This window comes from Blastomonas sp. CCH9-A1, assembly GCF_001557175.1.
In the GTDB taxonomy this organism is placed as follows: domain Bacteria; phylum Pseudomonadota; class Alphaproteobacteria; order Sphingomonadales; family Sphingomonadaceae; genus Blastomonas; species Blastomonas delafieldii_A.
Genome location: NZ_LSHM01000023.1, coordinates 1 through 114905, shown reverse-complemented (window position 1 = coordinate 114905; position 114905 = coordinate 1). Strand labels below are relative to the sequence as shown.

General features: G+C 64.9%; 107 protein-coding genes and 2 tRNA genes (1 of these 109 running past the window's edge). 71 read left to right on the top strand and 38 right to left on the bottom strand.

Annotation, left to right across the window (positions count from 1 at the left end; all coding sequences use genetic code 11):
* The 6 genes in view from AX725_RS06780 to AX725_RS06755 are tightly spaced (at most 39 nt apart) and all read left to right on the top strand, a layout consistent with a single transcriptional unit that may run on beyond the window.
* Positions 1–1000, top strand: partial view of a cryptochrome/photolyase family protein gene (locus AX725_RS06780; RefSeq protein ID WP_060977834.1) — the 3' portion only. 395 nt of this gene lie to the left of the window's left edge; only the last 1000 of its 1395 coding nucleotides appear in the window; its start codon lies off the left edge, out of view; it ends in the stop codon at positions 998–1000.
* A 14-nt stretch (positions 1001–1014) separates the two neighbouring features.
* Positions 1015–2205, top strand: coding sequence for a serine hydrolase domain-containing protein (locus tag AX725_RS06775; protein WP_099046484.1), 1191 nt, complete (start codon positions 1015–1017; stop codon positions 2203–2205).
* A 10-nt stretch (positions 2206–2215) separates the two neighbouring features.
* Positions 2216–2737 carry a prolyl-tRNA synthetase associated domain-containing protein gene (locus AX725_RS06770; RefSeq protein ID WP_060977833.1) on the top strand — a complete coding sequence of 174 codons (522 nt, stop codon included), beginning with the start codon at positions 2216–2218 and terminating at the stop codon, positions 2735–2737.
* Between the two features lie 39 nt (positions 2738–2776).
* Positions 2777–3787 (top strand): GTP 3',8-cyclase MoaA, encoded by a 1011-nt coding sequence (moaA, locus tag AX725_RS06765; protein WP_060977832.1) that lies wholly within the window; start codon positions 2777–2779, stop codon positions 3785–3787.
* Positions 3788–3794: 7 nt separating this feature from the next.
* Positions 3795–4043 (top strand): MoaD/ThiS family protein, encoded by a 249-nt coding sequence (locus AX725_RS06760; RefSeq protein WP_060977831.1) that lies wholly within the window; start codon positions 3795–3797, stop codon positions 4041–4043.
* Between the two features lies 1 nt (position 4044).
* On the top strand, positions 4045–4521 hold the full coding sequence (locus AX725_RS06755) for a molybdenum cofactor biosynthesis protein MoaE (RefSeq protein WP_060977830.1): 477 nt from the start codon (positions 4045–4047) through the stop codon (positions 4519–4521).
* Positions 4522–4549: 28 nt separating this feature from the next.
* On the opposite strand, the gene AX725_RS06750 is transcribed toward AX725_RS06755, so the two are convergent.
* Both AX725_RS06750 and AX725_RS06745 read right to left on the bottom strand, forming a co-directional pair.
* On the bottom strand, positions 4550–5332 hold the full coding sequence (locus AX725_RS06750) for a SapC family protein (protein WP_060977829.1): 783 nt from the start codon (positions 5330–5332) through the stop codon (positions 4550–4552).
* Between the two features lie 101 nt (positions 5333–5433).
* Positions 5434–6870, bottom strand: a complete 1437-nt coding sequence (locus AX725_RS06745) for an FAD-binding oxidoreductase (RefSeq protein WP_060977828.1) — start codon at positions 6868–6870, stop codon at positions 5434–5436.
* A gap of 228 nt (positions 6871–7098) precedes the next feature.
* On the opposite strand from AX725_RS06745, the gene AX725_RS06740 reads away from it, so the two are divergent.
* Positions 7099–7602, top strand: coding sequence for a hypothetical protein (locus AX725_RS06740; RefSeq protein ID WP_156440435.1), 504 nt, complete (start codon positions 7099–7101; stop codon positions 7600–7602).
* A gap of 133 nt (positions 7603–7735) precedes the next feature.
* Positions 7736–9109, top strand: a complete 1374-nt coding sequence (locus tag AX725_RS06735) for a DEAD/DEAH box helicase (protein WP_060979833.1) — start codon at positions 7736–7738, stop codon at positions 9107–9109.
* A gap of 18 nt (positions 9110–9127) precedes the next feature.
* Here the strand turns inward: AX725_RS06735 and AX725_RS06730 are convergent, their stop codons facing one another.
* Complete coding sequence (locus AX725_RS06730) at positions 9128–10000, bottom strand: methyltransferase domain-containing protein (RefSeq protein WP_060979832.1); 873 nt, start codon at positions 9998–10000, stop codon at positions 9128–9130.
* Between the two features lie 41 nt (positions 10001–10041).
* On the opposite strand from AX725_RS06730, the gene AX725_RS06725 reads away from it, so the two are divergent.
* The 5 genes from AX725_RS06725 to AX725_RS06705 all read left to right on the top strand — a co-directional run bounded on the left by AX725_RS06725 (position 10042) and on the right by AX725_RS06705 (position 12616).
* The gene (locus AX725_RS06725; protein ID WP_060979831.1) at positions 10042–10788 is read left to right on the top strand and encodes a ComF family protein; all 747 of its coding nucleotides are present in this window, start codon (positions 10042–10044) and stop codon (positions 10786–10788) included.
* Between the two features lie 68 nt (positions 10789–10856).
* Positions 10857–11114: a glutaredoxin 3 gene (grxC, locus tag AX725_RS06720; protein ID WP_060979830.1), complete on the top strand. Its 258-nt coding sequence runs from the start codon at positions 10857–10859 to the stop codon at positions 11112–11114.
* 16 nt (positions 11115–11130) lie between these two features.
* Positions 11131–11958, top strand: a complete 828-nt coding sequence (locus AX725_RS06715; protein WP_060979829.1) for a carbon-nitrogen hydrolase family protein — start codon at positions 11131–11133, stop codon at positions 11956–11958.
* Complete coding sequence (locus AX725_RS06710; RefSeq protein WP_060979828.1) at positions 11955–12464, top strand: DUF1178 family protein; 510 nt, start codon at positions 11955–11957, stop codon at positions 12462–12464. Before AX725_RS06715 ends, AX725_RS06710 begins: the two co-directional genes overlap by 4 nt.
* A 75-nt stretch (positions 12465–12539) precedes the next feature.
* Positions 12540–12616: transfer RNA gene (locus AX725_RS06705), tRNA-Arg, on the top strand.
* Between the two features lie 17 nt (positions 12617–12633).
* Here the strand turns inward: AX725_RS06705 and AX725_RS06700 are convergent.
* A complete protein-coding gene (locus AX725_RS06700; protein WP_066119075.1) occupies positions 12634–14112 on the bottom strand; it encodes a S41 family peptidase in 1479 nt (492 codons plus the stop codon).
* Positions 14113–14451: 339 nt separating this feature from the next.
* On the opposite strand from AX725_RS06700, the gene AX725_RS06695 reads away from it, so the two are divergent.
* The 10 genes from AX725_RS06695 to AX725_RS06650 all read left to right on the top strand — a co-directional run bounded on the left by AX725_RS06695 (position 14452) and on the right by AX725_RS06650 (position 21779).
* Positions 14452–15996 carry a globin-coupled sensor protein gene (locus AX725_RS06695; RefSeq protein WP_060979826.1) on the top strand — a complete coding sequence of 515 codons (1545 nt, stop codon included), beginning with the start codon at positions 14452–14454 and terminating at the stop codon, positions 15994–15996.
* A 153-nt stretch (positions 15997–16149) separates the two neighbouring features.
* Positions 16150–16710: a CheB methylesterase domain-containing protein gene (locus tag AX725_RS06690; RefSeq protein WP_060979825.1), complete on the top strand. Its 561-nt coding sequence runs from the start codon at positions 16150–16152 to the stop codon at positions 16708–16710.
* Between the two features lie 20 nt (positions 16711–16730).
* Positions 16731–17252 (top strand): chemotaxis protein CheD, encoded by a 522-nt coding sequence (locus tag AX725_RS06685; protein WP_197418003.1) that lies wholly within the window; start codon positions 16731–16733, stop codon positions 17250–17252.
* 16 nt (positions 17253–17268) lie between these two features.
* Positions 17269–17634 (top strand): response regulator, encoded by a 366-nt coding sequence (locus tag AX725_RS06680; protein WP_060979823.1) that lies wholly within the window; start codon positions 17269–17271, stop codon positions 17632–17634.
* Between the two features lie 11 nt (positions 17635–17645).
* On the top strand, positions 17646–18095 hold the full coding sequence (locus AX725_RS06675; RefSeq protein WP_060979822.1) for a chemotaxis protein CheW: 450 nt from the start codon (positions 17646–17648) through the stop codon (positions 18093–18095).
* Between the two features lie 191 nt (positions 18096–18286).
* Positions 18287–18475 (top strand): hypothetical protein, encoded by a 189-nt coding sequence (locus AX725_RS21245; RefSeq protein ID WP_066114454.1) that lies wholly within the window; start codon positions 18287–18289, stop codon positions 18473–18475.
* A 35-nt stretch (positions 18476–18510) separates the two neighbouring features.
* A complete protein-coding gene (locus AX725_RS21240; protein ID WP_157759182.1) occupies positions 18511–18897 on the top strand; it encodes a response regulator in 387 nt (128 codons plus the stop codon).
* Positions 18891–19070, top strand: coding sequence for a hypothetical protein (locus tag AX725_RS06660; RefSeq protein WP_066114456.1), 180 nt, complete (start codon positions 18891–18893; stop codon positions 19068–19070). The genes AX725_RS21240 and AX725_RS06660 overlap by 7 nt, the downstream gene beginning before the upstream one ends.
* 63 nt (positions 19071–19133) lie before the next feature.
* The gene (locus AX725_RS06655; protein WP_066114458.1) at positions 19134–21122 is read left to right on the top strand and encodes a sensor histidine kinase; all 1989 of its coding nucleotides are present in this window, start codon (positions 19134–19136) and stop codon (positions 21120–21122) included.
* A gap of 3 nt (positions 21123–21125) precedes the next feature.
* A complete protein-coding gene (locus AX725_RS06650; protein ID WP_066114464.1) occupies positions 21126–21779 on the top strand; it encodes a response regulator transcription factor in 654 nt (217 codons plus the stop codon).
* 21 nt (positions 21780–21800) lie between these two features.
* Here the strand turns inward: AX725_RS06650 and AX725_RS06645 are convergent, their stop codons facing one another.
* The 6 genes from AX725_RS06645 to AX725_RS06620 all read right to left on the bottom strand — a co-directional run bounded on the left by AX725_RS06645 (position 21801) and on the right by AX725_RS06620 (position 31244).
* Positions 21801–23588, bottom strand: coding sequence for a putative bifunctional diguanylate cyclase/phosphodiesterase (locus AX725_RS06645; protein ID WP_066117621.1), 1788 nt, complete (start codon positions 23586–23588; stop codon positions 21801–21803).
* Positions 23589–23731: 143 nt separating this feature from the next.
* Positions 23732–25474 (bottom strand): N-acyl-D-amino-acid deacylase family protein, encoded by a 1743-nt coding sequence (locus AX725_RS06640; protein WP_066114466.1) that lies wholly within the window; start codon positions 25472–25474, stop codon positions 23732–23734.
* A 124-nt stretch (positions 25475–25598) separates the two neighbouring features.
* On the bottom strand, positions 25599–26435 hold the full coding sequence (rsmA, locus tag AX725_RS06635; RefSeq protein ID WP_060979815.1) for a 16S rRNA (adenine(1518)-N(6)/adenine(1519)-N(6))-dimethyltransferase RsmA: 837 nt from the start codon (positions 26433–26435) through the stop codon (positions 25599–25601).
* Complete coding sequence (gene pdxA / locus AX725_RS06630) at positions 26435–27430, bottom strand: 4-hydroxythreonine-4-phosphate dehydrogenase PdxA (RefSeq protein ID WP_060979814.1); 996 nt, start codon at positions 27428–27430, stop codon at positions 26435–26437. The genes rsmA and pdxA overlap by 1 nt, the downstream gene beginning before the upstream one ends.
* Before the next feature lie 22 nt (positions 27431–27452).
* Positions 27453–28835: a peptidylprolyl isomerase gene (locus AX725_RS06625; protein WP_060979813.1), complete on the bottom strand. Its 1383-nt coding sequence runs from the start codon at positions 28833–28835 to the stop codon at positions 27453–27455.
* Positions 28836–28919: 84 nt separating this feature from the next.
* On the bottom strand, positions 28920–31244 hold the full coding sequence (locus AX725_RS06620; RefSeq protein ID WP_231726388.1) for an LPS-assembly protein LptD: 2325 nt from the start codon (positions 31242–31244) through the stop codon (positions 28920–28922).
* Positions 31245–31534: 290 nt separating this feature from the next.
* On the opposite strand from AX725_RS06620, the gene AX725_RS06615 reads away from it, so the two are divergent.
* The 5 genes from AX725_RS06615 to AX725_RS06595 all read left to right on the top strand — a co-directional run bounded on the left by AX725_RS06615 (position 31535) and on the right by AX725_RS06595 (position 35654).
* Positions 31535–33001, top strand: a complete 1467-nt coding sequence (locus AX725_RS06615) for a leucyl aminopeptidase (RefSeq protein ID WP_060979812.1) — start codon at positions 31535–31537, stop codon at positions 32999–33001.
* A 231-nt stretch (positions 33002–33232) separates the two neighbouring features.
* Positions 33233–33700: a DNA polymerase III subunit chi gene (locus tag AX725_RS06610; protein ID WP_060979551.1), complete on the top strand. Its 468-nt coding sequence runs from the start codon at positions 33233–33235 to the stop codon at positions 33698–33700.
* An 11-nt stretch (positions 33701–33711) separates the two neighbouring features.
* Positions 33712–34200, top strand: coding sequence for a hypothetical protein (locus tag AX725_RS06605; protein ID WP_066110949.1), 489 nt, complete (start codon positions 33712–33714; stop codon positions 34198–34200).
* Between the two features lie 123 nt (positions 34201–34323).
* Positions 34324–34746, top strand: a complete 423-nt coding sequence (gene ndk / locus AX725_RS06600) for a nucleoside-diphosphate kinase (RefSeq protein WP_023837915.1) — start codon at positions 34324–34326, stop codon at positions 34744–34746.
* A 5-nt stretch (positions 34747–34751) separates the two neighbouring features.
* The gene (locus AX725_RS06595) at positions 34752–35654 is read left to right on the top strand and encodes an ATP-grasp fold amidoligase family protein (protein WP_081096988.1); all 903 of its coding nucleotides are present in this window, start codon (positions 34752–34754) and stop codon (positions 35652–35654) included.
* Here the strand turns inward: AX725_RS06595 and purN are convergent.
* Positions 35629–36594: a phosphoribosylglycinamide formyltransferase gene (gene purN, locus AX725_RS06590; protein ID WP_060979553.1), complete on the bottom strand. Its 966-nt coding sequence runs from the start codon at positions 36592–36594 to the stop codon at positions 35629–35631. The two genes, AX725_RS06595 and purN, sit on opposite strands and share 26 nt — an antisense overlap.
* Positions 36584–37699, bottom strand: a complete 1116-nt coding sequence (gene purM / locus AX725_RS06585) for a phosphoribosylformylglycinamidine cyclo-ligase (RefSeq protein ID WP_060979554.1) — start codon at positions 37697–37699, stop codon at positions 36584–36586. The genes purN and purM overlap by 11 nt, the downstream gene beginning before the upstream one ends.
* 131 nt (positions 37700–37830) lie before the next feature.
* Between purM and AX725_RS06580 the strand changes: the two genes are divergently transcribed.
* The 6 genes from AX725_RS06580 to AX725_RS06555 all read left to right on the top strand — a co-directional run bounded on the left by AX725_RS06580 (position 37831) and on the right by AX725_RS06555 (position 44489).
* Positions 37831–39087: a hypothetical protein gene (locus AX725_RS06580; RefSeq protein ID WP_060979555.1), complete on the top strand. Its 1257-nt coding sequence runs from the start codon at positions 37831–37833 to the stop codon at positions 39085–39087.
* 1 nt (position 39088) lies between these two features.
* A complete protein-coding gene (locus tag AX725_RS06575) occupies positions 39089–39709 on the top strand; it encodes a P-loop NTPase family protein (RefSeq protein WP_060979556.1) in 621 nt (206 codons plus the stop codon).
* Positions 39690–41855, top strand: coding sequence for an RNA degradosome polyphosphate kinase (locus AX725_RS06570; protein WP_060979557.1), 2166 nt, complete (start codon positions 39690–39692; stop codon positions 41853–41855). The genes AX725_RS06575 and AX725_RS06570 overlap by 20 nt, the downstream gene beginning before the upstream one ends.
* A 13-nt stretch (positions 41856–41868) precedes the next feature.
* Positions 41869–43356 (top strand): Ppx/GppA family phosphatase, encoded by a 1488-nt coding sequence (locus tag AX725_RS06565; protein WP_060979558.1) that lies wholly within the window; start codon positions 41869–41871, stop codon positions 43354–43356.
* A gap of 69 nt (positions 43357–43425) precedes the next feature.
* Positions 43426–44145 carry a serine O-acetyltransferase EpsC gene (gene epsC, locus AX725_RS06560; RefSeq protein ID WP_060979559.1) on the top strand — a complete coding sequence of 240 codons (720 nt, stop codon included), beginning with the start codon at positions 43426–43428 and terminating at the stop codon, positions 44143–44145.
* On the top strand, positions 44142–44489 hold the full coding sequence (locus AX725_RS06555; protein WP_208598045.1) for a DUF2794 domain-containing protein: 348 nt from the start codon (positions 44142–44144) through the stop codon (positions 44487–44489). The genes epsC and AX725_RS06555 overlap by 4 nt, the downstream gene beginning before the upstream one ends.
* 6 nt (positions 44490–44495) lie before the next feature.
* Here AX725_RS06555 and AX725_RS06550 read toward each other — a convergent pair whose 3' ends face one another.
* Positions 44496–45821 carry an MFS transporter gene (locus AX725_RS06550; RefSeq protein WP_060979560.1) on the bottom strand — a complete coding sequence of 442 codons (1326 nt, stop codon included), beginning with the start codon at positions 45819–45821 and terminating at the stop codon, positions 44496–44498.
* 164 nt (positions 45822–45985) lie between these two features.
* Here AX725_RS06550 and pgsA point away from each other — a divergent pair, with 164 nt between their 5' ends.
* Positions 45986–46537 (top strand): CDP-diacylglycerol--glycerol-3-phosphate 3-phosphatidyltransferase, encoded by a 552-nt coding sequence (pgsA, locus tag AX725_RS06545; protein ID WP_060979561.1) that lies wholly within the window; start codon positions 45986–45988, stop codon positions 46535–46537.
* 408 nt (positions 46538–46945) lie between these two features.
* Here pgsA and AX725_RS20880 read toward each other — a convergent pair whose 3' ends face one another.
* The 4 genes from AX725_RS20880 to rnd are packed head-to-tail and all read right to left on the bottom strand — an operon-like array spanning position 46946 to position 49786.
* Positions 46946–47338 (bottom strand): hypothetical protein, encoded by a 393-nt coding sequence (locus AX725_RS20880; protein WP_155645802.1) that lies wholly within the window; start codon positions 47336–47338, stop codon positions 46946–46948.
* Positions 47320–47634, bottom strand: coding sequence for a hypothetical protein (locus AX725_RS06540; RefSeq protein ID WP_066117624.1), 315 nt, complete (start codon positions 47632–47634; stop codon positions 47320–47322). The genes AX725_RS20880 and AX725_RS06540 overlap by 19 nt, the downstream gene beginning before the upstream one ends.
* A 17-nt stretch (positions 47635–47651) precedes the next feature.
* Entirely contained in the window at positions 47652–48572 is a 921-nt protein-coding gene (locus AX725_RS06535; protein ID WP_066114469.1) for a hydrogen peroxide-inducible genes activator, read from the bottom strand.
* Positions 48569–49786: a ribonuclease D gene (gene rnd, locus AX725_RS06530; RefSeq protein WP_060979564.1), complete on the bottom strand. Its 1218-nt coding sequence runs from the start codon at positions 49784–49786 to the stop codon at positions 48569–48571. Before rnd ends, AX725_RS06535 begins: the two co-directional genes overlap by 4 nt.
* A gap of 158 nt (positions 49787–49944) precedes the next feature.
* On the opposite strand from rnd, the gene AX725_RS06525 reads away from it, so the two are divergent.
* From AX725_RS06525 to AX725_RS06495, 7 genes are all read left to right on the top strand, one after another.
* Positions 49945–50268 (top strand): hypothetical protein, encoded by a 324-nt coding sequence (locus tag AX725_RS06525; RefSeq protein WP_155646052.1) that lies wholly within the window; start codon positions 49945–49947, stop codon positions 50266–50268.
* Complete coding sequence (locus AX725_RS06520) at positions 50268–51779, top strand: FAD-binding protein (RefSeq protein WP_060979585.1); 1512 nt, start codon at positions 50268–50270, stop codon at positions 51777–51779. Before AX725_RS06525 ends, AX725_RS06520 begins: the two co-directional genes overlap by 1 nt.
* Before the next feature lie 131 nt (positions 51780–51910).
* Positions 51911–53692 carry an aspartate--tRNA ligase gene (aspS, locus tag AX725_RS06515; protein WP_060979589.1) on the top strand — a complete coding sequence of 594 codons (1782 nt, stop codon included), beginning with the start codon at positions 51911–51913 and terminating at the stop codon, positions 53690–53692.
* Positions 53693–53818: 126 nt separating this feature from the next.
* Positions 53819–53998 (top strand): hypothetical protein, encoded by a 180-nt coding sequence (locus AX725_RS06510; RefSeq protein ID WP_060979584.1) that lies wholly within the window; start codon positions 53819–53821, stop codon positions 53996–53998.
* Positions 53999–54024: 26 nt separating this feature from the next.
* Positions 54025–54396: a type II toxin-antitoxin system VapC family toxin gene (locus AX725_RS06505; protein WP_196490540.1), complete on the top strand. Its 372-nt coding sequence runs from the start codon at positions 54025–54027 to the stop codon at positions 54394–54396.
* Between the two features lie 114 nt (positions 54397–54510).
* On the top strand, positions 54511–55476 hold the full coding sequence (locus AX725_RS06500) for a tetratricopeptide repeat protein (RefSeq protein ID WP_155645880.1): 966 nt from the start codon (positions 54511–54513) through the stop codon (positions 55474–55476).
* Positions 55473–56252 carry a polyphosphate kinase 2 family protein gene (locus AX725_RS06495; protein ID WP_060979581.1) on the top strand — a complete coding sequence of 260 codons (780 nt, stop codon included), beginning with the start codon at positions 55473–55475 and terminating at the stop codon, positions 56250–56252. The genes AX725_RS06500 and AX725_RS06495 overlap by 4 nt, the downstream gene beginning before the upstream one ends.
* Here AX725_RS06495 and AX725_RS06490 read toward each other — a convergent pair.
* The 4 genes from AX725_RS06490 to AX725_RS06475 all read right to left on the bottom strand — a co-directional run bounded on the left by AX725_RS06490 (position 56249) and on the right by AX725_RS06475 (position 60535).
* A complete protein-coding gene (locus tag AX725_RS06490; protein WP_060979580.1) occupies positions 56249–57331 on the bottom strand; it encodes a PA0069 family radical SAM protein in 1083 nt (360 codons plus the stop codon). The two genes, AX725_RS06495 and AX725_RS06490, sit on opposite strands and share 4 nt — an antisense overlap.
* A 146-nt stretch (positions 57332–57477) precedes the next feature.
* A complete protein-coding gene (gene moaB / locus AX725_RS06485; RefSeq protein WP_060979579.1) occupies positions 57478–58005 on the bottom strand; it encodes a molybdenum cofactor biosynthesis protein B in 528 nt (175 codons plus the stop codon).
* Between the two features lie 3 nt (positions 58006–58008).
* Positions 58009–59763, bottom strand: coding sequence for a lytic transglycosylase domain-containing protein (locus AX725_RS06480; RefSeq protein WP_060979578.1), 1755 nt, complete (start codon positions 59761–59763; stop codon positions 58009–58011).
* Between the two features lie 4 nt (positions 59764–59767).
* Positions 59768–60535 carry a uracil-DNA glycosylase family protein gene (locus AX725_RS06475; RefSeq protein WP_066114472.1) on the bottom strand — a complete coding sequence of 256 codons (768 nt, stop codon included), beginning with the start codon at positions 60533–60535 and terminating at the stop codon, positions 59768–59770.
* A gap of 114 nt (positions 60536–60649) precedes the next feature.
* On the opposite strand from AX725_RS06475, the gene AX725_RS06470 reads away from it, so the two are divergent.
* Genes AX725_RS06470 through AX725_RS06440 form a run of 7 tightly spaced genes read left to right on the top strand, consistent with a single transcriptional unit; the run spans position 60650 to position 68678 of the window.
* A complete protein-coding gene (locus AX725_RS06470) occupies positions 60650–62302 on the top strand; it encodes an electron transfer flavoprotein-ubiquinone oxidoreductase (protein WP_060979588.1) in 1653 nt (550 codons plus the stop codon).
* A gap of 57 nt (positions 62303–62359) precedes the next feature.
* Positions 62360–63205: a 4-(cytidine 5'-diphospho)-2-C-methyl-D-erythritol kinase gene (locus AX725_RS06465; RefSeq protein ID WP_060979576.1), complete on the top strand. Its 846-nt coding sequence runs from the start codon at positions 62360–62362 to the stop codon at positions 63203–63205.
* Positions 63202–63936, top strand: coding sequence for an N-formylglutamate amidohydrolase (locus tag AX725_RS06460; RefSeq protein ID WP_081096915.1), 735 nt, complete (start codon positions 63202–63204; stop codon positions 63934–63936). The genes AX725_RS06465 and AX725_RS06460 overlap by 4 nt, the downstream gene beginning before the upstream one ends.
* A gap of 44 nt (positions 63937–63980) precedes the next feature.
* Positions 63981–65702 (top strand): dihydroxy-acid dehydratase, encoded by a 1722-nt coding sequence (ilvD, locus tag AX725_RS06455; protein ID WP_060979575.1) that lies wholly within the window; start codon positions 63981–63983, stop codon positions 65700–65702.
* Positions 65683–66066 carry a hypothetical protein gene (locus tag AX725_RS06450; RefSeq protein WP_067512434.1) on the top strand — a complete coding sequence of 128 codons (384 nt, stop codon included), beginning with the start codon at positions 65683–65685 and terminating at the stop codon, positions 66064–66066. The genes ilvD and AX725_RS06450 overlap by 20 nt, the downstream gene beginning before the upstream one ends.
* Positions 66059–67483 carry an NAD(P)H-hydrate dehydratase gene (locus AX725_RS06445; protein WP_208598047.1) on the top strand — a complete coding sequence of 475 codons (1425 nt, stop codon included), beginning with the start codon at positions 66059–66061 and terminating at the stop codon, positions 67481–67483. The genes AX725_RS06450 and AX725_RS06445 overlap by 8 nt, the downstream gene beginning before the upstream one ends.
* The gene (locus AX725_RS06440; RefSeq protein ID WP_060979573.1) at positions 67473–68678 is read left to right on the top strand and encodes a class I SAM-dependent RNA methyltransferase; all 1206 of its coding nucleotides are present in this window, start codon (positions 67473–67475) and stop codon (positions 68676–68678) included. Before AX725_RS06445 ends, AX725_RS06440 begins: the two co-directional genes overlap by 11 nt.
* On the opposite strand, the gene AX725_RS06435 is transcribed toward AX725_RS06440, so the two are convergent.
* The 6 genes from AX725_RS06435 to AX725_RS06410 form a co-directional block, all read right to left on the bottom strand.
* Positions 68669–69649: a carbon-nitrogen hydrolase family protein gene (locus tag AX725_RS06435; protein WP_060979572.1), complete on the bottom strand. Its 981-nt coding sequence runs from the start codon at positions 69647–69649 to the stop codon at positions 68669–68671. The genes AX725_RS06440 and AX725_RS06435 overlap by 10 nt on opposite strands.
* Positions 69642–70085, bottom strand: coding sequence for an MAPEG family protein (locus AX725_RS06430; protein WP_060979571.1), 444 nt, complete (start codon positions 70083–70085; stop codon positions 69642–69644). The genes AX725_RS06435 and AX725_RS06430 overlap by 8 nt, the downstream gene beginning before the upstream one ends.
* Before the next feature lie 13 nt (positions 70086–70098).
* Positions 70099–70527, bottom strand: a complete 429-nt coding sequence (locus AX725_RS06425) for an MAPEG family protein (RefSeq protein ID WP_060979570.1) — start codon at positions 70525–70527, stop codon at positions 70099–70101.
* Positions 70528–70607: 80 nt separating this feature from the next.
* The gene (locus tag AX725_RS06420) at positions 70608–71801 is read right to left on the bottom strand and encodes a type III PLP-dependent enzyme (protein ID WP_060979569.1); all 1194 of its coding nucleotides are present in this window, start codon (positions 71799–71801) and stop codon (positions 70608–70610) included.
* Between the two features lie 132 nt (positions 71802–71933).
* Positions 71934–73106, bottom strand: coding sequence for a carboxynorspermidine decarboxylase (locus tag AX725_RS06415; RefSeq protein ID WP_060979568.1), 1173 nt, complete (start codon positions 73104–73106; stop codon positions 71934–71936).
* A 137-nt stretch (positions 73107–73243) separates the two neighbouring features.
* On the bottom strand, positions 73244–74449 hold the full coding sequence (locus AX725_RS06410; protein WP_060979163.1) for a saccharopine dehydrogenase family protein: 1206 nt from the start codon (positions 74447–74449) through the stop codon (positions 73244–73246).
* A gap of 57 nt (positions 74450–74506) precedes the next feature.
* Between AX725_RS06410 and AX725_RS06405 the strand changes: the two genes are divergently transcribed.
* The 6 genes from AX725_RS06405 to AX725_RS06380 all read left to right on the top strand — a co-directional run bounded on the left by AX725_RS06405 (position 74507) and on the right by AX725_RS06380 (position 79669).
* The gene (locus tag AX725_RS06405) at positions 74507–75490 is read left to right on the top strand and encodes a threonine ammonia-lyase (RefSeq protein WP_060979162.1); all 984 of its coding nucleotides are present in this window, start codon (positions 74507–74509) and stop codon (positions 75488–75490) included.
* Positions 75491–75497: 7 nt separating this feature from the next.
* On the top strand, positions 75498–76064 hold the full coding sequence (locus AX725_RS06400) for a sigma-70 family RNA polymerase sigma factor (protein WP_060979161.1): 567 nt from the start codon (positions 75498–75500) through the stop codon (positions 76062–76064).
* The gene (locus tag AX725_RS06395) at positions 76054–76782 is read left to right on the top strand and encodes an anti-sigma factor (RefSeq protein WP_067512436.1); all 729 of its coding nucleotides are present in this window, start codon (positions 76054–76056) and stop codon (positions 76780–76782) included. Before AX725_RS06400 ends, AX725_RS06395 begins: the two co-directional genes overlap by 11 nt.
* Positions 76783–77011: 229 nt before the next feature.
* A complete protein-coding gene (locus tag AX725_RS06390) occupies positions 77012–77608 on the top strand; it encodes a fasciclin domain-containing protein (RefSeq protein ID WP_230962414.1) in 597 nt (198 codons plus the stop codon).
* A gap of 188 nt (positions 77609–77796) precedes the next feature.
* A complete protein-coding gene (locus tag AX725_RS06385; RefSeq protein ID WP_060979167.1) occupies positions 77797–79014 on the top strand; it encodes a BtaA family protein in 1218 nt (405 codons plus the stop codon).
* Complete coding sequence (locus AX725_RS06380) at positions 79001–79669, top strand: class I SAM-dependent methyltransferase (protein ID WP_060979159.1); 669 nt, start codon at positions 79001–79003, stop codon at positions 79667–79669. Before AX725_RS06385 ends, AX725_RS06380 begins: the two co-directional genes overlap by 14 nt.
* An 81-nt stretch (positions 79670–79750) precedes the next feature.
* Here the strand turns inward: AX725_RS06380 and AX725_RS06375 are convergent, their stop codons facing one another.
* The 5 genes from AX725_RS06375 to murI form a co-directional block, all read right to left on the bottom strand.
* The gene (locus tag AX725_RS06375) at positions 79751–81316 is read right to left on the bottom strand and encodes a cisplatin damage response ATP-dependent DNA ligase (protein WP_060979158.1); all 1566 of its coding nucleotides are present in this window, start codon (positions 81314–81316) and stop codon (positions 79751–79753) included.
* Positions 81316–82320 carry a ligase-associated DNA damage response exonuclease gene (locus tag AX725_RS06370; protein WP_060979157.1) on the bottom strand — a complete coding sequence of 335 codons (1005 nt, stop codon included), beginning with the start codon at positions 82318–82320 and terminating at the stop codon, positions 81316–81318. Before AX725_RS06370 ends, AX725_RS06375 begins: the two co-directional genes overlap by 1 nt.
* A 31-nt stretch (positions 82321–82351) precedes the next feature.
* Positions 82352–83605 carry a YceI family protein gene (locus tag AX725_RS06365; RefSeq protein WP_060979156.1) on the bottom strand — a complete coding sequence of 418 codons (1254 nt, stop codon included), beginning with the start codon at positions 83603–83605 and terminating at the stop codon, positions 82352–82354.
* Positions 83606–83609: 4 nt separating this feature from the next.
* Complete coding sequence (gene hemA / locus AX725_RS06360; RefSeq protein ID WP_060979155.1) at positions 83610–84824, bottom strand: 5-aminolevulinate synthase; 1215 nt, start codon at positions 84822–84824, stop codon at positions 83610–83612.
* 229 nt (positions 84825–85053) lie between these two features.
* Positions 85054–85875 (bottom strand): glutamate racemase, encoded by an 822-nt coding sequence (gene murI, locus AX725_RS06355; RefSeq protein ID WP_060979154.1) that lies wholly within the window; start codon positions 85873–85875, stop codon positions 85054–85056.
* 112 nt (positions 85876–85987) lie between these two features.
* Between murI and plsY the strand changes: the two genes are divergently transcribed.
* The 12 genes from plsY (at position 85988) to AX725_RS06295 (ending at position 105757) form a co-directional block, all read left to right on the top strand.
* On the top strand, positions 85988–86602 hold the full coding sequence (gene plsY, locus AX725_RS06350; protein WP_081096984.1) for a glycerol-3-phosphate 1-O-acyltransferase PlsY: 615 nt from the start codon (positions 85988–85990) through the stop codon (positions 86600–86602).
* Positions 86603–86627: 25 nt separating this feature from the next.
* On the top strand, positions 86628–87737 hold the full coding sequence (dprA, locus tag AX725_RS06345) for a DNA-processing protein DprA (RefSeq protein WP_060979153.1): 1110 nt from the start codon (positions 86628–86630) through the stop codon (positions 87735–87737).
* A 93-nt stretch (positions 87738–87830) separates the two neighbouring features.
* Complete coding sequence (gene topA / locus AX725_RS06340; protein ID WP_066114475.1) at positions 87831–90437, top strand: type I DNA topoisomerase; 2607 nt, start codon at positions 87831–87833, stop codon at positions 90435–90437.
* Positions 90438–90563: 126 nt separating this feature from the next.
* On the top strand, positions 90564–93773 hold the full coding sequence (locus tag AX725_RS06335) for an amidohydrolase family protein (protein ID WP_066114479.1): 3210 nt from the start codon (positions 90564–90566) through the stop codon (positions 93771–93773).
* A 243-nt stretch (positions 93774–94016) separates the two neighbouring features.
* Positions 94017–96365, top strand: a complete 2349-nt coding sequence (locus tag AX725_RS06330; RefSeq protein WP_060979150.1) for a sensor histidine kinase — start codon at positions 94017–94019, stop codon at positions 96363–96365.
* On the top strand, positions 96365–96823 hold the full coding sequence (tsaE, locus tag AX725_RS06325) for a tRNA (adenosine(37)-N6)-threonylcarbamoyltransferase complex ATPase subunit type 1 TsaE (RefSeq protein WP_060979149.1): 459 nt from the start codon (positions 96365–96367) through the stop codon (positions 96821–96823). Before AX725_RS06330 ends, tsaE begins: the two co-directional genes overlap by 1 nt.
* The gene (locus AX725_RS06320) at positions 96820–97806 is read left to right on the top strand and encodes an aminoglycoside phosphotransferase family protein (RefSeq protein ID WP_066114481.1); all 987 of its coding nucleotides are present in this window, start codon (positions 96820–96822) and stop codon (positions 97804–97806) included. Before tsaE ends, AX725_RS06320 begins: the two co-directional genes overlap by 4 nt.
* 29 nt (positions 97807–97835) lie before the next feature.
* Positions 97836–98531 (top strand): nucleotidyltransferase family protein, encoded by a 696-nt coding sequence (locus AX725_RS06315; RefSeq protein ID WP_099046533.1) that lies wholly within the window; start codon positions 97836–97838, stop codon positions 98529–98531.
* Complete coding sequence (locus AX725_RS06310) at positions 98524–101499, top strand: PD-(D/E)XK nuclease family protein (RefSeq protein WP_060979146.1); 2976 nt, start codon at positions 98524–98526, stop codon at positions 101497–101499. The genes AX725_RS06315 and AX725_RS06310 overlap by 8 nt, the downstream gene beginning before the upstream one ends.
* A complete protein-coding gene (gene addA / locus AX725_RS06305) occupies positions 101496–104954 on the top strand; it encodes a double-strand break repair helicase AddA (protein ID WP_060979145.1) in 3459 nt (1152 codons plus the stop codon). The genes AX725_RS06310 and addA overlap by 4 nt, the downstream gene beginning before the upstream one ends.
* A gap of 94 nt (positions 104955–105048) precedes the next feature.
* Positions 105049–105375: a thioredoxin gene (gene trxA / locus AX725_RS06300; RefSeq protein ID WP_023839553.1), complete on the top strand. Its 327-nt coding sequence runs from the start codon at positions 105049–105051 to the stop codon at positions 105373–105375.
* A 97-nt stretch (positions 105376–105472) separates the two neighbouring features.
* Positions 105473–105757, top strand: coding sequence for a virulence factor (locus AX725_RS06295; RefSeq protein WP_060979144.1), 285 nt, complete (start codon positions 105473–105475; stop codon positions 105755–105757).
* On the opposite strand, the gene AX725_RS06290 is transcribed toward AX725_RS06295, so the two are convergent.
* The 6 genes from AX725_RS06290 to AX725_RS06265 form a co-directional block, all read right to left on the bottom strand.
* Positions 105758–106552, bottom strand: coding sequence for an inositol monophosphatase family protein (locus AX725_RS06290; RefSeq protein WP_060979143.1), 795 nt, complete (start codon positions 106550–106552; stop codon positions 105758–105760).
* Positions 106549–107157, bottom strand: a complete 609-nt coding sequence (locus tag AX725_RS06285) for a glutathione S-transferase family protein (RefSeq protein WP_060979142.1) — start codon at positions 107155–107157, stop codon at positions 106549–106551. The genes AX725_RS06290 and AX725_RS06285 overlap by 4 nt, the downstream gene beginning before the upstream one ends.
* A gap of 3 nt (positions 107158–107160) precedes the next feature.
* Positions 107161–108387, bottom strand: a complete 1227-nt coding sequence (gene argJ / locus AX725_RS06280; RefSeq protein WP_060979141.1) for a bifunctional glutamate N-acetyltransferase/amino-acid acetyltransferase ArgJ — start codon at positions 108385–108387, stop codon at positions 107161–107163.
* Positions 108388–108502: 115 nt separating this feature from the next.
* A tRNA-Leu gene (locus tag AX725_RS06275) sits at positions 108503–108586 on the bottom strand.
* Positions 108587–108655: 69 nt separating this feature from the next.
* On the bottom strand, positions 108656–110104 hold the full coding sequence (locus tag AX725_RS06270) for a coniferyl aldehyde dehydrogenase (RefSeq protein WP_066114483.1): 1449 nt from the start codon (positions 110102–110104) through the stop codon (positions 108656–108658).
* Between the two features lie 91 nt (positions 110105–110195).
* On the bottom strand, positions 110196–111374 hold the full coding sequence (locus tag AX725_RS06265; RefSeq protein WP_060979165.1) for a PQQ-dependent sugar dehydrogenase: 1179 nt from the start codon (positions 111372–111374) through the stop codon (positions 110196–110198).
* Between the two features lie 127 nt (positions 111375–111501).
* Between AX725_RS06265 and rnhB the strand changes: the two genes are divergently transcribed.
* From rnhB to AX725_RS06245, 4 genes are all read left to right on the top strand, one after another.
* Entirely contained in the window at positions 111502–112095 is a 594-nt protein-coding gene (gene rnhB, locus AX725_RS06260; protein WP_060979139.1) for a ribonuclease HII, read from the top strand.
* A 222-nt stretch (positions 112096–112317) separates the two neighbouring features.
* Positions 112318–113469, top strand: coding sequence for a site-specific DNA-methyltransferase (locus tag AX725_RS06255; protein WP_099046531.1), 1152 nt, complete (start codon positions 112318–112320; stop codon positions 113467–113469).
* Complete coding sequence (gene folP, locus AX725_RS06250; RefSeq protein WP_060979138.1) at positions 113466–114578, top strand: dihydropteroate synthase; 1113 nt, start codon at positions 113466–113468, stop codon at positions 114576–114578. Before AX725_RS06255 ends, folP begins: the two co-directional genes overlap by 4 nt.
* Positions 114579–114589: 11 nt before the next feature.
* Positions 114590–114790 (top strand): hypothetical protein, encoded by a 201-nt coding sequence (locus AX725_RS06245; RefSeq protein ID WP_060979137.1) that lies wholly within the window; start codon positions 114590–114592, stop codon positions 114788–114790.
* The last annotated feature ends 115 nt before the right edge of the window (positions 114791–114905 follow it).

Genomic DNA, 114905 nt, shown 5'->3' with positions numbered 1-114905 from the left:
GCCCGGATCGGTCACGACGGGCAGCGGCCAGCCCTACAAGATCTACACGCCCTTCTGGCGCGCGCTGGCGCAGCACATGCCGCCGCCCGCGCCGGTGCCGGCTCCGAAGAGGCTCGATGCGCCGGAAAACTGGCCCGAGAGCGACACGCTTGGCGACTGGGCGCTGCTGCCGACCAAGCCTGACTGGGCCAAGGGTTTTGCGGAGGAATGGACGCCGGGCGAGGCGGGCGCAGCGGAGCGGCTCGAGCAGTTTCTGGACCGCGCCCGGCACTATGATGAGCAGCGCAACCTGCCTTCGGTCGAAGGCACCTCGCGCCTGTCGCCGCATCTGCATTTCGGCGAGATTTCGCCTGCGACTATCTGGCATGCGACGATGGAGGCAGGCGGCTCGGTCGAGACCTTCCTCAAGGAACTGGTCTGGCGCGATTATGCGCAGAACGTGATCCTGCAATATCCCGATTATGCCAAGGCCAATGCCCGCGACGGTTTCGACAAGTTCCCCTGGCGCGACCCGGCGGACAAGGACGTAGCGGCAGATATCCGTGCCTGGCAGCAGGGCCGCACCGGCTATCCGCTGGTCGATGCCGGGATGCGCCAGCTCTGGGCGACCGGCTGGATGCACAACCGCGTCCGCATGGTCACCGCCTCGTTCCTGATCAAGCATCTGCTGGTCGACTGGCGCGAGGGCGAAAAGTGGTTCTGGGACACGCTGGTCGATTCCGATTACGGCTCCAACGCCACCAACTGGCAATGGACCTCGGGCACCGGTGTCGATTCGAACATGTTCGTGCGGATCATGGCGCCACTCACCCAGTCGGAGAAGTTCGATGCGGCCGGCTATATTCGGCAATGGGTGCCTGAACTGGCCGGTCTGTCGGACAAGGCGATCCACGATCCCGAGGCGGCGGGCAAATATGTGAAGGGCTATCCCAGGAAGCTGATCGGGCATAAGGAAGCCAGGGAACGGGCGCTGGCCGCCCATGCAAAGATAAAATCGTGAGAGGAGAGAAGGTTATGCGGGTCTGGACGAGTTTTGCAGCAGCCTGTGCGCTGGCCATCGGCGCGGGTGGCGTCGCGATTGCAAAAGATGAGGCGGCACCGGCGGTCAAGTCGATCACCCAGATGAGCCCGGCTGAACTCGAAAAGGTCCGCACCGCCGGCGCGCAGATCCTTTTCTGGTCCGATGCGCAGCGCGCAGCGAACTTCCGCGCCATGGAGGCGCAGTTCCCCGGCACTACGGCGCAGCACGGCACCCCGCGTGCGTTGCCCAAGGGTGAACCGCTCGCCATTACCGATGCCGAGGTCGAAGCCTTCATGGCCGCGCAGAATGTCGCGGGCCTGATGGTGATCCAGGACGGCAAGGTGCGGCTCGAGAAATACGGGCTGGGGATGAAGCCCGAGGACCGCTGGACCAGCTTCTCGGTCGCCAAGTCGTTCACCTCGACGCTGGTCGGGGCGGCGGTGAAGGATGGTTTCATCGCCTCGATCGACGATCCGGTGACCAAATATGTGCCTGAACTCAAGGGCAGCGGCTATGACGGCGTTACGGTCAAGCAGATCCTGACCATGACCTCGGGCGTCAAGTGGAACGAGGATTATACCGACCCGAACAGCGACGTTGTGAAGATGCTCTCCGTGCCCGTGGGCCCTGGAGAGGACCCCAATACCGCTTACCTCAAGACTTTGCCGCGCGAGGCCGAGCCCGGAACCAAATGGGTTTACAAGACGGGTGAAACCAACCTCATTGGCGTGATCGTCCAGCGTGCGACGGGCAAGACGCTGACCGAATATGCGCAGGAGAAGATCGTCAAGCCGGCGGGCTTCGAGGGCGACCTGTTCTGGATGGTCGATTCCGCCGGGCAGAATGTCGGCGGCTGCTGCCTCTCGATCCGGCTGGCCGATTATGCCCGCATGGGACTGTTCGCGCTCGAAGGCGGCAAAGGCCAGGTGCCCGATGGCTGGTTTGCCGAGGCGGGCAAGGAACAGGCGCCGATCGGCCTGCCGGGCTTCGGCTATGGCTATCAGTGGTGGACCTATCCGGGCGGCGCCTGGGGCGGGCAGGGCATTTTCGGCCAAGCGATCCTGATCGTTCCGCAGAAGAACCTGGTCGTTGCGGTGGTGAGCAACTGGCCCAAGGCGAGCGGCGGCGATCTGCGCGTACCGCAACTGCAATTCTTCCAGAAGCTCGCCATGGCGGCGAATTGAGGACCGCTTGATGACCGATGACAGCCGCCTCCATGCCGAACTCCAGTCTGCGGGCATCGCCTTCGACCAGGTCGAGCATGAGGCGGTGTTCACCGTGCTCGAAAGCAGTGCGATCGAGCGCGCCATCCCCGGAGCGCACACCAAGAACCTGTTCCTCAAGGACACCAGCGGCCAGTTTTATCTGGTCACCGTGCTCGCGGAAAAGCAGGTAGATCTGGGCGCGCTCCGGCATCTGGTGGGGGCAGGGCGGTTCAGCTTCGGCTCGGGCGACGAGATGGTCGAACTGCTCGGCATCACGCCCGGATCGGTGACGCCGCTCGCCGCGTTCAACGACAAGGCGGGCAAGGTACAGCTGGTGCTCGACGAGGTGCTGGCGGCGCAGCCGCGCGTCAATGTCCATCCGCTGCGCAATACCGCGACGCTCGGGCTGTCGGGCCTCGATCTGGTGCGGCTGCTGGTGCGCTGGCGGCATGCACCGCTGATCGTTCCGGTGCCGAACAAGGCACCGGCGGCCGAGCCGTCACAAAATTGATGGTGGGCGCGGACGCATGCATGCGATAACGCTATCGGAATGACCCAGGTCGCAGCCCGCCCGCTGATCGACGGCTTTGCCCGCCGCATCAGCTATGTCCGCCTGTCGGTAACCGACCGGTGCGATCTGCGCTGCGCCTATTGCATGCCCGAACGCATGCAGTTTCTGCCCAAGGCGGAGGTGCTCAGCCTCGAGGAACTGCACCGGCTATCGCTTGCTTTCATCGAGCGCGGCGTGTGCAAGATCCGGCTGACCGGGGGCGAGCCGCTGGTGCGGCGCGACGTGATGACGCTGGTGCAACGGCTGGGACGCGAGATCGGCCACGGTCTCGACGAGCTGACGCTGACCACCAACGGCACCCAGCTTGCCGAACATGCCGCCGCTTTGGCCGATGCAGGGGTGCGGCGGATCAACGTGTCGCTCGACACGCTCGACCGCGCGCTGTTCGCGCGTCTCACGCGGCGCGATGCGTTGGACAAGGTGCTTGCCGGTATCGACGCCGCGGACCGGGCGGGGCTGAAGATAAAGATCAACGCGGTCGCGCTCAAGGGGCTCAACGAGCACGAGCTTCCTGCGCTGATCGGCTGGGCGCATGGCAAAGGCCATGACGTGACGCTGATCGAGGTGATGCCGCTGGGCGAGGTCGAGGAAGACCGGTTCGACCATTATCTGCCCTTGCCGCAGGTGCGCGACACACTCGAGCAGCGGTGGACGCTGACGCCCAGCGACCACAGGACCGGCGGCCCGGCGCGTTATTTCGACATTGCCGAAACCGGCGGGCGGCTCGGCCTGATCACGCCGCTGACCAACAATTTTTGTGCCGGATGCAACCGGGTGCGGGTCACCGCAACCGGTCAGATCTACATGTGCCTCGGCCAGAACGACCGCGTCGATCTGCGTGCGGCGATGCGCGGGCCGGACAGCGATGCGGCGCTCGACGCGGCGCTCACGCGCGCGATCCGTGCCAAGCCCGAGCGGCATGATTTCCATATCGATGCCCCAGGCGCCGCACCCGCGCTTGCCCGGCACATGTCGACCACCGGCGGCTGAGCGCACCATGGCGAAACTGCTGTTTTTCGGGCGGCTGGGTGATCTGGCGGGAGGGATTGAGCGGTCAATCACGCTGTCCGAGCCGCACAGCGTGGCCGCGCTGATCGGCGTGCTGGAGGCGGGCGACAGGCTGCTCGGCAGCGCGCTGCTGGAAGACCGGCTGCGCTATGCGCTGAACGGCACGATCGTCGATCGCGATGCGATGGTCGCGGATGGCGACGAGCTCGCCTTTCTGCCGCCGGTCAGCGGAGGTTGAGATGCTCAGGCGCGTCACGATCGCCGCTGCACCATTCGATCCCGAGACGGACATCGCCGCGTTCCGCAAGGCGTTGAACCATTCCGGCGCGATCGTCACCTTTACCGGGCAGGTGCGCGCCTCGAGCGGCGATGGCAGCGTGACGACGCTCAGCCTGCAGCATTATCCGGGCATGACCGAGCGCGGCATCGACGCGATGCTCGATCAGGTTGCCGAGCGGTGGCCGCTCGAGGCGGTGCTGGTAATTCACCGGGTTGGCGACATGCAACCGCACGACCCGATCGTACTCGTCGCGACGGCAAGCGCACATCGGCGCGCCGCATTCGAGGCGGCGGATTTTCTGATGGATTATCTGAAGAGCCGCGCGCTGTTCTGGAAGAGCGAGACAGGCGCAAACGGCAAGGTCTGGATCGAGCCGCGCGACGAGGACTATGCCGATGCCGCGCGCTGGGATCGGGAAGCGTCGGGCGGGCGCTGATCGTACAGCAGTCCCGCCCGAGCTTTGATCAGTTGACCGCAGCAGGAACCTGAAGGTTCGGCACCTTGCCGTCAGCCGCCTGCTGCGCAAACAGGTCGCGCATGTTCTGCAGCGAGAACAGGTGCGCATAGATCAGCGGCAGCGCGCCGTTCTGGTTCATCTTGCGCAGTTCGTCACCGCGCAGCTCGCGCAGCTTTTCCTCGTTCACCATCTGGAAGCCCTGATAGACGAAAGGCTGGGCCAGCGTCGGGTGCTCGATCTTCAGCTCGCCGTCCATCAGCAGGTCGTGCTTCTTGAGCTCTTCCATGAAAAAGGCGGTGCCCTGAACCGCGCGCTCGAAATCCTCACAGAACTGCAGGATGTTCTTGGTGGTCTGGCTCGGCTGATCGCCGTCGAAAAGGGCTTCGCCTTCCTCGAACTCGCCCAGCGCCTCGCAGGTCGGGTCGAAGCACAGCGAGAGTTCCTGCGAATCCGGACGCAGGCGTGCGAGCATGAACGGATAGCGACGGACATAGGCCGGCACATAGGCGGGCCGGCGATACTTGCCGTCGTCATCGAGGAACACGTTGACGCCCTCGTTCATGCCCATCAGCGCCAGCGGAACCGGGTCCGGACCTGCCGAGAAGATGATCGGATAATGGCGCTGCGCCTGGCTGAATTCCTCGGCCGTCAGCGGGATCGCGTGCTGGTTCTTCAGGAAATGCGCGCCTTCCAGCGTCCGCGAGCGGAACTTTGCATGGTCCTGGGAATTGAGCGGCACCAGGTCGTTGAAAAGGACCGGCAGGTTGGTGGCTTGCGGCGCACTGGCCATGAAATATTCTCCGCTGACATTGGATTTTTTCGGTAAAACCGGATGCAGCGCCTTAAGTTGCTGGCAAGCCCGGCGCAAGAGGGACTGCGGTCAGTGCGGCATCAAAGCGGCACGAGTTTGCCCGGGTTCATGATATGCCTGGGGTCGAATGCTTGCTTGATCGCGCGCAGCGCCATCAGCCGCGCAGAATCGCCCAGCCGCCCCAGTTCGTCCCGCTTCATCTGCCCGATGCCGTGCTCGGCCGAGATCGAGCCGCCCGCCGCGACAACAAGATCGTGCACGAAGCCGCTGATTTCCTTGCCCGGATGCTCCGGCCAGGTCGCCCGGTCCGAACCTTTGGGCGCGGCCACATGGAAGTGGACATTGCCATCGCCCATATGTCCGAAGGCCGCGACTTCGGTGCCCGGGAAGCGCTTTTCGACTTCAGCGCCTGCCTCGATGATGAACCTCGCCATGTCTGCGACCGGAACGCTGATATCGTGCTGCATCGCCGGGCCCTCGGCTCGCTCGGCCTCGGAAATCGAATCGCGAAGCTTCCAGAATGCCTCGGCCTGCGATTCGCTCGACGAGATCGCCGCGTCCTGCACCAGGTCGCGCTCGAAGGCTTCGGCCATCAGCGCTTCGGCCAGCTCCTGCGGCGGCGGTGCTGCGACATTGTCGCGCGCGAATTCGATCAGCACATGCCAGGGATGCGTGGATCCGAGCGGAGCGCGTGTGCCGGGAATGTGATGCAGCACATTGGCGAGGCAACGCTGGGGGACGATCTCGAAACCCTCCATCTCGCGGCCCGCGCGCGCCTCAAGCATCACCAGCAGTTCGCGCGCAGCGAGCGGCGACTTTACCCCGGCCCAAACCACGGCGCGGTCGATCAACGCGGGGACCAGCTTCAGCGTCGCGGCAGTGACGATGCCGAGCGTGCCTTCGGCACCGACGAGCAAATGCCGGATGTCGTACCCGCGATTGTCCTTCTTGAGCGTGGCGAGGCCGTTATAGATCGAGCCATCGGGAAGTACCGCCTCCAGCCCCTCGACCAGCGACCGCATCGTCCCGTGGCGTAGCACCTGCGTGCCGCCGGCATTGGTCGAAACGAGGCCACCGATGGTGGCGGAGCCCTTGCCCCCCAGCGTCAGCGGGAATCGCAGCCCCTTTGCGGCGACCGCCTCGTGCAGCGTCTGCAGCACCACGCCTGCCTCTGCGACCACCGTGCGCGCGGCAGAGTCGATGGCGCGGATCGCGTTCATCCGCCGCGTGCTGAGCAGCAGGGCGCTGCCACCGGAATCGGGCGTTGCGCCGCCGACCATACCGCTATTGCCGCCCTGGGGCACGATCGGCGTCCCGGTCTCGCTCGCCAGGCGGACAATCTCGGCGAGTTCCTGAGTATTGGCGGGAGCGACCATCGCCATCGCTGCGCCGTGATAGCGCCCGCGCCAGTCGGTCAGCCAGGGGGCCAGGTCCTGCGCATCGGTGGTGAGTCCTTTCGGGCCAAGCAGCGCGGCAAGCCGATCGGTCAGTTCGGGGCGTTCAAGGGTGTCGGTCATGGCCCGCCTGATACACCTGCTGCCTCGTGCCGACAATTGGCTGGGATGCCATGGCACCGGTGGCAAAAATGACACAGCCCGCGACAAAACGAGGGGTGAGCGAGGCTGAACGGCATCGTTAATCCACCGTTCAATCGCCCGGGCTAACCCGGGCTGCAGGGGCTAAACGGGTCTGGAGGTTCGCCGCGCGCGGCCATGGCATATGTCGAATCCTTGCTGGGGTTGCTGTTGCTGAGTTCGCTGCCATTGGCAGACGAGCGGCGCAGTCCCGTGGGCGACACGGAGCCCGTCGTTCCGGCGCAGCTGGGCGAGATGCTCGATCCGCGGCCCGATGTCGTGGCACAGGTCCGCATCGAGCAGCGGATCATCATCCGCGTTCCGCGCCAGTCGCTCTCGCGCTCTTCGCTGATGGCCGACATTGCACCGCCCCGCCGCGCGCCGAGGCCCGAGCCGCCGAAGTTCGAACGGCGCAAGGTCGGCAAGTGCCTGGCGATGCGCGATGTCTCGGGCGTGCGGGTGATCAACGACGACATGCTGGTGCTGTTCATGCGCGACCAGCGGATGATCGAGGCCGAGCTGGAGAAATCGTGCAGCGCACGCGAATTCTATCAGGGCTTTTACATGGAACGCAGCGGCGATGGCCGGCTGTGCGTCGATCGCGATTTGCTGCAGGCGCGGTCGGGCAGCAAGTGCGAGGTCAACAAGCTGCGGCAGTTGGTCCCTGAGGATTGATTTCGCCCCGTGATTCCGGCGCAGCAAGGTTGACTTTCGGGCGATGTTTGCGCATGGCGCCTGCGTGGCCGATGGCCCGGCATGAATGGCGTGACGACAACTGACGCGCCGCTGCCCTTATTTCGGATATTCTATGATATTTGCCGATCTCGGCCTTTCCGACAAGTTGATCCAGGCCGTAACCGATTCCGGCTATACCACCCCCACGCCCATTCAGGCGCAGGCCATCCCCCCGGTTCTGATGATGCGCGACCTGATCGGCATCGCGCAGACGGGGACGGGCAAGACGGCGAGCTTCGTGCTGCCGATGATCGACATCCTGGCCGAGGGCCGCAGCCGCGCCCGCATGCCGCGCTCGCTCATTCTTGAGCCGACGCGCGAACTCGCCGCGCAGGTCGCCGAGAATTTCGAGAAATACGGCAAGTATCACAAGCTCTCGATGGCGCTGCTGATCGGCGGCGTGTCGATGGGCGATCAGGTCAAGGCGCTGGAAAAGGGCGTCGATGTGCTGATCGCGACCCCGGGCCGCCTGATGGACCTGTACGATCGCGGCAACATCCTGCTCACCGGCTGCAACCTGCTGGTGATCGACGAGGCCGACCGGATGCTCGACATGGGCTTCATTCCGGACATCGAGACGATCTGCACGCGGCTGCCCGCGCAGCGTCAGACCTTGCTGTTCTCCGCGACCATGCCGCCGCCGATCAAGAAGCTGGCGGACAAGTTCCTGACCAACCCCAAGTCGATCGAGGTCGCGCGCACCGGCAGCGCCAATGCGTCGATCGAGCAGGGCAAGGTGCGCGTCTCGTCGCGGCGCAAGCGCGACACGCTGTTCAATATGCTCGATGCCGGCGTGCAGACCGCGATCATCTTCTGCAACCGCAAGACGACGGTGCGCGATCTCAACAAGGCGCTGCGCCAGGGCGGGTTCGACAGTGGCGAGATCCATGGCGACATGGAACAGAGCGCGCGCCTCGCCGAGCTGGAAAAGTTCAAGAACGGCACGATCAACATCCTGGTCGCATCGGACGTCGCCGCGCGCGGCCTCGACATCAAGGGCGTGAGCCATGTGTTCAACTATGACGCGCCCTGGCATCCGGACGATTATGTCCACCGCATCGGCCGCACGGGCCGCGCGGGCGCGACCGGCAAGGCCTTCACCTTCATCACCGAAGACGATGCCGAGGCGCTCGCCAATATCGAGAAGCTGATCGGCACGACCATTCCCGAAGTGGTGGTCGAGGGCGTCGAGGCACCCGCGCAGGATGACAATCCGCGCGACAAGCCCGCCAAGGGACGTGCGCCCCGCAAGAGCGAGGAACGCAAGCCCGCAGAACGCAAGGCGCGCGAGGAAAAACCGCGCGACGAGAAGCCGCGTGCGGGAAAGTCGCGCGACGATCGCCGCAAGCCTGCGCGGCCGCGCCGCGAGGAACGCGACGACGGACCCGATGACGGCTGGAATGGCCCGATGCCGGACTTTCTCTCGGTGGGCTTTGGCACGACCTGAGCGAATTCGCTCGAGAGTTTACGCGCCCGCGTCACCCTTGCGTGCCTTGTCGAGCAGGCCTGCGAGCGAGGCCGTCGCGCTACCGCGGCGTGCGGGCTTGGGCTGATCGGGCGAGGGCGCCCAGCCGCTGAGATACACGATCTCGAACCGCTCAGGCGTCTTGCCGTCGCCATCGGCGTCTTCGGCAAAGAGCTGCATCGCCGCGACAAGCCCAAGTTTTCCGATCGCCGGGCCTGAAGCGGCGAGCGTATTGGTCCAGCCATGCGCGCGAAGATCGGCAATCAGTGCAGGCAACGAGGAATAGCGCACCATCAGCGTATCACTGTCCGCCACCGGCATGGCAAAGCGGGCGCGCTGAAGCAGGTCGCCCGCCGCACGCACGTCGATCTGCGGATGAATGCGCGCGGCGACCCCGCGCCCGCCCGCCTCATCCGCAGAGAGCATCGCCGCCTTGAGCCGCGGGAGCGAGCCCGCGCCGATCATCGCAGCCATCATCAGCCCGTCGGGGCGCAGTGATCGGTTGATCTGGATGAGCGCGCCGGGAAGATCGTTGACGCTGTCGAGCGTGCCCAGCGCGATCACCAGATCGAAGCTCGCCGGTTCAAAGGGCAGCAGATCCTCGTCGCACTGCACGTCGCGCCCGATCGGCCCTGCCAGCGTCACGCGAATGCCCCGTGCGTCCAGGGCTGCCATCAGGCCGGGCGGGGCCATGCCCAGCACCAGCGCATCGTGAAAATCGCGCGTCACCCATGAGAGTCGCTCGACGATCTCGTCCGCCATATGCTCGGTAAGGAATGCACCGGTCTGCCGTGCCAGCCGTTCGCCGCGCGCCATCGCAAGCCGGCGGCGGTGCGGCGAGAAGAGCTGGCGGGGGGCGCTATCCTGGTTCATCGCGGCCTTGTGCCGATGCGCGCGCCGCGCGACAAGGGGGCATGTCGCTTGCCACCGCCCTGCGCCCGCTGGTCGATCTGGTGCTGCCCCCGCGCTGCCCCGGCTGCGGCGTGCTGGTCGAGGACGACCTGCAATTCTGCCCTGAGTGCTGGAATGCCCTGCGCTTCATCAGCGATCCCAGTTGCGCATCGTGCGGCAAGCCTTTCTCGGAAGGGCGCGATGCCGATCTGATCTGCGCCGAATGCCTGGCAAATCCACCGCTGCACGATGGCATCAAGGCGGCGGTGCTCTATGACGACCTGTCGCGCTCGATCGTGCTCAAGCTCAAGCATAGCGGCAAGATCGGCCTGGCGCGGCTGGTCGCGCGGCATCTGCAGCGGCATATCCCCGAAGACAAGGCCGATCTCGTGCTGATCCCGGTGCCATTGCACCGGTGGCGGCTGTGGCGTCGGGGGTTCAACCAGTCGATCCTGATCGCGCGCGAACTGGCGCGGCCGCATGGCCTGACGGTCGAGACCGATGTGCTGCGCCGCATTCGCGCCACGCCGCCGCTCAAGGGCATGACGCGCAAGCAGCGCGGACTGGCGGTGCGCGGGGTGTTCGATATCCCCAAGGACAGGCGCGAGCGCATCCGGGGCAGGCACGTGCTGCTGATCGATGATGTCTACACCACCGGCGCGACCTCGCGCGCATGCGTGCGGTTGCTCAAGCAGGCAGGCGCGGCCAGCGTGACCATCTTCTGCTGGGCGCGGGTGCTGCGCGAGGGCGACGAGGGCGCGGATATGTGACAGGCCCGTGGTCCGGCTGTTGCATTTCCGCGCAAAACGCCCAAATATCCGGGGCGGAGGACGCATTCATGGCCAAGGTCGAAATCTATACCAAATTTACCTGTCCCTATTGCTTCAGGGCGAAGTCGCTGCTGAGCAAGAAGGGCGTGGACTTCGACGAGACCGAAGTGTCGATGGGCGGCGAGCCCAAGGCCGAGATGATCCGCCGCGCCGGTGGGCGCGCCACCGTGCCGCAGATCTTCATCGACGGCCAGCATATCGGCGGATCGGACGATCTGGCCGCGCTCGACCGCGAGGGCAAGCTTGACCCGCTGCTGGGGCTGTGACCACGGACCGATTGCGATGAAGATTGCTGTGCTACAGATGACAGCAGGGATAGACCCTGCGGACAATGCGCGCACGCTGGTGCAGGCGGTGCGCGATGCGAAGGCGGGCGGCGCGGACATGCTGTTCACGCCCGAAATGTCGAACCTGATCGACCGCAACCGTGCGCGGGCGGGCGAGACGATCCGCGGCGAAGACGAGGATGTCGTGCTGGTCGCGGTCCGCGCTGCAGCAGCTGAACACCGGATCTGGGTGCATCTGGGATCGCTGGCGGTCAAGGGCGACGCCCCAGACGCCAAATGGCGCAACCGCGCGTTCGTGATTGCGCCCGATGGCAGCATCGCCGCGCGCTATGACAAGATCCACCTGTTCGATGTCGACCTCGCCTCGGGCGAGAGCTGGCGCGAATCCGCCGTTTATGAAGGCGGCGAGCAGGCGGTTGCGGTGCGGCTGCCCGAGGCGGTGCTGGGCCTTTCGATCTGCTACGATATCCGCTTTTCCGCGGTGTTTGCCGCTTTGAGCCGCGCCGGAGCCGACATCATCGCGGTCCCGGCGGCGTTCACCGTGCCGACCGGACAGGCGCACTGGCATGTGCTGCTGCGCGCGCGGGCGATCGAGAATGCGTGCTTCGTCGTCGCCGCAGCGCAGACCGGCGAGCACGAGGACGGCCGCAGCACCTATGGCCACAGCCTTGTCATCGATCCCTGGGGCGAGGTCCTCCTCGACATGGGCGAGGAGTCGGGCCTTGGCTTTGCTGAACTCGACCTGGCGCGCATCGCCGATGTGCGTGCGCGGGTGCCGGTGATCGCCAACCGCAGGCCGGTTGCCGAGGCCTTGCTGCCATGATCGTCTACGACCTCAAATGCGAGCACGATCATGTGTTCGAGGTCTGGTTCGCCTCGAGCCAGGCTTATGAGGACCAGCGCGCGCGCGGCCTCGTCGCCTGCGCGTTCTGCGGATCGACCGAGGTCGGCAAGGCGGTGATGGCGCCGAGGCTGAACGCCAAGGGCAATCAACGCGATGCCAGCCTGCCTGCGGTGATCGATGCTCCGAGCACGCCATCGCTCGTCAGCATCAGCAATGCGCCCGCTTCTGCGCCAGCCCCCGCCGAGATCGCCAAGCTGCAGGCGGTGCTGCACGCGCTGGCCCAGGCGCAGGCCAAGGCGCTCGAACAGTCGACCTGGGTGGGCAGGGACTTTGCCGACCGCGCGCGTGCGATGCATTATGGCGAGGAAGACCATGCGCCGATCCACGGCCAGGCCGATCCCGACGAGGCTGCTGCGCTGGTCGAGGAGGGCGTCGCCGTCGCGCCGCTGCCGTTCCCGGTCATCCCGCCCGACGCCAAGAACTGACGCGAATATCGTTCGAAACCGGCGCTGCCGAAACGATTGCCTTGCCGCCCCCGCTTGGCTAAACCGCAGCGCAGTGCGCCCGTAGCTCAGCAGGATAGAGCATCAGATTCCTAATCTGGGGGCCACAGGTTCGAATCCTGTCGGGCGCGCCATTTTCGCATATGCCGCATCAGTCCGCCCGCCGCGCCAGCTCCTTCGCCGCATAGGCGACCGGGTCTTCGACATCTGCCGGTATCAGGATATCGGGGGCGATGCCGTGCGGGTCGACCGGATCGCCCGGCAGCCGCAGCGAGCGGGTCGTGGCCCAGCGGAGCTCGAACCGGCCCGAGGGGGCAGGCATGCCCATCATCTCGCCATAATCGATCACGCCGGCGGAATTCTCCTGCCCCATCAGCACGACCTTGCGGCTCTGCCGCGCGTCCATGATGAAATTCTCGGCCGAGCATCCGGCGCGGTCGATGAGCACCGCGATGCGTGCCGGATTGGGCAGCACCTGGTCCAACCGGACAATCTCCACCGCCGGTTCGCGCGGCAGGAAAACCTGGCTGGCCGATTGCATCCGCTGGCTCTCGCTCGCCAGCAGGCGTGCCGCTTCGGGCGAGGCGCTTTCCAGCGTACGTGCCGTTTCGCCGCGCAGCCGGGCATTGTCGGCGCTGACGCGCAGTTCGACGCCAATCCGCCAGATCGGGCGGGTGTAGAGATAGGGCAGCACCGGATCATAGGTGAAGTCGGACCCACCGCCATTGCCGCGAACATCGATGATGAGTTGCGGTGTCCGCTCCAGCTCCGCGGCATTGTCCGCGATCAGCTTGCGGATCGCATCGAGATGGCTGGCATGAAACGAGGGGAGCCGAAGATTCAGGGTGGCGTCGTCGATCCGCTCGAGCAGGAACGCGTCGCCCGGCCATCGGCGCTCTGCTGCCTTCTGCGCTTCAGGGGTCGCCTGCACGCGCCGCCACTGGCCGAGCTCGTCCACGTCCAGGACATCGCCGTTGCTGCGAAGGCGTGCCTGCAGCGCAACCTCGGTTCGGTCGCCGGCACCATAGAGCAGGGCATAACTGCCATCGGCAGCACGCGTCAGCACCGCCTTGACCTCGCCGGGGGTCCAGGTCTCGGCCGCAGTGGACAGGATGACGGCGTCGAATATCTGCGCCGAGCGGTCACGCCGCAGCACGGCCAGACGATAGCGATCATCGATCAGCCACAGCCCCTCTACCGGATCGGCCGCTGTGCCCAAGGCGTTCAGCCTGGCGAGCGCGGTCTTTTCGTCGAGCGCGCGCCGCCGCGTTTTCCATGGCGGCGTCTCTGGCGCTGAGGCCCATTGCAACTGAAGATGACCATCATCGAACCAGGCGAGCCATTGTTTCAGACTCTGGCGAAAGTCGGCCTCGTCGCCTGATGCGACCTGCGCCCGGAGACGCGCCGTCAATGCATCGAGTTCGGCCTTGCGTTCGCCCTCGGTCTTGGTGGGCCAGCCCGAGTAGTTGCGCTCGATCGCTGCCGTCAGCCAGTCGAAATCGGCGAGATTGGCCGAGGGTGTTGCAGCCTCGAGGCGGCCGCCGGCAAGCGCCATCAGCCCCAGAAGGAGCAACAGGCGAAACAGGAAGGGGCGCAGGCGGCGGTGGAGAAGGGGGAGTGCGGTGATCATCGTCGTCCATCATCCGGATAGCGGTTTTGTATCACTGCAGCGCCGATCGCGTGTCAACCTGGGCGCGGGAGCGAGGTTCAGCCCGGAAGGGCAGCGTTTTTCGCCAACCGGCAACCGCCCGGCGACAACACGCTTCGTGTGCCGCCGCCCCTTGCCGTGCCGACACCATACCCGAGCAACAGCCAAGGCGCCTCGAAACGGTGCTGGCGGCACAGCCCGGCGATCCTGTCCGTTAACCCATATTCCCCGCCTCCGAGCGTACCGTAGTTATACCGTATTTAGGGTTTTGTTTACGACACAAGCACTTATTCGACCCCATAGTTTAATGGGGATTGGGCCATGGACACGGCATCGGCAAATCAGGACAGGCTTTCTTTCTTCGGTATCGATAGTAAGGACTATAAAAGCTTTCCGCGCATACTGAAACTCCTGCAGAAGCACGCGCCGGAAGCGCTCGCCGATTTTTACGAAAAGATCGCCGCAACGCCCGAGGTCGCCAAGTTCTTCAAGTCGAAACAGAACATGGACCATGCTCGCGACAAGCAGCTTAACCATTGGGTTCAACTTTTCTCGAACGAGATCGGCGAGAACTATTTCGGAAAGGCCGAGCAGATCGGCAGCGTGCACGCCAAGATCGGACTTGCGCCGACCTGGTATATCGGCGGCTATGCCATGGTGCTCGAACAGCTGATCCATGAGGCGGTCGCCAGTTCGCCGCTGGCACGGCTGGCGGGCAACAATATGGGCAAGGTGATCGGTACGCTGGTCAAATGCGCCCTGCTCGACATGGATATTGCCCTTTCCAGCTACTTCCGTGCGGAGGAAGCCCAGCGCCTGGCCGTCATCTCCCAAGTCGGCCAGGCGCTGGAATCGCTCGCGAAAGGCGATTTCACCGTCCGTCTCGAAGGACTGCCGCCCGCCTTTGCCAAGGTGGAGCAGGATTTCGACTTCATGCGCACCCGGATCAGCGAAACGCTGACCCAGGTCTCGCAGACCGCAGAGAGCATCAACACCGGCTCGATCGAGATCAGCCAGGCATCGGACGACCTGTCTTCACGCACCGAGCAGCAGGCGGCCTCGCTGGAGCAGACCGCCGCGGCAATGGATCAGCTGACAGGGGGCGTGCGCGAAACCGCTGATGGCGCAGCGCATGTCAACCGTTCGGTGGCCGAAGCGCATTCGGACGCGACGCGCGGCGGTGCGGTCGTCAAGGAAGCGGTCGCGGCGATGGACGATATCGAGCGGTCCGCGCAGGAAATCGCCAAGATCATCAACGTGATCGATGGCATTGCCTTCCAGACCAACCTGCTGGCCTTGAACGCAGGGGTCGAAGCTGCACGCGCGGGCGATGCAGGCAAGGGCTTTGCCGTGGTCGCCAACGAGGTGCGCGCGCTGGCGCAGCGCTCGGCCGATGCCGCCAAGCATATCAAGGAGCTGATCAGCGAGAGCTCGCGTCAGGTCAATCGCGGGGTGGAGCTGGTCGGTCAGTCGGGCGAGGCGCTCGACAGCATCGTCGGCAAGGTGGCCGAGATTGCCAGCCTCGCCGCAAACATTTCCGAGCTTGCCGCCGCACAGTCGAACAGTCTGCAGCAGGTGAACACTGCGGTCAGCGAGATGGACAAGATGACGCAGCAGAATGCCGCGATGGTCGAGGAATCGACCGCCGCTGCGCGCAGCCTGGCAACCGAGGCCGATCAGCTGACCGGGCTTGTCTCGCGCTTCTCGCTGGAGGGCGGCCCCGTCGCGCGGGGATCGACGGTGCGTGAAATGCCCCGGCATGCCATATCGCGCCGTCCCGCCAGACCCGCTGCTCGAACCATGACGCAGGGCAATCTCGCCATGGCCATCACCACCGATCCCTCCGAGGACTGGTCGGAATTCTAAGGGGCCGATGGCAGGGGCACATGCACCATGCGTCATCCCATGTCGCCAACGGCGCCCAGCCGATGTGCCGATAGCGCTATCGGCACCGGCCCTTGCAGATCGCGGAGCCTTGAAAACGGCGTGCCGAAGACCGGCTTTCGCTGGAACGGTGCCATGGTCGCAATCGCAGCCTCTACCGGCGGGGTGGAGGCGATCCAGCGGATCGTGACAGGCTTCCCAGCCGATTGTCCCCCGACGCTGATCGTCCAGCACATGCCCTGCGGCATAACCCCGCTGTTCGCCGATCGGCTGGACCGGCACAGCCTGCCGCACGTCGTCGAGGCGCTGGACGGCATGCCGATCAGGCAGGGCATGGTCTGCATTGCACCGGGCGGTGCGCAGCATCTCGTCGTGGAGCATGCCTCGCCGCTGCGCTGTCGGCTGCTCGATGCGCCCCCGGTCAACGGGCATCGACCCTCGGCTGATTGCATGTTCGAATCACTGACCCACCGGCCTGCAGGCAAGGTGGTCGCGGTCGTGCTGACCGGCATGGGCGATGATGGCGCGCAGGGGCTTTTAAAACTTCGTAACCTCGGCATGCGCACAATCGCTCAGGACGAGTCCAGCGCGCTGGTCTTCGGGATGCCCAAGGTTGCAGCCGAATGCGGAGCGGCCGAACAGATCCTACCATTGGACAGGATCGCGGAGAGGATATTGGAGCTATGCCAATGCTGAACACGGCTGGGAATGCCCCGATGACGATCCGCCGTAATGTGCTCCAGGGCGAGTTCGAGGTCTCGCGCGACCCCGATGTGGTGCTGACCACCGTGCTCGGGAGCTGCATCGCCTGCTGCCTGCACGATCCGGTGGCCAAGATCGGCGGCATGAACCATTTCCTGCTCGCCTCGCCGCCGAGCTCTCGATCGGGCCTGGGCGACGATGCGCGGCGCTATGGCCTGTATGCCATGGAACTGCTGGTCAACGAGATGATCAAGCTCGGGGCTGTCAGGGCGACCATGCGTGCGCACCTTTATGGGGGTGCCAACATGCACAGCGGGATGCGCGCGATAGGCACCGAGAACACCCGCTTTGCCGAGGAATTTCTGCGGGCGGATGGCATCGAGCTGGTGCGTTCGGACACCGGCGGAGTGCAGGCTCGGCGGCTCGATCTGCAGCCTGCAACCGGCCGGGTGCGCTGCCGGTCCGTGCAGGGCGATGTCCCGCAGGCGCCCGTAGCGCGGGTCCCGGTCACCACCGGCGATGTCGAACTGTTCTGATGGAGGAGGGGGTAGGATGACCAAGGCGATACTCACCGTGGATGACAGCCCGAGCCTGAGAATGGTGTTGCGCGAGGCGCTGACCGGAGCCGGCCACAAGGTCGTGGAAGCCGAGGACGGGCTCGCCGCGCTCGAATGGCTCGAGACCCATCAGCCGCAACTGGTCATTACCGATATCACCATGCCCCGGCTCGATGGCCTGGCGCTGATCGAGCAGCTCAGAAGCCGCGAGACCATGCGCGATCTTCCCATCCTGGTGCTCACCACCGAAAGCGCTCCCGCCAGCAAGGCGCGGGCACGGGCAGCAGGAGCCACCGGGTGGATCGCCAAGCCGTTCGATCCGGAAAAGCTCAACTCGGCCATCCGCCGTGTGATCCATTGAGGCAGAAGCCGATGCAGATACAGCTCATCACGTTCGAGATTGATGCCAAGATGCTCGCCGTCGACATTATGGCTGTTCGCGAAATCCGCGCCTGGACGCCGACCACGCCGATCCCCAATGCTCCACCGTTCGTCCGCGGCGTGGTGAACCTGCGCGGGTTGGTCCTTCCGGTGATCGACCTGTCTGAACGGCTCGGCTGGGGCAGGGTCGAGCCCAACGAGCGTAACGTGATCATCGTCGTCGAAATTGCAGGACAGATGACCGGGCTCATCGTCGGCAGCGTCAACGATATCGTCACGGTCGACGATTCGGAAATCCAGCCGCCGCCGAACATGGGCGGACCCGATACCGAAAACATGCTGGAGGGGCTCGCGAGCGTGGAAGACCGCATGGCCATGATCCTGAAGCTCGGATACATGGGCGCAGGGGCCGATATGGCCGCGGTTCTGGAGGCTGCGTAAGGCTGGATCGGGAGGGATGGCTCAACGATGATGACGTCCAAGCACCAACGCGCAGAGGTCCGCCAAGCGGAGCGCATGCTGCACGATATTTGGCCGAAAGGGGCCGCAGCATGAGCAGGGCGGCACTCTCGCACAAGCTGCGGTTGCAGATCGCGGACTAGCTCGATTGCGCCCGGCAAGAGATCGAACGATTGGGCGAACTGCTGTGCAGCGACCCTGCGCTGGTTGCCGCACATATGAACAGCCTTCAGGCGCTCGACATGATCGGCCAGCAACAGCTTGCGCTTGCTGCCGTGCTGCGCGCCGAGGATCCGCAGTCGGCGATCGCCCATACCCCGCTGGAACAGTTGCGCGAACGCTTGGAACAGGCGCTCGATTAACCATTGGTCAACCATCTTTGGTAAGGGTGAACAGCGTGTACACGCCGAATATCCTTATCGTCGAGGACGATGACGCCTTGCGGGGCGAGCTTGTCGAGCTGCTCAAGGCGCTCGGCGCGATAGCCATCGGCGTGCCCGACGGTGCACAGGCGATGCATGCCTGGAAGCTGCAGCCGTTCGATCTGGTGCTGTGCGACTACAAGCTGCGCGCCGAAAGCGGGCTCGACGTGCTCAGGGCGCTGGGCGATCTGGCCAATGCCCCTGCGGCCGACCATTGCTATCTGATGACCGCGCATGTCGATCTGACGGCGGCGGCGCAGCGCGATATCGCATCAATCACCACAGGCCTTCTGCACAAGCCGATTGATGCCAAGACGCTGCGCCGGATCGTTGCCGATGCAGCGGAGGCAGGCCGATGCTGAGCGTCAACTATCCCCAGGGCTTTCGTGTCGTGCTGCCCTATCTGTGGCCGATGGCGCTGCTGGCGCTTGCCGCCGCTACCGGGCTTTCGGCGATCCGTCTGGTCGCCGCGCCGGGGTTCGAATTCTATCTCGGCCCGCTTTTCTACCTCCTCGCCTATCGCTGGTTCGGATAGAAAGCGGGCCAGGTCACGGCAATCGCCACCATGCTTCCTTCACTTTGGTGGTGGGGGCATCCGATGTCGGTGCTGCTGGCCATCGGGCATGTCCTGGCGATAGACCGCTTTTCCGGCGAGGATCGCAGTCTTTCGACGGTCACGTTTTTCTATCAGCTCCTGGTCGGCGCGATCGCCAGCCTCATCTGGCTGACTTTTCCGCAACCGCTGTCGCCCGAGATCGTGCTGGATATCGCAGTGCGCCGCATCCTGTGCGAAACGTTGCTCGCCGCCTGCGCTGACCTGGTTCTGCTCGCGGTGCTGGTCGACACGACGCGTGGCCGTGTTCGGCGGGTCCGCAAACTGGGTCTTCAGCAATCGATCGAGGCGCTCGTTTCGATAGCGGTGGCCGGCGCAGCGATGCTGTTTCTGCTGGGCGAACTAAACCATGTGAATGAGCGACTGGAACTGCATCATCAGGATGTCGTTTCCGCCGTCCACGCCTTGCCCTATCGCAACGCGTTGCAATCCGGCAGGACCTATTGGTTGAGCATGCACGGCGTCGATACTCCCATGCCCTTCATGAAGGTTGCGTCGAGTGCGATGGGGCAGGCTGGCCCTGGCCTTGGGTGCCATGTATTCGACGATGGCCGCGGCGATGGCACCGGACGGCAGTCGCTGCGCTATTGGCTCGACATGTGCTATGCAGTCCCGCTTGGCGCAGGCGAGATGGCGCTCGTTTCACCGCGTGGGCATGTCATCGATCTGTATCGCGATGTCCTGAACGGCATCTCGCCGCTCATGGCGTATCTGGGCCTCGCCCAGATCGGGCTGCTGATGTTCGGCGCGTCGGTGCGTCGCTCCTCGCGCGTGCTCAGCCAGGCGCTGCTCGTCTTTGGCCGAAGCTATGTCACCACGCGCCCAACCGCGCCGTTTCGCGAAGCCGATCGGTTGGTTGGCGCGTTCATCGCCGCCAATAACGAGTTCGTGGCGTTCGAACGTCAGCGCGTGCACCTGATGCGAACGGTCGAGGAGCTCAGATCGGCGATCGATCTCAGGCTGCTCAGCGATATCCGGTTCGACGCCCAGCGCGGAGAATTGCGTTACGCGAAGATCGATCCCAAGTCGGGACGGCGCAGCGCCAGCCTGGCTGTGCACTCCGGCGACAGTGCGCATTTCCAGTCGCTCGCGGGGCAGGGCGAGATCATGGTCGAATTTCGCCGCGGGCGGGACCAGGATGATCAATGGTATCTGCTGATCGCACGCGATTACGATCAGGAGAGCGACAGCTGGCGTTATGGCTGTCTCATCCGCTTGCGCACCGCCAAGGCGTTTCAGACGCAGATGCGCCACAGCGCACGCCTGATGGAATTGGGCGGCATGGCCTCTGCGCTGAGCCATGAACTGCGCCAGCCGCTGTTCACCATCTCGCTGGCGGCGGAAAACGCCCAGTTGCTGATGCAGAGCGGCCAGATCGATCCTGAACGCATGGCGGCCAAGCTGGGGCGGATCGTCGAACAGGTCGAACGGGCCAACGCCATCATCCAGCGCACCTCGTCCTATGCCAGAACCGAGCGGGACGAGCGGGTCGACATGGATATCTGCCAGGCGGTCCGGAATGCCGTTCGATTCATGCGCCCTGTAATGACCGAGCGTGATATCGACCTGCAGATCGTGATTCCGGATGCGCTGCCCCTGATGTCGCTGCCGCGGATCGGGATCGAACAGATTATCGTCAACGCCCTGCAGAACGCTGCCGACTCGATCGATACGCGGCGCGAGAATGAAGAGGATGCGTCGATCATGGGCGCGGTCAGGGTGCAGGTGGAGCAGCTTGACCAGACCATCGTGCTCAAGGTGCAGGACAACGGCGCCGGGCTTGACCCCAGCATCCGCAGCAATGCCTTCAATGCGTTCTGCACCACCAAGCCCGAAGGCAAGGGGACGGGATTGGGATTGTTCGTCTGTCGGCAGATCATGGACGAGGTTGGCGGATCGATCGCGATTGCCGATAATGCGCAGGCGCCGGGGGCCACGCTGACCCTGCGCTTTCCCCTGGCCAAAGGAGGTTGAACGATGGACATGCGCGAAGCACGCCACGTTTACATTGTCGATGACGATGCCGAGGTGCGCGCAGAACTGAGTGAAGCGCTGGAATTGCGGGGATTTGTCGTCCAGGCTTTCGACAGCGGCGATGGATTTGTTGCGCAGCAGGCCGAGCTGACACCGGGCTGCGTGGTGCTCGACCTCAACATGCCGGGCCTGGGCGGCATGGACGTGCAGCAGGCCCTGGTCGATCGCGGCAGTCCGCACAAGATCGTGATGCTGACCGGGGCCGGATCTGTCTCCACGGCGGTGCGTGCGATCCACGCTGGGGCGATAGACTTGCTCGAAAAGCCTTTCCATGTCGACGATCTCGTCAGGTCGATCGGCAGCGCGGTCAACCGTCAGTTGCAGGAAGTCCAGCAGGACAGCCGACGCCGCCAGGCCGAGGAGCTGATCGGGCGGCTGTCCGATCGCGAGCGCGATGTGCTGTGCGGGATGGTGCTGGGGCTGGCGAACAAGATCATTGCCTATCGGCTCAACCTGTCGCCACGCACGGTCGAAGCCTATCGCGCGCAGCTGATGAGCAAGCTGGGCGTGCGCAGTCTGGCCGAAGCGGTGCAAATCGCAATGGAGGCGGGGCTGGAGCCGCGCGGCGCGATCCTCCGCACGCATCCGGAAGCCTGAATCACCTGCGCCGATAACAGATCAGCAGGCGATATCGCGGCGGACAAAATCGGTCGCCAGCGCCTCGGTCAGCGCCGGGGCGATCAGGAAGCCCTGGATGCTGTCGCATTCGAGCCGTCTGAGCAGCCGGGCCTGCGCAGCCTGCTCGACCCCCTCCGCGACCACTTTCAGCCCCAGCCGGTGCGCCAGATCGATGACGCTTTCCACGATCACGCGGTCCTTGCCATCGACGCAGATCGATTCGATGAAGCTGCGGTCGATCTTGACATGGTTGATCGGCAGCTGGCGCAAATGGGTGAGCGAGGCGAACCCGGTGCCGAAATCATCAAAGGCAATCTCGACCCCCAGCGCATTGAGCCGGTCGACTGCGTCGCGCACCGCTCTGGCGCCGCGATCGAGCAACATGCCTTCGGTAATCTCGATGCACAGCTGCTCGCCGCTGATCCGGCCGCTTTCGACCGCATCGGCGATCCTGTCGACAAAGGCGCGCGCGCGAAAATCGCCGAGCGTCGCGTTGATCGCGATCCACTGGAACGGAACGCCCTCCGCCTTCCACCGGTCGATCTGACCGAGCACCTCGGTGAGCACGAAATTGCCGATCTCCGCGGCGATCTGCTCGTCTTCGAACACCTCTCCGAAGGTGGCGGGCGTGTGAATGCCTCCATCCGCGCGTCGCCAGCGCAGCAGCGCCTCGAACGCCATCGGCTGACCACCGGCCAGATTGACGATCGGCTGGTAGAGGATGAACAGCTCATTGCGTTCCATGGCATGCGTGATCGCAGTGCGCAGGCCGGCGCGCTGGTCGGCCGCCTCGCGGTAGGAGGGCTTGAATCGGCGCGCGCAGCCCCGCCCGGATTGCTTGGCCGCATAGAGCGCAAGGTCGGCGCTCTTCAGCAGGCTCGCAGCGTCCTTTCCGTCGCGCGGAAACAGCGCTGCGCCGATGCTGGCATGGATGGTGCAGTCATCCATCTCTGCGACTGGCTTGCGCCGCAGTGCGGCGAGAACGCCGTCGAGCCGCTGCTGGAGGTGCGTGCCATCCTCCTCGTGCAGGATGACGGCGAATTCGTCGCCGCCAAGCCGGCCGATGGCATCGCATTCGCCCAGTTCTGCACGCAGAGCCTGACCAACCGCGATCAGCAACTGGTCTCCGGCATGGTGCCCGGCGCTGTCGTTGATGTCCTTGAAATGATCGATATCCAGGATCGCGGTGGCGAACGGTGTTCCCTTGCATGTCGCCGTGACCATGAGCTCCAGGAAGCGGCGGCGGTTGGCCAGCCGGGTCAGCGGATCGATATTGGCCAGCCGCCAGAGCCGCTGCTCTGCCTCCTTCTGCGGCGTGACGTCGAAACGGATCGCGGTATAGCCCGACCGGTCGCGATGCGGGACGATGGTGGTATCTACCCAGTAGAGCCGCCCACACTTGGCGCGGTTGCAGATCACATCGTGCCAGACATTGCCGCGCGATATGGTGCGGTAAAGGTTCTGGAAAAAGGCGCGGTCATGCGCCCCGGAGGCAAGGATGCGATGGTTCGCACCGATGAGCTCGGCCTCGGAATAGCCGCTCAGTTCGCAGAACTTGGCATTGACCGATGTGATCCTTCCCGCCCGGTCGGTGACGGCGACGATCGCGGCAGCGTCGAGCGCCTCGCGCTGGAAATTGGCGAGATCGGCAAGCTCCTGGAGCTGCCCGCTCTGCAACAGGCTGCGGCTTTGCAGGATAGCCAGTTCACGGTCGAGCCGCTGGCCTTCCGCCTCGCTAACGGGGCTGGTCCCGTTCCGAAATTCGCTCGCATCCCTTTGAACCGACATAGAATTTTCCTGCATCTTGCTCTGTCGAGTCAGCGCTTGGCCGCTTAACAAAGGGTGAAATACAGGGTTTCTACGGTACGTGTGCAGTCGGGGCGGCCACGCCTCAGAGACGCGCAGCCCCGGCCCGATTCAGGGCGCCAGGGTCATTCGGCCGCGACGCGCTGCTCGACATTTTGCGGGCCGCGGATCAACGTGCCGGGCCGCGCTGCCGTTACTTCGCCGTCGCGGAAGGTAATCTCGCCCGACTTGATCGTGGCGATATAGCCATCGGCCTTTTGCAGCAACCGCTTGCCGCCGGCGGGCAGATCGAACGCGAGCCAGGGGCGCGATAGGCGCAGCCGCTTGAAGTCGATCACGTTGACGTCGGCCAGATAGCCGGGCTTGAGGACGCCGCGATCGTTGAGGCCATAGAGCCGGGCAGTATCGTGGCACTGGCGCTTGACCGCGAGCTCCACCGGGATCGTGCCCGCCTTGCGGTCGCGCGCCCAGTAGCTCAGCAGGAAGGTGGGCGCTGCGGCATCGCAGATCGTGCCGCAATGCGCGCCGCCATCCGAGAGCGAAACCACGGTATCGTCGCGTTCGAGCAGCCCCTTGATGAATTCCAGATTGCCGTCCTGATAGTTGAGAATGGGCAGATAGATGAACCCGGTGCCCTCATTTTCCATCAGCACGTCATAGGCATATTCCGCCGGATCGCGCCCAGCCGCATCGGCAACGAGCGCGATGCTCTCCTCACGTGTCGGTTCGTAGCTGAAGCCGTCGACGAGCGGGAATTGCAGCGCCCATCCGGCGGTGACCAGCATGAACAGGGCAGCGGTATCCATCGAGGGCGGCGGCAAATTGTCCTCGGCGAGCAGCTTCGCCTTGAAGGCAGGATCCTTGAGATGCGCCAGCTGCTCTTCCCATGGCAGGCCTGCGATCGCCTGCCAGCTCGGCCGCTGGACGAACGGGTGGACCGTACCGCGCCACGCCATGACCACGCCGGTGCCGCGCAACGAGATCTGCGCGACGACATGCCCGCCGGTGCGATTGGCCTCCTCGCACGCCGCCATCTGTTCGGTCCAGTGCATCTGCTTCATCGGCGATTGCAGCATCGCGAAGGTGACAGGCAGCCCCGTCTCCTTCGACAGCGCGGTCATCCAGTCGAACTCCTTCCATTCGGGAACGAGGTCGGAGGCCATTTCAAACACGCCATAGCCGACATTGCCCATCGCGCGGCCGATGCCGATCAGTTCGCGCGCGGTTGCGGTCGTGCCGGGAACCAGCTCGCCGTCGATCGACTTGTGCAGCACCGTGCGCGAGGACGAAAAACCGAGCGCGCCTGCGCGCAGCCCATCCTCGACGATTCTCGACATCGCAGCGATGTCCGCATCGGTCGGCTCTTCATTGGCCGCGCCGCGCTCGCCCATCACATAGGCGCGCACAGCGCCATGCGGCACGTGCGTGCCGATATCGATCGTGCGCGGCAGACGCTCGAGCGAGTCGAGATATTCGGGGAAAGTCTCCCAGTCCCAGCTCATCCCTTCGGCCAGCGCGGTGCCCGGAATGTCCTCGACGCCTTCCATCAGACCGATCAGCCATTCGTGCTTGTCGGGCGCCGCTGGCGCAAAGCCAACACCGCAATTCCCCATCACCACGGTGGTCACCCCGTGCCATGACGATGGCGCCATAACGTCATCCCAGGTCGCCTGGCCGTCATAATGCGTGTGGACATCGACAAATCCCGGTGTGACGATCAGCCCTTCGGCATCGATTTCCTGGCGTCCCGGCCCGTTGACCTTGCCGACCACCGCGATGGTGTCGCCGGTGATGGCGATATCGCCGACAAAGGGCGCGCCGCCCAGGCCATCGTAGATCGTGCCATTGCGAATGATCAGGTCGTACATCGGTTCAGGCTCCTCATCCTTGCCGCCGCGCCGGGTCTGCTGCCTGGTCGTCTGACGGTTCGGTGGGGATGCTACGCGAGTTTCGGCGAAAGGGAAGGGGGTAGCGGTACGGTTGCGCAACCGCTCAGACCGTCTCCATGGCCCGCGCCACCGCCAGGAACTCCTCGACGCTCAGCGTCTCGGCCCGCCGCGCCGGGTCGATCCCCACGGCTTCCAGCGCCGCGAGCGCGCCGGGCAGGCCCTTGAGGCTCTGGCGCAGCATCTTGCGTCGCTGGCCGAAGGCGGCAGCCGTGATCGCCTCTAGCCGCGCGGCCCTGATCCCGACGGGCATCTCCGCCGGCGTCAGATGCACGATCGCCGACATCACCTTGGGCGGCGGGGTGAAGGCGCTGCGGTGCACCTTCATCGCCAGCCGCGCGTGGCAGCGCCACTGGCTGAGGATCGCGAGCCTGCCAAAGGCATGGCTGTCGGGCGCGGCGACGATCCGGTCGGCGACCTCGCGCTGGAACATCAGCGTGAGCGACAACCATTGCGGCGGCCAGTCCTGCCCGCTCAGCCAGCCGATCAGCAGCGCGGTTCCGACATTATAGGGCAGGTTGGACGCGATATGGCACGGGCCGGGCATCACGCTCGCGAGCGGGATCTCGAGCGCATCGCCCTCGATCACCTTCAATTGGCCCGGAAAGGCTTCGCCCAGTTCGGCGAGCGCCGGCAGGCAGCGCCGATCGCGCTCGATCGCGGTGACGTTTGCCCCGGCGCGGAGCAGCGCCCGTGTCAGCCCGCCCGGGCCTGGGCCGATCTCGAGCACATCCTGCCCGTCCAGCTCTCCGGGCACCGCCGCGATCCGGTCGAGCAATTGCTCGTCGAGCAGGAAATTCTGCCCCAGCGCCTTGCTCGCAGCGAGGCCATGGCGCGCGATGACGTCACGCAGTGGGGGCAGGGCAGGGACGGGCGTGCGCATCAACCGTCGTACGACTGGCGATGTGTCCAGGCCGCACCCGCCATGCGGATCGCGGCGATCATCGAACGCGGGCTGGCCAGCCCTTTGCCCGCGATGTCGAACGCGGTGCCATGGTCGGGCGAGGTGCGCACGATCGGCAGGCCCAAAGTCATGTTGACCGCATCGTCGAAATGCAGCGCCTTGACCGGGATCAGCGCCTGGTCGTGATATTGGCATAGCGCCACGTCATATCGCGCTCGCGCAGCGGCGTGGAACATGGTGTCGGCGGGCAGGGGGCCTGCCACCAGAAAGCCCTCGTCGCGCAGGATGTCGATCGCGGGCTGGATGATCTCCATCTCCTCGCGGCCCATGCTGCCCTGCTCGCCGGCATGCGGGTTGAGCCCGGCAATGGCGAGGCGCGGGCGCTCGATGCCGAAATTGCGCGCCAGCCCCTTGGCCGCCGCACGCGCCCGATTGACGATGAGTTCGGTCGACAGCGCTCCCGGCACATCGGCGATACCGATATGCACCGTGATCGGAATGACGCGCAGTTCGGGACCGGCGAGCAGCATCGCGACATTCTGGCGCGAAACGCCGCAGGCCTCGGCGATGAATTCGGTCTGGCCGGGAAAGTTGAAACCGACCTTCTGCAGCTGGATCTTGGAGATCGGCGCCGTCACGATGCCGCAGGCCGTGCCTGCGCGCGCCAGACCCACGCCCATTTCCAGTGCCTGCAGCGCGCAGCGCGCGCCGTCGAGATCGGGCTCGCCGGGGATCACCGTGCCGCTGTCGATGACCGGCAGCACGGGCAAGGCGGTAGCAAAGGCGTCTCGCGCCTCTCCGGGGTCGCCGATGACCTGGATCGGCCCGCTCCACACCGCCTCGAACGCGCGTGGGTCGCCCACGGCAAAAAACGGCGTCAGACCCTCGGCCTCGCGCGCGTCCCAGCTCTTGCCGATGATTTCCGGGCCGATACCGGCGGGATCACCGGCCGAAATGGCCAGCAATTGCGTCACGCGAGGCACCGACCGGGGTGCATCAGTTATACTCGATCACGGCGTCGCGGCGAAGGTCGCGCAGATAGATCTGCGCGCGGCGATTGACCTTTTCCTCTTCCATATTGGCCATCAGCTGTTCGGGGCTGGGGCCGCCATCGGCCGAAGGGTCATCGCGGCCGCAAAGCACGAGCACGCGCACGCCATCCTTGACCGAGCCGAAAGGCTGGGTCGCTTCGCCGATCGACAGGGCGAGCAGCGTGTCCTGCAACGGCGCAGGCAGTTCGCGCACGGGCACCTGATCGTTGTTGGTGACAGTGGCGCCGAGCTGCTTGGCGATCTCATCGGCCGCGCCGCAACCCTTGATCTGCCGCGTAGCCGAAGCGAACTCGGACGCGCGCCTGGTCGCATCGGCCTCTGAGATGCCGGGCGGAAAGGCAATCGAAAGCTGCTTGAGGCCGAGCAGAGCATCGCGCGGGTTGGCGGTCAGCACCTGGCGCTTGTCGATCAGATAGATCAGCGAGAAGCCGCCGGGAATCTCGATCGGTCCTGCGAGCTGGCCGACCTGCATGTCACGTGCAACGACGCCGAGCGCGGGCGGCAGCTGTCCGAGCTGGATCCAGCCCAGATCGCCGCCCACCGCTGCGGTCGAGGCCTCGGAAAACTGGCGGGCATAGGCGACGAACGATCCGCCCTGCTGCAGCTGCTGCACGATCTGTGCCGCGTTCTTGGCGACTTCGGCACGGTTCTGCGAGTTGGCGGAGAGGTAGATTTCGCCGATGCGATATTCCTCGGTGCCCTTGTTGGCCTTCAATCGCTCGATGACTTCCTTCACCTCCTCCTCGGAGACGTTGATGAAGGGGGTGACGTTGCGGCCGAGCAGGCGCTGCCAGGCGAGTTCGCCGCGGATCTGGCGCTTGAGCGAGCGCGGCGAGGAGCCGATGCTGGCCAGATACTTGTCGAGCGCGCCGGTATCGCGCCGGAAATTCTGCTGCGCGACCTGCGCATAGGTCCGCTCGACCTGGTTCTCGTCGACCTTGATGTCGTTGGCGGCGGCTTCCTGGATCTGCAGCGTCTCGTCGATCAGGTTGCGAAGGACCTGCAGGCGCAGGCGCTGGCGCTCTTCGTCGGAAACCGGCGCGTCGTTGGCGGCGAGGATCAGCGCCACGCGCTCGTCAATATCGGTGCCGGTGATGATCTCGCTGTTGACGATTGCGGTGGCGCGGCGGACATTCGGGTCCTGCTTGCCGAAGATCGTCAGCCCCTCGGGAACATTGAGCGAGGTGTCGGGCATCGCCGCTGCATCATCCTGCACCGTCTGGCCGGTGGCGGGGAGGGCGAGGCCGGCGATCAGCGCGCTGGCCAGCGTGGTCCGGGCCAGCTTGCGGGTACGGATCGCGAAAGTGTTCAATGCGTGCAAGCTCATATCTTCCTGAATGGGACAAAGCGACCCCTTGCCCAAAATCGGCTTAACCGTGGCTGAGCGGGGCGGTGAATATCGCCTTTGCGATCAAAAGCCAAGGTTGCGCAGGGCGACACGCAGCAGAAAGGTATCGCCGCGCTGGGCATCGCCCACCGGGATATAGTCGCGCCGCCAGGTGACGCCGAGCTCGAGGCAGTCATCTTCATAGGCGACGCCCAGCCGGGTGCGGATAGGCTGGAAGCCGTCCGCCTGCAGCGCCGGGTCCTCTTCGCGATCGCTGAGATCGAACACGCCTGCACCGAAGATCGACCAGTAGCGCGCGATGCGCACCCGACCTGCGACACGTAGTTCCTCGCGGTCCTGCAGGTCCTCGATCTCCGGACCGATATCGCGGTTGAGCCTGAGATAGCCTACCTGGACATAGGTCTGGCGACCACCCACGGTGACATCGACTTCGTTGCGGCGCACCGCAAGATTGTCCTTGTCGAGCCGGAAGCGGTGGGTGTAGCGGATGAAGTTGCGCAGCTTCAGGTCCAGCCGCCCGACCACGTCCGAGGTGCGATTGCCCAGGCCCGTGCCTTCGGGCAGGAAATCGCGCTCGTCATCGAAGCGATAGCTTTGCCCGACGACGGCGTTCAATTGCATGCCCGGACGCTGGAGCGACCATTCGACCCCGTAGACGACGCGCACGCCCTCTTCCATCCGGTCATAGCCGGGCAGACGATTGAGCGAGAAAAGATTGCTGTCTTCCAGTTCGATCGCGCGCGAATCCTCGTTGGGCAGTTCCAGATTGCCCGTAGTGGGAGTTGCCACGACCTGCACGCGCGGGCTCAGCACCTGGGTGCCGCCAAAGGCTTCGCCGACGAACGGCCAGCGCATGTCCGCCGCGATCGATCCGCTGGCGCGCGCCTTGAGGCCGGATTCGCCGCGATAGATCAGCGTGTTAGTGAGCGCATTGTCGCTGCTGTTGTAGACGTCGCCGCGCGCCAGTGCGGTCAATGTGAATTCCTGGCCAAGGCCGGTCAGGCGGCGCATGTCCCAGCGGGCCTGAGCAAAGGCGCGCTGCGTGTCCTGGCCGGAGGTGCGGCCGATGGCGAGCGTGTTGAGCTGGAACTCGACCTTCCCGCCCGCAACCTGGTCGGGCATGCGATAGCGCCAGTCGACCACCGGCAGCGCGATCGGCACCTGGCCCTGCGGATCATTGACGCGCAAGGTCTGTGTCGCCCAACCGGCGAGCGAGAAATAGCTGTTCGGCCCAATCCGCTCCGCCTCTATCGTCGAACGCAGCCGGTCTTCGCGGCTCACGTCATAGCGGCGCAGGAAGGTGCGGTCGGTGACCGCACGGATCGATCCGCTGATGCTCCACGCCTCGTCCAGCTGGAACCGACCCGTCGCATCGAAATAGCCGCGAAAATCGTTCTGGCTGTCCGGCGCGACATTGCCGGCACCCACCGGGATGCGTGATCCGGCGGTGGCATAGCCGGTGATCTGATAGGCCCCGCGATCGGTGAGCGCGCGATAGGTCGCATTCACCATCGGCAGCGCTTCGGTGAACACCGATCCGGTGACGGTCAGATCGCGATTGGGCGCCAGGCTGATATAATAAGGCAGGCTGAGCTGGACGCCATTGGCCTGGCTGAAGCGGATATCGGGAACGAGTATGCCCGATCCGCTGCCTTCGCCCACCGGATGGCTGAGCCCGGGCATCGGGATGACGGGCAGGCCGAACAGCTCGAGCCGCGCGCCGTCATAACGCACGCGCTTGTCGGCAGGGTTATAGACCACCTTGATCGCGCGGAGCTGCCAGCTCGGCTTCTTGGGCTTGCCGGTGGGGGTTTCCACCAGACAGGCCGAATAGGCGGCATTTTCGAGCGTGATGACGCCATCGGTCCGGGTGCCACGGCTGGCGACCATGCGGCCGCCGGCTTCGAGCACGACCAGGATATTCTCGATCACGCCATCGCGGATCGATTCGGTCAGCTCGATCGAATCGCCGTAAAGCCTGTTGCCTTCAGCATCGGTGATCTGGACGCTGCCATTGGCGCGCACCTGGCCGCTCTTGCGATCCCAGGTGACGGTGTCGGCGACCAGCGACTGGTCTTCGCGGACCAGCAGCACGTTGCCGGTGGCGGTGACGACATCGGCATTGCTGTCATAATCGAGCCGGTCGGCAGTGAATTCGATGACCTGCTGTTTCTCGCCGGCGGTGCCTGCGGCAGGCGCGCTCTGGTCATCGGCATAGCGCACGATGTCCTTGCGCGTGAACGTCAGATTCTCGCCGAGCAGATAGCTGGTGCGTGTGCAGACGGGTTGCGCTGCGGCCTGGTCCGCGGCCAGCGCAGGGGCAGCCTGCGCTGCGAGCAGCGCCGATCCCAGCAACAAACCTGTCCGTGAAAAGCGCAAGCCAGCCATCCGTCGATTCATGCGGTGGTTGTTATCGCCCAGAATCACGGGCCGTCCACGCGCCAGAATCGCGCCTATTGCACTGCAAAAGCCCGAGCGCAAACCGCTTTCGATGGTCCGTTTAAGGCTGCGGCAAATGCTGGCAAACAAAACGAACCTGTCCTATCGCTTGCAAGCTGCGATCTGCCACCAATATGGCACGCAGCGCCGTGTCGCCCCTTTGCGCCGCTCTGTCATAGGCGCGACATGGTTCACAATCGATTAACCGGCCGACCGGCCCGCCTTTCGGGGACCCTTTGATGAACATTGTTTTCGACGCTTCCGCAGACGCTTATGCCGTGATCGCCTATCCGGTCGCCAAGGATGAGCTGGCCAGCCTCAACCTGCCGCTCGAATCCGGTAAAGTGGTGATCGATGGCGCGAAAGCGGCGCGTTTCGAGGGCGGCGCGGGCGAGGTGTTCGACATTTTCGTGAGCGAAGGCGGCAAGACGCTGCGCGTCGCGCTGGTCGGCACTGGCGGTCAGTCGCGCACCGATCTGGAGCGCGCCGGCGGTCAGCTGGTCGCCAAATATCAGCGCTCGGGCGTGGTCTCGCTCGCCGTCGACATGGGGCTTGGCGCGCTGGGCGGCAATCGCGAGGGCGCGAGCCAGTTTCTGTTCGGCGCGACATTGCGCAGCTGGGCGCACGATCACTATCGGACGAAGCTGCCCGCCAAGCAGAAGGTGAGCCTGGGCGAGATCGGCGTGGTGGGCGGTCCGGCGGGTCTTGGTGCGGTTTGGAGCGACCAGGCCGCGATTGCCGAGGGCGTTGCTTTCACGCGCGATCTGGTGACCGAGCCTGCGAACGTGATCTACCCGGAGAGCTTCGTCGAACGCTGCCGGCATCTGGAATCGCTGGGTGTCGAAATCACCGTGCTGGGCCAGGAAGAGATGGAAAAGCTCGGCATGGGCGCGCTGCTCGGGGTGGCGCAGGGCTCGGTCCGTCCGCCGCGGCTGATCGCGATGCGCTGGAACGGCACCGGCGACGCAAAGGCCAAGCCGGTGGTTCTGGTCGGCAAGGGCGTGACCTTCGATACGGGCGGCATCTCGATCAAGCCCGCTGCCGGCATGGAAGACATGAAGTGGGACATGGGCGGCGCAGGCGCGGTCGCTGGCACGATGAAGGCGCTCGCCGGACGCAAGGCCAAGACGCATGTCGTCGGCATTTGCGGACTGGTCGAGAACATGCCCGACGGCAATGCCCAGCGCCCCGGCGACGTGGTCACCAGCATGTCGGGTCAGACGATCGAGGTGATCAACACCGACGCAGAGGGCCGTCTGGTGCTGTGCGACGCGCTGCACTGGGCGCAGGAGAATTACGAGCCCGAATATATCGTCGATCTGGCGACGCTGACCGGCGCGATCATCATCTCGCTCGCCGACCAGCATGCCGGGCTGTTCAGCAACGACGATGGCCTGGCCGAAAAGCTGACCGCTGCGGGCAAGCTGGCGGGCGATCCGCTGTGGCGCTTCCCGCTGAGCAGCGCCTATGACAAGATGATCGACAGCCCGATTGCCGACATGAAGAATGTCGGCGCCAAGGGCGGCGGATCGATCACCGCAGCGCAGTTCCTGCAGCGCTTCATCAAGCCCGGTGTCAAATGGGCGCATCTCGACATTGCCGGAATGGTCTGGGCAGACAAGCCTGGCCCGGTCTGGGACAAGGGTGCGACTGGTTATGGGGTTCGTCTTCTGAATCAGTGGATTGCAGACAATTTCGAGAATTGATCTGAAGGCGATTTGCCGCTCTGGCCTTGAAGCCCTCCCCCTTGATGGGGGAGGGTTGGGTGGGGGTTGCCTTGCCAGATTTTGCCGATGGCCAAGGGACGCCAAATCTGCACCAAGTCGAACCATCACCCTCACCGCTGCGACTAGGTGGCAGAGCCACCAAGTCTCGCTGCCTCTCCCATCGAGGGAGAGAGGGAGTGCGGTAACCTCCCCTACACAAAGGCGATAGAAATGCAGGTCGATTTTTATCACCTGACGCGCGATCCCGCCGAGCGGGTGCTGCCGCTTCTGGCGGAGCGCACGCTGGCGCTCGGGCAGCGCATGCTGGTGCTGTCGGCCGATGCCGGGCATCGTCAGGCGTTGAGCACCGCTTTGTGGTCGCTCAAGCCCGACAGTTTCCTCGCGCATGGCGAGATCGACGGGCCCAATCCCCAGGTGCAGCCGATCCTGCTCGCTGATCGGGTCGAGCCCGCCAATGGCGCGCGATTCATCGCGCTGGCCGACGGGCTTTGGCGCGACGAGGCGCTGCGTTTCGACCGCGTGTTCCTGCTGTTCGGCGAGGCGACGATCGCCGATGCGCGCAAGGCCTGGGTCGCGCTGGGCGAGCGCGAGGGGCTGGAACGCCATTACTGGAAACAGGATGGCGGCAAATGGGTTGAACAGACCCCCGGCAAGCGTCAGGATGCGCGCGAACCATAGGAGACGGTGGAATGCGCAACTCTTTGATGGCAGTCGCAGCGGTGGTGCTGCTGGCAGGCTGCGGCGGCGAGAAGACCGTCTATAGCGATGCTGAGGGCAATGAGGTCAAGGTGACCCGCGAGGGCGATGGCGATGCCTCTGAGGTCAAAATCACTAGCGCGGACGGCTCGGCTACCGTCAACATCAATGCAGGCGCAACCGACGCCAAACTGCCCTTCGGGCTGGAAGTCTATCCCGGTGCCAAGGTCGTCTCGACGATGAACAGCAACAGCGACGGCAATACCGGTGCGATGGTCGTCATGGAAAGCAGCGCCAGGCCCGATGCCGTGCTGGCCTGGTATCGCAAGTCGGTCGAGGCCAAGGGCTTCAAGGTCGAGACCGAAATCACCACCGGCGATATGCGCGCCATCGCAGGAACGAAGGATGGCGGCTCGTTCACCTTGCAGGTTGCTCCCGCGGATGCGGGATCGTCGATCACGCTAATCGCAGGGGCAAGCTGAGCGGGCAGGTGAGACCGCTCCGGCAGCGGTTTTCCTTGCAGCGCACAATCCGGCCCGCTAGGGGCGGCGGCGAATCGCGCCGTGCGTGCGCGAGGCTCAACACCCAATAGCAGGAGCATCCCCATGGCCGTCACCCGGACCTTTTCGATCATCAAGCCCGACGCCACCCGTCGCAACCTGACCGGTGCGGTCACAAAGATGCTGGAAGAAGCCGGCCTGCGCGTCGTCGCTTCCAAGCGCATCCACATGACCCGCGAACAGGCCGAAGGCTTCTACGCCGTGCACCGCGAGCGTCCTTTCTTCGGTGAGCTGGTCGAGTTCATGATCTCGGGCCCCGTTGTTGTACAGGTGCTGGAAGGCGAAGACGCCGTGAAGCGCAACCGCGACATCATGGGTGCGACCAACCCCGCCAATGCCGAGCCGGGCACCATCCGCAAGGAACTGGCCGAGAGCATCGAAGCCAATTCGGTCCATGGTTCGGACAGCGAAGAGAATGCCGCGATCGAAATCGCCTATTTCTTCAAGCCGGAAGAAATCGTCGGCTGATCATCATGCCACGCGCTGCCGGGCCCGATCTGAACCCGGCAGCGCTGGCATCGCCGCCCGTGCGCGGCACCCGCGATCGCCTGGCCAGGCTGCGGATCGCGATGACCTATTTCTGGCGGCACCACCGCCTGCCAGACCTGGAAGATCCCCGCCGCTTCACCGAATTCGTCCAGCGCCGCAAGCTGGTCGACCGCGACCCGCGCATGCCGGTCTGCTCGGACAAGCTCGCCGCCAAGGCCTATGTGGCCGACTGGCTCGGACGCGAATGGACCACCCCGACGCTCTGGCAGGGTGATGTGCTGCCGGAAACGCCAGCCTGGCCCCTGCCTCTGGTCGTCAAGTCGCGTCATGGCTGCAATCAGCGCGCCTTTGTCCGCTCATCGCGCGATGACTGGGAGGCGGTGCGACGCAGGAGCAAGGCCTGGATGGCCCAACCCTATGGCCTCTGGCTCGATGAATGGCTCTATCGCGAAATCCCGCGCGGGCTGCTGGTCGAACCTTTTATCGGCACAGGCGGGCAGCTCCCCATAGACTACAAGCTCTATGTTTTCGGAGGCGAGGTGGCGTGCATCCAGGTGCATCTGGAGCGGGAGACGCGGCATCGCTGGATGCTGTTCGACCGCCAGTGGCGGCGCTTCTCGTCGCCGACACGCGATCCCGACCCTGCCAAGCCCAGCTCGCTGGACCGGATGATCGTGGCCGCCGAAACGCTGGGGCAGGGCTTCGATTTCGTCCGCGTCGATTTTTACGAGATTGCCGGAACCCCCCGCTTCGGCGAGATGACCTTCTATCCTGGCTCGGGTCTCGATCCGTTCGATCCGCCGGAGATCGACCTCATGCTGGGTCAACTCTGGGCGAAAGCCCGCAGCCAGCAACTGCCGGTCAGAACTCCGCCGCGATGTCCATGAACTTCGTCAGCCGCTTCGGCGCGACGCTGCGCCAGCTGCGGTGCAGCCAGTCTGCGATATGCTCCCAATCGGTGCGGCCCGTATCGAGCCGGATCGCGATCCAGCCCGAGGGCGCGTAGAATTTGGGCAAGTAATAGAGCTCGGGATCCTGATCCACCAGCGCGGCCTGCTCGTCCGCACCGCTGGTCTTGACGAGCAGCGCGATCGCTTCCTCGCCATGATGGTGGATCGAGACATAAGCGAAATACTTGCCCGACTTCTCGCCCCCGACGCGCCAGCCGGGCGCGCCGTGCGAAGGACGTGCATCGGTCTCGGGAAGCGCGAGGGCCAGTTCGCCGACCTTGGCGACGATCCAGTCGGGATCACTCTCGCGCGAGACATAATCGGCCAGGGTACGCGAATAGAGCTGGTGTTCGGCGATCAGCACGCGCGCGGCGAGGCATTCTGCGCTGTCGCCCGGCAGGATCGCAACCTCGATCTGGCCGAGCACCGGGCCGTCATCGAGCTCTGCCGTCACAAGGTGCACGCTGCACCCGGCAACCTTGTCCCCCGCATCGATCGCGCGCTGGTGCGTGTGCAGCCCTTTGTATTTGGGCAGCAGCGAGGGATGGATGTTGAGCATCCGCCCCTCCCAGCTCCGCACGAAACCGGGGGTGAGGATGCGCATATAGCCGGCAAGCGCGACATGATCGGCGCCGCTGGCACGGATGGCCTTGTCCATCGCCGCGTCATGGCTCTCGCGATCCATGCCCTTGTGCGACAGCGCGAAGGTCGGCACGCCTTCGGCCTCGGCAAGCTTCAGCCCTCCGGCACTGGGATCGTTCGAGGCGACCAGCACCACCTCATAGGGGCAAGATGGCGCGCGCGAGGCATAGAGCAACGCGGCCATATTGGTGCCGCTGCCCGAGATCAGGATGGCGAGCCGGGCCTTAGCCGGCATGGGTGGCGCTCCACGCCGATTTCGCGCTCCAGGTCTCGATCGATCCGCTGACCGTACAGCCCTTGTCGCCCGGCTCGATGCGGCCGATGCGGTGGACGGTCTCGCCGGCAGCTTCGAGATCGGCGGTCACGCTGGCGACATCGCTTTCGGCCACCACCAGCACCATGCCGATGCCGCAGTTGAAGGTGCGCGCCATTTCCTCGGGTTCGATATTGCCCTGCGCCTGCAGGAACGCCATCAACCGCGTCTGGGCCCAGGCATCGGCATCGACATGCGCATGCGCGCCTTCAGGCAGCACGCGCGGGATGTTCTCGAGCAGGCCGCCGCCGGTGATATGCGCCATCGCGGCGATCCGGCCCGATTTCACCACCGGCAGCAGCGAAGACACATAGATTCGCGTCGGTGCGATCAGCGCGTCGATGAGCAGGATCTCCTGATCGAACAGGGCCGGGCGGTTCATCTTCCAGCCCTTGTCGGCTGCGAGACGTCGCACCAGCGAATAGCCGTTCGAATGCACGCCCGACGAGGCGAGGCCGAGCAGGACGTCGCCCGGCTTCACACGGTCGCCGGTCAGCACCTCGTCGCGCTCGACCGCGCCGACGCAGAAGCCGGCCAGGTCGTAATCGCCCGGCGCGTACATGCCCGGCATTTCGGCGGTCTCGCCGCCGATCAGCGCGCATCCTGCGAGCTTGCAGCCATCGGCAATGCCCGCGACGACGCGCTCGGCAACGCCGGTGTCGAGCTTGCCGGTCGCGAAATAGTCGAGGAAAAACAGCGGCTCGGCACCCTGAACGATCAGATCATTGACGCACATCGCGACCAGATCGATGCCGATTGCATCGTGCCGGTCATGGTCGATGGCGAGCTTTACCTTGGTGCCCACGCCATCGTTCGCCGCGACCAGCAACGGGTCCTTGAAACCGGCGGCCTTGAGATCGAAAAAGCCGCCAAAGCCCCCCAGTTCGGCATTGGCGCCGGGGCGCGCGGTCGCCTTGGCCAGGGGCCCGATGGCCTTGACCAGCGCATTGCCCGCAGCGATCGAAACACCTGCTTGAGCATAGCTGTAACTTGTCGGATTTGGCGCGTCGCCGGTCTTGTCAGTCATGGCCAGAGCGGTTAGCGACTTCTCGCTTGGATTTCCACGCCATTGTCGCCAAAAGAGCGGCCACGCCGCCGCCGGAGACGGGCAGGGGGCGACAAGCTCGTTTTCGCGCGGTTGTTTGAAGCTAGGATACATTGATCACCAGCCTGCCCCTGCAACGTCCGGCGCCCCGAATTTCTCGCGTCTGGATCGCCTTCGCCCTGTTCGCGCTGCTGCTTGGCGCGGGCGCGCTGGTCTATGCCCAGATCGAGGGCGATCGCGGCATTCCGCCGATCGCCAGCGGCGGCGATTTCGAAGTGAGCGGGGTCAAGGTCGACGGCTCGGGCAAGAATGCCGACGAAGCCCGCTCCAACGCCTGGCGCGATGCGCAGCGCAAGGGCTGGCAGAAGCTGTGGGCGCAGATGAACCGCTCGGGCGCTGCCCCCAAGCTCAGCGATTCGGCGCTCGACGGTATCGTCTCGGCAATCGTCGTCGAAAACGAGCAGATCGGCCCGCGCCGCTATATCGCCACCCTGGGCGTGCTGTTCGATCGCGCACGCGCCGGTGAGCTGCTCGGCGTCAGTGGATCGGTGCTCCGATCGGCGCCGATGCTGGTGGTGCCCATCTATATCAGCGGCGGCTCTGCGCAGACCTTCGAGAACCGCACGCCCTGGCAGGCGGCCTGGGCGCGTTATCGCACCGCCGAGAGCATCGTCGATTATATCCGCCCTTACGGATCGGGCGCGGATTCGCTGCTGGTCAACGCCGCGCAGACCGGACGCCGCAGCCGCACCTGGTGGCGCCTCATTCTCGACCAGTTCGGCGCTGCCGATGTGGTCATCCCGGTGGTGCAGGTCGAACGGCAATATCCCGGCGGGCCGATCACCGGGCGCTTTGCCGCGCGCTTCGGGCCGGACAGCCGCTTGCTGGGCAGCTTCACGCTGAAGGCCCGCAACAGCGATGGCCTGGCCGCGATGCTCGATCAGGGCATCAAGCGGCTCGACCGCATCTATGCCGGCGCCGTCCGCTCGGGCGAGCTCCGCCCCGATTCCTCGCTGATCATCGAAAAGCCGGTCGAACTGGTCGAGGAAATGCTCGACGAGACGCTGGCCGAGGACATTCCCGTCGAGTCGGGCGGGCTGACCACGGGCACGCAGATCATCTCGATCCAGTTCGACACCCCGGATGTGGCGGCCGTGCAGGCGGGCGAACGCCTGGTGCGCGGCATTCCCGGCGTCACCTCGGCCAGTACCGCCAGCCTGGCGCTCGGCGGCACTTCGGTGATGCAGGTCAATGCACAGATCGATATCGATGCGCTGCGCGGTGCGCTCGAGGCGCGCGGCTATCGTGTCCAGCAGGGGCCCGGGGTGCTGCGAATCTCGCGCGCGGCCCCGGCACCTGGCGGCGGATGACATGACGCGCCAGTTCGCTCTGCCCTTTGCGGCAGCCGGACCGGACGGTGACAGCGAATTCCTGGTCACCGCCTCCAACCGTGCGGCGATCGACCGGCTGTTCGACTGGACCCGTCTGCCCTTTGGCGCGGCCGTGCTGGTCGGCCCGCCGGGATCGGGCAAGACCGTGATCGGCAGGGCCTTTGCCGCAGGGTCTGGCGGTGACTTTATCGACAATGCCGATGGCGAGAGTGACGAGACCTTGTTCCACGCCTGGAACCGGGCGCAGACGCAAGGGCTGCCGGTGCTGTTTGCCGCAAGCAAGCCGCCGGGGGAATGGGGCATCAAGCTGCCCGATCTGCTGTCGCGCCTGGGCGCATCGTTGCTCATCGAGATTCCGCCGCCCGACGAGGAGATGGCGCAGCTGCTGTTGCAGAAGCTGCTCGCACGCGCCGGGCTCGCCTTGCCCGATGGCCTGGCGCATTACGCTGCGTTGCGCACCGAGCGATCCTATCCCGCCATTCGCGATCTCGCGCGCACGATCGACGAGATGGCGCTGGCAATGCAGCGCCCGATCGGCCAAAGACTGGTGCGCGAGGCACTGGCGAAACTGGCAGGAACCGATGGCAGCCCAACCGACTGAGATCGAAGCGAAACCGGCAGGTTCTTCCGAATCGCAACGCCGCTATTTCAACCGTGAACTGAGCTGGCTGGCGTTCAACGATCGCGTGCTTGAAGAGGCCTGCAATCCGCGCCATCCGCTGCTCGAGCGGCTGCGCTTTCTCTCGATCTCGGGTAACAATCTCGACGAATTCTTCATGGTTCGCGTAGCCGGGCTGGTGGGTCAGGTCGCGCAGCATGTCGAGGAGCGCTCGGCCGACGGACGCACGCCGGTGCAGCAGCTTGCCGCGATCGAACGCGCGGTCGACCGGCTGAATGCCGAGCAGCAGCGCGTGTGGAGCGAATTGCGCACGCTGCTGGCCGATACCGGCGTTGTCGAAGCCAATGTCGAGGATCTGGGCGAAACCGATCGCGCCTGGCTGCGCGAGCATTTTGTGACCCAGATTTTCCCGGTGCTCACCCCGCAGGCGCTCGATCCGGCGCATCCTTTTCCCTTCATCCCCAACAAGGGGCTGAGCCTGATCTTCGATCTCAAGCGCCGGTCGGATGGCAAGACGGTGCGCGAACTGGTGATGCTTCCGGCCACCATGCCGCGTTTCCTGCGCATTGCCGGGGGGCGGGGCCTGTATCTGGCGCTCGAGAAGATCGTGGTGGCGTTCGCCGACAAGCTTTTTCCGGGCTATGATGTGCGCGGCTCGGGCCTGTTCCGCATCATCCGTGACAGCGATATCGAGGTCGAGGAAGAGGCCGAGGACCTGGTGCTCTATTTCCGCACGGCGCTGAAACGCCGGCGGCGGGGGCAGGTGATCCGCCTGGAGACATCGCGGCTGATGGACAAGGGGCTGGCCCAGTTGCTCGACGACAATCTGCTGCACGAGGGCGGCAACAAGTCGTCGGATGATGGCTTTCTGGGCATCGGCGATCTCGCTGCGCTGGTCGACGAGGATCGCCCCGATCTCAAGTTTCCGGCCTATACGCCGCGTTTTCCCGAGCGAATTCGCGAGCATAATGGCGATTGTTTTGCAGCGATCCGAAGCAAGGACATTGTTGTCCACCACCCTTATGAAAGCTTCGAGGTGGTCATTGCGTTCCTGAAGCAAGCCGCTGCTGACCCCGATGTCGTGGCGATCAAGCAGACGCTCTACCGCGCTGGCAAGCAGTCGGCGGTGATCAACGCGCTGATCGCGGCGGCAGAGGCGGGCAAGTCGGTCACGGCCGTGGTCGAGCTCAAGGCCCGGTTTGACGAGGAGCAGAATCTGCTCTGGGCCAGCGCGCTCGAACGCGCCGGCGTCCAGGTGGTCTATGGCTTTATCGAGTGGAAAACCCACGCCAAGATCTCGATGGTCGTGCGGCGCGAGCCCGAGGGATTCCGCACCTATTGCCATTTCGGCACCGGCAACTACCACCCGATCACAGCGCGCATCTATACCGATCTCAGCTTCTTCACGGCCGATCCGCGTGCCGGGCGCGATGCGGCGCAGCTGTTCAACTATATCACCGGCTATGTCGAACCCGAGCAGCTCGAACTGCTCTCCATGTCGCCGCGTGACCTGCGCCAGGATTTGATCGCGCTGATCGATCACGAGATGGAAGAGGCGCGGGCCGGGCGGATCGGAGCGATCTGGGCCAAGATGAACTCGCTGGTGGACCCGGCGATGATCGAGAAGCTTTATGCGGCGAGCAGCGCCGGGGTTCAGATCGAGCTCGTCATTCGCGGCATCTGCTGCCTGCGCCCCGGCGTGCCCGGTCTGTCGGACAATATCCGGGTGAAGTCGGTCGTCGGGCGGTTTCTCGAGCACAGCCGCATCTGGGCCTTCGGCAATGGCGATGCGCTGCCCAATGACAAGGCGAAGGTCTTCATCAGTTCGGCCGACTGGATGCCGCGCAACTTCGATCGGCGCGTCGAGTACATGCTGCCGATCGAGAACCCGACGGTGCACGATCAGGTGCTCGAACAGGTCATGGTTGCCAATCTGCTCGATAATGAACAGAGCTGGGAACTGGATGCCGATGGTTGCTATCATCGCGTAAGAACCGAGGACAAGCCGTTCAATCTGCATCGCTATTTCATGACCAACCCATCGCTGTCGGGTCGTGGCAAGGCGCTCAAGCATAGCGAGGACGTGCCCAAGCTCAGCCTGCACCGACGCGCCGCTAAGATTGATTGAGCCGGACGTCGTCGTGAATTTCTTCATTCGCAAGCAGAACCAGCCGGTTCACCTCTATCGTACCGCGATCATCGATATCGGCTCGAACTCGGTACGCCTGGTGGTGTTCTCCGGACCGCGGCGCAATCCGGCGCTGATCTTCAACGAGAAGGTCATGGCGGGGCTGGGGCGTTCGCTGGCGGAGACCGGCATGATCGACGAGCCCTCGATGGCGCGCGCGATCCAGGCGCTCGAACGCTTTCGGATCGTCGCGCGAGAAATGGATGTCGACGAGACCGTGTGCGTGGCGACCGCGGCGGTGCGCGATGCCGGCAATGGGGAGGAATTCACCCGCAAGGTCGAGGCGCTGGGTCTGGATATCACGATCCTGTCGGGCGATGACGAGGCGCGCACGGCGGGCCTGGGCGTGATTTCGGCCATTCCGGATGCTGACGGCATTGTCGGAGACCTGGGCGGCGGCAGCCTCGATCTTGCGCGCGTCGCCGGCGGCGAGGTGCTCGATACCGCCACCCTGCCGCTCGGCGTGCTGCGCGCGGCCGCCATCCGGCGCGGCGATTCGGCGGCGCTGTCGCGCACGTTCAAGAAGATGGTGGCGGCCTATCCGTGGCTCGCCGCGCATCCGGGCAAGCCCTTCTATCTCGTCGGCGGCTCCTGGCGCGCTTTCGGGCGGCTCGACATGCACCTGACGGCCTATCCGCTCAAGGTGCTGCACCAATATCGGATCGATGTCGCCCGGCCCGAAAAGGTGCTGGCGGGTTATCGCAGCATGGAGCGGGATGCACTGCGCCAGGCCACCGGGCTGGCACCGTCGCGCATCGAGACGCTGCCCGACGCGATAGCGCTACTCCGGATGATGCGAGACCTGGTGAAGCCCAGCGCCTTCGTGCTGTCGTCCTTCGGCCTGCGCGAAGGCCTGCTCTACGCCCGGATGGACCCGGAGGTACGCCAGCGCGATCCGCTGCTCGTCGCCACCGAGCGGTTCGGCCAGCTGCAATCGCGCTTCGGCGAGGATGCGCGCCCGCTGTTCGACTGGATATCGCCGGTGTTCGGCGACGACCCGTCCGAATGGCAGCGCTGGCTGATGGCGGCGTGCCACCTGTCCGATGTCGCCTGGCAGGCGAGCCCCGATTTCCGGGCCGAACGCGGGCTGGAAATCGCGCTGCACGGCAACTGGGTCGGCATTGATGTCATCGGGCGGTCGATGATCGGCCAGGCGCTCTATACCAATTTCGGCGGTGGGCCGCGTCCGTTCCCGCTCGAACGCCATGTCGCATCGGATGTCATGCTCAGCCGGGCGATCGGTTGGGGACTGGCGATGCGCCTGGCGCAAAGGCTCGCGGCGGGCACGCACGATGTCTTGCGTCGATCGCGGTTGCAGCGCAATGGCGACGCGCTCGAACTGGTGCTGGAACCGCGCGACAAGGCCCTGATGGGCGAGGTGGTCGAGCGCCGCCATCGGCGTCTGGCGCAGTTTCTCGGGCTACGCGCCGTCGCAATCTGAGCGGCCCTACTGGTAAAACGCCAGGCCAGGGTTTATCTAGCGGCAAACGCAGCTGCAAAGGGATGGCGCATGTTCGGCGCACTGAGCGAATATCTGGACTCGATCCGCGTGCGCGACCCTGCTCCGCGCTCCCGCTGGGAAATCCTGCTTTATCCGGGTGTGCTTGCGCTAGGTCTGCACCGCGTGGCGCACTGGCTGTTTACCGGAGAGCTGTATTTCCTCGCCCGGCTGGTCAACCATATCTCGCGCTTTCTGACGGCGATCGACATCCATCCGGGCGCGCAGATCGGCAAGTTCTTCTTTGTCGATCATGGTTTCGTCGTCATCGGTGAGACCGCCGTCATCGGCGACAATGTCACGATCTATCAGGGCGCGACGCTGGGCGGGCGCAACCCCACCGATGGCGTAGGCGGCAAGCGCCATCCGACGATTGAGGACGATGTCATCGTCAGCCTGGGCGCGGCAATCCTGGGCCCTGTGACCGTCGGCAAGGGCGCCCGCATCGGCGCCAATGCGGTGGTGACCAAGGATGTCGCTCCGGGATCGGTGATGGTCGGCATTCCAGCGCGGCCGACGCCGGTCGACGCTGCCGAAAAACAGCGCGGGTTCGTGCAATATGGCACGCCGTGCAGCCAGACCTTCGATCCCAATACGCAGAAGCTCGAACTGCTCCAGTGCGAGATTCGCCAGATGCAGGAGAGGATCGCGCAGCTGATCGACGAGCGCGACGAGGCTCGTCGCGCCGCGCGGCCTGCCGAGCCTGACCGCGACAGCGGGACCGCTGCTTGAGCATCGGCGGCAACGTTTCGCTCTTTCCGGTGCCGGGAGCCCCGGGCCAGGTCGGTTTCGACCGGGAGGAGCTTGGCCGCATTCTCGACCTGTATGGCCGTATGGTCGCCGCCGGCTTGTGGCGCGATTATGCGATGGACCTGGGCCGCGATGCCGCGGTGTTCTCTGCCTTCCGCCGGGCGACCGAGCGGCCCGAATATCACATCGAAAAGCGTCCTGCGCTGCGCCGCAAGCAGGGCCAATGGGCGCTGGTGGGCGAGGGCGGCGCGGTGCTGAAACGCGGGCACGAACTGTCGGGCGTGCTGGCGCCGCTCGAGCGCAAGCTGGTTCGCGTCGTCGATTAGCCTCTATCAGACGTCAAATTCGTGCTCGCCGTGCGGTTCCAGGCTCGCCTTGTGGAGCAATTGGCCTAGCCAGGCGGCGATGACGCACATCGCGGCGCTGAGCAGCAGCTGATAGATCACATCGACCCCCGCGACGCTGAGGCCGATCGCGATCAGCGAGCCGATTACCATCGCGCCCGAATTGACGATATTGTTGGCCGCAATCGTGCGCGCCGCCTCGCTCTTGTGCACCGTGGTGGTGAGAAACGCATAGAGCGGCACGACGAACATGCCACCGGCAACTGCGATACCAAGTAGCGAGGCCAGCAGCGGAATCGCCATCGGGTGCGTTACGAATTCGCCGACGCTGAACAATGATCCGGGTTCATCGGGCACCCATTGGCGGCAGACGAAGAAGAAGGCGACGACGAACAGCCCCATCACGATCACCGATACCGGCGAGTATCGGGCCGAGACGGTGCCCTTGAGCAGCGCGTTGATCGCCACCGATCCGATCGCGACGCCGACCGAGAACACCACGAGAAACAGGCTCGCGACCTCCTTGCTCGCGGTCAGCACGTTCTTGGCGAGCGGCGGGAACTGGATGAACAGCACTGCACCGATCGTCCAGAAAAAGCTGATGGCAACGATCGCCAGGAACACGCGGCGTACCCGCGTTGTTGCCTTGATCAGCGCGATGGACGCGCGGATGAAGTTGAAATCGAGCCTGGTCGCCTCGGTCATCGGCGGGGCAGGGGGCACTTGCCGCCCGGTGAAATAGCCGATGATCGCCGTAAGAACGACGGCGACGCCCGCGACCTCGACCGGAATCCAGCCCGCCAGGATGGTGCCGAGCAGGATGGCGATATAGGTTCCCGCCTCGACCAGACCGGTGCCGCCTAGCACTTCCTCATCGTTCAGGTGCTGCGGCAGGATGGCGTATTTGATTGGGCCGAAAAAGGTCGAGTGGATGCCCATCGCGAACAGCGCGAGCATCATCAGCGGGATAGCGATGGTGTGCACCGCCAGACCCGCCCAGGCCATGTACAGTCCGGTCCCGCCGACCAGCATGATGATGATCTCGCAGAACTTGACGATGCGGATGATCACCGCCTTGTCGCGGGTATCGGCGAGCTGGCCTGCCAGCGCGGAGAGCAGGAAGAACGGCAGGATGAAGATCGCGGTCGCGATCGCGCTGAACCAGGTTTCCGCCGTCTCGTCATTATAGACGCTGTAGACGACGAACAGCACCATCGCGTTCTTGTAGAGATTGTCGTTGAACGCGCCGAGCAGCTGGGTCACGAACAGGGGGAGAAAGCGCCTCTTGTTCAAAAGCGCGCCAGCTGAAGCCATGCTGAGTGTTCCTCGGTGGTTTGCCCGCAAGACCTTCCGCCATCCGGCCTGCCCTGTGCGGGCGAGCGGCGATACGAAAAGCCCTGGCCGCCGTATCGGGTTCATGGGGCAGACGGTCAAGCCATTTCCATTGTCGGATAATCCGGTTATGAGGCGTGCAGCTTATGCTTACCGTGCCCAATATCCTGACGCTCTCGCGGATCGTCACCGTGCCGCTGCTGGCCGCCTTGCTGTGGTGGCCCGAATGGGCGACCGGCTATCTGCTGGGATTCGTCGTCTACTGCCTGATGGGCATTACCGATTATTTCGACGGCTATCTCGCCCGCGCGCAGGGTGCTGTGTCGCGGCTCGGCATCTTCCTGGATCCGATTGCCGACAAGATCATGGTGGCGGCGGTCATCCTGATTCTCTGCGCCAACGGCAATATCCACGGCCTGCACGTCATTGCGGCGCTGATCATCCTGCTGCGCGAGATCACCGTATCGGGACTGCGCGAATTTCTCGCCGGGCTGCAGGTGTCGGTGCCGGTATCGCAGCTCGCCAAATGGAAGACGACGCTGCAGCTGCTCGCGCTCGGCACGCTGATCTTTTCCGGCGGCTTTCCCGATGAGCTGTGGATGCAGCATCTGGGCCTCGCCGCGCTATGGACCGCGGCCCTGCTGACGCTGGTCACCGGTTGGGACTATCTGCGCGTCGGCCTGAAGCACATGGATTGAATGCGGCAGGTTGGTTGCTGCGCGAATCATTTAATGAAGCAGAGTCCCGACCCAAGCGGCGGGTAGCATCCGCTTCTGCAATCCAACCCTATAAGGAAGAAGCCCCGTTGCAGCCGTCTTTACCGGTTCCACAGCGATCGGCCAGATTGGCATCGGTGCCGCAATAGGCGATCACCGTCTGGCCAGCGGAGAAGCCTGCCACGCCCGTCATGTCCTACGCGATAGCGTAGAGGTTGGCTGATACTGAACCCGTCGGTAAGTCGACGTTTAAGATTGTCGCATTCCCGATTTGACGCCCAGCTTCATCCTGACCCGTCGTCAAATCCCCAAGGTGCAATATAACGCCCTGCCCATAACTGCGACTACATGCATCCACGGAGAGTATGGCTAAGAGCAGATTACGATCCATCAATTCTCATCTCGACGAAAGTCACCGTGATGCAATCTGGCAGATAAGCTAAAATCTCTAGGATCATGATTTGGATTAAGGCTTGGCTCTGGGTAGCGTCCCAGCCATCGAAGCCTCTCTTGTAAACTCGGGGCAAAATTTTCTTCGGTCACCTGCACCGTAATGCGGCGTAGAGCGTAACCCGGCCCAAATACCGAAGCGAAATCAGCGGGGTTCACTGCCTCGACCGCCGCCGGATCGGCCAGGTCGCGGAAGGTCACCAGCATCGGATAGTCCTCCGGTGCGACCTCCGCTTGCCGCTTCACGCCTTTTCCGGACGCAATACGCGCGGCGCTTTCGACGATATCGTTTTGAAAGGCTGGGTCGAGCGCCGTCATCGACAGGCCAGCCATGTCGCCTCGGCGTTCGTCTTGAGAAGCGCGAACAGTGTCCGGCCGTTCGGGAGGTCCACGGCGACGGCTTCACCCCTGACGCCCCAGCCGCGGCTTGCTTCCTCGGGAAGAAGCGCAGTCTTGTTGTTCGCCCAGACTTCGTAAACGCTCGACCCCTTACGCAGCCCCTGAGGCGTGTCGACTTCTACCGTGAGCTCAAAGCGATAGCGGTAGGGGAACATCTCAGCGCAGCCTGACAATGCCAGCGCCGCAGCAGCAGCCAGCAAAGTGCCGCCGATCGTTCGCCAAACGCCCATTACTCTGCCTCTCTGACTCAGCCCGCGCATTTCCCTTCGGCATGGCCACGGCGCAGGATGTCGGCGAGCATGCGGAATTCTTCGGCCCTGGGGCTGTTGCGGCGCCAGATGATCGCGATGTCGCGCGCGGCATGTTCGGCGAGGAGGGGCCGCGCGACGACATCGGTGTTGTTCAGGATCCCGGCATCGATCGCAATCTGCGGCAGCAGGGTAAGGCCGAGACGGTTGTCCACCATCTGTACCAGCGTATGCAGCGAGGTGCCGAACATCATCGCGCTGGCGCGCAATTCGGGCCGGTTGCACGCGGCAAGCGCGTGGTCCTTGAGGCAGTGACCGTCCTCGAGCAGCAGCAGCCGCGATTCGTCGATCAGTTCGGGCGCGACCTTTTCGGGCGGATCGCGCGGGTCGTCCTTGGGAAAGGCGACGTAAAGCGGGTCGCTGAACAGCAGTTCGTGCTCGACATCGCCCGCCGGAAAGGGGAGCGCGAGCAGCACGCAATCGACCTGGCCATGGTGCAGCGATTCGACCGCTGCGCCGCTGACTTCCTCGCGCAGGAACAGCTTCAATTCGGGCTGTTCGCGGCGCAGGCCCGGCAGCAGCCGGGGCAGCAGGAAGGGCGCAATGGTCGGAATGACGCTCATCCTGAGGTCGCCCGAGAGCGGCTTGCCCGAGGAGCGGACGAGATCGGCGAGTTCCTCGGCCTCGCGCAGGATGCGGTGCGCCTTGGCGACGACCTTGTTGCCGAGCGGCGTGAAACGAACGACGCGCCGGGTGCGCTCGACCAGAACCACGCCCAGCAGCGTCTCCAGCTCGCGGAGACCCGCCGATAGCGTCGATTGCGCCACGAAACAGGCGTCTGCCGCCTTGCCGAAATGCCCATGCTCTTCGAGCGCCACCAGATATTGCAGCTGCTTGAGCGTGGGCAGGTACGAGGTCATGGCTGCTCCGCCAGTGCGGCGGCGACCAGATCTTCGGGTTCGGCCACCAGTTCGGTGCGGGTCATCTTGATCCGGCCATCGGCGATCGCAAAGGCCATGCGCCCTTCGACCAGAGCCAGCGCATCGCGCCCGAACTGCTCGAACCGCCAGCCTTCGAGGATAGGCAGGCCCTTGCGCACGCCCGCAGCCAGTGCTTCCAGATCGTCACTGCGCGCCAGCAAGCGCGCTGCGACATCAATCTCGCGCGAGCGGATCTTGAGCAGCAGCTTGAGCAGGTCAGCGACGAGCGCGCCTTCCTTTCCCAGTGCAGGCCCGCGCGGGCTCTTGGGCGGCATTTCGGCAGCGGTCAGCGGGCGCGCGGCGAACAGCGCGTCCATCATTCTCGCGCCGATATCGTTCTCGCGCCAGGCACCGGATAGCCCGCGCACCTTGCCGAGCTCGGCCTGGGTCGAGGGCGGATGCGCGGCGATATCGGCAAGCGTCTCGTCCTTCATGATGCGGCCGCGCGGCAGGTTCTTGTCCTGCGCCTCGGTCTCGCGCCACCAGGCGAGCGCGCGCATCCGGCCCAGGACCTGCGCGCTGCGGCTCGGCGGGCGGATGCGCTGCCAGAGGGTGTCGGGATCGGGCTTGTACTGGCGCGGGTCGCCGAGCTTTTCCATCTCGATATCGAGCCATGCCCCGCGCCCGGTGCGGCGCAGCTTGTCGAGCATCTTGGGGAAGATCTTCGCCAGATGCGTGACATCGCCGATCGCATAGTCGATCTGCCGCGCCTCGAGCGGACGGCGAGACCAGTCGGTAAAGCGCGCGCCCTTGTCGACGGTCAGCCCCAGCCAGCTTTCGACCAGGTTTGCATAGCCTATCTGTTCGGCCTGACCGAGCGCCATCGCCGCGACCTGTGTGTCGAACAGCGGGGACGGGGTCTTCCCGGTGAGGTTGAAGATGATCTCGATATCCTGCGGTCCTGCATGGAAGACCTTCAGCACATCGTGGTTTTCGGTGAGCAGGTCGAGAAGGGGGCCGAGGTCGAGCCCAGGCGCCTTCGGATCGATCGCCGCTGCCTCTTCCAGATTGCCGATCTGCACCAGGCACAGTTCGGGCCAATAGGTGTTCTCGCGCATGAATTCGGTGTCGACCGCGACGAAATCGGATCGCGCAAGGCGATCGCACAGCTGCGCGAGGGAATCGGTGTCGGTAATCAGCGGATGGATTTTCATGGGCAACCTATACAGCCTGTGCCTGCCGCCGCAAACAATCGCGCAAGTCCGCAATCAATCCGTATTGGATGAGAATAACAAATTGGTATCTTTGAGAATCACGGCATCCCCGTCTATGTAAACGTCCGTATTCGTGAATGCCGGGGGCAAGCATGTGGGTGTATCAGCTGATCATCGTTGTTCTGGCATTGGCCTTAATCGGCCAGTTGCTGGCGCAGGGTGGTGACGCATTTCTCGTGCTGGAAAACTCCCGGCCCGTAGGGGGTGATCGCGAGGTGCTGACAATACTGGCCTGGGGCTTTGCAACGCGGGCCGGGCGAAGCGCCTGTATCTCCGATCCGGTCGGGCACGGGATCAACGACATGCGCTTTTCGATGAGCCTGGGGCAGATTCTGCTGTCGCTGATAACGCTGGGCTTCGTGCGCCGGGTGAATATCGATTACCGTCTGCATTCGGGCAACAGCCCGGTCGGTGGAACCTGATGCCCCGTCCTTTGCGCCATGGCCCGCGTCACTGGGTCAATTATCACGGAACGGAATCGGCAGAGCTCGGCGACCTTGTCGAACTGCTGAACAGCGAGCGCGAGGGCGGGCGCGATGTCCTTCGCGAGGTGGCATCGGATGTGCTGGCCTTGCTGCAGGACGCCAGCCGGTGCGGGGCGCAACTGCGCCCGCTTGGCGCTGGCTGGTCGCCATCGCCGATCACGATCGTGCAGGGGGGCTGGCTGGTCGAGACGCGTCGGATCAACCGCTGCTTCGGCCTCACGGCGCGGGATGTCGTTCGCGGGACCGATCCGACACGGCTGATGCTGGTCCAGGCGGGGGCGACCGTCGACGAGGTCAATGATTGCGCCGAGGAGCTGGGCCTGAGTTTGCGCACCGGAGGGGCGAGCAATGGCCAGACCTGGGCAGGAGCCTGCGCGACCGGCACGCACGGCAGCGTCCTGGATGCAGGCGGAATTCAGGATCACATCCGTGCGGTCCAGGTGGTGACGCCCTCTGGGATATTCTGGGTCGAGCCGCACCGGCCCGTGATGTCGCCGGATTTCGTCGCGGCGACCGGGAGCACGATCTTTCGCGATGACGACGTTTTTGCGGCCTGTCAGGTCGCCGTCGGCGCGATGGGCTTCATCACCGCGATGGTGATCGAATGCGTACCCATATACATGGTGCGCAACATCCAGAAGCGCGCGCGCATCGAGCGGGAGGATATCTCACGCCTGGCCGAGGGCGACTTTCGCGGCTTCTCCCGCGCGTTCGGGCTGAACGAGGAGCCGCACTTCCTCCAGGTAATCCTCAACCCCTTCGCCCCGTTCGAAAAGGACGCGCTGCTGCGCATGCTCTATCTGCGCGATTTCGACCCCGCTATCCCGCCGCCTCCGCGTCCGCTGACCGGCGCGGGCTATGATGCGCTGACCCTGATCGGCAAGGCGATGGCGGGGATCGATCTGCTCCGCGCGGACATCCTGCAGCTTGCGATGCGCGCTGGCTATGCGGTGCAGCGCGACATTCATGATCCCGAAGCGATCGCCACCTGGGGGCATACCACCGAGCCGCACAATCCGATCGCCAATCTGTTCAACGGATCGGTGACGATGCTGCGGTCCGATCTGGAACGCGCCTTCGATCCGCTGATCGAGGCGTTTCTGAGCGGCGGGGGAGGGACGGTGGTGACGCTGCGCTTCATGCAGCGCGCTGCCGGGCTGCTCGCCCCGGCGCGTTTCGACAGCAATGTCGTGATCGATTTCGATGGTCCGCGCAGCGATGTCAGCCATCGCAGCTATCGCGCGGTGGTGGCGAAGCTCGATGCGCTGGCTATTCGTTTCACCCGCCATTGGGGCAAAACCAACGATCTTGATGCGGTGCGCGTCGCCCGTGACTATGGTGATGACTATCGCCGCTTCCGTGTCGCGCAACGCCGGCTGATGCCCGATCCTTCCGATATAGCCGTGTTCCGTTCCGATCCATTGGTGCATCTGGGGCTGATCGACTGACCCGGACGGGGATTCGATCGCGCTGAAAGCTTGACAAAAGCGCACCGGCACGGTGTTAGCCGCGCTATCGGCTGGCCTTGCTATTGGGCAGGCTCATCATCGCCCATTTTCGATCAGGATCCATGGTTCTCATGCACGCATATCGCACTCACAGCTGCACCGCGCTTCGCGCTTCCGATGTTGGTCAGCAGGTCCGCCTGTCGGGCTGGATTCATCGCAAGCGCGACCATGGCAACCTGCTCTTCATCGACCTGCGCGACCATTACGGGCTGACCCAGATCGTGACCGACAGCGACAGCCCCGCCTTTGCGTCGCTGGAGCGGTTGCGCGTCGAAAGCGTCGTCACGGTGACCGGAACCGTCGTCGCACGATCGCCCGAGACGGTGAATGCCAATCTGCCGACCGGCGAGATCGAGGTGCGCGCCGCCGAGGTCGTGATCCAGTCCGCTGCCGAAGAGCTGCCGATGCCGGTCGCGGGCGAGCAGGAATATCCCGAGGATATCCGACTGCGCTACCGCTTCCTCGATCTGCGCCGCGAACGCCTGCACCGCAACATCATGCTGCGCTCGCAGGTCATCGCATCGCTTCGTCGTCGCATGGTCGAACAGGGCTTTACCGAGTTCCAGACGCCGATCCTGACCGCTTCCTCGCCCGAAGGCGCGCGCGACTATCTGGTGCCCAGCCGCGTGCACCCGGGCAAGTTCTACGCGCTGCCCCAGGCCCCGCAGATGTTCAAGCAGCTGCTGATGGTCGCAGGGTTCGACCGCTATTTCCAGATCGCGCCGTGCTTCCGCGACGAAGATGCGCGCGCCGACCGCAGCCCCGGCGAATTCTACCAGCTCGACCTCGAAATGAGCTTCGTGACGCAGGACGATGTGTTCGCAGCGCTCGAGCCGGTGCTTGCTGGCGTGTTCGAGGAATTCTCTGGCGGCAAGCATGTGACGCCTGCCGGCACCTTCCCGCGCATTCCCTATCGCGAATCCATGCTGAAATATGGGTCGGACAAGCCCGACCTGCGCAACCCGCTGGTGATCAGCGATGTGACCGAGCATTTCGTCGGATCGGGCTTCGGCCTGTTCGACAAGATCGTCGGCAGCGGCGGCAAGGTGCGCGCGATTCCCGCTCCCGGCGCGGGCGCGATGAGCCGCAAGTTCTTCGACGACATGAACGATTGGGCGCGCAGCGAAGGTCATGCGGGCCTTGGCTATATCAACATCAAGGATGGCGTGCCCGGCGGCCCGATCGCCAAGAACCATGGCGAGGAAGGCACGGCCAAGCTGATCGCCGAGCTCGGCCTTGGCCCCAATGATGGCGTGTTCTTTGCCGCGGGCAAGGAACTGCAGGCCGCCAAGCTGGCAGGCGCGGCGCGCACGCGGGTTGGCGAGCAGCTCGGACTGATCGAGCAGGGCGTCTACAAGTTCTGCTGGATCGTCGATTTCCCGATGTTCGAATATGACGAGGATGCCAAGAAGATCGATTTCAGCCACAACCCCTTCTCGATGCCGCAGGGCGAGATGGAGGCGCTGGAGACGATGGACCCGCTCGATATCCTCGCCTGGCAGTATGACATCGTGTGCAACGGCGTCGAACTGTCCTCCGGCGCGATCCGCAACCATCGTCCGGACATCATGTACAAGGCATTCGAGATTGCCGGCTACACCAAGGAAGATGTCGAGAAGAACTTCTCCGGCATGCTCAACGCGTTCAAGTACGGCGCGCCGCCGCACGGCGGATCGGCTCCGGGCGTCGACCGCATGGTGATGCTGCTCGCCGACGAACCCAATATCCGCGAGGTCGTGCTGTTCCCGATGAACCAGAAGGCCGAAGACCTGATGATGGGGGCACCCTCGCCGGTGAACCTCAAGCAGTTGCGTGAGCTCAACATCCGGGTGGTCGAGCCCCAGAAGAGCTGACACAGGGCTGATTGCAAAAACTGTGAAACTGTGATCCTGTGGTGGTCATGAAGAACGTGACCATCGCGCTCGACGACGAGACGCACCGGCTCGCCCGCATCCGCGCCCTCAGTCGGAGTGCGCGAAATGCCGATGCCCTATGCCGCCGTTCCTTCTGCCGATGATTTCGTACCGCTGAAAAAGCCCCGGCAGCCGGGCGCGTTGCGGGGCAAGATTCATATGGCGGAAGATTTCAACGAGACTCCACAATGGCTGATCGACGCCATGGAGGGCAAGGACAGCGACAAGCCCTGGCCCATCGGCTGATCATTCGGGCCTGAGCGATGCGGCTGATGCTCGACACCCATGTCCTGCTGTGGTGGTTGCAGGACAATCCCCGGCTGAGCCAGAAAGCGCGCGCGCTGATCGCCGACCCCGATCACGAGTTGATGGTAAGCCTGGCCTCGCCCTGGGAGATTTCGGTCAAGCACTGCATCGGCAAGATGCAGGAGAGCGGGGCTGACGTCATGGTCGCGCTGGATGGGCAGGGTATCGCCGTGCTTGATTTCGAACCTGAGCATCTCCGCGTGCTGGAGGCGATGCCGCTGATCCATCGCGATCCGTTCGATCATCTGATCATCGCCCAAGCGCTGGCGGAGCGCTGCACGATCATCACCGACGACGCGCAGTTTAGCGCTTATGGCGTGCCTTGCCTGGCTGCCTGAGCTGGTGTGACCGGTGACCTTGCGCACAGCATTGCAGAATGACTCGGGCAAGGATTGTGTTACATTTCAATGGAATCGCGCTGCATCGGCAGCGCAGCATTTTGGGGCGTTTGCATGAAATCAGGGTTTGCATTGCCGGGCACCGTGGCTCGTCTTGCGGTCATTCTGTCAGCGATGGCTGGCGCGGGCATCGCCCAGGCCGAGACGCTGACCATAGACGCGCTCTACCCCGCGCGCGATCGTGACGCGGCGCAGGTGGGTTCATTGGTCGTCGAACGCTTTGGCGGGCGCGATGGCGGGGAACTGTCGTTCGCGATCGAAGGCGCGCTGAACGAGGTGATCGTCTACGGCCAGCCTTATTTCCGGGTGGTCGCCGAACGGTCGAGTGCTCCGGCCGATGCTGTGCTGTCCGGCATAGCCACCGCGCAGATGCAGAACCAGCCGGTCGAGGAAAGCCGCAAGGAATGCGTCGAGCGCGACGGTAACGACAAGTGCATCCGCGAGGAGCAGGTAAAGATCCGCTGCAATCGTCGGATCGTCTCGCTCAACTCCTCGCTGCGCATGGCGCGGATCGACGATGGCGCGATCGTCTATCAGCGCCAGATATTCAAGAGCGACCAGGTGGTGATCTGCCCCGACCGCCAGGCCAATCGCAGCCTGCCCGATACGGTCTCGATGCTGGTTGAACAGGTCGCGGACGAAGTGAGGAGCGATATCGCCCCGGTATTCCGCAGCGATGCCATCCGCGTGCTGGAAGGCCGCAAGGGCCTCGACAAGGACCAGTCGAACCGGTTCAAGGATGCGCTCAAGGCAACCTTCCGGGACCCTGGTCAGGCATGTTCGATCTGGCAGGCGCTCGATACCGAGGTGCCGGGTCAGAGTTCGGTCGTGTTCAACCTCGCACTGTGCGCCGAGCAGCGCGGCGAACTCGATGAGGCCATGACGCGCTACCGCCAGGCGCAGACGCTGCTGCCACGCGAACCGGCGATCCGCGCGGCGTTCGACCGGATTGCGGCGCGTCAGGTGGCGGAAGGCGATTACAATGCCCGCGAGGCGCGACTGGGGGGAACGGGTTCATGACGATCAAGCTGTCCGACTATGAGAAAGGCTCCGGCTTTGATGGCGATTATGACGCGGCGTTGAAGGGGCTGCAGGAAAGGCTGTCGCACGCGCATGCCCGGCACATCGTCCATGGTCACCGCGCGATCATCGTCATGGAAGGCTGGGATGCGGCGGGCAAGGGCGGAATCATCAAGCGGATGACCGCCGAATGGGACCCGCGCTATTTCCAGGTCTGGCCGATCAGCGCGCCGACCCCGTACGAGAAGGACCGGCATTTCCTCTGGCGCTTCTGGCAGAAATTGCCCGGCAGCCGCGAAATCTCGGTCTTCGATCGCTCCTGGTACGGGCGCGTGCTGGTCGAACGGGTCGAGCAGTTCGCCAGCGAGCGCGAATGGAAGCGCGGCTATGACGAGATCAACGAGTTCGAGGCGCAACAGGTCGATGGCGGCACCGCGATCATCAAGATTTTCCTGCATGTGACGCAGGCAACGCAGGACAAGCGCCTCGCCGACCGGCTGTCCGTCCCCGAGAAGCGCTGGAAGGTGACGCACGACGATTTCCGCAATCGCGCCAAGCGGGCCGACTATCTCGACGCGATGCACGACATGTTCCGCCAGACCGACACGCGCTGGGCACCGTGGAAGGTGTTCGACGGCAACAACAAGAAGGCTGCGCGCATCGCGGTGCTGACGCATATCGCCGAGCGGCTCGAGGCCAGCGTCCCTAAGTCCTTGCCCGATGCCGATCCCGAGCTCGTGGCGCTGGCGAAAGAGGCGTTCGGCTACAAGGGCTAGAACAGCTCGCCCTGCGTGCCGTCTGCCGGGGCGCGGAAGTGCGATGCATCCAGTACCCATTTGTACTGGTTGAGCCCCGCGCGTTTGACCGCGAGGCGGAAGCGGGTGCGAATCAGGTCGGCCCAGGGGCCGGACCCACGCATGCGCGAGCCGAAATCGGGATCATTGTCGCGCCCGTCGCGCATCTGCTGGATGATCGCCATGACCTTGGCGGCGCGATCGGGAAAATGTGCGTCGAGCCAGGCGCGGAACAGCGGCGCGACCTCGTGCGGCAGGCGCACGGGGATGTAGGACGCCGACAGCGCGCCTGACTCGCCCCCGGCAGCGACCAGCGCCTCGATTTCGTGATCGGTGATTGCAGGGATGACAGGCGACACGTTGATGTGCGTCGGCACGCCCGCTTCGCTCAGCGCTCGGATCGCGGCGAGCCGCTTGCGCGGGGCGGCCGCGCGCGGTTCGAGCGTGCGTGCCGTCGCGCTGTCGAGCGTGGTGACCGAGAGCGCGATGGCGACCAAGTCGTGCCGCGTCATTTCCGCCAGCAGGTCGATATCGGCGAGCACCCGGTCCGACTTGGTGGTGATCGATACCGGATGGCGCGCTTCCAGACAGACCTCGAGGATCGACCGGGTAATGCGATAGTCCGCCTCGAGCGGTTGATACGGGTCGGTATTGGTGCCCAGCGCGATCACCTTGGGCACATAGCCCGGCTTGCGCAGCGTCGTGCGCAGCAGCTTGGCCGCATCGGGCTTGGCAAACAATCGGCTTTCGAAATCGAGCCCCGGTGACAGATCGAGCCAGGCATGGGTGGGCCGGGCATAGCAATAGATGCAGCCATGCTCGCAGCCGCGATAGGCGTTGATCGACTGGTCGAACGGAAGATCGGGGGACGTGTTGCGCGAGATGATCGAGCGCGGGTGTTCGATCGTCACCGTGGTGCGCAGCGGGGCAGGGCTGTCGTCGATCGCGGCGCGCTGGTCGAGCCAGTCGCCATCGACCTCGCGCACCGGCAGGTTGAAGCGCGCCGACTCGCGGTTCAGCGGCGCGCCTCGGCCTTTGATTGGGGGCGGGTGGACGGACATGCGTCCAGATTAGAACATTTCAGGAACAAATGCCACCGCTTTGGTCATTCCCGCGAAAGCGGAAATCACGCTTATTCGTTGGCGGAGGCTGTAAGCGGGACCCCCGCCCGCGCGGGGGTGACGATGGATGGTGGCAGAGTGCTGGACTATTTCTCGCGCAGCCTTGGCATCAGCTCGATGAAATTGCAGGGCCGGTTGCGGCTGTCGAGCTGTTCGCTCAGGATGCCGTTCCACCCATCCTTGACCGCACCATTCGATCCGGGCAGCGCGAAGATATAGGTGCCGCGCGCGAGCACCGCGCAGGCGCGCGATTGCACGGTGCTGGTGCCGATGGTCTGATAGCTGAGCCAGCGGAACAGCTCGCCGAAGCCCGGAATGTCCTTGTCCTTCACCCGGTCGAGCGCCTCGGGCGTGATGTCGCGTCCGGTCAGCCCCGTGCCGCCAGTGGAGATGATCGCATCAATCTCGGGATCGTCGATCCAGTTGTTGAGCCGGACGACCAGCCGCTCGACATCGTCCTTCTCGATCGCGCGCGTGATCAGCTTGTGGCCCTTGCCGGTGATCAGCCCGGCCAGGATATCGCCCGATGTGTCGTCGGCAGCGGTGCGCGTGTCCGAGATGGTCAGCAGCGCGATGTTGATGGGCTTGAACGCCCGCGATTCGTCGATGGCCATCGCTCAGTTGTGCTGCACGGTATCCAGCCGGACAAGCTCGATTCCGCCGGCATGCGGAAAGCGCGGCCACATGCCCTGCGCAAGGCCCGTCGCGCTCTTGGAATTCACGCCCGCCTGCTTTTCGTACATCCAATAGTTGCGCAGGATGATGCCAACATAGGCGCGCGTTTCCCAATAGGGGATCGATTCGATGAACAGCAGCGGATCGCCATTGTCCCGCACCTTCTCGTTCCAGCGGCTGACCGGCAGCGGCCCGGCATTATAAGCGGCGATGATCTTGGGCAGCAGCCCCTGGGTCTCGGGCCGGGTGTTGAGGAATTCGAGATAGCGCTGGCCATATTCGAGATTCACCGCCGGCTGATAGAGCGCGCTGGCATCGAGCGACTGGCCGCGGGCGCGCGCCATGTCCTGTGCGGTGCCGGGGCGGACCTGCATCAGCCCGCGCGCATCGGCGGGGCTGCGCGCATCGCTGCGGAAGTTCGATTCCTGCAGGGTGTGCGCATAGACCAGCGCCGGATCGACGCGCCAGCCTTCCACCGGTACCCAGCGCGGCGAGGGGAAGCGTGCGAAGCTGTCCGGGCGGCTGCCCTGCGGTCCGTTCTGCGCGAGCCACATCTGTGTCTGCGGCATGGACAGATCGCGCGCGAGGCGCAGCAGGCAATCGTGCGCGCTATCGCCGGCAATCTGGGCTTCGTGGCGCAAGACCTGGTCGGCAAGGGTCGATTCGCCGATCTGCGTCAGCGCGATGGCACGGCGGACATTGGGTCGGTCCTTGAGCAGCTTCCAATCGTTGGAGCTGAAGTCGGGCGCACGCACCGAGCTGTCGGCAAGGCCCAGTTGCTCGGCCGCGAGCACGCCATAGAGCGTCTCGCCATATTGGCTGGCCGCACGCAGATTGGGCTGGACCAGATCGGGGCGGCGGCAGCGCGTCGCGGCGCGCGAGGCCCAGTAATAGCCGGCGGCGCGCTGCTCCTCGTTCCAGGCATTGGCCGCAGCGCCTTCGAAGCCCTGCAGCGCAGCGGCGCAATTGCCCAGGCGCCAGGCCGCGAGTCCTGCGGTCCAGTGCGCCTCGCCGAGCCACTCGCCCGAACCCAGCGTCGCGGCGCGCGCCATGTCGAGCGCTTCCTGATCGCGATTTTCGAGATAATAGGACCAGGCCACGCGCTGCTGCAGCTCGGTGCGGGCCTGGGGGCTGAGGAAATCGACCTGATCGGCCAGCGCTGCTGCGGCACCGGCGGGATCATCGGCAACGATGCGTTCCTGGATCGTCGCGGCCAGCGTAGGGGGCACCGTGCCGTCTGCGACGCTGCGCGGCTTGCCCCGCCGGGTCAGCCCGCCGAAATTCGCCATGCGCACCATCTGGGGGCGGTCGGGCAGGATCGTCGCACCGCGCTTGGTGGCAAGCGAGGCAAGACGCTCGGCATGCGGAAGGTCTGGCGCGGCGTTGAGCAAGCTGAGCAGCGGCCCCATTTCGACACGCGGCGAATTGGCGGCAAGGAACAGCTCGGCCCGCGCGATATCGTGCAGCACGCCCTTTTCGCGGCTGTCGAGCAGTTCGCTTGCCTTGGCCCAGTTCTGTCCCCGGATCGCGCCGAACACCTGCGAATAATAGTCGCGCTCGGATGAGGAGAGCAGATCGGGCACCTGCGTCTTGGCGACGCGACTGGAAAAATAGCTATAGGATGATTCTTCGGCCATGGCTGGCTGGCAGGAGATCAGGGCCGCACCCCCGGCGATGATCAGCGCTTTCTTCAGCAAGGTCTTACTCCACGAGCAGCTTCTGCCATTGCTGCCACGCCATGCTTTTCTCTTGCACGATGCGATGAAACATCAGGCTGAGCTTGCGCGTGACCACCGTTTTGACAGTTCGGTCACCATGGTTAAGAAAATGGAAATCGGTTGGCTTTTGCGATGGGTCGTGGCTAAGCAGCGCCCTGGCGGTGTCTTCACCTGCAACCACCAGCATTTCCGGGGCTGCCAGCCCGATATGATGCCGGGCTATGCGAGTCCAGGTGCCAAGATGCGGCAGCGCCGCCTGGTTATCGAAAACGACCCGCGGGAACAGCGAGGCGCGGTAGACATCCTCCGGCGCAAAGCCGCACGCGCGCGCGATCATGTCGAGCAGCCGGCCCGACCGACCCGACAGCACCGTGTCCTGATCGTCACGCTCGGGCGCGCCGGTCAGGACCATCAGCCGTGCTCCCTGTCTTCCCGCGGGCGCAATATGGCGGCCGTCGCCGCCGTCGGCCGCGAGCGACCCGCTGCGCCATGCCGCAACAAAGGCATCGAGCGTCTCGGGCAGAACGAGTTCTGCGGGCGCCTTGGCAACGGGTGCGTCGGGGGCAGGAGAGGCAGCCGCCGGCCTTTGTTGAAGCGCGGGGCGCGGTGCCGCCGCTGTACGCACTGGCGGCACATCATCGGCCAACCAGTCATTGGGCGTATCGGCAAAGTCACAGTCCACGCCGGCCAGCTGCCACCAGTCGATCAGGCTTTGTGCCTCGCGCAGGGGATCGTTAACCGGTGTCAGCACGTTGATGCCCCAAAGCGGGTTGACTTGGGCGCTGCGGCGCTATTGGAGTGAACGGGAGAGGGCATGCCATCGCCTTATGGCACAGGCCCCATCCTGAGCAACGGGGAACACATGATGAGTGAACGCGAATCCATGCCATTTGACGTCGTGATTGTCGGCGCAGGCCCTGCTGGCCTTGCTGCGGCGATCCGGCTCAAACAATTGGCAGCGGAGAATAACGCCGAGATCGAGGTGTGCGTCATCGAGAAGGGCTCGGAAGTCGGTGCGCATATCCTGTCCGGCGCAGTGTTCGATCCGCGGGCTCTGGACGAGTTGATCCCCGACTGGCGCGAGCAGGATTGCCCGATGGCCGCCACCCCGGTGACCGAGAACCATCACTGGGTGCTGACCAAGTCAAAGAAAATGGCGATTCCGCATATCGCGACGCCTTCGTTCATGCACAACAAGGGCACCTATACTGGCAGCCTCGGCAATCTGTGCCGCTGGCTGGCGGAAAAGGCCGAAGAGCTGGAAGTCCAGATTTTTCCGGGCTTCGCTGCGGCCGAAATCCTCTATAACGAGGATGGATCGATCAAGGGCGTCGCCACCGGCGACATGGGCATCGGCAAGGATGGCGAGCACAAGCCCGACTATACGCCAGGCCTGGAACTGCATGCGCGCTACACCTTTTTTGCCGAAGGCGCGCGCGGCCATCTGACCAAGATCCTCAAGCGCCAGTTCGATCTGGAGGCTAATTGCGAGCCGCAGGTCTATGGCATCGGCCTCAAGGAATTGTGGGATATCGATCCTAAGAAGCACGTGCCGGGCCGGGTGATCCATACGCAGGGCTGGCCGCTCGACGATGCCTGGGGCGGTGGCTTCCTCTATCATCAGGCCAATGGTCAGGTGGCCTTGGGCTTCGTGGTCGCGCTGTCGTACCAGAACCCGCATCTCTCGCCGTTCCAGGAATTCCAGCGCTGGAAGACGCACCCGGAAATCCGCAAGATCCTCGAAGGCGGCAAGCGCGTGTCCTACGGCGCGCGCGCGATCAACGAGGGCGGCTGGCAGTCGGTGCCCAAGCTGGCTTTCCCGGGCGGCGCGCTGATCGGGTGCAGCGCGGGCTTCGTCAACGTGCCGCGCATCAAGGGCAGCCACACTGCGATGAAATCGGGCATGCTCGCTGCCGAAGCCGCATTCCGCGCGATCCAGGCCGACCGGACGTCGGACGAGCTGTCGGACTATCAGGAAAATCTCAACGCCAGCTGGATTGCCGAGGAACTGAAGAAGGTCCAGAATGTCGAGCCTTGCGTCGACAAGTTCGGCGGCACCATCGGCACGGTGCTGGGTGGCATCGACATGTGGATGCGCCAGCTGGGCATCGGCCTGCCGATCACGATGAAGCACGATCCCGACTACAAGCATATGGGCCGCGCCGATCTCTACCCGAAGATCGACTATCCCAAGCCCGATGGCGTCATCACGTTCGACCGGCTTTCCTCGGTGTTCCTGTCGAACACCAATCACGAAGAAGACCAGCCGGTCCACCTGCAGCTCAAGGATCCGAGCATCCCGGTCCAGGTCAACCTGCCATTGTATGACGAACCGGCGCAGCGGTACTGCCCGGCGGGCGTGTACGAGGTGGTCGGACAGGAAGAGGGCAATCCGCGCTTCCAGATCAACGCGCAGAACTGCGTCCATTGCAAGACCTGCGACATCAAGGAAATGAGCCAGAACATCAACTGGGTGGTGCCCGAAGGTGGCGGCGGCCCCAACTATCCGAACATGTGATCGACCGGAAACCTTCCCGGCTGGGGGAGGCTATCAACCTGAAGGTTTCAAGTCCCGGTGCTCACCGAAACCGCCTATGCCAAGGTCAACCTCGCGCTGCACGTCCGGCGGCGGCGCGAGGATGGCTATCATGATCTTGAAAGCCTGTTCGCCTTTGTCGATCGCGGGGATGCGTTGAGCGCCGCGCCCCGGTCGGACGGTGCCCTGTCGCTGACGATAAGCGGGCCATTCGCGCATGGCCTCGATAGCGGCGATAACAATCTGGTGCTCCGCGCTGCTTCAGCACTCCGGCAAAGCGCGCCCTACGGACAATTTGGTGCAGACCTGCACCTCACCAAGAACCTCCCCGTCGCCTCCGGGATCGGCGGAGGCTCAGCCGATGCCGCCGCCGCGCTGCGCCTGCTCAATCGCCTGTGGGGATGCGCCCTGACCGACCGCGAACTCTGCGCGATCGGCGAGACGTTCGGCTCCGATATCCCCGCCTGCGTGATCAGCCAGAGCCTGCGCGTCGAGGGCAGGGGCGAAGCACTGGCGCCGCTCAGCCTGCAGGGCCTCTCGGGCATGCCGATCCTGCTCGTCAATCCTGGCATTCCGCTCGGCACCGCGCCGGTGTTCCAGGGCTGGGATCAGGTCGATCGAGGCCCGCTCGATACGTCCAGTCTTGAGGCCGTCATTGCAGCCGGGCGCAATGACCTCGAAGGCCCCGCGCGTATGCTCGTACCCGAAATCGCAGACGTGCTCGAACGGCTGCGCTCGACGCCCGGCGTCACCTTGTCGCGCATGTCGGGCAGCGGCGCGACCTGCTTTGCACTGTTCGATTCGCCAGAAGCTTGCACTACAGCCGAACAGGCTCTGGCGGCCGATCAGCCGACCTGGTGGCTGATGTCAGGAATGCTGCGATGAACGGCTTTCAACCCTATGAAATCATTGCCTCGAAACCGGGATCGATGGGCGAGAACATCGTCATCATTGCCGACCATGCGAGCAACCATGTCCCCGAAGGCATCGACTTAGGCGTCGCGCCGGACGTCATGACGCAGCATGTTGCGATCGATATCGGCGTGGCCGAAGTCACCCGAGCGCTGTGCGAGCCGATCGGCTGCGGCGCGGTGCTGGCGCGCGTCTCGCGGCTTGTGATCGATTTCAACCGCGAGGAGGATGCGCCCGGCCTCATTCCGCTGACCAGCGACGGCATCGCCATTCCGGGCAATGCCGATGCCGATCCCGAAACGCGGCTCGCGGCCTATTACCGGCCCTATCATGACGCCGTGGCGGCCATGCTCGCCAGTGTGTCGAATCCCTTCATCCTGTCGCTGCACAGCTTCACCCCGCAGCTCGCCACGCGCCCTGAAGAGGCAAGGCCTTGGGATATAGGGATTTTGTACAATCGCGATGATCGCGCGGCGCGCATCGCCCTGCCGCTGCTGGCCGAGACAGGGCTCAATGTTGGCGACCAGCTGCCCTATGCCGGCACGCTGCTCAATGCGACAATGAACCGCCATGCCGAAGAACCGGGCAGGCCCTATCTGGGCGTGGAAATGCGGCAGGACCATGTTTCCGACCCAAATGGCGCGGCCCGAATGGCGGAGATATTGGCCCCTGTAGTCCTCGCATGCCGCAATAGACTTGCGTAGCGCGCCCGATTTTGGAAAGAGCCCGGCCAGAGAAAGGCCCGATCATGACACATAATTTCGACAAGTCGAAGCTCCCCAGCCGCCACGTCTCCGTGGGACCGGAGCGCGCGCCGCATCGCAGCTATTATTATGCCATGGGCCTGACCGAGGAAGAGATTGCGCGGCCTTTCGTCGCGGTCGCCAGTGCGGGCAACGACAGCGCGCCGTGCAATACCACGCTCGATGCCCAGGCCGATGCTTGCCGCGAAGGGGTGAACGCTGCAGGCGGCATGCCGCGCCGGTTCAACACCATCACGGTGACCGACGGTATCGCCATGGGCCATCAGGGCATGAAGAGCTCGCTGGTCAGCCGCGAGGTCATCGCCGATTCGGTCGAGCTGTCGGTGCGCGGCCATTGCTATGACGCGCTGGTCGGCTTTGCAGGGTGCGACAAGTCGCTGCCCGGCATGATGATGGCAATGCTGCGGCTCAACGTCCCTTCGATCTTCGTCTACGGCGGCTCGATCCTGCCCGGCCATTATGACGGCCGCGACGTGACGGTGAAGGACGTGTTCGAGATGGTCGGCCAGCACGCGGCGGGCAATTGTCCGCTCAAGGACCTGATCGCGCTCGAGAAAGTGGCGTGCCCCGGCCATGGCGCGTGCGGAGGCCAGTATACCGCCAACACCATGGCGTGTGTCGGCGAAGCGATTGGCCTCTCGCTCCCCAACAGCAACATGATGCCCGCACCCTATGAGAGCCGCGCCGAAATCGCGGTCGCGGCGGGACGCCAAGTGATGGAACTGCTCGCGCGCAACTTGAGGCCGCGTGACATCTGCACGCGTGAAGCCTTTGAAAATGCAGCGCGGGTTGTTGCTGCGACCGGCGGTTCTACCAATGCGGGGCTTCATCTGCCTGCCATGGCGAGCGAGGCAGGGATCGATTTCGACCTGTTCGACGTCGCCGAAATCTTCAAGACCACGCCTTATATCGCCGACCTGCAACCCGGCGGTCGCTATGTTGCGCGCGACATGTACGAGGCGGGCGGCGTCTACATGCTGATGAAGACGCTGCTGGAGAATGGCATGCTGCACGGCGATTGCATGACGGTCACCGGCAAGACGCTGGGCGAGAATATCGATCAGGTTACCTGGAACCCCGACCAGAAAGTCATCTACGACGTGAAGGCGCCGTTAAGCCCCACCGGAGGCGTCGTTGGCCTCAAGGGTTCGCTCGCGCCCGATGGCGCCATCGTCAAGGTGGCAGGCATGGCGCGGCTGCAATTCACTGGCCCCGCCCAGGTGTTCGATTGCGAGGAAGAGTGCTTCGCTGCGGTCGAGGCGCGCCAGATTCGCGAAGGATCGGTCATCGTCATCCGCTATGAAGGGCCCAAGGGCGGACCCGGCATGCGCGAGATGCTGTCGACCACCGCCGCGCTCTATGGGCAGGGCATGGGCGAGAGCGTTGCGCTGATCACCGATGGACGTTTTTCCGGCGCGACGCGCGGCTTCTGCATCGGCCATGTCGGACCCGAAGCGGCCGATTGCGGTCCGATTGCGCTGGTCGAGGATGGCGACATCATCTCGATCGACGCCGAAGCCGGCACGATCGACCTGCATGTCGACGAGGCCGTGCTGGCAGAGCGCCGCAAGGCGTGGCAGCCGCGCACCAACGACTATCAGGCGGGTGCCTTGTGGCGCTATGCCCAGAATGTGGGCCCGGCGAGCAAGGGTGCGGTAACGCATCCGGGAGCCAAGGCGGAACGCCATGTCTATGCGGATATCTGAGACGCTGGTCGTTTCCGCTGCACTGGCGATGCTGGCGGGATGCTCCGGGGAGACCAAACCTGATCCGCTGGCAGAGGCCGACGATAGCCGCGTCGCCTGCGCGCTCGGAAGCGATACCGAATTTGCCGAGAAATGCGATGTCGAGCGCGTGCAGAGCGGCGACAAGCGCGAGCTGGTGCTGCGGCACCCCGATGGCGGTTTCCGCAGGTTCGAGATCGTGACGGACGGTCGTGGCCTGATCGCGGCCGACGGTGCCGAGCAGGCGGTGGTGACGCCGCTCGCCGATGGCCGCATCCAGCTTTCGGTCGGCGATGACCGCTATCGCATCCCCGCGACGATCAAGCCTGGCGCAGGCGGTGGCTGATCGCGGATCAGCCGTGCTGACGGTCGCCGAGATGGTCGCGGCCGAACAGGCGATCTTCGACACCGGCGTCTCGGTCGATGCGCTGATGCAGCGTGCGGGCGAGGGCGCGGGCCAGATGATCTGGCGGATCGGCGGCACGGCGCCCACGCTCGTGCTGTGCGGTCCTGGAAATAACGGCGGCGATGGCTATGTAATCGCAGATTTTTTGTGCAGGAAAGGCGTGCCGGTAACCGTTGCCGCATTGTCCGGACCGCGCACCGACGCCGCGCGCAATGCGCGGGCGCGCTTTGGAGGCGAGGTCGTGAAGTTCGATGAGGCCGAACCCGCTGCGCAGGTCGTCGATTGCCTGTTCGGCAGCGGCCTGACGCGTCCCCTCGACGGTGCCGTCTGGCATCGCTTTGCCGAACTGGTCGGCCAGGCGCGGCGCAGCTTTGCGATTGATCTGCCCAGCGGGGCGGATGCCGACCGCGCGGTCTGGCTCAACGAACCGCTGCGCTTCGACCATGTGCTGGCGCTGGGGGCTTGGAAATACGCCCATCTGCTCGAGCCGGTGGCGAGCGATTGCGGCGCGCTCAGCCTGATCGAGATCGGGGTCGATACCGAGGCGGCCAAGGTCCGCAGGATCGCCCGGCCCGCGATCGCCGCGCCCGATGCGCGTTCGCACAAGTACCGCCGCGGGCTGGTGGCGGTGCTGGTCGGCGAGATGCCCGGGGCTGCGCTGCTGGCGGCCCGCGCGGCGCAAGGGGCGGGGGCTGGCTATGTCAAGCTGATCGGGGCGGGCGATCCGCCGCCACAGCTTCCTGCCGATATCGTCTGGCAGCAGGCAGACGGCTCGGGCGCGGTTGCCGAGGCGTTGCAGGATCCCCGCATCGGCACGGTTGTTGTCGGGCCGGGCCTGGGGCGGGGCGATCAGGCGATTGCGCTTCTGGAAACTGCGCTGAGCTGTCCGCACCCGCTGATTATCGATGCCGATGCGCTGCACCTGCTGCCTGCGCAATTCCCGCAGATGACGGGGCGCGGCGCGCCGGTGCTGCTGACCCCACACCAGGGCGAGTTCGAGGCGCTGGAGGGTGTGACAGACAGCGATGCGATGAACAAGGTCGCTCGAACAGCCGCGCTTGCTGAAACGCTGGATGCATTCTTACTCTACAAGGGCGCAGATACCGTGATCGCTGCCCCCGATGGCCGCGCGGTGATTGCCGATCGGCGCTGTTCGTGGCTATCGGTCGCCGGCACGGGCGACGTGCTTGCCGGCTGCATGGCGGCGCGGCTCGCGGGGCATGCCCAGCCGTTCGATGCCATGACCGAGGCAGCCTGGCTGCAGGACTTCGCTGCTCGGATCGTCGGACCGGCGTTCAGCGCGCTGGAGCTTGCCACGGCCCTGCGCCAAGCCCTGGAGGCCTGTCTTGAGCGATGACCTTATTGTCCGCATCGCGGCGCGCGGCGATGGCGTCACCGCTTCGGGCCTCCATGTCGCCGGGGCAGCCCCGGGGGACGCCCTTGCCAGCGATGGGAGCATCGTGCCCGGTCCGCATCATGCCGTGCCGCCATGCCCGCATTTCGGGACGTGCGGCGGGTGCCAGTTGCAGCATGTTGACGATACCGCGCTTGCCGATTTCGTCCGCGACCGTGTCACGGGGCCTCTCGCTGCCAAGCAGATCGTCGCGCGCGACGTTCGACCGGTGCACCTCTCGCCCCCGCGCAGCCGCAGGCGAGCCTCATTGCGCTATGTGCGCAAGGGCGGGCAGGTCACGCTGGGCTTTGCGGGCCAAGGCAGCCACGATCTGGTCGACATCCGCAGCTGCGAGATCGTGACGCCAAGACTGCATGACGTCATGATGGCCGTGCGCGGCCTGATCGCGAAATGGCCGGAATCGCGGATTTCCGGCAGTGTCGAGCTGACCGAGATCGACCAGGGCGTCGATGTGCTGATCTCCGGGCTGGCACCAAAAGCGCTGGCGGAGCACGAACTGCTCTCCGGCTTTGCCGAGGCGCAGGGGCTGGCGCGGCTGTCGATCGACCAGGGCTTCGGACCCGAGCCGCAGTACGAGCCCGTGCCGGCCACGATCAGCTTCGGCGATATCGCGGTGCGCTTTCCGCAGGCAAGCTTCCTTCAGGCGACGCGCGATGGCGAGGCGGTGCTGGCGTCGGCTGCGCGCGAGGCGCTCGATGGTTGCCGGATGGTCGCCGACCTGTTCGCCGGGCTGGGCAGCTTTGCATTTCACCTGATCGCGCCGGGCCGCCGCCTTTATGCCGCCGAGGCGTCGCGCGATGCCATCCTGGCGCTCAAGGCTGCTGCCGATGCGCGCCAGCTGCCATTATTCACCGAACATCGCGACCTGTTCCGCAATCCCGTCCAGCGCGACATGCTCGACCGGCTCGATGGGTTGGTACTCGATCCACCGCGCGCAGGGGCGGAGGAACAGGTGCGCGCCATCGCGGGATCGTCGATCAAGCGCGTCTGCTATGTCAGCTGCAACCCGGCGACCTTCGCGCGGGATGCCCGCATGCTGTGCGACGCCGGTTTCGTGCTCGATACCTTGTGGCCGGTGGGTCAGTTCCGCTGGTCGACGCATGTCGAGCTGGCCAGCCTGTTCGTCCGTCAGCCTTGAGCGCTCCATACGACGCCATCGCGCGGTCGGGTGTCAACGCGAAGCTCGAAGACGTCGGGGCGGGAATAGTGGCCGTCGGTATCAAGCGCGGCGAGATCCTGACCGATGCTGGCCATGTCCAGATCGGCAATCAGCGTCTCGGCTCCCGATCCTGCCTTGGCCAGCACCGTGGCATCGGGCGCAATGATCATGCTGCCGCCAAGCTGCAATTGCCCCTCGGGCATCGCCTCGATCAGCGCACGCGCGGCCTTGCGGGCCTCGGCGTCAAGGTGGCAGAGATCGAGGCCCAGCACCACATCGTCGCGGCTTTGCACGGTGCCCGCGGCCAGCACGAAACAACGGCCTTCAAAGGCATAGTGGCGCGAGGCAATGCCATAGGTCTCGCGCACCGTCGGCCAGGCGGCGATATGCACGGCCTCGCCCTGGTTGTGCATCGCCGCGCGTACAAGCGGCATCCAGTGTTCCCAGCAGATGAGGCTCCCGACTTGGCCGAACGGAGCGCCGTGGGTGCTGAGCGTCGAGCCATCGCCGCGTGCCCAGATCAGCCGTTCGCCATGGGTCAGCACGAGCTTTCGGTGGATCAGCGGCGGCTGGCCGGGGCGTAGCAGCAGCTGGCAGTTATAGAGGCTGGACCGCACGCGCTCGTGCGCGCCGATGCTGATCAGCGCGCCCGATCGATCGACCAGGTCCTGCACCGGAGCGAAACGCGGATCGCCGATGCGGATTGCCTCTTCCAGCAGCACGGCATGCAGCGCGCGCGTGCCCGGATGGTCCCAGAGCGCCGCGCCCGGTGCCTCATCAAGCCAGAGCGGATAGCCGCCCAGAAAGGTCTCGCCAAAGGCTACGATTTGCGCGCCCTGATCGAGCGCGGGTTCGATCAGACCGGGCAGCGCGGCCAGGCCCTGAGTGACCGAGAGCGGGATCGGTGCGGCCTGGACGACCGCCGCACGGATGCGGCGCGGATCAGCCATGCAGGTGGAGGTCGAAGATCGGGATCGCGGCGTGGAAGATCAGCACCATCAGGCACAGGCTCGACGAGGCGAACAGCAGGAAGCGGATGGCGACGCGGTTGACCGTGGCCTGGACCAGGCTGTGCGCGATGCGCAAAGCGACATACAGCCATGCAACCGCGACGTTGATCCCTTCGCCATGGCCGATAATCGCCAGCACGATACACACTGCATAAAAGATTGTCGGTTCGTCGAGCAGGTGATTGTAATTATGGGCTTTCCACTGGACCGGCTGCGGCAGGACAGCATCGAGATCCTTGCCCGTGCCGCCCTTCAGATTGGCGACATCGATCTTGGCCTGCTGCATCGCCGGAATGCGGGTGACGTACATCCATGCCCACATGACCATGGTCCATGCGAGAAGGATGACGACGGGCTGCAAAATGGGCTGGGTCATAGGGGCAATCCTCTCAAAGCGTAGCGAGCAGCGCGCGGACCGCGAGCACGATCAGGCAGAAGGTCGAGGCGAGGAAAAGCAGGAAACGGGTCTGCACCTTGTTGACGGTGGCCTGCCAGATGCTGTGCACGATACGGATCAGGGTGTAGCCCCAGGCGAGCGCGACATTGAAGCCATCACTGCCTGCGCCGGCGATCGCCACGATCGCGATGGTGGCGTAAAAGATGGTCGGCTGCTCCATCAGATGCGCGTAATTGTGTGATTTCCACGCGGCTTGGGGCGGCAGCATCGGATCGAGATCGCTGCCCCGTCCGCCCACGGCCTTGGAAATATCCACGCCCAGCTTCCTGGCGTTGGGAAGCCGCGCACCTGCCATCCAGAACAGCATGACGAGCGACCAGAGCACCAGCACGGCGGCTGGCGTCAGAACATTGGCAGACATGAAGCAGTTCCTCCCCCGCTTTACGGAGGAGGAAACTGCGGCAGCATTATTAGATTGTCAATCGCAACCGATCGGCGCGATCAGCGGTTGATGCTGACCACATTGTCGGCGCGCCAGTGCGGGCGCGCCTCGCCGGTGTACATGGACTGCATCGGCTCGTCGGCGACGGTGTAATGCTCGCTCGTGCCGAAGCCGTTGAAGCCAGTGCGCATCGCCGCGCCATAGGCACCGATCATGCCGATCTCGATATAGTCGCCGGCCTTGATGTCCGCAGGCAGCGGGAAGGGGCCAGCCATATAATCGATATCGTCGCAGGTCGGACCGAAAAAGCTGAAATCGGCATTGTCGTCGCTGCGCTGGGTGCCGAGATAGCGGACCGGGAAGCGCCAGCCGATATGCGCGGCATCGAACAGCGCGCCATAGGCGCCATCGTTGATATACAGTTCCTCACCGCGGCGACGATCGACGCGCACGATGATCGAATTATACTCGGCGCACAGCGCGCGACCCGGCTCGCACCACAGTTCCGCCGAGTAGCTGATCGGCAGGCTTTCGAAGGTGCGTTCGATGATCGCGAAATAGTCTTCGAGCGGCGGGGGCTGCATGCCCGGATAGGCGGAGGGGAAGCCGCCACCTACATCGATGACGTCGACGGTGACCGAGGCGTCGACGATCGCCGCGCGGACCCGGTCGAGCGCCTGCACATAGGCGTGCGGGCTCATTGCCTGGCTGCCGACATGGAAGCAGATGCCCAGGCTGTCCGCCGCCTGGCGGGTCGCCATCAGCAGTTCGCGTGCATCGATCAGTTCGGTGCCGAACTTGGATGCGAGGCTGAGCTCCGAATGCTCGGACGAGACGCGCAGGCGCACGCACAGCGTCAGATCGTCGGGCGCGCCAGTGGCGGCGACAATCTTGTCGAGCTCTTCGCGGCTGTCGAGCGAGAACACGCGCACGCCGTGCAGGTGATAGGCCTCGGCGATCGCTTCTGGCGTCTTGACCGGGTGCATGAAGCACAGGGTCGCATCCGGCAGCGTTGCCGCGACCAGCCGCACCTCGGCGATCGAGGCGACGTCATAATGCGTGATCCCCGCGTTCCACAGCACGCGCAGCAGATCGGGCGACGGATTCGCCTTGACCGCGTAGAGCGACTTGCCAGGAAAGCGATCAACAAAGAAACGCGCCGCGCGGGTAGCCGCTTGCGGACGGTTCAGCGTAACCGGCTGTGCCGGGTTCAGAGCCTGAATCAGCTCCAGCGCATCAAGATATTCGTGCAACTCAAGGGACCCCCAAAAAAACAGTCAAACAACAAGGCTGCCTTGCGGTTATTGGAAGTCCCCCTGGGGCAGCGGAACGCCGAAATAGGGTCCGCAGCCCCCAGTGTAAAGAAAAAAATTGCTACCGAAATCCTAACCCAGCCGGTCGCGGAACGTCTCGTAACCGAACGAGGCGATCTCGCGCAGGCTATCGTCATCGCTGTTCCACAGCCAGATAGATGGCAGTGGTACGCCATTGAAAGTATTGGTTTTTACCATCGAATAATGCGCCTGGTCGAGGAACGCGAAGCGCTGGCCCGGCTCGAGGGGGACGGGCAGGCCATAGTCGCCGATAATGTCTCCGGCGAGGCATGAGGGGCCGCCCAGCCGTATCGGCTCCGCGTCGGACCGTTCGCCGAGCATGGCAGGGCGATAGGGTGCCTCGATCACGTCGGGCATGTGGCAGGTCGCCGAGATGTCGGTGATTCCCACCTTCATCCCGTTGTCGAAGACATCGAGCAATTCGCCGACGAGGATGCCCGCATCGAGCGCGACCGCCTCGCCGGGTTCGAGATAGATGTCGCAACCGGTGCGCGCCTTGACCGCGATCAGGAACTCGACCAGCTCGTCGCGCTGGTAGTCGGCGCGCGTAATATGGTGCCCGCCACCAAAGTTCAGCCATTTCAGCTGATTGAAATAAGGTTCGAGCAGCGGTTCTAGCTTGGCCCAGATCTGCTGCAGCGGAACCAGGTCTTGCTCGCACAGCGAGTGGAAATGGATTCCTGACACGCCTTCGAGATGCTCGGAGCGGAGCTGGTCGACCGGATGGCCCAGGCGGCTGTGCGGCTGGCTGGGGTCGTATTTCTCGGTCTCGCCGAGCGGCAGCGCGGGGTTGATGCGCAGGCCGATGTCGAAGCTCTGGCCCGCCGCGCGCGCCTCCTCGATCAGCGGGGCGAATCGCGCGATCTGGCCGGGGCTGTTGAAGATGACATGATCGGAGAGCTTGAGGATCTCGCGCAGGTCCTCGGCTTTGTAACCCGCGCAATAGGTCGCGATCTCGCCATGATAATGGTGCGAGGCGAGCTTCGCCTCCCACAGACCTGACGAGCAGGTGCCGTCGAGATAGTCGCTGACCACGTCGCCCAATTGCCAGAACGAGAACGCCTTGAGCGCGGCGAGCATCTTTATCCCTGCCCGGTCGCGGACATCCGCGAGCACCGCCAGATTGCGCCGCACCGCCGCCTCGTCCACGACAAAGGCGGGCGAGGGCACGCGGTTCAGGTCGAAATGCCGAAAGGCTCCGGGATCACCGGCCTTGGTTTCCATTGAATATCTCCCCCTCTCCCCTTGAGGGGAGAGGGCCGGGGAGAGGGGAACACGCTCTCCAGGTGGTCAGACGATCGGGAGGCCGCATGCCCCCCTCCCAACCCTCCCCCCTGAAGGGGAGAGGGCATTAAGGTGCATCAGAACGCCAGCGGCGCGCCCAGTTCCTTGACCTGCCAGGGCAGGCCGTGCTGGTTGAGCATGTCCATGAACGGATCGGGATCGAACTGTTCCATGTTGAACACGCCTTCGCCCTTCCACGCGCCGGTGAGGATCATCGCTGCGCCGATCATCGCGGGGACGCCGGTGGTATAGCTCACCGCCTGGTTGCCGGTTTCGGCATAGGCGTCCTCGTGGTCGCAGATATTGTAGACATAGACCGTCTTCTGCTCGCCGTCCTTCACGCCGGTGGCGATGTCGCCGATATTGGTCTTGCCCTTGGTCGTCTCGCCGAGCGAGGCGGGTTCGGGCAGCACGGCTTTCAGGAACTGCAGCGGGATGATCTCGCGGCCTTCGTACATCACCGGGTCGATCCGGGTCATGCCGACATTCTGCAGCACTTCCAGATGCTTGAGATACGCATCTCCAAAGGTCATCCAGAAGCGAATGCGCTTGATCTCGGGATAGTGCTTGGCGAGCGATTCCAGCTCCTCATGATACATGAGGTACATGTTCTTCTCGCCCACGCCCTCGAAATCGAACACCTGCTTGTGGCTGAGCGCGGGGCCTTCGACCCACTCGCCATCCGCCCAGTGGCGCGAGGGCGCGGTCACTTCGCGGATGTTGATCTCGGGATTGAAATTGGTGGCGAAATGCTGGCCATGGTCGCCGCCATTGCAGTCGAGAATATCGAGCGTGTCGATGCGGTCGAGCAGGTGCTTCTTGATATAGCTCGCGAACACGCTGGTGACGCCGGGGTCGAATCCCGATCCCAGCAGCGCCATCAGGCCTGCGTCCTTGAACCGGTCGTGATAGGCCCATTGCCAGCCATATTCGAACTTGGCCTCGTCGCGCGGTTCGTAATTGGCGGTGTCCATATAATGCACGCCGGTCTTCAGGCACGCATCCATGATGGCAAGGTCCTGATAGGGCAAGGCGAGATTGCAGACCAGATCGGGCTTCACCTTCTCGATCAGCGCTGCGGTCGCCTCGACATCGTCGGCATCCACCTCGGCCGTCGCGATCTTCACGCCGGTGCGCTTCAGCACCGATTCGGCGATCGCGTCGCATTTGGCGATGCGGCGGCTCGCCAGCGTGATCTCGCTGAAAATGCCGGTGTTCATCGCCATCTTGTGCACCGCGACCGAACCCACGCCGCCCGCACCGATCACCAGAATCTTGCCCAAAGTCCGTTTTCCCTTATTGCTGGAATTGCTGTCAGCGGGTGCATATAGAGGCTCTGCATGACAGAACCAAGTGATCCCCTATCCCCGGACCGCAAACCGAGCCGCGAAGGCATCGAGCGCGCCGCGAAGAAGATTTCCGCGATCCTGCCGCCGACGCCGCTGATGCCGCTGAAGCATGAGGGGATGACTTTGTGGTGCAAGGCCGAGTGCCTGCAGCCGATCGGCGCTTTCAAGATTCGCGGGGCATGGCACCGTCTGTCCGATCTCAGCGAAGACGAGCGCGCGCGCGGCGTGGTCGCATTTTCGAGCGGCAACCATGCGCAGGGCGTCGCCTGGGCGGCCAAGCGGCTCGGCATCCGTGCGACGATCGTGATGCCCGCCGATGCGCCGAAGCGGAAGATCGAATCGACCCGCGGTTATGGCGCCGAGGTCATTACCTATGACCGGCGCGCCGAGGATCGCGTCGCCATTGCCAATCGCATCGCCAGCGAAACCGGCGCGGTCGTGGTGCCCAGCTTTGACGATCCGTGGATTATCGAAGGGCAGGGCAGTACCGGGCTGGAAGCGCTGGTGCAGATCATTGCGCAGGCAGGGATCAATCCGCACCGCGTCGTCTCGTGCTGCGGCGGCGGCGGCCTTTCCGCCGGGATTGCGCTCGCCATGCCCGGCGCGAAGATGACGATCGTGGAGCCCGATGGCTGGGACGATATGGGCCAGTCTTTGCGCAAGGGAAAGATCGTGCCTGTGCCCGCCGATGCCCCGAACACGGTGTGCGATGCGCTGCAGACTCCGGTGGTCTCGCCGCTGACCTTCGAGATATTGAAGGAACGCAAGGCCGAGGCGGTGAGCGTTTCGGACGAAGAGGTGTTCCGCGCGATGCGCCATGCGCATGAGCGGCTGCGGCTGGTGCTCGAGCCGGGCGGCGCGGTGGCACTCGCAGCGGTACTCGCCGGCAAGGTCGAGGTCGACGATCGCACGCTGATCATCCTGTCGGGCGGCAATGTCGATCCGGCGCTCTTTTCGCGGGCCTTGGCCTCGTGAGCGCGCATTGACCCCCGCCAGCCTCGAACGCCGCGCCGACCTGCAGGCTGCGCTGCTGCGGGTGGCGCAGCAGGACCGTGACGCACTGCGCACGGTCTATGCGATGACGTCGGCGAAACTGCACGGCGTTTGCCTCCGTATCTGCATCGACAGGGGCGCGGCGGAGGACGTATTGCAGAACGTGTATCTGAAGGTGTGGCAGCGTGCCGGGTCGTTCGATCCGGCCAAGGCGAGCGCGATCGCCTGGCTGTGCGCCATCGCACGGAACGCCGCGATCGACTGGCGTAGAAGCCAGCGTTATGAGGACCCGCTGCCTGCCGATCTCGCCGAGACATTGGTCGACGACGATGCCGATCCCTCGGCAGCGCTGTCGCAGGACAGCGAGCGCGCGCAGATCTTCCGCTGTCTGGGCGAGCTGGAACCGGCGCGGGCCAGCGCGATCAAGGCGGGATTTTATCAGGGCCTCAGCTATCCAGAGATTGCCGAGGCGATGGACAAGCCGGTGGGCACCGTGAAAAGCTGGATTCGCCGGGGATTGATGCAGTTGAAGGAGTGCCTGTCGCGTGAGCAGTGATGCCATGCCCGACCGGTCTGCCATGGCCGCCGAACTCGCTCTGGGCCTGCTCGAAGGCGCCGAGCGGGCCGAAGCCCTGCGCCTGATGCTCGCCGATCCCGATTTTGCTGCCGAGGTCGAGGCCTGGCGCGCGCGGCTCGCGCCGCTTTACGATGGTTTTGCCGAGGTGCCTCCGCCTGATGGGCTGATGGAGCGGATCGACAGCCTGATCGATGCCGAGCAGGCGGCGGAACGACCCGCGCCGGTCGTGGCTGCGTTGCCGGTCAGGACGGGCGGCAACGGCTGGAAGATCGCGACCTTCGCCGCCTCCGCTGTTGCAGCGGTGCTGGCGCTGGCCCTGGTGCTGCCTGGCCCTGCGGTCAAGCAGAGCCCGCCTGCCAATCCCGACATGGCGGTGGCGCAGCTCACCGGCCCGATCGAGGGGCTGCTGCTCACCGCGCGCTATGACAGCCGCACGTCGGAAATGCTGGTGCGCGTCGAGGGCATGCCGGTCACCGATACCGAGCCCGAGCTGTGGATCGTGCCTGCGGACGGTCAGCCGCGCCGTCTGGGCCGCCTGATGCGCGGCGGCGTCACGCGCATCGAGATCCCCGAAGGGCACCGCAAGTTCATCGATCCGTTGAGCAACCTTATCCTGACGATGGAGCCCAAGGTGTTGCCCGATCCGGACAAGCCCAGCGCACCAACGGTGGCGCAGGGGCGCCTGCAGCGGATCTGATCGCGCTTACCGACAATCATCTCCATTCGTCATGCCCGCGAACGCGGGAATCCCGCTTTCCAGCTAAAGTTCGAGCAGAAGCGGGACCGCCGCCTTCGCGGGGGTGACGGTGGTGATGGGCGGTGCGCGATTCCGCCAATTCCACTTTTGTTAATCTCTGCCGCATCCGTCCACGAAACCTCTCCGTAGCTGCCTCCGTATCCAGGCTTCCCCATGAGGATACGGAAAAATGACGGAGAAACAGATGCTCAAGACTCTTGCCCCCAGCCTGCTTGCCGCCACAGCCGCTGCGACTCTCGCACTCGCCGGCCCTGCCATCGCAAACCACCACAAGAGCGGTGAAGGCCATTCGATGGTCGGCGGCGCCGCGATGTATCCCGCCAAGAACATCGTCGAGAACGCCAGCGCTGCGCCGAACCTCAAGACACTGGTCGCGGCGGTCAAGGCTGCTGGCCTGGTCGACACGCTCGCTTCGCCCGGACCGTTCACCGTGTTCGCGCCTACGGACGCCGCGTTCGCCAAGCTGCCCGCCGGTACGGTAGAAACGCTGGTGAAGCCCGAGAACAAGGCGACGCTGACCAGCATCCTCACCTATCATGTCGTCGCCGGCAAGGTGACCGCCGCCGATGTCGTCGCGCTCATCAAGAAGGGCGGTGGCAAGGCCCAGATCAAGACCGTGCAGGGTGGAACCCTCACAGCCTCGCTGCAGGGTCAGAATGTCGTCCTTACCGATGCCAAGGGCGGCAAGTCGATCGTAACCCAGACCGATGTCATGCAGAGCAACGGTGTGGTGCACGTGATCGACACCGTGGTGATGCCGGGCTGATCCCCTCCATTTACCTGGCACATCACAGGCCCGCTGGTCCCCCCAGGCCAGCGGGCCCTTTGATTCTGCGGCCCCGGCGAATGTGACAGCCGCTGACGCGGTTCCGTCATGCACGGGTCACGCAACCGTCCTAGCGGCGCGATTGGAACGACCGTTCCACGCAACATGCAGCGAGGGAAATGGGCAGCATGGCCGGACCAGTGCGCAACACCAAGATCGTCGAAGCCGTCACGCAGTCGGGTACGACGACGAAGCAGGGGCTTCTCGACCGCGCCTTTGCCTTTGCCTTCAAGGGCCTGGTCTATGCCCAGATCTGGGAAGATCCGGTGGTCGACATGGAGGCGCTGCAGATCCAGCCCGACAGCCGCATCATCACGATCGCCTCGGGCGGGTGCAACGTCCTGTCCTACCTGGTAGCCGATCCCGCCCAGATCATCGCGGTGGACCTGAACACCGCGCATGTAGCATTGGGCAAGCTCAAGATCGCTGCGGCGAAGCATCTGCCGGATCATGCGCATTTCCACCGCTTCTTCGCCGAAGCGGACAGCAAGCAGAATATCCGCGTCTACAATCAGTATATCCGCCCGCATCTCGACGAGACCAGCCGCCGCTACTGGGAGGGCCGCGATCTTGCCGGACGCAGGCGCATCGGCGGGTTCGGCAGCGGCCTGTACAAGCGCGGTCTGCTCGGCGGTTTCATCGGCACCGCGCATCTGCTTGCCAGGCTGTACAAGATCGACCTGAAGCGCATGCTCGGCGCGCAGTCGCTCGAAGAGCAGCGCGCGATCTTCGAGCAGCATCTGGCGCCGGTCTTCGACAAGAAATTCATCCGCTGGTTGACCGATCAGCCGCCTGCCTTGTTCGGGCTCGGCATTCCGCCGGCGCAGTTCGATGCGCTCGCAGGTGATGAAAAGATGGCCGATGTGCTCCGCAAGCGGCTCGAGAAGCTCGCTTGCGATTTCGCAATCCGCGACAATTATTTCGCCTGGCAGGCGTTTGGACGTGGCTATGGCAAGGGTCCGGATCAGCCGCTGCCGCCCTATCTGCAGGCGCAGCATTACGAAGCGGTGCGCATGCGGGTTGGTCGCGTCAGCTTCGAGCATGCCAATTTCGTCGAGCGGTTGCAGGCGAGCGAGGATGCCAGCCTCGACCGCTACATCCTGCTCGATGCGCAGGACTGGATGAGCGATCAGCAGCTTACCGCGCTGTGGACCGAAATCACGCGGACTGCCCTGCCTGGCGCGCGCGTGCTGTTCCGCACCGCTGCCGAGCCGAGCCTGCTGCCGGGTCGCATCCCCGACGAACTGCTGGCCCGCTGGGACTATCGCGCCGAGGAATCGCTCGGCTTCACCGCGCGCGACCGGTCCTCGATCTATGGCGGGGTGCACCTCTATGTCCTCAAATGAGGCGAGAGCGGCTGCGCGCAGCCATGCCGAGGCGATGGACGCGATCTACCGGACGCAGCGGCATATCTATGATCTGACGCGCAAATATTATCTGCTGGGGCGAGACCGGCTGATTTCCGATCTGGCGCCGCCGTCCGGCGGCACGGTACTGGAACTGGGTTGCGGTACCGCGCGCAACCTGATCGTGGCGGCCAGGCGCTATCCCAATGCACGTTTCTTCGGCTTCGACATTTCCGAAGCGATGCTGGAGGCCGCGCGCGAGTCGGTGCGCAAGGCGGGGCTCGAAGGGCGGATTTTCCTGACGCGCGGCGACGCCACCGCGTTCAGCGCGCAGCACCTGTTCGGGCTTTCGGGCTTCGACCGTGTGTTCTGTTCCTACACCCTGTCGATGATCCCGGGCTGGGAGCGGGCCATTGCTGCCGCAGCGGGATCGCTCGCTCCGGGTGGTCGGATGCACATTGTCGATTTCGGCACGCAGGACGAGTTGCCGCGCTGGTTCGCCAAAGGTCTGCACGCGTGGCTGGCGCGCTTTCATGTCACGCCGAGGCGTAATCTCGGGTCGGTCGCCCGCAGTATTGCCGAGGACGCGGGGCTGGGAATCGACCACCACCTGCTCTATCGCGGCTATGCGCAATATGCGGTGATCGGGGGCTAGGTCGTTTTCCGGCAAAAGCCGGAATTCAGGAGCGGCTTGGCGTGATCTCGCTACTGGGCTCCGGCTTTCGCCGGAGAACATTCAGGTAATGAATGCCCTCAGTGCTTCCACCGTATCCGCCTCGGCCGCCGGCTTGTCGCGCCGCAGCCGCGCGATCCGGGGAAAGCGCATCGCTATCCCTGACTTGTGCCGCTTCGATTCGTGGATAGAATCGAAGGCGACCTCGAGCACCAGCGACTTTTCGACCTCGCGCACCGGGCCGAAGCGATTGACCGTGTTCTGCCGGACGAACTTGTCGAGCCACTTCAATTCGCTGTCCGAGAAGCCCGAATAGGCCTTGCCGACCGGCACCAACTCGCCCTCGTCGTTCCAGCAGCCAAATGTATAGTCGCTGTAGAAGCTCGATCGCTTGCCGCTGCCACGCTGGGCATACATCATCACGCAATCGGCGGTGAGCGGATCGCGCTTCCACTTGTACCACAGCCCGACGCGGCGGCCCGGCACATAGAGGCTGTCGCGCCGCTTGAGCATCACGCCCTCGATCGCGGCATCGCGCGCGCCGTCGCGGATGCGACCGAGTTCGGCAAAATCGGCTGCTTCGATGACCTGTGACAGGTCGAACCGGTCGGCAGGCAGGGCAGGCATTTTTGCTTCCAGCCGCGCGCGACGGACAGACCAGGGCTGGGTGCGCAGGTCCTCGCGCCCGTCGATCAGCAGATCGTAGAGCCGCACGAACGCCGGCGCTTCGGAGAGCATCTTCGCCGAGACGGTCTTGCGACCCAGGCGCTGCTGCAGCGCATTGAAGCTCGCCGCCTCGCCCATCTGCGCCTCGCCGCGCACCAGCAATTCGCCATCGAACACGCCCTCGACCGGCATGTGCTGGGCAATGTCCGGGAAGGCGAGGGTGATGTCGTCGCCGCCGCGGCTGAACAGCTTCACCGCCTCGCCGATGCGCACGATCTGGATGCGGATACCGTCCCATTTCCATTCGGCGGCATAATCGGCGAGATCGACCGTGCCGTCCTCAAGCGGATGCGCGAGCATGAACGGGCGGAAATAGGGCGTGCCCTCGGGATCGGGGCGCGGGCCGCCTTCGCCCCAGGCAAACAGGCTGGCATAAGGCGGGGCGAGCGCATGCCACACTTCCTCGACCGCATCGACATCGAGCCCGAAGGCCTGTGCAAACGCCGTCTTGGCGAGCCGCGCGGAGATGCCCACGCGCATCGCGCCGGTGGCGAGCTTGATCAGCGCATAGCGACCGTCGCTGTCAAGCCGGTCCATATACTCGGCAAGCAGGGCGGGGGCGCGGGCTCGGCTGACATTGGCGAACGCGTCCACGGCATCGGCAAGCCGCAGGTCGTTGGTCGGGGTGACTGTCTCGGGCCAGATCAGGGCCACCGTTTCTGCGGTATCACCGACGAAATCGCGGCTGAGGCGAAACAGCTCGGGATCGACGCGCTCCATCGCCATCGCACGCACCGCCGAGGCCTTGACCGCCGAGAAATCTGCTTCGCCGGTCAGCGCCGCGAGCGCCCAGCCGCGATCGGGATCGGGCGTGGCGCGCAGATAGTCCGCGATCAGCGCGACCTTGGCGTTGCGCGAGCGGGTATAGCCCAGCTGCGTCACGAGCGCGGCAAAGGCGCGCATCAGGCGTCGTCCTCGTCTTCGCGCTCGACCAGCGCCAGCGCGCGCGCCCTGATCTGGTGCAACTGGCACCAGCGCAGCAGCGCCTCCTCGCGACCATGCGTGACCCACACCTCGCGCGGGGCGACATCGCGGATGGTTTGCGTGAGCTCGTCCCAATCGGCATGGTCGGAGATGATCAGCGGCAGTTCGACCCCGCGTTGCCGGGCCCGCGCTCGCACCCGCATCCAGCCCGAGGCCATGGCGGTGACGGGATCGGGCAGCCGGCGGCTCCACCTGTCGGCCAGTGCCGAGGGCGGGGCGAGGATGACCCGGCCCATCAGCTCGCTCTTGTCGGTTCCCGCGACGGGCCGCAACTCGCCCAGATCGACGCCATGCTCGCCATAGAGCGCGCACATCTTTTCGAGCGCGCCGTGAAGATAGATGGGATCGTGGAAGCCCCCGTCGCGCAGTTCGGCGATTACCCGCTGCGCCTTGCCCAGCGCATAGGCCCCCACCAGCACGCAGCCCTGCGGATTGGCCTCCAGCATACTCAGCAGCTTGGCGATCTCGTCGGGTGTCGGCGGGTGACGGAAGACGGGCAGCCCGAAGGTCGCCTCAGTGATGAAGATATCGCAGGGCACGAGCTCGAACGGTGCGCAGCTGGGATCGGGCCGCCGCTTGAAATCCCCGGTCACCACCACGGTCTCGCCCTGATATTCGAGCCGGATCTGCGCCGACCCCAGCACATGGCCCGCAGGATGGAAGGACACGCTGACGCCGTTCAGGTCGACCGCATCGCCATAGCCGACCGCGTTCTCGCCGGTGTAGCGGCCGTAGCGCAGGTTGATGATGTCGAGCGTCTCGGGTGTCGCCCAGACCGCGTCATGCCCGCCGCGCGCATGGTCGGCATGGCCGTGGGTGATAAGCGCGCGGGGGACGGGTCGCGAGGGATCGATCCACGCATCGGCGGGCCGCACATAGATTCCATGGGGAAAGGGTTCGATCCAGTGCGGGGAAGCGGTCATCCGGGCGATATGGAGCCGCCCATGCGCCGGTTCAATCGCGCGCCGTCGCCTGGAAGTCGAAACTCACCGCAACCGGCCCCGCGATTTCGGCGGTGCTGGCATAATCGCCCTGGCCGACGCCGAAACTGGTGCGGTCGATCGTCGCGCTGCCCCTGGCGCGCGCCTTGTCGCCGGTGATATCGAGCGTGAAATTCAGCGGCACCGACTTGCTGACGCCGCGCAGCGTCAGCGTGCCATCGGCGCGATAGCGGTTGCCGCCCAGCGCCTTGAATTTGCTCGCGCGATAGGTGGCCCTGGCGAACTTGCCAGTATCGAAGAAGTCGCTCCCCGTCAGCGTGCCGTCGCGCTGGCCATCGCCGGTATCGACCGAGGCCAGATCGATGCTGACATCGATCTTCGAGGCGTCCAGCGCCTCGGGCGAAAACAGGATGTTTGCGGTCCAGCGCGCGAAGCGGCCATCGACCGCCTCGCCGTTCCAGCGCGCGGAAAAGCCGAGCGTGCCGCCCCTGCCGACCGCCCACTTGCGCGGCTCGGCATTCGCATCTTCTTCGGTGGTCGCGTCTTCGGCCTTGGCCTTTTCGCCTCCAGGGGCTGCGGCAGGTGTGGCTTCCGGGGCCGGTGCTGGGACAGGCGCGCCAGTAACGGCAGCGGGCCTGGCGGCTTGCGCAGCGCCTCGGGGGTCGACGACCTTGCCCAGCACCACGCCGCCCAGCATGATAGCCGCGGCGGTGAGCACCGCGCCGACCGCCTTGCCCTGTCCGCCGGGCAGCATCCGCGCCAGGATCGGCGTGCCCAGCAGATACTGGTGCCTCAGCGCCCCTGCGACATGCAGTACCAGCAGAGCGATGGCGACATTGGGCATGAAATGGTGGAGGAATTCCGCCGGTTCGCCCCAGCTTGCCGGCACCGGCAGGTGCGGCCACGGCACCGAGCCGAACAGCAGCGTCTCGACCTTGATCTTCGAGGTCGAAACGATGATCCAGCCGGTCACCGGCGCGGCGATCATGAAGCCATAGAAGCCGAAATGGACCAAACCCGACAGCGTCATCGCCCATTTGGGACCGGGTACCGGGGCAGGGCGCGGCGCGATATATCGCCAGCCGAGCCGCAGGACGCTCAGCAGCAGAATCGTGATGCCAACCGACTTGTGCAGCTGATAGCGGGCGAAGAGATCCGGCCCGCGCGGCCCTTCGAGCGATTCGGCAAAGACGACCTGGAAAACGAGCGCCGCTGCGATCAGCCAGTGGAGAACGATGGAGCCCAGGCTGTAGCGTTGCGGTGTCATGATGTCAGGCTGCTTTGCGAAGCTCCAGCCTGTCCCAGATTTCCACCAGCGCCGCCGTCAGATCGCGCATCATGGCTTCATCGTGAGACGGACCAGGTGTGAAGCGCAGCCTTTCGGTGCCGCGCGGCACGGTGGGGAAGTTGATCGGCTGCACGTATACGCCATATTCGGCGAGCAGCATATCGCTGATCCGCTTGGCCTTGACCGGATCGCCGACCATCAGCGGCACGATATGCGTGGTGGTGTCCATCACCGGCAGTCCCGCATCGCGGAACAGCTGCTTGAGCGTCGCGGCGGCGGCCTGCTGGCCCTCGCGCTCCTCGCTCGACTGCTTGAGGTGCCGGACGCTCGCCAAGGCGCCGGCGACCAGCACTGGCGAAAGCGAGGTGGTGAAGATGAAGCCCGGCGCGTAGCTGCGGATGACGTCGATGATCTTCTGGTCGGCCGCGATATAGCCGCCCATCACGCCAAAGGCCTTGCCGAGCGTGCCCTCGATGATCGTCAGCCGTGCGGCCGCCTCGTCGCGCTCCGAAATGCCGCCGCCATGCGCGCCGTACATGCCGACCGCGTGCACCTCGTCGAGATAGGTCAGCGCGTTGTACTTGTCCGCCAGGTCGCAGATCGCATGGATCGGCGCGACATCGCCGTCCATCGAATAGACGCTTTCGAACGCGATCAGCTTGGGCACGTTCGGGTCTTCGGCGGCGAGCAGCTCTTCGAGATGCTCGACATCATTGTGGCGGAAGACGCGCTTTTCGCAGCCCGAATTGCGGATGCCCGCGATCATCGAGGCGTGGTTCAGCTCGTCGGAAAAGATGATGCAGCCCGGCAGGATGCGCGCGAGCGTGGAGAGCGTAGCGTCGTTCGAGACATAGCCTGAGGTGAACAGCAGCGCGCTGTCCTTGCCGTGCAGGCTGGCCAGCTCCTGCTCCAGCTCGATATGATAATGCGTGTTGCCGCCAATGTTGCGCGTGCCGCCCGAGCCGGCGCCGACATTGTGCAGCGCCTCTTCCATCGCGGAGATCACCTTGGGGTGCTGGCCCATCGCGAGATAATCGTTCGAGCACCACACGGTGATCGGCTTCGGGCCATTATGCCCGTGGAAGCACCGCGCGTTGGGATAGGCGCCCTTGTTGCGCAGGATGTCGATAAAGACCCGGTAACGGCCTTCGGCGTGCAGCCGGTCAATCGCCGCTTCGAAAATCTGGTCGTAGTTCACGCAGCCACCCTGGTCCTGACATATGATGTTGCAAGCCGTTGCGCCCAACCGTTTACGCGACCATCTGCGTGCGCATCTGCTGCCGTCTTCATAGCAACTAAATCCCGCAATTCCAGCGATAACGGCTCGCAACTGATGGGACAAAACGTCCTATATCGATCACCGGTTAAGCATTCGCTGGGACGGTACGCCAATGGAAAATCGGCGTCAGCTTGATCGTGCCGGTCGATCAAAGACTTTCGAACGATGCAAAGCCGCGCGCCTTCAGCGCAGGCTCATAGGCGGTGATCGCGGCGGCGGGGCCGGTCGCGACAAAGCGCAGGCCATTGCCCTCGAACCGCTGTTCACGCGTAAGCCAGGCGATGCGCCGCGCGATTCCATCGGCGCCGTGCACGAATTGGACAGGACGACCGAAAGCACGCGCCAATTCGTCCTGGACGAGCGGGAAATGGGTGCAGGCGAGAACGACAGTATCGATCGGCACGGCGCGCTCCTGCGAGGTGAGGCCCGCCACCGCCCGAGCAAATATTGCGGGATCTGGCACGTCGCCGCGTAGCTTCATCTCCGCCGCGCGCACCAGCTCGGGCGCGCCATAGCGCAGGATCGTGGCGTCGCTGGCAAATTCGCGCGCCAGATTGGTGACATAGGGCTGGCGTACCGTCGCCTCGGTGCCCAGCACGCCGATCACCCGGCCTGCTGAGATCTCGGACGCGGGCTTGATCGCGGGTACCGTCCCCACCACGGGCAGGTCGAGCGCGGCGCGCACCTGGGGCAGCGCAATGGTCGAGGCGGTGTTGCAGGCGATGGTGATCAGGCGCGGGCGATAGCGTTCGACCAGCCGTCCCAGCAGCGCGGGCACGCGCGCGCCGATCTCGGCCTCGGTCTTCTCGCCATAAGGCAGCCCGGCAAAATCGGCGGCATAAACGATCGGTGCATGGGGCAGCAGCTTGCGCGCGGCGTAGAGCACGGTCAGTCCGCCAACGCCGGAATCGAAGAATAGCAGCGGTGCCTTGGGATCGGTCTCGCTCGCGGGCGAAGGGGTTTGCGTCATGCGCCACGCTTAGCAGGGGCGCGAGAACGATCAACCACGCTTGCCAAAAACGTGCGCCAGCCTATCACGCATCGTGCGCGGATGATGCGCATCGGGACGGGACGAGAATGTGATGAGCGATCTAGCGGGCATGGCCGTGGCGACCCTGGGCGGGCTGATGCTGATGGGCTATCTGCTGGGCTCGATCCCGTTCGGCATCATCCTGACAAGGCTGGCGGGCGCCGGCGATCTGCGCAGCATCGGATCGGGCAATATCGGCGCGACCAACGTGCTGCGCACCGGGCGCAAGGGGCTCGCGGCGGCAACCCTGTTGTTCGATCTGGGCAAAGGCGCGCTGGCAATCGCGATTGCCGAGGCGGTCGCGCCGGGCAGCGGGCCGATTGCCGGATTGGGTGCGTTCCTGGGTCATTTATATCCGATCTGGCTCAAGTTTGCCGGTGGCAAGGGGGTTGCGACCTTGCTTGGCATCGCGATAGCGCTTTACTGGCCGCTGGGCGTCGTCTTCGCGGCTGTGTGGCTGAGCACCGCCTTCGCCTTTCGCTACTCGTCGCTGGGCGGGATGCTCGCGGCGGCGGCGATGCCGGTGGCGGCCTGGTGGTTTGGCATGGAGCAGGCTCTGTGGGTATTTGTCGTGACCTTGGTGTTCGTGCTGTGGAAGCATCGCGGCAATATCGAGCGGCTGATGGCGGGCACCGAGCCGAAGATCGGCAAATCCTCCGCCGCCTGAGCCCCCGCCGCCTGGGTCTCATCGCATGCTGAGCGCCGAGCATCTGGCGCGCATCCGGCTGCTGCGCAGCGAACGCATAGGGCCGATCAGCTTTGCGCAGCTGATGCGCCGCTTCGGCTCTGCGCTCGCCGCCATCGAGGCGCTGCCCGATCTGGTCCAGCGCACTGGCGGGCGGGCACTGCGGATCTCGACATTGACGCAGGCCGAGCAGGAAGCGCACCGGGTCGAGGCCGCCGGCGCGCGTTATCTCTTTGCTGACGATGCCGATTATCCCGAGTTGCTGGTGCATATCGACAACGCCCCGCCGATCCTCACGGTGCGCGGCGACGCACGGCTGATGCAGCGCCCGGCGATCGCGATGGTCGGCGCGCGCAATGCCTCGGCATCGGCATGCCGCTTTGCCCGGCAGATCGCGGGCGAGCTGGCAGAGGTCGGGTTCCTTGTGGTTTCCGGGCTGGCGCGCGGCATCGACACAAGCGCGCATGAGGGCGCCTTGCGGATCGCAGGAACTGGCCTGGCCAGCACCGCCGGGGTGATCGCCTCGGGGATCGACATCAGCTACCCGCCCGAGAATCGCAACCTTCAGGCCGAAATGGGCGAGCGCGCGCTGGTGATAGCCGAACAGCCGCCCGGCACCGAGCCGCTGGCGCGGCATTTCCCCTATCGCAACCGCATCATTGCCGGAATGGCGACCGGGACCCTGGTGGTCGAGGCTGCGCCCAAGTCGGGCTCGCTGATCACCGCGCGGCTGGCGGCTGAGGCCGGGCGCGACGTGATGGCCATTCCCGGGTCGCCACTCGATTCGCGCTCGCGCGGCTGCAACGAGCTGATCCGGGGTGGGGCGACCCTGGTCCAGGGGGTCGATGACATAATGGAGCTGGTTTCGCCGATGACCGGTGCCAGGCCGCGCCATGTCGCAGCGCCCATTCAGAACTATGCCGTGCAACCGCAGCCCGAGCCCGATGATGCTGCGCGCCGGACGCTGGTGGATCTGCTCGGCCGCTCGCCGATCGCCATCGACGAACTGGTGCGCCAGTCGAGGCTGGACAGCGGCGCGGTGCAGATGATCCTGCTCGACCTCGAACTCGGCGGGTTGATCGAACGGCATGCGGCGGGGCGCGTCTCGCTGGTGTGATCGGTTTCACGCCCGCACTGGACGGTCTTGACGAATGCCGATAACGCCGCCCAGCTTACGCGTACACGTGAGAGCTTCCGGGAAATTCATTACATGCAACTGGTTATCGTCGAATCGCCCGCCAAGGCAAAGACCATCGAAAAATATCTCGGGTCCGATTACCGGGTGCTGGCCAGCTATGGCCATATCCGTGATCTCGCGCCCAAGGACGGCTCGGTCGATCCCGACAATGATTTCGACATGGTCTGGGAGGCCTATGGCGACAAGACGCGCCAGCTCAAGGCCATCACCGACGAGGCGAAGAAGGCCGACCGCCTGATCCTGGCGACCGACCCTGATCGCGAGGGCGAGGCGATCAGCTGGCACGTGCTCGAGGTGCTGGGCAAGCGCAAGGCCCTGCCCAAGGCGGTCGAGCGGGTGACCTTCAACGCGATCACCAAGAAGGCGGTGACCGAGGCGATGGCCGCGCCGCGCGAGCTCGACAGCGATCTGATCGATGCCTATCGCGCCCGCCGCGCGCTCGATTATCTGGTCGGGTTCACGCTGTCGCCGGTGCTGTGGCGCAAGCTGCCCGGCGCGAAGTCCGCAGGCCGCGTGCAGTCGGTGGCGCTGCGTCTGATCGTCGAGCGCGAACGCGAGATCGAGGCGTTCACCGCGCAGGAATATTGGTCGGTCAGCGCACAGATGGAGCAGGACGGCCAGGCCTTCACCGCGCGGCTGGTGCGGCTGGAGGGCGAGAAGCTCGACAAGTTGTCGCTGGGCAATGCCGGAGCCGCCGAAGCCGCCAAGGCCAAGGTCGAGGCCGGGCATTTCACCGTCGAGACGGTCGAGACGCGGCCCTTGAAGCGCAATCCGCCGCCGCCCTTCACCACCTCGACGCTGCAGCAGGAGGCCGCTCGCAAGCTGGGCTTCTCCGCCAGCCACACCATGCGGATTGCCCAGTCGCTCTACGAGGACGGCGCGATCACCTATATGCGTACCGATGGCGTGCAGATGGACGGCGGCGCGATCATGGAGGCGCGCAAGGCGATTTCGGAGCGCTATTCGGGCCATTACCTTCCCGAGACCCCGCGCCAGTACCAGACCAAGGCCAAGAACGCGCAGGAAGCGCATGAGGCGATCCGCCCCACCGATTTCAGCCGTGACAAGGCCGGGTCGGGCGATCATGCCCGGCTCTACGACCTGATCTTCAAGCGCGCGCTCGCCAGCCAGATGGCGACCGCGCTGCTCGAGCGCACGGTGGTGGAGCTGGTCGATGGCACAGGGCGCACCGCGCTGCGCGCCAATGGCCAGGTGGTGAAATTCCCCGGCTTTCTCGCGCTCTACGAGGAAGGCCTCGACGATGCCGACAGCGAGGATGGCGGTCTGTTGCCGGTCATGTCCAAGGGAGACAGTCCGGCGAAGAAGTCGGTCGACGCCGTGCAGCACTTCACCCAGCCGCCGCCGCGCTTTTCCGAAGCGTCGCTGGTCAAGCGGCTCGAGGAGCTCGGCATTGGACGGCCATCGACCTATGCCTCGATCATCCAGGTGCTCAAGGATCGCGCCTATGTGCGCGTCGAGAAAAACCGTTTCTTTGCAGAAGAATCGGGCCGGTTGCTGACAGGCTTTCTCGAACGCTTCTTTGAACGCTATGTCGCCTACGACTTTACCGCTGGGCTCGAGGAAGAGCTCGACGACGTTTCGGGCGGTCGCGCCGAGTGGCGCGCGGTGCTCGAAGCCTTCTGGCGCGATTTCAAGCCGAAGACGGCGGAAGTCATGGAGCAGAAGCCGTCAGAGATCACCGCCGAGCTCGACAAGTTCCTCGAGCCCTATCTGTTCCCGAAAAAGGCCGATGGCGGCGATCCGCGTCTGTGCCCCAAATGCGGCGAAGGCAGGCTGGCGCTGCGCGGCGGACGTTTTGGTGCGTTCGTGGCCTGCTCGAACTATCCCGAGTGCAAGTTCACCCGCCGCTTCGCGCAAGGCGGCGGCGAGGGCGATCAGGGCGATAGTGGTCCCGAGGAACTCGGCACCGATCCGGTGAGCGGCGAAGCGGTGAGCAAGCGTTCGGGTCGCTTCGGTCCCTATGTCCAGCTGGGCGACGGCAAGGACGCCAAGCGCGCCTCGATCCCCAAGGACGTGCCTGGCGAGGATTTCGGGCTCGAATGGGCGCTAAAGCTGCTGTCGCTCCCGCGCGAGATCGGCGAGCATCCCGAAACGGGCAAGCCGATCACCGCGAGCATCGGCCGCTATGGCCCGTATCTCGCGCATGACGGCAAATATGCTCGGCTTTCGGGCACCATGGAGGTGTTCGAAACCGGCATGAACGCGGCGGTGGTCAAGCTCGCTGAAGCGGCGGCAGGCGGCGGTCGCGCGCGGCGCGGCACGCCCGAACCGCTCAAGGTGCTGGGCGAGAACCCGGCGACCGATACAGACGTCAAGATCATGGACGGCCGCTATGGCGCCTATGTCACCGATGGCAGCGTCAACGCGACCATCCCCAAGGACAAGAACAAGGACGAACTGACGCTTGACGAGGCGCTGCTGCTGATCGCCGAGCGTGCCGCCAAGGCTCCGGCCAAGAAGGGCAAGAAGGCGCCGGCGAAAAAACCGGCTCCCAAAAAGGCGGCGGCGGAGAAGAAGCCTGCCGCCAAGAAGGCGCCCGCGAAAAAGACCGCAACGAAAAAGCCTGCCGCGAAGAAGCCCGCCAAGGCAGAGGGCTGACGCAGTGATCGAGTAGCGGCGGGCGAGCATCCTGCTCGTCCCCTGCTGCTCGTCGTTTTCCGGTTGCGCTCGGGCGCAGCGCGGCTAGCGTCCCCTTATACGCATAAGAATCCGGGGAACATCATCATGAAAGCACTGCGTTTTTCCGTCGCCCTGGCGGCGCTCGCCATCGCCATGCCTGCGCTGGCGCAGAAGGCCCCGTCGGACAAGCCCGCCGCCTGGGACGTCAATGCGCCGCCGATGAAGACCCGCGCCATCCCCATCAAGGTCGACGAGGGCACCTGGATGAACCTCGATGTCAGCCCCGATGGCAGCCGAATCGTCTTCGATCTGCTCGGCGACATCTACACCATGCCGATCAGCGGCGGCGCGGCGACGCGGATTGCCGAGGGCCTGGCTTACGAACAGCACCCGCGTTTTTCGCCCGATGGCAGCCGCATCGCCTTCACCTCGGACCGGGGCGGCGGCGACAATATCTGGATCATGAACGCCGATGGCTCGGACAAGCGCCAGCTGACGAAAGAGAGCTTCCGCCTGCTCAACAACCCGAGCTGGAGCCCGGACGGCCAGTATATCGTGGCGCGCAAGCATTTCACCACCGGGCGCTCGCTCGGTACGGGCGAGCTGTGGCTGTATCATGTCAGCGGCGGCAATGGCGTGCCGCTGGTCAAGCGTCCTAGCGAAGCGCACCAGAAGGAGCTTGGCGAACCCATTTTCGCGCCCGACGGGAAGGGCATCTTCTACAGCAAGGACGCGACCCCCGGGCCGATCTTCGAATATGCGCAGAACAGCAATGCCCAAGTCTTCGTGATCGACCGTTATGACATGGGCACCGGCAAGGTCGAACGCGTGACCGGAGGCCCGGGCGGCGCAGCGCGGCCCCAGCCTTCGCCCGACGGCCGCTATCTCGCTTTCGTCCGCCGCGAACGGGCGAAGACCAAGCTCTATGTCCGCGACATGCGAAGCGGCGAGGAGCGCAAGATCTATGACGATATGGACCGCGACGTGCAGGAAACCTGGGCGGTGCACGGCGTCTATCCGAACATGGGCTGGCTGCCCGACAGCAAGCGGCTTGTCTTCTGGGCGGGCGGCAAGATCCGCTCGATCGATGTGACGAGTGGTCAGGCGAGCGTCATCCCGTTCAGCGTCAACGACACGCGCACCATTGTCGACCCGATCCGTCCGCAAAAGCCGGTCGCGCCCGATACCGTGGCGGTGACGATGCCGCGCTTTGCCAGCGTCTCGCCCGACGGCAATCGCATGGTGTTCGAGGCCCTGGGCAAGCTGCACCAGCAGCCTGCTGGCGGCGGTGCAGTGCAGCCGCTGGTCACCAATGGCGGGACCGATTTCGAGCTGTTCCCGAGTTTTTCGCGCGATGGCAGCCAGATCGTCTATGTGAGCTGGGATGACGAACGCCTGGGCGAACTGCGCGTCGTCGGCGCAGGAGGCGGCGAAGCGCGGACGATCAGCAGGATGCCCGGCCATTATCGCCGACCTCAATTCTCGCCCGATGGCCGGTTCGTGGTCTACGAAGCCGGCAGCGGCGGCGGGCTGACATCCGACGCCTGGGGCGTGCAGCCAGGCATCTATCTGCTCGATATCGCCAGCGGCCAGACGCGGCGCATCACCGATGAAGGCAGCGAACCGCATTTCGGCGCGACAGGCGACCGGGTCTATTTCAGCGCCTTCAAGGGCGGCAAGCTGGCGCTGGTCAGCACCGACCTCAACGGCGAGGCCGAGCGCACCCATGCCAGCGGGGAGCTGGTCAGCGGCTACGCCGTCGCACCAGATGGCAGGATGCTCGCCTTCCGCCAGAATTACGCCGCGTTCGTGATGCCCTTCATGGCAGGCGCGGTCGATCTGGGCGCGGGCAAGGGCGGCGGCGCGCTGCCTGCGGTGCAAGTGAGCGAGGGCGGCGCGACCTTCCTGCAATGGTCGCATAATGGCCGCCAGCTCAACTGGTCGCTGGGGCCGGTGGTCTATTCCGCCGATGCGGGCAAGGCGATCGCCAGCGGCCCTGTCGCGAAGACCGATCCAAAATTCGCCCCGCCCAGGACCGGTGTCGTGATCAACGTCACCGCACCGGCCGACAAGCCGAGCGGCACCGTCGCCTTCACCAATGCGCGCATCGTCACGATGGCCAACGATCAGGGCGGCATCATCGAGCGCGGCACGGTGGTGGTGCGGGATAACCGCATCGTCGCGGTCGGCGCGAATGTCGCGGTGCCTGCGGGCGCGCAGACGGTCGATGTCGCGGGCAAGACGATCATCCCCGGCCTTGTCGATGCGCACGCGCACGGGCCGCAAGGGTCGGACGATCTGGTGCCGCAGCAGAACTGGAGCGCGGTCGCGCATCTGGCGATGGGCGTTACCACGATCCACGATCCCAGCAATTCGGCGGCGGAGATTTTCCCGGCGGCAAGCTATCAGCGCGTCGGCAAGTATCTCGCGCCGCGCATCTTCTCGACCGGCGAAGTCGTCTATGGCGCCAAGGCGGCAGGAATCTTCGCCGAGATCGACAGCCTGGCCGATGCCCGCGCGCACACCACGCGGCTGAAGCTCCAGGGCGCGCAGAGCGTCAAGAACTACAACCAGCCGCGCCGCGAACAGCGCCAGCAGGTTGTCGCTGCAGCCCAAGCCGATGGTCTGGCGAGCGTCGCCGAGGGCGGATCGCTGTTCAGCCAGGACATCACGATCATCGCTGATGGCAACACCACGCTCGAGCACAATATCCCGCAGGAACGGCTGTACGAGGACGTGCGCAGCTTCTTCGCGCAGAGCAAGGTCGGCTACACGCCGACGCTGGTGGTAACCTTTGGTGGCATGGGCGCAGATCCCTATGGGCGCTCGCACACCGATATCTGGCAGCATCCGATCCTGAGCAGGCATGTCCCGCGCCGCAAGCTGGAAGCCTCGAGCGTGCGCCGCGAGATCGGGCCTGAAGAGGATTATGCCGACACGGCTTCCGCGCGCGAGGCGGCGGAGCTGGCACGGCGCGGCGTGCCTGTCGGCATCGGCGCGCACGGCCAGGAAGAGGGGCTAGCCTCGCACTGGGAGCTGTGGAGCTTCGTTAAGGGTGGCATGACGCCGATCGAGGCGCTGCGCACCGCGACGATCAGCGGCGCGCGCTCGCTCGGGTTCGACAAGGATATCGGGTCGATCGAGCCGGGCAAGCTCGCGGACATGGTCATCATCGATGGCGATCCGGTGGCCGATATCCGCCAGTCCGACAGGATCACGCATGTCATGCTCAACGGGCGGCTGTACGAGGTGCCGACGATGAACGAGACGCTGACCGGCACGTCGAAGCTGCGCAAATGGTATTGGGAGAAGTGATCGCCCGACCCTGACGCAAAACCGTCACGCTGAACTTGTTTAAGGACCCATTTCTCCCCAACAAGCTTCGGCTGCTGAAGTCTGATGGATCCTGAAACAAGTTCAGGATGACGAATTGGGTTGCCGCAACGGACATATCCACAACACGCCCAGATTGCCCGTTTTGCTCCCACCCCAATCTGCGCTACGGCCCAATGCAATGACGCGGACGCCTGTTTCACCCCCTGAATCGATGAGTCGCTTATGCTGGTGAGCAATGGCGGGCTGTTCCTGATCGCGCTCGTGCTGGCGCTCTGGACGGGCGCAGCTATTTGGGCGCTGGTGACGGGGCTGCAGATGCGCCGCGCCGCAGGGACGGCGCGCAGGCAGTTGCGGCGGCTCACCCGGCTGATCGATTCCGGTCCGGCCATCCCCCTGATCGTGCGGTCGGATTCGCGGATCGAGGGGCCCGAGCGCGTGGCGCGCTGGCTGGGGCTGGAAAAGCTTCCACCTTACCTCGCCGAGCTCAGCCAGGCCGCCAGAGGCCTCGACCGCGAGGCGCTCGACCTGCTCGGTCAAAAGATCACGACTGCGCAGAAGAGCGGCGCGCCGTTCGCGATGGCGGTTACCGCGGCCGGATCGAACCGCAGATTGCGGATCGAGGGCCGGCTCGCCGATCCGCAGACCATCGCGCCGGGTGCAGTTCTGCTGTGGTTCTATGACGCGACCGAGAGCGAGACGCGCATGGCGGCGCTGGTCGAGGCCGAGGCCGAGGCGAAGCGGGCGTTCGACGCATTGTCGGGGCTGATCGAGGCCGCGCCGATCCCGATGTGGTTCCGCCGCGAGGACCTGTCGCTGCTGCTGGTCAACAGCGCCTATGTCGAGGCGGTCGGCGCCAGCAGCGCCGCCGATGTCGTCGAGGCCGGGCAGGAGTTGGTCGAGACCGTCGATGGGCTCACGCCGCTCGCGGTCGCCGCGCGTGCGTTCGAGAGCAATACGCCCTCGCGCCGCACGGTCACCACGACGATCGCGGGCACGCGGCGCGCGATGGAGGTGGTCGATCTGCCGATCAAGGGGCGCGGCATCGCGGGCTATGCCATCGACGTGCACGACCTGATCCAGGCGCGCCAGGCGACCGAGCGCTTCCGCGATGCCCAGCGCGACATGCTCGACAATCTGTCGGCGGGCGTGGCGCAATTCGATGCGCAGCGCCGCCTGATCTTCGTCAACCAGCCGTTCGTGCGCATGTTCCAGCTCAAGCCGCAATGGCTGCAGGACGGGCTGGAGTTCGAGCGGCTGATCGACCGGATGCGCGAGGCAGGCCGTGTGCCGCAGGTGCGCGATTTTCCCGCCTGGCGCGACGAGAAGCGCGAATGGTTCCAGTCGGCAGCCCCGGTCGAGGACAGCTGGCTGATCGCCGACGGCACGCATCTGCGCGCCATCGCCCAGCCGACGCCCGATAATGGCCTGCTGCTGATCTTCGAGGACCGGACCGAGCAGGTGCAACTGGCGAGCGCGCGCGACACGCTGCTGCGGGTGCGCACCGCGACGTTCAACAACCTCTACGAGGCGCTCGCCGTCTTCACCTCCGACGGGCGGCTGCACCTGTGGAACACGCGCTTCGGCGCGGTGTGGGAGGTCGACGAGGCCGAGCTCGCCAAGCATCCGCGCGCCGACGAGCTGCTGAAAGCCATCGCGCCACAGCTCAAGCGTCCGGCGCAGATCTCGGCGCTGCGGGAAGTCATCCGGTCGGCCACGCTCGACCGGACCCAGCGCGCCGGCCAGCTGGTGATGAAGGATGGCCGGGTGTTCGATTTCGTCGGCATTCCGCTGCCCGATTCGAGCGCGCTGTTCACGATGATCGACGTGTCCGACGCCAAGCGGATGGAAGATGCCCTTCGTGAACGCAACGAGGCGCTGGTCGAGGCCGATGCCATCAAGACGAAGTTCCTCGCCAATATGAGCTACGAATTCCGCACGCCGCTCACCTCGATCGGCGGCTTTGCCGAGCTGCTGGCGAGCGGGGTGGCAGGGCCGCTGTCCGAACAGGGCCAGGACTATGCCAAGGCGATCATCGATTCGGTCGAGCGGCTGTCGGCGCAGATCAACATGGTGCTCGATCTGAGCCAGAGCCAGGCGGGCACATTGCCGCTCAAGCGCGAGCCGACCGATATGGCGGCGCTGCTGGTCGATGTTGCCAAGGGCATGGCCGGGTTGGCGGGGGGGCGCAACATCGCGCTCGAGGTCGATGTGAACGGTGGCCCGGGCATGGCCGAGGTCGATCGCCAGCGCTTTGCCCAGGCGATCACCGCCGTGGTCGATAATGCGCTGCGCTACACCCAGGAAGGCGGGCGCGTGCTGCTGCTCGGCGATCGCTTCCGGAACAAGCTGCGCATTGTGGTGTCGGACAACGGACCTGGCCTCGATGCGCGTGCGCAGGCGCGCGCGCTCGATGGCGTGCTCCAGGCGGACGAGGCGGGAGGCAAGCCGGTGACCAAGCGCTCGGGCCTGGGCCTGCCGCTGGCGAAGAACCTGATCGAGGCGCATGGCGGGCGGATGGAGCTGGTCAGCGAACCGGGCGCGGGCACCATCGTCACGATTCTGATGCCGTGATGCCGACCATCGGTTCGATCGAGGCGATGCAGCGCCTGGGGCAGCAGCTCGCCGATATGGCGCGCCCCGGCGATACGATCGCGCTTTCGGGCGATCTCGGCGCGGGCAAATCGACGCTCGCCCGCGCGATCCTGAACGCACTGGGCTTTGCCGGAGAGGTGCCGAGCCCGACCTTTGCGCTCATCCTTCCTTATGACCCGCCCGAGGTGCGAATTCCGGTCATTCACGCCGATTTCTACCGGCTCGACGGAGCGATGGAGCTCGACGAACTGGGGCTCGATGCGGGTGATCCGGCGCTGCTGATCGCCGAATGGCCCGAGCGCGTCGGCGGGCTCGCAGGACCCGATACGCTGCAATTGCGGATCACCGGAAGCGATGCTAGCGAGCGCCGGATCGAGGCGCAGCCGGGCGCGAACTGGCAAGCGCGCTGGCAGCAGATGGCAGGTGATTGGTCTTGAACGAGCGTGAGCAGCTTATCCGTGGCTTTGTCGATGCGAGTGGCTGGGTTTCTGCGTCGATCGAACCGATCCCCGGCGATGCCTCGTTCCGGCGTTATTTTCGCGTGGTCGAGCGCGAGCGTCGCGCGATTCTGATGGATGCGCCGCCACCGGAAGAAGACCCGGTGCCATTCATCAATGTGGCTCGCTATCTTACCGGCCAGGGCCTGCGCGCGCCAGAAATCTTCGCCGCCGATGCCAAAGCCGGACTGGTGCTGCTCGAGGATTTCGGCGATGCCCGGATGCGCGAGACCGTCGATGCGGGCGATGCCGAGACCGAGCGCGCAATCTACCGCAAGGCGATCGAAACGCAGGTCGAGCTTCACCAGCGCGCGCCCGCCGACGTCCCGCCTTATGATCGTGCGGTCTATCATCGCGAGGCGGCCTTATTCACCGAATGGTATTGCCCGGCACGCGGCCTCGATGTCGACGCAGACGGCTATGTCCGCGCCTGGGAAGCGGTGCTCGATGGCTTGGACCCGGCAGCGCCCAGGGTCACGGTGCTGCGCGATTATCATTCGGAAAACATCATGCTGCCGCCCGATGGATCGCAGGGGCTGATCGATTTTCAGGACGCGCTGGTCGGCGATCCGGCCTATGACTTGGTCTCGCTGCTGCAGGATGCGCGGCGCGATGTGTCCGAGGAGGTCGAGGCCGAGATGCTGGCGCATTATCGCGATCTGGCCAAGCCTGCGTACGATTTCGACACCGCCTATCATGTGCTCGGCGCGCAGCGAAATGCGAAGATCGTCGGCATCTTTGTGCGGCTGTGGAAGCGCGATGGCAAGCCGCGCTATCCCACGATGATCCCGCGCGTCTGGCGCGCGATGGAGCGCGACCTGAAGCACCCCGCGCTGGGCCCCGTGGCCGCGTGGTTCGATGCCAATATCCCGGCAGAATTGCGCGATCCGGCAGGAACGCTCGGTGGGAAGTTCGATCTGTGAGCGATACCCCCGCCTTCGCCCGCACCGCGATGGTCATGGCCGCAGGGCTGGGCAAGCGCATGCGCCCGCTGACCATCACCACCCCCAAGCCGCTGGTGCGCGTCGCGGGCAAGCCGCTGATCGACCATGTGCTCGACCATCTGGGCCGGGCCGGCATGCAGCGGGTGATCGTCAACGTCCATTATCTCGCCGATGCGCTCGAGGCGCATCTGAAGGCGCGTGAATGGCCGTTCGAGCTGCTGGTCTCGGACGAGCGCGACCTGCTGCTGGAAACCGGGGGCGGGCTGGTCAAGGCCCTGCCGATGATCGAGGAAGACCCGTTCTTCTGCCTCAACAGCGACAATGTCTGGCTCGAAAGCGCGCGTTCGTGTTTCGACGAGCTGCGCGCCGCGTGGGATGACGAGCGGATGGATGCGCTGCTGCTGCTGGTGCCGCATAGCCGCGCCAACAATTACAAGGGCGTCGGCGATTTCCATCTCGACCAGATGGGCCGCATCCGTCGCCGCAAGCAGGGCCATGTCGCGCCCTATATCTATACCGGCATCCAGCTGCTCTCGCGCCGCCTGCTTGCCGATCCGCCGCAGGGCGCGTTCTCGACCAATGTGCTGTGGAACCGGGCGATGGCCGAGGGCCGTGTCTACGGCATATCACACCTCGGCCTCTGGTTCGATGTCGGCACGCCCGCTGCGATCCAGCCCACCGCAGAGGCGCTGCTGGATGCCTGAGCCGCGCAACCCCGCAGTCTATGCCATCGGGGCGCAGCGCGGGTTTGCGGATGTTCTGGCGGATGGGCTGCTCCGGCGCTTCGGCGGCGATCCGATGGGGCTGGCGCGGGCGACACTGCTGATCCCCAACCATCGCGCCGGGCGCGCGATCACCGAGGCGCTGGTGCGCCATGCCGCCGACGGGTTGCTGCTGCCGCGCATGGTGTTGATCGGCGATATCGATCTCGATGAGAGCCTGGGCGCGCTGCTCGATCCGCTGGGCGAAGGCGCGGAGGTGCCGCCTGCGGTCGATCCGCTCGAACGGCGCTTCCGTCTGGCGGCGCTGATTGCGCGCGAAGGGTCGGGCCGGGCAGGGGCCGATGATCCCGCCGAAACCCTGCGCCTCGCCTGCGAATATGCGCGCGTGCTCGACCAACTGCAGGTCGAGGAAAAGACACTCGACCACCTGGATGCGATCGACGTCGAGGCGGACCTCGCGGAACATTGGGCGGCATCGCGCGACCTTTTCATCCGCGTCGGCAGAGCCTGGGGGGCGGAGCTCGAGGCAATGGGCCGCATCGACCCGGCGGATCGCCGCAATCGGCTGCTCGACAAGGCTGCGCGACGCTGGCGCGAGCGGCCGCCGCTGACGCCGGTGATCGCCGCGGGAATCACCACGTCCGCCCCAGCCATCGCGCGCCTGCTGCGCAGCATTGCCGATCTGCCGCAGGGCATGGTGGTGCTGCCGGGGCTCGATCTCGACATGGACGAGCCATTGTGGGAAGCGCTGGGCCATCCGGTCACCACACCTCCTGAGCCGGGCGCCGAACTGGTCGAGCGGCCTGCGATCACCCATCCGCAATATCACCTGAAGCAGCTGCTCCACGCGATGAGCGTCAACCGTGCCGAGGTGGAGCCCTGGCAGGCCGAACCCCGGACCGGCATCGCCGCCGATCGCGCGCGATTGCTGCGCAGCATTTTCCTGCCCGCAAGGCTCAGCGACCGCTGGGTCACGCTCGATGCCGCTGACCGTAGGACGAAGGGGCTCCGCATCATCGAGGCGGAAAATCCCGACGAGGAGGCGCAGGCGATCGCGCTACTGGTGCGCCAGGCGCTCGATATTCCCGCGCGCCGCGTCGCCATCGTGACACCCGATCGCAGCCTGGCCGCGCGTGTGATCGCGCATCTGCGGCGCTGGGATATCGAGGCGGACGACAGCGCGGGCGAGGCGCTGCCGGTCACGCCGCCGGGACGGTTCCTGCTCGCGGTGGCGCAATGCCTGGCCGATGATTTCGCGCCGGTGCCGCTGCTCGACCTGTTCAAGCATCCTATCGCGCAAGCGGGCGAGAAGCGCCGCGAATGGCTCGACGAGGTGCGCGCGCTCGATCGGTTGCTGCGCGGGCCGCGACCCAAGCCGGGTCTCGCGGGCATCGACACGACGATTGGTGGCCGTCCGCTCAAGGACTGGTGGCAGCAGTCCAAGGCGCTGCTCGCGCCGATCGCCGACTGGCCGGCCAAGCCTCAGCCCTTGTCCGCGACGATCCAGGCGATCGCCGCTACCGCCGATGCGCTAAGCGGCCAGATGGTCTGGGCCGGGCTGGCGGGGCGCTGCGCCTCTGACCTCGTGCAGCAATTGCTCGCGCGCACGGGCAGCCACGATCCGCTGGTCACGCCGTCGCAGGTGGTGAATATCCTTGCGCGTTTGATGCGCGAAAAGGCGGTGCGCCCGCCTTATGGCAAGCACCCGCGCGTCGCCATCTACGGCCTGCTCGAGGCACGGCTGCAAAGCGCCGATCTCGTCATCTGCGCCGGTCTCAACGAAGGCGTGTGGCCGCAAATCCCGTCGCCCGATCCCTGGCTCGCGCCGATGGTACGCAACGCGCTGGGCCTGTCGCCGCTCGAAATGCGGGTGGGTCTCTCCGCGCAGGATCTTGCCGGAACCTTTGCCTCATCCGAGGTGGTGCTGACCCGCGCACGGCGCGACGGCAGTGCGCCGACGGTCGCCTCGCGCTTCCTGCTGCGCCTGCAGGCGGTCGCGCCCGACCGGCATATGGAAGATACCGAGACGCTTGCGCTGGCGCGAAGGCTCGACCGCCGCCTGCCTGCGGTGCGGATCGAGAAACCCGCGCCGCGCCCCAAGCCTGATCAGCGCGTCAAAAGGCTGTCAGTCACCGAACTCGATCGGCTGCGCGCCGATCCCTTTGCCTTCTATGCCAAGCGGATTCTCGCGCTACCCTCGCTCGACCCGGTCGATGCCGAGCCGAGCGCGGCCTGGCGCGGCACGCTGGTGCACGAAATCCTCGAATACTGGCACCGCGAGGATGGGCTCGATCCCGCATGTCTGGTGCCGCGTGCCTGCCGTTATCTCGATGAGGCCAATGTCCATCCGCTGATCAAGGCCTTGTGGCGGCCCCGGCTGGTCGCCGCACTCGACTGGATCGCCGAGGAGACGCAGGCACTTGCTGGCGAAGGGCGCCGCATGATCGACGCCGAGCGCAGCGGCACGTTCATGATCGAGGGCGTCGAGATTCGCGGCAAGGCCGACCGCATCGACCGGATGCCCGATGGCACTCTGGGAATCGTCGACTACAAGACCGGCAAGCCGCCCAGCGCCCGGCAGGTCGAGGCGGGCTATGCGTTGCAACTCGGGCTGCTGGGCATGATGGCCGAGCGCGGCGGCTTTGTCGCCAAGGACAACCAGCCAAGGATTGACGGCAAGGCAAGTGGCTTCGAATATTGGTCGCTGACCCGGAGCAAGACCGGCGATTTCGGCTATCGCGAAAGCCCGGTGGGCAGACGCAACAGCGAGCTGACTGCTGACACGATGCTCCCGACTGCCGAACATTTCCTGCGGGAAGCGCTCGATGCCTGGATATTGGGCGATGCGCCGTTCACCGCCAAGCTGGTGCCCGATCAGGCGAGCTATACCGAATATGACCAGCTGATGCGGCTCGCCGAATGGTATGGCCGTCAGGGGAGCGGACAATGAGCGGCGGCAAGGCAGGGCTTCCGCCGCTCCAGGGCGATCAGGCGCTGGCAGTGTCGCCCGCCGATCAGGTCTGGCTCAGCGCGTCGGCGGGTACCGGCAAGACCCAGGTGCTCACTGCGCGTGTCTTCCGCCTGCTGCTCGAACCCGGGGTGAACCCCGATGCTATCCTGTGCCTCACCTTCACCAAGGCCGGCGCGAGCGAGATGGCGAACCGCATCAACGCGCAGCTCGCTGCCTGGGTGCGGATGAGCGATACCGCGCTCGGCGCGGATCTGCTGAGCATCGGTGCCTCGGTCGATGGTGACACACTCATCCGCGCGCGCCGCCTGTTCGCGCGCGTGCTCGATGCGCCGCAGGGCGGGCTTCGTATCCAGACGATCCACAGCTTCTGCCAGTCGCTGCTCGCGAGCTTCCCCGAAGAGGCGGGGCTGGCTCCCGGTTTCCGCCCGATCGAGGATCGCGACCGCATCCAGCTTGCACGCGATACGCTGGGCGAGATGCTGGTCGATGCGGGCCGGCGCGGTGACACGCGGCTGTCGGACAATCTCGAAGCACTGAGCCTCAAGCTCGGGGCGGAAGCGACCGAGAGCTTCCTGATGCGCTGTGCGGCCAAACCCGATGCGATGGACGCGCTGGTCGGCGATATCCGCCCCTATATCAATGCCGCGCTCGGCCTGAAGCGCGACGAGGATGGCAGCGGGCTGGCGGCCATGTGCAGCGATGCGCTGTTCGATATCGCGAATCTCGAGGCCTTGCAGGACAGCAATGTCCGCTGGGGCACCAAGACCGGGCTCGAGGTCGCGGCGAAAATCCAATCCTGGCTCGACATGGACGATCTTGCGCGGCTCGAAAATCTTGATCTGGTCTGGCTCGCCGTCGCCAAGGCCGATGGCGACCCGCGCAAATGGGAGAGTTTCTCCGCCAAGGTCGATCCCGATTACGCGGAAAAGGCCGAGAGCCTGTATAGCGACCTGTCGGCGCTCAAGGAGCATATCGCGCTGATCGGCTTTTCCGGCGATTTTGCTCGTGCGCTCGAAGTGGGCCGGGATTTCGCCTGGCGCTTTGCCGAGGCCAAGCGCCAGGCGGGATTGCTCGATTTCGACGACCTGATCCGCGCCGCTGCCGATCTGCTCTCGGGCCGCACCATGGCGCAATGGATCGCGTTCAAGCTCGACCAGCGTTTCGATCATGTGCTGGTCGACGAGGCGCAGGACACCAATCCCAGTCAATGGGCGATCGTGAAGGGGTTGATCGACGATTATTTCAGCGGGCAGGGCAGCAAAGCCGATCGGTTCCGTACCCTGTTCACCGTGGGCGATTTCAAGCAGGCGATCTTCGGCTTCCAGGGCACCAGCCCTCAATATTATGCTGCCGCGCGGCTGCGCATCGGCGCGCAGGCCGAAACTGCCGGCCAACCCTTTCTCGACCTCAGCCTCGATCGCAGCTTCCGTTCGACCCAGCCGGTGCTCGACATGGTCGATGCGGTGCTCGGCGATCTTGGGCCTGCTGCGCTCGGCATTATGGAAGACGGGCTGCCGCTGCACGAAGGACGCAAGGGCCCGGGCGTAGTCGAGCTCTGGCGTCCGATCGGCGAGGGGCTGGAGGATCAGGACGAAAGCGGCGAGGGCGAGGATGCCGAGGAATGGCTTTCGGGTGCCGATCGCAAGTTCGCGCAGGGCCTCGCCGAGCGCATCGCGGGCTGGCTGAACCCGGGGTCGCCGACGCGGCTCTGGCTCGAGCGGCGCTCCGACGGCAAGCCGGGCTGGGCGGGCGCGGGCGACATCATGGTGCTGCTGCGCCGCCGCGGCGATCTCGCCTCGCTGATCGTCGCGCGGCTCTATGCCGAAGGTGTGCCGGTGGCGGGGATCGACCGGTTGCGGCTCGGCCAGCCGCTGGCGGTGCAGGACCTGATCGCCGCAATCCGCTTTGCGCTGCAGCCGCTCGATGACCTGACCTGTGCCGCGTTGCTCGTTTCGCCGCTCGGCGGCTGGACGCAGGACGAGTTGCTGGCGCACGGCTATCGCCCGGAAAAGCGCGCGCTCTGGCCGCATCTGCGCGATCTGGCCGATCATGATCCGGCTTTGCGGGAGAAGCTCGAGCCGCTCTACGCGATCCTCGGCATGGCGGATTTCGGCACGCCCTATGATTTCCTCGAACAGGTGCTCACCGGCCCGATCCAGGGGCGCGCGAAGCTGGTCGCGCGACTGGGCGAAGAATCGCTCGATCCGATCGCCGAGCTGCTGGCGCTCGCGCAGAAGTTCGCGGCGAGCCATGATGGCGGCCTGCAGGCCTTTCTCCACTGGTTCGACGCGGGCGACGAGGAGATCAAGCGCGAGCTGGCCGGTCAGTCCGACATGGTGCGGGTAATGACCGTGCATGGCTCCAAGGGCCTGCAGGCGCCGGTCGTGATCCTGGCCGATGCCTGTGTCGATCCGACGCGCAAGGTGGATTCGAGCTTCGACTGGCCGGTCGAGATATTGGGGCGCGATGCGCAGATCACCCTGCCGGTCTATTCGCTGCCAAAGGCGCAACGGATCGGGCCTCTGGCCGAGGCGCATGATGTCGCGCGCGAAGCCGATATGCAGGAGCATTGGCGGCTGCTCTATGTCGCGATGACGCGTGCGGCAGAACGGCTCTATGTTGGCGGGACCTTGGGCAAGAAGGCGAAAGAGCCGCCCAAGGAAAGCTGGTATGCCGCGATCGAGCGCAGCTTCATGGCGCTCGGATGCGACTGGCTCGACATGGGCGAGGGGCCCTGTCGCCGCTTCGGCAGCGATGCCGTGCCGATTCCGCGCGCAGACGAGCCTCAGGCAGTGGAGGCAGCATCAGCCGAGAGCCTGCCCGATTGGGCGCTCAGGCCCGCCCGGCCCGAACAACGACCGCCCATCCCGCTCGCGCCCTCGTCGCTGGGCAAGGACGATGTCGCAAGCCCGCCGCTCACCGGTCCCGATCGCGAGCGCGCGGCGCAGCGCGGGCTCATCATGCACAGCCTGTTCGAGCGCTTGCCCGCGCTTGCGCCAGAGCAGCGCAAGCCCGCCGCGCGGCGCTGGCTGGCGCGGCAGCATGGCATCACCGATTTGGCCGAGGCCGACGCGATCATTGATCCGGTATGCGCGGTGATCGATCACCCCGGTTTTGCCGATGTGTTCCGTGAGGACGCGCTCGCCGAAGCTCCGATTGCGGCGGTGGTGGGGCCCAATGTTGTTTCGGGCACGGTCGACCGGCTGCTGGTCGAGGAAAGCCGCGTGCTGGTGGTCGATTTCAAGACTGGCCGCCGTCCGCCCGCCTCGCTCGAGCAATTACCGGTCGCGCATGTCCGGCAGATGGCGGCCTATGTCGCGGCGTTGCGGCTGATCTTTCCGGGCCGGACCGTGCAGGCGGGCCTGCTCTACACGTCCAGCCCGCGCCTTTTCCTGCTGCCGGACGAGCTGCTGGCAGCCACGAAGCTGGATTGAATCGACCAATATGAATAGTTTGAGCCGGTGCGCTTGAGCCGCCGGGCGCGACGGCCTACATCCATTCTCAAGTCACGAACAAGGAGTATCCCCCATGGCAACCACTGCAGTCAGCGATGCAAGCTTCGAAGCCGATGTGCTGAAGTCCGACAAGCCCGTTCTGGTCGATTTCTGGGCCGAATGGTGCGGTCCGTGCAAGATGATCGGCCCGGCTCTCGAAGAAATCAGCGACGAACTCGCCGACAAGGTCACCATCGCCAAGATCAATATCGACGACAATCCCGACGCTCCGGCCAAGTACGGCGTGCGCGGCATTCCGACGATGATCCTGTTCGACAAGGGACAAATCGTCGAGACCAAGGTCGGCGCGGCCCCCAAGAGCGCGCTCAAGAGCTGGCTCGAAGGCGCTCTGCCCGCCTGATGGAAACTGGCTCGAAAATGGTGTAGTCCCTGCACGCATGTCGGCAGAATTAGGTCATAACCGCATTCTGGGTTTCCAGCCCACAAAGGGTGCGAGCATGTATGCTATCGTTTTTGACCTGGACACCACGGTGTTGCAGTCTGCCTACGACAATGCCTCATGGAACAACGCCTATTCCGATATCCGTAAGGTGCTGGAATCGCGCGGATTCGAGTGGCAGCAGGGTTCAACCTATTTTGGCAATGATAAAGTGACGCCGGTGGACTGCGTTCTGGCGGTTCAGGAGCTTCGCCGCGAATATGATTGGTTCAAGCCCTCGGTCCGCGACATTCGCATGTTACGGATCGAGGAGAATAACGACCTAGGGCCAGCGATCGAATAGCTAGGTGATGATCGCCGCTGCCTTGTCCCACATTGCGGGGCTGGCGGCGGCGAGCATGCCCTTTCGCTGGTCGCCGGGGCGATAGGGGGAGCCATCGAGCCGTGCAGCATGGCCGCCGGCTTCGAGGGTGAACAGAACGCCTGCTGCATGGTCCCAGGGCAGCGTACGCTCGAACAGCGTCACGTCGTTCTGCCCCAGCACCAGTCGGGGGTATTGCTCCGCCGCACAGCGCGGAATGTCGACCATCGTGAACTTGCCCTCGATCGCGGCTGCCAGTTCGGCGCGGCGCGGCTCGGGAATGTACATGGTCGAGATCGCGGCGATGGGCAGCGCCTCCCCACTTTCGCGGGCTTGCACAACCTCATCGTTGATGAACGCACCGCCGCCGCGCACTGCGTGGCACATGCGGTCGGCCAGGGGATCGTAGAGCCAGCCCGCCACCGTCTCACCGCCTTCGACCAGCGCGATGATGATCCCGAACGGCGGATGGCCGTGCGCGAAATTGTGCGTGCCGTCGATGGGATCGATGATCCAAGCGGTGCTGTCGTTGACGCGCTCGATCAGCGCCGGATTGGCCGCCACCGCTTCCTCGCCGACGATGCTGGCTTGCGGCAGGATATTCGCCAGACCGGCGCTCAACCGCTTCTCGCTCTCCTTGTCGGCGATGGTCACCAGATCGCCGGGTGTCTTCTCCGCGATCTGGTGCTGCGCCAGATCCTGGTAGTGGTGCAGCACGACCTCGCGCGCGACGTTGCGGATCAATGCGGAGACGGGGGCGTGGAGCGGATGGGTCATGTCAGCGGGATCATCACATTCTTGGCATAGCCGGGGCGCTCGACCAGCCGTTCGTACCAGCCGCGCAGATGCGGATAATCGCCGCGCGCCAAGTCGAGCGCGAACCAGGTGTGCGCATAGGTGCCCATAGGGATGTCGGCGATGCCAAAATTCTCGCCGGTCAGCCATGGCTGGCGTGCCAGGCAGGTATCCAATATAGCCATCATCCTGCCCGTCTCCTCGATCCCGCGTGCGATCACGGCAGGATCATGCGCTTCGGGCGGTTTGCGCACCAACATAAGGAAGACCTCGCGCTGGGCATCAGCATAGGCGAACTGCCAGTCCATCCATTTGTCCGCCGCCGCGCGGGTACGAGGATCGGCAGGCCAGAGGTGCGGCGCATGCGCCTCGGCCAGGTAGCGCAGGATGGCGTTCGATTCCCAAAGCACCAGACCGTCATCCTCGACCGTCGGAATGAGCGCATTGGGGTTGCGCGCCAGATAGGCGGCATCCATGCCGAACTTGCCGCCAACATCGTGGCGCACATAGTCGAGGCCGATTTCCTCCGCCGCCCAGACGACCTTCTTGACGTTGTGCGAGTTGAGGCGACCCCAGATGGTGAGCATGGCTCAGCTCCGGTAATCGGCATTGATAGAGATATATCCGTGCGTCAGGTCGCAGGTCCACACGGTGGCGCGGCCGTTGCCCAGTCCGATATCGGCCTCGACCAGGATGTCGGTCCCCTTGAGATGCGCGGCCACCGGCGCTTCGTCATAGCCCTGCACGACCATGCCGTGGGCTGCTACCTCGACCCCGCCGAAGCGGATCGACAGCAGGTCGCGCTCGGCAGGTTCGCCCGCCTTGCCGACCGCCATCACGACGCGGCCCCAATTGGCGTCCTCACCCGCGATCGCGGTCTTGACCAAAGGCGAATTGGCGATCGACAGCGCGATGCGGTGCGCGCTTTCGTCCGAGACCGCCCCGGTGACGCGTATCTCAATGAACTTGCTCGCCCCTTCGCCATCGCGCACCACCAGATGCGCCAGCTGGCGGCACAGATTGGTCAGCGCGGCGGCGAACGCATGGGCCCCGGTGCTTTCCATGCTTTCGATCCGGGCGTGATCCGCCTGGCCGGTGGCGAAGGCGAGCACGGTGTCGCTGGTCGAGGTGTCGCTGTCGACGGTGATGCAGCTGAAGGTCCGGGCGTTCGCGGCGCTCAGCATCTGCTGCAGCAGCGCCGGCGCGATATTGGCATCGGTGAATACATAGCCCAGCATCGTCGCCATGTCGGGCGCGATCATGCCCGATCCCTTGATGACGCCGACCAACTGCACTTTTGTGTCACCGATCATCGCGCTCGTGGTCGCGGCCTTGGGGAAGGTGTCGGTGGTGCCGATCGCGTCGGTCAGCGCCCGCCAGTCGCAAGGCTCTGCGGTAAAGGCCGCCTCGAGCCCCGCGCGCGCCTTGTCCTGCGGCAGCGGCACGCCGATCACACCGGTGGCCGAGACGAAAATTTCCTCCGCCGCGCAGCCCAGCCGCGCCGACGCGGTCTCGACCAGCAGCTGCACCGCCGCACGGCCCTTGCCGCCGGTGAACGCGTTGGAATTGCCCGCGCTGACGATCAGCGCGCGGGCCTGGCCGTGGGGCAGGGCTGCGCGGCACCATTCGACCTCGGGCGAGGGGCATTTGCTGGTGGTGGTGACACCGGCCACACTGGTTCCCGGTACCAGCTCGACATAGCTGAGATCACAGCGATCCCATTCCTTGTAGCGCGCGCGGGCGACACGCGGCGTGACGCCTGCGATTGCAGGCAGATCGGGAAAGGGGAGCGCGAGCGGGGAAACCGGGTGAGTCATGTTGCCGTCCAGACCATGAAAGACTGGCTGCGGCCCTAATCGCTCTCCGGCCAAGTGCAAGGGCTTTGCCGATGCGTGCGGCAAAAGCGTTATGACTGGATCGAAGTCAGGAAGCTGGTGCGGGCGGTCGGACTCGAACCGACACTCCTTGCGGAACCGGATTTTGAGTCCGGCGCGTCTACCATTTCACCACGCCCGCGTGTGGAGCGGCAGCCTATAGCGCCTTGCCCGCGACAGGCAAGGCGCAAAAGCCGCCGCTCGATACGCGTCAGAGCTTCAAATCGCGCGCGATCGCCTTTTTCGTCGCATCGCCATAAGGCGGCAGGAAACCACCCAGCTTGGCGACATCGATGCGCGGCTGGCTGTAGATCGCCTTGGCATGGCTGAAGGTGCAGAACCCGTCGATCCCGTGATAATTGCCCATACCCGAGGGGCCGACGCCGCCGAAGGGCAGGTCTTCCATCGCGACATGGAAGATCGTGTCGTTGAGCGTCACGCCGCCCGAAACGGTCCGATCGGTGACCTTCTTCGCCTCGTCCTGGTTCTCGCCGAAATAATATAGCGCGAGCGGACGATCGCGACCGTTGACGAAATCGATCGCCTCGTCGACCGTCGAATAGGTCTTCACCGGCAGGATCGGGCCGAAAATCTCGTCCTGCATCACCTTCATATCGTCGGTCACGTTGCGCAGGATGTGCAGCGGCATCTTGCGGCTGTTGGCCGACTTGAAATCCTCGTTTGCCGGATTGACCTCGATCACCTCCGCACCCTTTTCGCGCGCGTCGTCGAGATAGCCGGTCAGGCGCTGGTGATGTCGTTCGTTGACGATGGCGGTATAGTCGTCATTGGTCAGCAGCGTCGGATACAGCGTCGCGGCGGACTGCTGGATGTTCTCGATGATCTCGCGCTCGTCCTCGCGGGGCACATAGAGATAATCGGGCGCGATGCAGATCTGCCCGGCATTCATCATCTTGCCCATGGTGATGCGCTGTGCGGCCTTGGCCTTGTCGGCACCGCGTCCGATGATTGCAGGCGACTTGCCGCCGAGCTCGAGCGTGATCGGAACCAGATTCTTGGCAGCTGCACGCATGATATGATGGCCGACACTGGTCGCGCCGGTGAACAGCAGATGGTTGAACGGCAGTTCCGAAAAGGCCTGACCGACCTCGGGGCCACCGGTGAAGAACGCGACCTCGCTGGCATCGAAATAGCGCGGGCCGAGTTCGGCCAGCAGGTTCGACGTCGCCTCGGTATATTCGCTGTTCTTGATCATCACCCGGTTGCCTGCCGCCAATGCGCCGATGGCGGGCGTAAGGCACAGCTGCACGGGGAAGTTCCACGGTGCGATCACTCCGACCACGCCCAGCGGTTGATATTCAACGCGGGCGCGCGCGCCGAGCAGGCCGAGCGGGAACTGGACCGAACGCTTTTCGGGCTTGGCCCAATCGTCCATATGCTTGAGCGTGTGGCGTGCGACATTGAGAACGCCGACAATGTCGGTCATCTTCGACTGGTCGGGGCTGCGATGGCCGAAATCCTCGCTCATGGCAGCGACCAAGGCATCGGCATTGTCATGGACCAGTTTCATCAACCGCCGGATGCGATCCTTGCGTGCTGCCATCGGCACCGGCAGCTCGGCGAGAAAGGCCTTTTTCTGCCGCTCCAGAATATCTTCGAGTTGATCCGCGCTGAGCGGTGCGTCTGCCAAAGTCGCCATTCATCTTCTCCCGGTTGGCTGTTTGCCCCAAGGTGTATCGTGATAGGTTGCGAATTGAAATCGCTTTTCAGCCGGCCATGCAGGCGGAACGTTATTTCGGCGGGGTGAGCTTGAGCAGCCGGCCCTTCGACCCGCGTGCACCATCTTCCAGCAGCCAGATGGCGCCATCAGGACCCTGTTCGACTTCGCGAATACGGCCCTCCATCGTCCAGTTATCCGCCTTCTCGGCCGTGTCACCGCCGAGCTTCACCCGAACCAGTGCCTGCGCCCCAAGCGCGCCGATGAACGCGCTGCCCTTCCAGGCGGGGAACAGATCGCCCGAGTAAATCATCAGGCTGCCCGGCGAAATCGCGGGGTTCCAGAAAACCTTGGGAGGCTCGAAACCGTCGCCGGGGGCATGATCGGGGATGTCCTTGCCGTCATAATGATCGCCATTCGACACCTTGGGATAGCCGTAATTCGCGCCGCGCTTGACGAGGTTGAGCTCGTCGCCGCCCTTGGGACCCATTTCGAGCTCCCACAGATTGCCCGCATTGTCGAACGCGAGGCCGAGGGGATTGCGATGGCCCCAGGACCAGGCCTGCGCCTTGATGCGACCCTGATCGTACATCGGATTGTCCGAGGGGATGCCGCCAGTGGGTGTCAGCCGGATGACCTTGCCGAGATTCTGGTCGAGATCCTGCGCCGGATCGAATTTCTGCCGCTCTCCGGAAGAGATGTACATCATGCCGTCGGGACCGAAGGCGATACGGTGCCCGTAATGGCCCTTGCCCGAAACCTTGGGTTCCTGCCGCCAGAGGACCTGCATGTCCTTGAGCGAGGCCGCGCCGTCATTGGCCATGACCAGCTTGGCGCGCGCGACCGCGGCGCCGCTGGTATCGCCATCGCCCGCCTCGGCGAAGCTGAGATAGACATAGCCGTCATTGACGAAATCGGGCGAGAGCACGACGTCGCCCAAGCCGCCTTGGCCGCCATAGGCGACAGTCGGGGTGCCGCTGACATCGACGCTGCTGATCTTGCCATCGGCGGCGAAGGTCACAAGCTTCAGCTTACCCTTCTTCTCGGTGACCAGCGCGCGACCATCGGGCAGGAAGGTCATCGCCCAGGGCTCGTCAAACTGGCCGACCACGGACGTCTCGAACGGAATGGTATCGACCGGCGAGATTGCGGCAACGGCCTCGGTCTCGTCGCCGCTGGCCACCGCCTTGTCGCTGCTGTTGCAGGCAATCAAGGCAAGCGGCAGCGCCGCACAAAGGGTCAGTCGGTGCATCTGGGTCACTCCGTTCATCATGAATTGGATCATCGCCATCCGGGGGGAGATTGCAAACGATTCGGGTAGAGTTTCTGAATGGTGGCGGGGTCTTGCGGTCGCAAGGGGCATGCGGCACAGACGCGTCATGACGACAGCCGGTTCCCCAACATTTGATAATCTGACGATTGTCGCGGGCGTCGACGAGGCGGGCAGGGGGCCGCTCGCCGGACCTGTGGTCGCAGCAGCAGTGATTCTGTGCCCCGATGGCATTGCGGGCCTGGCCGACAGCAAAACGCTGAGCTTCGCCCGGCGCGAAAAGCTCGAAGCGCTGATCCGCGAACATTGCCTGTTCGGCATCGGCATGGCGAGCGTCGAGGAGATCGACGCGATCAACATCCTGCAAGCGACGATGCTGGCCATGACGCGTGCCGTCGAAGCGATGGAGAAGGAACCGCACGAGGTGCTGGTCGACGGCAACCGGCTGCCCAGATGGCGCTACCGGGCACAGGCCGTCGTCAAGGGCGATGCGTTGCACCCGTGCATCTCGGCCGCGTCGATCCTCGCCAAGCAGGAGCGCGACCGGCTGATGCGCGCGGCCGCCGCCGAACACCCGCATTATGGCTGGGACCGCAACATGGGTTACGGGACGGCCGAACATCTGGCGGCATTGCGTCAGCATGGGCCCAGCCCGCTCCACCGCCGCAGCTTCGCTCCGGTGGCCCAGGCCTGTCTGCTGTGATTTGAAAAAATTTGCGCGCCGAGTCTTCGCGGCAACACCACCAGTGGTTGAGTCCCGGCTGGTTAACGGGACTCAACATGTGGATTTGGACTCATCTTGTTCCGCATGGCAAACCCCCCGTTAACCATTTGAACACCCGGATTCGCTAGGGTTTTGGCCTTGACCGATGGTCGCCAAGGACTCATTCAGGGCCTCGTTCCACGGGGTTAGCGGGGGTTTAATATGGTTCAGATCGGCGAAATGCTTGCGCCTGCAAAGCGCACAATCAAGGCGCCGCCGCGTGCCCGGGTCGCGGCGCGTCCGCCGCTGCCGCTCAACCAGATTTTGAAGGGCGATTGCATCGAGGAGATGCGCCGCCTGCCCACCGCGTCGGTCGACATGATCTTCGCCGATCCGCCGTACAACCTGCAACTCGGCGGCGATCTCTATCGCCCCGAAGGCAGCCGCGTCGATGCGGTCGACAATGACTGGGACAAGTTCGACACCTTCGCCGCCTATGACCGCTTCACCCGCGAATGGATGACCGAGGCGCGCCGCATCCTCAAGCCCGACGGCTCCATGTGGGTGATCGGCAGCTATCACAACATCTTCCGCTGCGGCGCGACGCTGCAGGATCTGGGCTTCTGGATCCTCAACGACATCGTCTGGCGCAAGGCCAACCCGATGCCCAATTTCCGCGGCACGCGCTTCACCAACGCGCACGAGACGCTGATCTGGGCGTCGCGCGACGAGAAGTCGAAATACACGTTCAACTATCGCGCGATGAAGACGCTCAACGACGAGCTGCAGATGCGCTCCGACTGGGTGCTGCCGATCTGCGGCGGCCAGGAGCGTCTGAAGCGCGGCGGCACCAAGGCGCACCCGACGCAGAAGCCCGAGGCTTTGCTCTATCGCATCCTGCTCGCCTGCACCAATCCCGGCGATGTCGTGCTCGATCCGTTCTTCGGCACCGGCACCACCGGCGCGGTCGCCAAGCGCCTGGGGCGCGACTGGATCGGCTGCGAGCGCGATCCGATCTATTGCGAGGTTGCCGAAGAGCGCATCGCCGCCGCGCTGCCGCTCGATGAATCGGGCCTGAAGACCATGCAGTCGCCCAAGAGTCAGCCGCGCGTTGCCTTCGGCACGCTGGTCGAGACCGGCTATGTTCCCGTCGGCACCAGGGTGTGTGACAAGGCGCGCAAGCATTTCGCGACGATCCGCGCCGATGGCTCGCTGCTTTCGGGCGAGCATAGCGGATCGATCCACAAGGTCGGCGCGCTGCTGCAGAACGCGCCGTCGTGCAATGGCTGGACCTGGTGGCATATCGAGACCGATGACGGTCTGAAGCCGCTCGACAGCCTGCGCCAGACCTATCTGCTCGCCACCGAACCGTGAGCAAGAGCGCGCGCGTCTATGTCCGCCCCGTGGGTCTGGCGGAAAGCCCGCAGACCTTTGACGGGGCGACGATCCGGCTCGGGCACAGCCTGGTCTGGTGCCATCTCGTCGCGCTGGAAAGCTATGAGGGCGCCCGCCTGGTCGGGCGGCAGATCGTCCCGGTCGATCGCTTTGCCGAGGCACTGAACGCTCTACCCGCCGATCAGGCCGAGCGGGCGCAGACGCAGTTCGCCAACCTGTCGCGGATGCACGCCCCGATGCAATTGGGCGAGCGCGTGCTGCGCTTCGATCAGCCGCAGGTGATGGGCATATTGAATGTGACGCCCGACAGCTTTTCCGACGGCGGGCGCTTTACCGATGATCCCGCGCAGGCGGCGGACGCAGGGTTTGCGATGCTGACCGCAGGCGCATCGCTGATCGATATCGGCGGCGAATCCACCCGGCCTGACGCGCCGGTGGTGTGGGAGGGCGACGAGATCGCGCGCGTCGTCCCCGCAATCCAGGCGCTGGCGCATAGCGGCGCGATCCTCTCGGTCGATACGCGCAAGGCGGCCGTCATGGAGGCCGCGCTGGAGGCTGGCGCGCATATCGTCAACGATGTCTCGGGGCTGCTGTACGATAGTCGCGCGCTCGATGTCGTACTGCGTTCGGGCTGCCCGGTGGTGCTGATGCACGCGCCGTCGCAGGGCGCGAACCCGCATGCAGGCGGCGGCTATGGCCATGTCGTGACGGACGTGTTCGACTGGCTCGAGGCGCGCGTCTCTGCCGTCATCGCGGCGGGCGTGGCGCGCGGAAAGGTGATCGTCGATCCGGGCATCGGCTTCGGCAAGTCGCTCGCCGACAATCTGGCGCTGATCAACGCGCTGCCGCTGTTCCATGCGCTCGGCCAGCCGATCCTGTTCGGCGCGAGCCGCAAGCGGATGATCGGCGCGCTGTCCAACGAGGCCCCGGTCGATGCGCGGCTCGGCGGCTCGATTGCGTTGGCGATGAGCGCCATCGGCAGCGGCGCACAGATCGTGCGCGTCCATGACGTCCCCGAAACGGTCCAGGCCGCCCGCGTCTGGCGCGGCCTGCGCGATGCCGCCTTGACGGTGCCGGGGCTCGACTGACACAGGGAAGCATGACCAGCTTCGTCCTCTCCATCGCCATGCTGACCGCCATCGCGCTCGTCTTCGGCGCGATCGCACTCTTCCGCCGCGGCCAGCGCAAGCAGCCCGCCTTGATGCTGGTGCTGGCGGTGGTGATGATCGCCAATGTCGTGATCTGGTCGATCCCGACAAAGAGCGGGCACACGCTGGCAGAAACGCAAGCGCCGGAGTGACTGACCACTGCTCTCTCCCCTTCAGGGGAGAGATGCGAAGGCTTATCAGCGTAGCTGATTAGCCGCAGCTGAGAGGGGCATTGCAAGGCGCATTCCCCCTCCCAACCCTCCCCCC

Excerpts from the sequence above, each read along its gene's own strand:
- AX725_RS06775 (WP_099046484.1), top strand. The coding sequence starts at position 1,015 with ATGCGGGTCTGGACGAGTTTTGCAGCAGCCTGTGCGCTGGCCATCGGC.
- AX725_RS06770 (WP_060977833.1), top strand. The coding sequence starts at position 2,216 with ATGACCGATGACAGCCGCCTCCATGCCGAACTCCAGTCTGCGGGCATC.
- moaA (WP_060977832.1), top strand. The coding sequence starts at position 2,777 with ATGACCCAGGTCGCAGCCCGCCCGCTGATCGACGGCTTTGCCCGCCGC.
- AX725_RS06760 (WP_060977831.1), top strand. The coding sequence starts at position 3,795 with ATGGCGAAACTGCTGTTTTTCGGGCGGCTGGGTGATCTGGCGGGAGGG.
- AX725_RS06755 (WP_060977830.1), top strand. The coding sequence starts at position 4,045 with ATGCTCAGGCGCGTCACGATCGCCGCTGCACCATTCGATCCCGAGACG.
- AX725_RS06750 (WP_060977829.1), bottom strand. The coding sequence starts at position 5,332 with ATGGCCAGTGCGCCGCAAGCCACCAACCTGCCGGTCCTTTTCAACGAC.
- AX725_RS06745 (WP_060977828.1), bottom strand. The coding sequence starts at position 6,870 with ATGACCGACACCCTTGAACGCCCCGAACTGACCGATCGGCTTGCCGCG.
- AX725_RS06735 (WP_060979833.1), top strand. The coding sequence starts at position 7,736 with ATGATATTTGCCGATCTCGGCCTTTCCGACAAGTTGATCCAGGCCGTA.
- AX725_RS06730 (WP_060979832.1), bottom strand. The coding sequence starts at position 10,000 with ATGAACCAGGATAGCGCCCCCCGCCAGCTCTTCTCGCCGCACCGCCGC.
- AX725_RS06725 (WP_060979831.1), top strand. The coding sequence starts at position 10,042 with ATGTCGCTTGCCACCGCCCTGCGCCCGCTGGTCGATCTGGTGCTGCCC.
- grxC (WP_060979830.1), top strand. The coding sequence starts at position 10,857 with ATGGCCAAGGTCGAAATCTATACCAAATTTACCTGTCCCTATTGCTTC.
- AX725_RS06715 (WP_060979829.1), top strand. The coding sequence starts at position 11,131 with ATGAAGATTGCTGTGCTACAGATGACAGCAGGGATAGACCCTGCGGAC.
- AX725_RS06710 (WP_060979828.1), top strand. The coding sequence starts at position 11,955 with ATGATCGTCTACGACCTCAAATGCGAGCACGATCATGTGTTCGAGGTC.
- AX725_RS06700 (WP_066119075.1), bottom strand. The coding sequence starts at position 14,112 with ATGATCACCGCACTCCCCCTTCTCCACCGCCGCCTGCGCCCCTTCCTG.
- AX725_RS06695 (WP_060979826.1), top strand. The coding sequence starts at position 14,452 with ATGGACACGGCATCGGCAAATCAGGACAGGCTTTCTTTCTTCGGTATC.
- AX725_RS06690 (WP_060979825.1), top strand. The coding sequence starts at position 16,150 with ATGGTCGCAATCGCAGCCTCTACCGGCGGGGTGGAGGCGATCCAGCGG.
- AX725_RS06685 (WP_197418003.1), top strand. The coding sequence starts at position 16,731 with ATGACGATCCGCCGTAATGTGCTCCAGGGCGAGTTCGAGGTCTCGCGC.
- AX725_RS06680 (WP_060979823.1), top strand. The coding sequence starts at position 17,269 with ATGACCAAGGCGATACTCACCGTGGATGACAGCCCGAGCCTGAGAATG.
- AX725_RS06675 (WP_060979822.1), top strand. The coding sequence starts at position 17,646 with ATGCAGATACAGCTCATCACGTTCGAGATTGATGCCAAGATGCTCGCC.
- AX725_RS06660 (WP_066114456.1), top strand. The coding sequence starts at position 18,891 with ATGCTGAGCGTCAACTATCCCCAGGGCTTTCGTGTCGTGCTGCCCTAT.
- AX725_RS06655 (WP_066114458.1), top strand. The coding sequence starts at position 19,134 with ATGTCGGTGCTGCTGGCCATCGGGCATGTCCTGGCGATAGACCGCTTT.
- AX725_RS06650 (WP_066114464.1), top strand. The coding sequence starts at position 21,126 with ATGGACATGCGCGAAGCACGCCACGTTTACATTGTCGATGACGATGCC.
- AX725_RS06645 (WP_066117621.1), bottom strand. The coding sequence starts at position 23,588 with ATGTCGGTTCAAAGGGATGCGAGCGAATTTCGGAACGGGACCAGCCCC.
- AX725_RS06640 (WP_066114466.1), bottom strand. The coding sequence starts at position 25,474 with ATGTACGACCTGATCATTCGCAATGGCACGATCTACGATGGCCTGGGC.
- rsmA (WP_060979815.1), bottom strand. The coding sequence starts at position 26,435 with ATGCGCACGCCCGTCCCTGCCCTGCCCCCACTGCGTGACGTCATCGCG.
- AX725_RS06625 (WP_060979813.1), bottom strand. The coding sequence starts at position 28,835 with ATGAGCTTGCACGCATTGAACACTTTCGCGATCCGTACCCGCAAGCTG.
- AX725_RS06620 (WP_231726388.1), bottom strand. The coding sequence starts at position 31,244 with ATGGCTGGCTTGCGCTTTTCACGGACAGGTTTGTTGCTGGGATCGGCG.
- AX725_RS06615 (WP_060979812.1), top strand. The coding sequence starts at position 31,535 with ATGAACATTGTTTTCGACGCTTCCGCAGACGCTTATGCCGTGATCGCC.
- AX725_RS06610 (WP_060979551.1), top strand. The coding sequence starts at position 33,233 with ATGCAGGTCGATTTTTATCACCTGACGCGCGATCCCGCCGAGCGGGTG.
- AX725_RS06605 (WP_066110949.1), top strand. The coding sequence starts at position 33,712 with ATGCGCAACTCTTTGATGGCAGTCGCAGCGGTGGTGCTGCTGGCAGGC.
- ndk (WP_023837915.1), top strand. The coding sequence starts at position 34,324 with ATGGCCGTCACCCGGACCTTTTCGATCATCAAGCCCGACGCCACCCGT.
- AX725_RS06595 (WP_081096988.1), top strand. The coding sequence starts at position 34,752 with ATGCCACGCGCTGCCGGGCCCGATCTGAACCCGGCAGCGCTGGCATCG.
- purN (WP_060979553.1), bottom strand. The coding sequence starts at position 36,594 with ATGCCGGCTAAGGCCCGGCTCGCCATCCTGATCTCGGGCAGCGGCACC.
- purM (WP_060979554.1), bottom strand. The coding sequence starts at position 37,699 with ATGACTGACAAGACCGGCGACGCGCCAAATCCGACAAGTTACAGCTAT.
- AX725_RS06575 (WP_060979556.1), top strand. The coding sequence starts at position 39,089 with ATGACGCGCCAGTTCGCTCTGCCCTTTGCGGCAGCCGGACCGGACGGT.
- AX725_RS06570 (WP_060979557.1), top strand. The coding sequence starts at position 39,690 with ATGGCAGCCCAACCGACTGAGATCGAAGCGAAACCGGCAGGTTCTTCC.
- epsC (WP_060979559.1), top strand. The coding sequence starts at position 43,426 with ATGTTCGGCGCACTGAGCGAATATCTGGACTCGATCCGCGTGCGCGAC.
- AX725_RS06550 (WP_060979560.1), bottom strand. The coding sequence starts at position 45,821 with ATGGCTTCAGCTGGCGCGCTTTTGAACAAGAGGCGCTTTCTCCCCCTG.
- pgsA (WP_060979561.1), top strand. The coding sequence starts at position 45,986 with ATGCTTACCGTGCCCAATATCCTGACGCTCTCGCGGATCGTCACCGTG.
- AX725_RS20880 (WP_155645802.1), bottom strand. The coding sequence starts at position 47,338 with ATGGCTGGCCTGTCGATGACGGCGCTCGACCCAGCCTTTCAAAACGAT.
- AX725_RS06540 (WP_066117624.1), bottom strand. The coding sequence starts at position 47,634 with ATGGGCGTTTGGCGAACGATCGGCGGCACTTTGCTGGCTGCTGCTGCG.
- AX725_RS06535 (WP_066114469.1), bottom strand. The coding sequence starts at position 48,572 with ATGACCTCGTACCTGCCCACGCTCAAGCAGCTGCAATATCTGGTGGCG.
- rnd (WP_060979564.1), bottom strand. The coding sequence starts at position 49,786 with ATGAAAATCCATCCGCTGATTACCGACACCGATTCCCTCGCGCAGCTG.
- AX725_RS06520 (WP_060979585.1), top strand. The coding sequence starts at position 50,268 with ATGCCCCGTCCTTTGCGCCATGGCCCGCGTCACTGGGTCAATTATCAC.
- aspS (WP_060979589.1), top strand. The coding sequence starts at position 51,911 with ATGCACGCATATCGCACTCACAGCTGCACCGCGCTTCGCGCTTCCGAT.
- AX725_RS06510 (WP_060979584.1), top strand. The coding sequence starts at position 53,819 with ATGCCGATGCCCTATGCCGCCGTTCCTTCTGCCGATGATTTCGTACCG.
- AX725_RS06505 (WP_196490540.1), top strand. The coding sequence starts at position 54,025 with ATGCTCGACACCCATGTCCTGCTGTGGTGGTTGCAGGACAATCCCCGG.
- AX725_RS06500 (WP_155645880.1), top strand. The coding sequence starts at position 54,511 with ATGAAATCAGGGTTTGCATTGCCGGGCACCGTGGCTCGTCTTGCGGTC.
- AX725_RS06495 (WP_060979581.1), top strand. The coding sequence starts at position 55,473 with ATGACGATCAAGCTGTCCGACTATGAGAAAGGCTCCGGCTTTGATGGC.
- AX725_RS06490 (WP_060979580.1), bottom strand. The coding sequence starts at position 57,331 with ATGTCCGTCCACCCGCCCCCAATCAAAGGCCGAGGCGCGCCGCTGAAC.
- moaB (WP_060979579.1), bottom strand. The coding sequence starts at position 58,005 with ATGGCCATCGACGAATCGCGGGCGTTCAAGCCCATCAACATCGCGCTG.
- AX725_RS06470 (WP_060979588.1), top strand. The coding sequence starts at position 60,650 with ATGAGTGAACGCGAATCCATGCCATTTGACGTCGTGATTGTCGGCGCA.
- AX725_RS06460 (WP_081096915.1), top strand. The coding sequence starts at position 63,202 with ATGAACGGCTTTCAACCCTATGAAATCATTGCCTCGAAACCGGGATCG.
- ilvD (WP_060979575.1), top strand. The coding sequence starts at position 63,981 with ATGACACATAATTTCGACAAGTCGAAGCTCCCCAGCCGCCACGTCTCC.
- AX725_RS06450 (WP_067512434.1), top strand. The coding sequence starts at position 65,683 with ATGTCTATGCGGATATCTGAGACGCTGGTCGTTTCCGCTGCACTGGCG.
- AX725_RS06435 (WP_060979572.1), bottom strand. The coding sequence starts at position 69,649 with ATGGCTGATCCGCGCCGCATCCGTGCGGCGGTCGTCCAGGCCGCACCG.
- AX725_RS06430 (WP_060979571.1), bottom strand. The coding sequence starts at position 70,085 with ATGACCCAGCCCATTTTGCAGCCCGTCGTCATCCTTCTCGCATGGACC.
- AX725_RS06425 (WP_060979570.1), bottom strand. The coding sequence starts at position 70,527 with ATGTCTGCCAATGTTCTGACGCCAGCCGCCGTGCTGGTGCTCTGGTCG.
- AX725_RS06415 (WP_060979568.1), bottom strand. The coding sequence starts at position 73,106 with ATGGAAACCAAGGCCGGTGATCCCGGAGCCTTTCGGCATTTCGACCTG.
- AX725_RS06405 (WP_060979162.1), top strand. The coding sequence starts at position 74,507 with ATGACAGAACCAAGTGATCCCCTATCCCCGGACCGCAAACCGAGCCGC.
- AX725_RS06390 (WP_230962414.1), top strand. The coding sequence starts at position 77,012 with ATGACGGAGAAACAGATGCTCAAGACTCTTGCCCCCAGCCTGCTTGCC.
- AX725_RS06385 (WP_060979167.1), top strand. The coding sequence starts at position 77,797 with ATGGCCGGACCAGTGCGCAACACCAAGATCGTCGAAGCCGTCACGCAG.
- AX725_RS06380 (WP_060979159.1), top strand. The coding sequence starts at position 79,001 with ATGTCCTCAAATGAGGCGAGAGCGGCTGCGCGCAGCCATGCCGAGGCG.
- AX725_RS06375 (WP_060979158.1), bottom strand. The coding sequence starts at position 81,316 with ATGCGCGCCTTTGCCGCGCTCGTGACGCAGCTGGGCTATACCCGCTCG.
- AX725_RS06370 (WP_060979157.1), bottom strand. The coding sequence starts at position 82,320 with ATGACCGCTTCCCCGCACTGGATCGAACCCTTTCCCCATGGAATCTAT.
- AX725_RS06365 (WP_060979156.1), bottom strand. The coding sequence starts at position 83,605 with ATGACACCGCAACGCTACAGCCTGGGCTCCATCGTTCTCCACTGGCTG.
- murI (WP_060979154.1), bottom strand. The coding sequence starts at position 85,875 with ATGACGCAAACCCCTTCGCCCGCGAGCGAGACCGATCCCAAGGCACCG.
- plsY (WP_081096984.1), top strand. The coding sequence starts at position 85,988 with ATGAGCGATCTAGCGGGCATGGCCGTGGCGACCCTGGGCGGGCTGATG.
- dprA (WP_060979153.1), top strand. The coding sequence starts at position 86,628 with ATGCTGAGCGCCGAGCATCTGGCGCGCATCCGGCTGCTGCGCAGCGAA.
- topA (WP_066114475.1), top strand. The coding sequence starts at position 87,831 with ATGCAACTGGTTATCGTCGAATCGCCCGCCAAGGCAAAGACCATCGAA.
- AX725_RS06335 (WP_066114479.1), top strand. The coding sequence starts at position 90,564 with ATGAAAGCACTGCGTTTTTCCGTCGCCCTGGCGGCGCTCGCCATCGCC.
- AX725_RS06330 (WP_060979150.1), top strand. The coding sequence starts at position 94,017 with ATGCTGGTGAGCAATGGCGGGCTGTTCCTGATCGCGCTCGTGCTGGCG.
- tsaE (WP_060979149.1), top strand. The coding sequence starts at position 96,365 with ATGCCGACCATCGGTTCGATCGAGGCGATGCAGCGCCTGGGGCAGCAG.
- AX725_RS06315 (WP_099046533.1), top strand. The coding sequence starts at position 97,836 with ATGGTCATGGCCGCAGGGCTGGGCAAGCGCATGCGCCCGCTGACCATC.
- AX725_RS06310 (WP_060979146.1), top strand. The coding sequence starts at position 98,524 with ATGCCTGAGCCGCGCAACCCCGCAGTCTATGCCATCGGGGCGCAGCGC.
- addA (WP_060979145.1), top strand. The coding sequence starts at position 101,496 with ATGAGCGGCGGCAAGGCAGGGCTTCCGCCGCTCCAGGGCGATCAGGCG.
- trxA (WP_023839553.1), top strand. The coding sequence starts at position 105,049 with ATGGCAACCACTGCAGTCAGCGATGCAAGCTTCGAAGCCGATGTGCTG.
- AX725_RS06295 (WP_060979144.1), top strand. The coding sequence starts at position 105,473 with ATGTATGCTATCGTTTTTGACCTGGACACCACGGTGTTGCAGTCTGCC.
- AX725_RS06290 (WP_060979143.1), bottom strand. The coding sequence starts at position 106,552 with ATGACCCATCCGCTCCACGCCCCCGTCTCCGCATTGATCCGCAACGTC.
- AX725_RS06285 (WP_060979142.1), bottom strand. The coding sequence starts at position 107,157 with ATGCTCACCATCTGGGGTCGCCTCAACTCGCACAACGTCAAGAAGGTC.
- argJ (WP_060979141.1), bottom strand. The coding sequence starts at position 108,387 with ATGACTCACCCGGTTTCCCCGCTCGCGCTCCCCTTTCCCGATCTGCCT.
- AX725_RS06270 (WP_066114483.1), bottom strand. The coding sequence starts at position 110,104 with ATGGCGACTTTGGCAGACGCACCGCTCAGCGCGGATCAACTCGAAGAT.
- AX725_RS06265 (WP_060979165.1), bottom strand. The coding sequence starts at position 111,374 with ATGCACCGACTGACCCTTTGTGCGGCGCTGCCGCTTGCCTTGATTGCC.
- rnhB (WP_060979139.1), top strand. The coding sequence starts at position 111,502 with ATGACGACAGCCGGTTCCCCAACATTTGATAATCTGACGATTGTCGCG.
- AX725_RS06255 (WP_099046531.1), top strand. The coding sequence starts at position 112,318 with ATGGTTCAGATCGGCGAAATGCTTGCGCCTGCAAAGCGCACAATCAAG.
- AX725_RS06245 (WP_060979137.1), top strand. The coding sequence starts at position 114,590 with ATGACCAGCTTCGTCCTCTCCATCGCCATGCTGACCGCCATCGCGCTC.